The 111,132-nt window shown below is 71.1% G+C and carries 111 protein-coding genes and 1 tRNA gene (2 of these 112 cut by a window edge); 27 read left to right on the forward strand and 85 right to left on the reverse strand.

The features are described from left to right. The 16 genes from ABLE53_RS20915 to hpnC all read right to left on the reverse strand — a co-directional run. On the reverse strand, window positions 1-739 hold the 5' portion of the coding sequence (locus ABLE53_RS20915) for a (Fe-S)-binding protein (RefSeq protein ID WP_348861084.1). It extends 650 nt beyond the left edge of the window; the window shows 739 of its 1,389 coding nt (coding positions 1-739); the start codon lies at window positions 737-739; the stop codon falls past the left edge of the window. Continuing rightward, on the reverse strand, window positions 739-1,911 hold the full coding sequence (locus ABLE53_RS20920) for an FAD-binding oxidoreductase (protein ID WP_348861085.1): 1,173 nt from the start codon (window positions 1,909-1,911) through the stop codon (window positions 739-741). The genes ABLE53_RS20915 and ABLE53_RS20920 overlap by 1 nt, the downstream gene beginning before the upstream one ends. Further along, window positions 1,912-3,372 (reverse strand): FAD-linked oxidase C-terminal domain-containing protein, encoded by a 1,461-nt coding sequence (locus tag ABLE53_RS20925; RefSeq protein ID WP_348861086.1) that lies wholly within the window; start codon window positions 3,370-3,372, stop codon window positions 1,912-1,914. It abuts the gene before it with no gap. Continuing rightward, a complete protein-coding gene (aceB, locus tag ABLE53_RS20930; protein ID WP_348861087.1) occupies window positions 3,369-4,976 on the reverse strand; it encodes a malate synthase A in 1,608 nt (535 codons plus the stop codon). Before aceB ends, ABLE53_RS20925 begins: the two co-directional genes overlap by 4 nt. A gap of 180 nt (window positions 4,977-5,156) precedes the next feature. After that, window positions 5,157-5,810: a hypothetical protein gene (locus ABLE53_RS20935; RefSeq protein ID WP_348861088.1), complete on the reverse strand. Its 654-nt coding sequence runs from the start codon at window positions 5,808-5,810 to the stop codon at window positions 5,157-5,159. A 66-nt stretch (window positions 5,811-5,876) separates the two neighbouring features. Next, a complete protein-coding gene (locus ABLE53_RS20940) occupies window positions 5,877-6,446 on the reverse strand; it encodes an RNA polymerase sigma factor (protein WP_348861089.1) in 570 nt (189 codons plus the stop codon). A gap of 120 nt (window positions 6,447-6,566) precedes the next feature. Continuing rightward, window positions 6,567-7,577 carry a pirin family protein gene (locus ABLE53_RS20945; protein WP_348861090.1) on the reverse strand — a complete coding sequence of 337 codons (1,011 nt, stop codon included), beginning with the start codon at window positions 7,575-7,577 and terminating at the stop codon, window positions 6,567-6,569. 27 nt (window positions 7,578-7,604) lie between these two features. Then, window positions 7,605-8,459: an ABC transporter permease subunit gene (locus ABLE53_RS20950; RefSeq protein WP_348861091.1), complete on the reverse strand. Its 855-nt coding sequence runs from the start codon at window positions 8,457-8,459 to the stop codon at window positions 7,605-7,607. Then, window positions 8,456-9,292, reverse strand: a complete 837-nt coding sequence (locus ABLE53_RS20955) for an ABC transporter ATP-binding protein (RefSeq protein ID WP_348861092.1) — start codon at window positions 9,290-9,292, stop codon at window positions 8,456-8,458. The genes ABLE53_RS20950 and ABLE53_RS20955 overlap by 4 nt, the downstream gene beginning before the upstream one ends. Before the next feature lie 10 nt (window positions 9,293-9,302). After that, window positions 9,303-10,307: an adenosyl-hopene transferase HpnH gene (gene hpnH, locus ABLE53_RS20960; RefSeq protein ID WP_348861093.1), complete on the reverse strand. Its 1,005-nt coding sequence runs from the start codon at window positions 10,305-10,307 to the stop codon at window positions 9,303-9,305. A gap of 33 nt (window positions 10,308-10,340) precedes the next feature. After that, window positions 10,341-11,813 carry a 4-hydroxy-3-methylbut-2-enyl diphosphate reductase gene (ispH, locus tag ABLE53_RS20965; RefSeq protein ID WP_348861094.1) on the reverse strand — a complete coding sequence of 491 codons (1,473 nt, stop codon included), beginning with the start codon at window positions 11,811-11,813 and terminating at the stop codon, window positions 10,341-10,343. Beyond that, on the reverse strand, window positions 11,810-13,747 hold the full coding sequence (shc, locus tag ABLE53_RS20970; protein ID WP_348861095.1) for a squalene--hopene cyclase: 1,938 nt from the start codon (window positions 13,745-13,747) through the stop codon (window positions 11,810-11,812). Before shc ends, ispH begins: the two co-directional genes overlap by 4 nt. Continuing rightward, a complete protein-coding gene (locus ABLE53_RS20975) occupies window positions 13,744-14,853 on the reverse strand; it encodes a polyprenyl synthetase family protein (protein WP_348861096.1) in 1,110 nt (369 codons plus the stop codon). Before ABLE53_RS20975 ends, shc begins: the two co-directional genes overlap by 4 nt. Then, window positions 14,850-16,169: a hydroxysqualene dehydroxylase HpnE gene (gene hpnE, locus ABLE53_RS20980; protein ID WP_348861097.1), complete on the reverse strand. Its 1,320-nt coding sequence runs from the start codon at window positions 16,167-16,169 to the stop codon at window positions 14,850-14,852. Before hpnE ends, ABLE53_RS20975 begins: the two co-directional genes overlap by 4 nt. Further along, entirely contained in the window at window positions 16,166-17,098 is a 933-nt protein-coding gene (gene hpnD, locus ABLE53_RS20985) for a presqualene diphosphate synthase HpnD (RefSeq protein ID WP_348861098.1), read from the reverse strand. The genes hpnE and hpnD overlap by 4 nt, the downstream gene beginning before the upstream one ends. Further along, complete coding sequence (gene hpnC, locus ABLE53_RS20990; RefSeq protein ID WP_348861099.1) at window positions 17,095-17,946, reverse strand: squalene synthase HpnC; 852 nt, start codon at window positions 17,944-17,946, stop codon at window positions 17,095-17,097. Before hpnC ends, hpnD begins: the two co-directional genes overlap by 4 nt. Window positions 17,947-18,073: 127 nt before the next feature. Here hpnC and ABLE53_RS20995 point away from each other — a divergent pair, with 127 nt between their 5' ends. Continuing rightward, window positions 18,074-19,225 carry a PucR-like N-terminal domain-containing protein gene (locus ABLE53_RS20995; RefSeq protein WP_348861100.1) on the forward strand — a complete coding sequence of 384 codons (1,152 nt, stop codon included), beginning with the start codon at window positions 18,074-18,076 and terminating at the stop codon, window positions 19,223-19,225. A gap of 7 nt (window positions 19,226-19,232) precedes the next feature. Here the strand turns inward: ABLE53_RS20995 and ABLE53_RS21000 are convergent, their stop codons facing one another. The 4 genes from ABLE53_RS21000 to mptB form a co-directional block, all read right to left on the reverse strand. Beyond that, window positions 19,233-21,206: a bifunctional phosphatase PAP2/O-acyltransferase family protein gene (locus ABLE53_RS21000; RefSeq protein WP_348861101.1), complete on the reverse strand. Its 1,974-nt coding sequence runs from the start codon at window positions 21,204-21,206 to the stop codon at window positions 19,233-19,235. Beyond that, window positions 21,199-22,125 (reverse strand): DMT family transporter, encoded by a 927-nt coding sequence (locus ABLE53_RS21005; protein ID WP_348861102.1) that lies wholly within the window; start codon window positions 22,123-22,125, stop codon window positions 21,199-21,201. Before ABLE53_RS21005 ends, ABLE53_RS21000 begins: the two co-directional genes overlap by 8 nt. After that, entirely contained in the window at window positions 22,122-22,937 is an 816-nt protein-coding gene (locus ABLE53_RS21010) for an SDR family NAD(P)-dependent oxidoreductase (RefSeq protein WP_348861103.1), read from the reverse strand. Before ABLE53_RS21010 ends, ABLE53_RS21005 begins: the two co-directional genes overlap by 4 nt. 129 nt (window positions 22,938-23,066) lie before the next feature. After that, the gene (gene mptB / locus ABLE53_RS21015; protein ID WP_348861104.1) at window positions 23,067-24,524 is read right to left on the reverse strand and encodes a polyprenol phosphomannose-dependent alpha 1,6 mannosyltransferase MptB; all 1,458 of its coding nucleotides are present in this window, start codon (window positions 24,522-24,524) and stop codon (window positions 23,067-23,069) included. A 115-nt stretch (window positions 24,525-24,639) separates the two neighbouring features. Between mptB and ABLE53_RS21020 the strand changes: the two genes are divergently transcribed. After that, the gene (locus ABLE53_RS21020; protein WP_348861105.1) at window positions 24,640-25,599 is read left to right on the forward strand and encodes a metallophosphoesterase; all 960 of its coding nucleotides are present in this window, start codon (window positions 24,640-24,642) and stop codon (window positions 25,597-25,599) included. Here ABLE53_RS21020 and ABLE53_RS21025 read toward each other — a convergent pair. Beyond that, on the reverse strand, window positions 25,590-25,934 hold the full coding sequence (locus ABLE53_RS21025; protein WP_348861106.1) for an iron chaperone: 345 nt from the start codon (window positions 25,932-25,934) through the stop codon (window positions 25,590-25,592). The genes ABLE53_RS21020 and ABLE53_RS21025 overlap by 10 nt on opposite strands. 276 nt (window positions 25,935-26,210) lie before the next feature. Here ABLE53_RS21025 and ABLE53_RS21030 point away from each other — a divergent pair, with 276 nt between their 5' ends. After that, window positions 26,211-27,590 (forward strand): hypothetical protein, encoded by a 1,380-nt coding sequence (locus ABLE53_RS21030; protein WP_348861107.1) that lies wholly within the window; start codon window positions 26,211-26,213, stop codon window positions 27,588-27,590. An 80-nt stretch (window positions 27,591-27,670) separates the two neighbouring features. Here ABLE53_RS21030 and ABLE53_RS21035 read toward each other — a convergent pair whose 3' ends face one another. Together ABLE53_RS21035 and ABLE53_RS21040 are read right to left on the reverse strand one after the other, a co-directional pair. Further along, window positions 27,671-29,731: a S53 family peptidase gene (locus ABLE53_RS21035; RefSeq protein WP_348861108.1), complete on the reverse strand. Its 2,061-nt coding sequence runs from the start codon at window positions 29,729-29,731 to the stop codon at window positions 27,671-27,673. 143 nt (window positions 29,732-29,874) lie between these two features. Next, window positions 29,875-31,071 (reverse strand): amino acid deaminase/aldolase, encoded by a 1,197-nt coding sequence (locus tag ABLE53_RS21040; protein ID WP_348861109.1) that lies wholly within the window; start codon window positions 31,069-31,071, stop codon window positions 29,875-29,877. A 26-nt stretch (window positions 31,072-31,097) separates the two neighbouring features. Here ABLE53_RS21040 and ABLE53_RS21045 point away from each other — a divergent pair, with 26 nt between their 5' ends. The 3 genes from ABLE53_RS21045 (at window position 31,098) to ABLE53_RS21055 (ending at window position 34,847) form a co-directional block, all read left to right on the forward strand. Further along, window positions 31,098-32,417, forward strand: coding sequence for a D-arabinono-1,4-lactone oxidase (locus tag ABLE53_RS21045; RefSeq protein WP_348861110.1), 1,320 nt, complete (start codon window positions 31,098-31,100; stop codon window positions 32,415-32,417). Beyond that, window positions 32,414-33,658, forward strand: a complete 1,245-nt coding sequence (locus ABLE53_RS21050; protein WP_348861111.1) for an MFS transporter — start codon at window positions 32,414-32,416, stop codon at window positions 33,656-33,658. The genes ABLE53_RS21045 and ABLE53_RS21050 overlap by 4 nt, the downstream gene beginning before the upstream one ends. A 70-nt stretch (window positions 33,659-33,728) precedes the next feature. Continuing rightward, window positions 33,729-34,847 (forward strand): glycosyltransferase, encoded by a 1,119-nt coding sequence (locus ABLE53_RS21055; RefSeq protein WP_348861112.1) that lies wholly within the window; start codon window positions 33,729-33,731, stop codon window positions 34,845-34,847. Here the strand turns inward: ABLE53_RS21055 and ABLE53_RS21060 are convergent. Further along, window positions 34,838-35,125: a hypothetical protein gene (locus tag ABLE53_RS21060; RefSeq protein WP_348861113.1), complete on the reverse strand. Its 288-nt coding sequence runs from the start codon at window positions 35,123-35,125 to the stop codon at window positions 34,838-34,840. The genes ABLE53_RS21055 and ABLE53_RS21060 overlap by 10 nt on opposite strands. Window positions 35,126-35,225: 100 nt before the next feature. On the opposite strand from ABLE53_RS21060, the gene ABLE53_RS21065 reads away from it, so the two are divergent. Together ABLE53_RS21065 and ABLE53_RS21070 are read left to right on the forward strand one after the other, a co-directional pair. Then, window positions 35,226-37,355, forward strand: a complete 2,130-nt coding sequence (locus ABLE53_RS21065; RefSeq protein WP_348861114.1) for a putative bifunctional diguanylate cyclase/phosphodiesterase — start codon at window positions 35,226-35,228, stop codon at window positions 37,353-37,355. Between the two features lie 96 nt (window positions 37,356-37,451). Beyond that, window positions 37,452-38,756 (forward strand): NtaA/DmoA family FMN-dependent monooxygenase, encoded by a 1,305-nt coding sequence (locus tag ABLE53_RS21070; RefSeq protein WP_348861115.1) that lies wholly within the window; start codon window positions 37,452-37,454, stop codon window positions 38,754-38,756. A gap of 6 nt (window positions 38,757-38,762) precedes the next feature. Here ABLE53_RS21070 and ABLE53_RS21075 read toward each other — a convergent pair whose 3' ends face one another. Beyond that, entirely contained in the window at window positions 38,763-39,365 is a 603-nt protein-coding gene (locus tag ABLE53_RS21075) for a TetR/AcrR family transcriptional regulator (protein WP_348861116.1), read from the reverse strand. Between the two features lie 67 nt (window positions 39,366-39,432). Here ABLE53_RS21075 and ABLE53_RS21080 point away from each other — a divergent pair, with 67 nt between their 5' ends. Beyond that, complete coding sequence (locus ABLE53_RS21080) at window positions 39,433-40,848, forward strand: MDR family MFS transporter (protein WP_348861117.1); 1,416 nt, start codon at window positions 39,433-39,435, stop codon at window positions 40,846-40,848. Between the two features lie 19 nt (window positions 40,849-40,867). On the opposite strand, the gene arr is transcribed toward ABLE53_RS21080, so the two are convergent. The 3 genes from arr to ABLE53_RS21095 all read right to left on the reverse strand — a co-directional run bounded on the left by arr (window position 40,868) and on the right by ABLE53_RS21095 (window position 43,233). After that, window positions 40,868-41,302: an NAD(+)--rifampin ADP-ribosyltransferase gene (arr, locus tag ABLE53_RS21085; protein WP_348861118.1), complete on the reverse strand. Its 435-nt coding sequence runs from the start codon at window positions 41,300-41,302 to the stop codon at window positions 40,868-40,870. 74 nt (window positions 41,303-41,376) lie between these two features. After that, the gene (locus ABLE53_RS21090; RefSeq protein WP_348861119.1) at window positions 41,377-41,610 is read right to left on the reverse strand and encodes a hypothetical protein; all 234 of its coding nucleotides are present in this window, start codon (window positions 41,608-41,610) and stop codon (window positions 41,377-41,379) included. A 564-nt stretch (window positions 41,611-42,174) separates the two neighbouring features. Continuing rightward, the gene (locus tag ABLE53_RS21095; protein ID WP_348861120.1) at window positions 42,175-43,233 is read right to left on the reverse strand and encodes an FAD-dependent monooxygenase; all 1,059 of its coding nucleotides are present in this window, start codon (window positions 43,231-43,233) and stop codon (window positions 42,175-42,177) included. 72 nt (window positions 43,234-43,305) lie between these two features. Here ABLE53_RS21095 and ABLE53_RS21100 point away from each other — a divergent pair, with 72 nt between their 5' ends. Then, a complete protein-coding gene (locus ABLE53_RS21100) occupies window positions 43,306-43,842 on the forward strand; it encodes a TetR/AcrR family transcriptional regulator (protein WP_348861121.1) in 537 nt (178 codons plus the stop codon). A gap of 131 nt (window positions 43,843-43,973) precedes the next feature. Here the strand turns inward: ABLE53_RS21100 and ABLE53_RS21105 are convergent, their stop codons facing one another. Both ABLE53_RS21105 and ABLE53_RS21110 read right to left on the reverse strand, forming a co-directional pair. Then, window positions 43,974-44,516 carry a DUF2231 domain-containing protein gene (locus tag ABLE53_RS21105; RefSeq protein WP_348861122.1) on the reverse strand — a complete coding sequence of 181 codons (543 nt, stop codon included), beginning with the start codon at window positions 44,514-44,516 and terminating at the stop codon, window positions 43,974-43,976. Continuing rightward, entirely contained in the window at window positions 44,513-44,638 is a 126-nt protein-coding gene (locus tag ABLE53_RS21110; protein ID WP_348861123.1) for a hypothetical protein, read from the reverse strand. The genes ABLE53_RS21105 and ABLE53_RS21110 overlap by 4 nt, the downstream gene beginning before the upstream one ends. A 98-nt stretch (window positions 44,639-44,736) precedes the next feature. Between ABLE53_RS21110 and ABLE53_RS21115 the strand changes: the two genes are divergently transcribed. Continuing rightward, window positions 44,737-44,904: a hypothetical protein gene (locus tag ABLE53_RS21115; protein ID WP_348861124.1), complete on the forward strand. Its 168-nt coding sequence runs from the start codon at window positions 44,737-44,739 to the stop codon at window positions 44,902-44,904. Window positions 44,905-45,431: 527 nt separating this feature from the next. Here ABLE53_RS21115 and ABLE53_RS21120 read toward each other — a convergent pair. The 5 genes from ABLE53_RS21120 to ABLE53_RS21140 all read right to left on the reverse strand — a co-directional run bounded on the left by ABLE53_RS21120 (window position 45,432) and on the right by ABLE53_RS21140 (window position 48,685). Continuing rightward, window positions 45,432-45,665, reverse strand: a complete 234-nt coding sequence (locus tag ABLE53_RS21120; protein WP_348861125.1) for a hypothetical protein — start codon at window positions 45,663-45,665, stop codon at window positions 45,432-45,434. Between the two features lie 379 nt (window positions 45,666-46,044). Continuing rightward, window positions 46,045-46,239 carry a hypothetical protein gene (locus ABLE53_RS21125; RefSeq protein ID WP_348861126.1) on the reverse strand — a complete coding sequence of 65 codons (195 nt, stop codon included), beginning with the start codon at window positions 46,237-46,239 and terminating at the stop codon, window positions 46,045-46,047. Between the two features lie 406 nt (window positions 46,240-46,645). Then, window positions 46,646-46,888 (reverse strand): hypothetical protein, encoded by a 243-nt coding sequence (locus ABLE53_RS21130; RefSeq protein WP_348861127.1) that lies wholly within the window; start codon window positions 46,886-46,888, stop codon window positions 46,646-46,648. After that, window positions 46,885-47,043, reverse strand: a complete 159-nt coding sequence (locus ABLE53_RS21135; protein WP_348861128.1) for a hypothetical protein — start codon at window positions 47,041-47,043, stop codon at window positions 46,885-46,887. Before ABLE53_RS21135 ends, ABLE53_RS21130 begins: the two co-directional genes overlap by 4 nt. Further along, window positions 47,036-48,685 carry an FMN-binding glutamate synthase family protein gene (locus ABLE53_RS21140; protein WP_348861129.1) on the reverse strand — a complete coding sequence of 550 codons (1,650 nt, stop codon included), beginning with the start codon at window positions 48,683-48,685 and terminating at the stop codon, window positions 47,036-47,038. Before ABLE53_RS21140 ends, ABLE53_RS21135 begins: the two co-directional genes overlap by 8 nt. A 177-nt stretch (window positions 48,686-48,862) precedes the next feature. Here ABLE53_RS21140 and ABLE53_RS21145 point away from each other — a divergent pair, with 177 nt between their 5' ends. Beyond that, window positions 48,863-49,243 (forward strand): RidA family protein, encoded by a 381-nt coding sequence (locus ABLE53_RS21145; RefSeq protein ID WP_348861130.1) that lies wholly within the window; start codon window positions 48,863-48,865, stop codon window positions 49,241-49,243. Window positions 49,244-49,615: 372 nt separating this feature from the next. On the opposite strand, the gene ABLE53_RS21150 is transcribed toward ABLE53_RS21145, so the two are convergent. From ABLE53_RS21150 to ABLE53_RS21170, 5 genes are all read right to left on the reverse strand, one after another. Continuing rightward, the gene (locus tag ABLE53_RS21150; protein ID WP_348861131.1) at window positions 49,616-49,912 is read right to left on the reverse strand and encodes a DUF4235 domain-containing protein; all 297 of its coding nucleotides are present in this window, start codon (window positions 49,910-49,912) and stop codon (window positions 49,616-49,618) included. 111 nt (window positions 49,913-50,023) lie between these two features. Beyond that, window positions 50,024-51,046: a YihY/virulence factor BrkB family protein gene (locus ABLE53_RS21155; RefSeq protein WP_348861132.1), complete on the reverse strand. Its 1,023-nt coding sequence runs from the start codon at window positions 51,044-51,046 to the stop codon at window positions 50,024-50,026. A gap of 44 nt (window positions 51,047-51,090) precedes the next feature. Then, window positions 51,091-51,522 carry a DUF3618 domain-containing protein gene (locus tag ABLE53_RS21160; protein ID WP_348861133.1) on the reverse strand — a complete coding sequence of 144 codons (432 nt, stop codon included), beginning with the start codon at window positions 51,520-51,522 and terminating at the stop codon, window positions 51,091-51,093. Then, complete coding sequence (locus ABLE53_RS21165) at window positions 51,519-51,899, reverse strand: phage holin family protein (RefSeq protein WP_425474899.1); 381 nt, start codon at window positions 51,897-51,899, stop codon at window positions 51,519-51,521. Before ABLE53_RS21165 ends, ABLE53_RS21160 begins: the two co-directional genes overlap by 4 nt. Before the next feature lie 149 nt (window positions 51,900-52,048). Beyond that, window positions 52,049-52,336: a hypothetical protein gene (locus ABLE53_RS21170; protein WP_348861134.1), complete on the reverse strand. Its 288-nt coding sequence runs from the start codon at window positions 52,334-52,336 to the stop codon at window positions 52,049-52,051. Window positions 52,337-52,525: 189 nt separating this feature from the next. On the opposite strand from ABLE53_RS21170, the gene ABLE53_RS21175 reads away from it, so the two are divergent. After that, on the forward strand, window positions 52,526-53,359 hold the full coding sequence (locus ABLE53_RS21175) for a DUF2382 domain-containing protein (protein ID WP_348861135.1): 834 nt from the start codon (window positions 52,526-52,528) through the stop codon (window positions 53,357-53,359). Between the two features lie 43 nt (window positions 53,360-53,402). On the opposite strand, the gene ABLE53_RS21180 is transcribed toward ABLE53_RS21175, so the two are convergent. The 4 genes from ABLE53_RS21180 to ABLE53_RS21195 form a co-directional block, all read right to left on the reverse strand. Next, window positions 53,403-54,134 (reverse strand): TetR/AcrR family transcriptional regulator, encoded by a 732-nt coding sequence (locus ABLE53_RS21180; protein ID WP_348861136.1) that lies wholly within the window; start codon window positions 54,132-54,134, stop codon window positions 53,403-53,405. Between the two features lie 692 nt (window positions 54,135-54,826). Further along, entirely contained in the window at window positions 54,827-55,258 is a 432-nt protein-coding gene (locus ABLE53_RS21185) for a nuclear transport factor 2 family protein (protein ID WP_348861137.1), read from the reverse strand. Further along, a complete protein-coding gene (speB, locus tag ABLE53_RS21190) occupies window positions 55,255-56,277 on the reverse strand; it encodes an agmatinase (protein WP_348861138.1) in 1,023 nt (340 codons plus the stop codon). The genes ABLE53_RS21185 and speB overlap by 4 nt, the downstream gene beginning before the upstream one ends. After that, the gene (locus ABLE53_RS21195; RefSeq protein ID WP_348861139.1) at window positions 56,274-57,731 is read right to left on the reverse strand and encodes a purine-cytosine permease family protein; all 1,458 of its coding nucleotides are present in this window, start codon (window positions 57,729-57,731) and stop codon (window positions 56,274-56,276) included. Before ABLE53_RS21195 ends, speB begins: the two co-directional genes overlap by 4 nt. A 143-nt stretch (window positions 57,732-57,874) precedes the next feature. On the opposite strand from ABLE53_RS21195, the gene ABLE53_RS21200 reads away from it, so the two are divergent. Continuing rightward, on the forward strand, window positions 57,875-58,450 hold the full coding sequence (locus tag ABLE53_RS21200; protein ID WP_348861140.1) for a helix-turn-helix domain-containing protein: 576 nt from the start codon (window positions 57,875-57,877) through the stop codon (window positions 58,448-58,450). Between the two features lie 60 nt (window positions 58,451-58,510). Next, window positions 58,511-60,064, forward strand: a complete 1,554-nt coding sequence (locus ABLE53_RS21205; protein WP_348861141.1) for an amidase — start codon at window positions 58,511-58,513, stop codon at window positions 60,062-60,064. On the opposite strand, the gene ABLE53_RS21210 is transcribed toward ABLE53_RS21205, so the two are convergent. From ABLE53_RS21210 to ABLE53_RS21220, 3 genes are all read right to left on the reverse strand, one after another. Next, a complete protein-coding gene (locus ABLE53_RS21210) occupies window positions 60,051-60,851 on the reverse strand; it encodes an ABC transporter permease (RefSeq protein ID WP_348861142.1) in 801 nt (266 codons plus the stop codon). The genes ABLE53_RS21205 and ABLE53_RS21210 overlap by 14 nt on opposite strands. Further along, entirely contained in the window at window positions 60,848-61,810 is a 963-nt protein-coding gene (locus ABLE53_RS21215) for an ABC transporter ATP-binding protein (RefSeq protein ID WP_348861143.1), read from the reverse strand. Before ABLE53_RS21215 ends, ABLE53_RS21210 begins: the two co-directional genes overlap by 4 nt. A 218-nt stretch (window positions 61,811-62,028) precedes the next feature. Next, a tRNA-Tyr gene (locus ABLE53_RS21220) sits at window positions 62,029-62,110 on the reverse strand. Between the two features lie 105 nt (window positions 62,111-62,215). Between ABLE53_RS21220 and ABLE53_RS21225 the strand changes: the two genes are divergently transcribed. Beyond that, on the forward strand, window positions 62,216-62,707 hold the full coding sequence (locus ABLE53_RS21225; RefSeq protein WP_348861144.1) for a YajQ family cyclic di-GMP-binding protein: 492 nt from the start codon (window positions 62,216-62,218) through the stop codon (window positions 62,705-62,707). A gap of 90 nt (window positions 62,708-62,797) precedes the next feature. Then, window positions 62,798-63,256 carry an RrF2 family transcriptional regulator gene (locus tag ABLE53_RS21230; RefSeq protein WP_348861145.1) on the forward strand — a complete coding sequence of 153 codons (459 nt, stop codon included), beginning with the start codon at window positions 62,798-62,800 and terminating at the stop codon, window positions 63,254-63,256. An 18-nt stretch (window positions 63,257-63,274) separates the two neighbouring features. Here the strand turns inward: ABLE53_RS21230 and ABLE53_RS21235 are convergent, their stop codons facing one another. Genes ABLE53_RS21235 through ABLE53_RS21250 form a run of 4 tightly spaced genes read right to left on the reverse strand, consistent with a single transcriptional unit; the run spans window position 63,275 to window position 67,005 of the window. Next, window positions 63,275-64,279 carry a sulfate/molybdate ABC transporter ATP-binding protein gene (locus tag ABLE53_RS21235; protein ID WP_348861146.1) on the reverse strand — a complete coding sequence of 335 codons (1,005 nt, stop codon included), beginning with the start codon at window positions 64,277-64,279 and terminating at the stop codon, window positions 63,275-63,277. Next, window positions 64,276-65,127, reverse strand: a complete 852-nt coding sequence (locus ABLE53_RS21240; protein WP_348861147.1) for a sulfate ABC transporter permease — start codon at window positions 65,125-65,127, stop codon at window positions 64,276-64,278. Before ABLE53_RS21240 ends, ABLE53_RS21235 begins: the two co-directional genes overlap by 4 nt. Beyond that, a complete protein-coding gene (gene cysT, locus ABLE53_RS21245; RefSeq protein WP_348861148.1) occupies window positions 65,120-65,977 on the reverse strand; it encodes a sulfate ABC transporter permease subunit CysT in 858 nt (285 codons plus the stop codon). Before cysT ends, ABLE53_RS21240 begins: the two co-directional genes overlap by 8 nt. 8 nt (window positions 65,978-65,985) lie before the next feature. After that, on the reverse strand, window positions 65,986-67,005 hold the full coding sequence (locus tag ABLE53_RS21250) for a sulfate ABC transporter substrate-binding protein (RefSeq protein ID WP_348861149.1): 1,020 nt from the start codon (window positions 67,003-67,005) through the stop codon (window positions 65,986-65,988). Between the two features lie 227 nt (window positions 67,006-67,232). On the opposite strand from ABLE53_RS21250, the gene ABLE53_RS21255 reads away from it, so the two are divergent. Together ABLE53_RS21255 and ABLE53_RS21260 are read left to right on the forward strand one after the other, a co-directional pair. Continuing rightward, complete coding sequence (locus ABLE53_RS21255; protein ID WP_348861150.1) at window positions 67,233-69,209, forward strand: 2-oxoacid:acceptor oxidoreductase subunit alpha; 1,977 nt, start codon at window positions 67,233-67,235, stop codon at window positions 69,207-69,209. Continuing rightward, window positions 69,206-70,303, forward strand: coding sequence for a 2-oxoacid:ferredoxin oxidoreductase subunit beta (locus tag ABLE53_RS21260; protein WP_425474900.1), 1,098 nt, complete (start codon window positions 69,206-69,208; stop codon window positions 70,301-70,303). Before ABLE53_RS21255 ends, ABLE53_RS21260 begins: the two co-directional genes overlap by 4 nt. A gap of 40 nt (window positions 70,304-70,343) precedes the next feature. Here ABLE53_RS21260 and rarD read toward each other — a convergent pair whose 3' ends face one another. The 19 genes from rarD to ABLE53_RS21355 form a co-directional block, all read right to left on the reverse strand. After that, complete coding sequence (gene rarD, locus ABLE53_RS21265) at window positions 70,344-71,252, reverse strand: EamA family transporter RarD (RefSeq protein WP_348861151.1); 909 nt, start codon at window positions 71,250-71,252, stop codon at window positions 70,344-70,346. Between the two features lie 61 nt (window positions 71,253-71,313). Beyond that, window positions 71,314-72,846, reverse strand: a complete 1,533-nt coding sequence (locus tag ABLE53_RS21270) for a Dyp-type peroxidase (protein WP_348861152.1) — start codon at window positions 72,844-72,846, stop codon at window positions 71,314-71,316. 93 nt (window positions 72,847-72,939) lie between these two features. Further along, a complete protein-coding gene (locus tag ABLE53_RS21275) occupies window positions 72,940-73,938 on the reverse strand; it encodes a polyprenyl synthetase family protein (protein WP_348861153.1) in 999 nt (332 codons plus the stop codon). Then, window positions 73,935-75,500: an NADH-quinone oxidoreductase subunit NuoN gene (nuoN, locus tag ABLE53_RS21280; RefSeq protein WP_348861154.1), complete on the reverse strand. Its 1,566-nt coding sequence runs from the start codon at window positions 75,498-75,500 to the stop codon at window positions 73,935-73,937. The genes ABLE53_RS21275 and nuoN overlap by 4 nt, the downstream gene beginning before the upstream one ends. Beyond that, window positions 75,497-76,969 (reverse strand): NADH-quinone oxidoreductase subunit M, encoded by a 1,473-nt coding sequence (locus ABLE53_RS21285; RefSeq protein ID WP_348861155.1) that lies wholly within the window; start codon window positions 76,967-76,969, stop codon window positions 75,497-75,499. Before ABLE53_RS21285 ends, nuoN begins: the two co-directional genes overlap by 4 nt. Continuing rightward, window positions 76,966-78,828 (reverse strand): NADH-quinone oxidoreductase subunit L, encoded by a 1,863-nt coding sequence (gene nuoL, locus ABLE53_RS21290; protein ID WP_348861156.1) that lies wholly within the window; start codon window positions 78,826-78,828, stop codon window positions 76,966-76,968. The genes ABLE53_RS21285 and nuoL overlap by 4 nt, the downstream gene beginning before the upstream one ends. Window positions 78,829-78,848: 20 nt before the next feature. Continuing rightward, window positions 78,849-79,151: an NADH-quinone oxidoreductase subunit NuoK gene (gene nuoK / locus ABLE53_RS21295; RefSeq protein WP_348861157.1), complete on the reverse strand. Its 303-nt coding sequence runs from the start codon at window positions 79,149-79,151 to the stop codon at window positions 78,849-78,851. Next, window positions 79,151-79,864 (reverse strand): NADH-quinone oxidoreductase subunit J, encoded by a 714-nt coding sequence (locus ABLE53_RS21300; protein WP_348861158.1) that lies wholly within the window; start codon window positions 79,862-79,864, stop codon window positions 79,151-79,153. The genes nuoK and ABLE53_RS21300 overlap by 1 nt, the downstream gene beginning before the upstream one ends. 2 nt (window positions 79,865-79,866) lie before the next feature. Next, window positions 79,867-80,463, reverse strand: coding sequence for an NADH-quinone oxidoreductase subunit NuoI (gene nuoI, locus ABLE53_RS21305; protein ID WP_348861159.1), 597 nt, complete (start codon window positions 80,461-80,463; stop codon window positions 79,867-79,869). Beyond that, the gene (nuoH, locus tag ABLE53_RS21310) at window positions 80,460-81,746 is read right to left on the reverse strand and encodes an NADH-quinone oxidoreductase subunit NuoH (RefSeq protein WP_348861160.1); all 1,287 of its coding nucleotides are present in this window, start codon (window positions 81,744-81,746) and stop codon (window positions 80,460-80,462) included. The genes nuoI and nuoH overlap by 4 nt, the downstream gene beginning before the upstream one ends. Next, the gene (locus tag ABLE53_RS21315; RefSeq protein ID WP_348861161.1) at window positions 81,739-84,093 is read right to left on the reverse strand and encodes an NADH-quinone oxidoreductase subunit G; all 2,355 of its coding nucleotides are present in this window, start codon (window positions 84,091-84,093) and stop codon (window positions 81,739-81,741) included. The genes nuoH and ABLE53_RS21315 overlap by 8 nt, the downstream gene beginning before the upstream one ends. Then, a complete protein-coding gene (nuoF, locus tag ABLE53_RS21320; protein ID WP_348861162.1) occupies window positions 84,090-85,394 on the reverse strand; it encodes an NADH-quinone oxidoreductase subunit NuoF in 1,305 nt (434 codons plus the stop codon). Before nuoF ends, ABLE53_RS21315 begins: the two co-directional genes overlap by 4 nt. Continuing rightward, window positions 85,387-86,145 (reverse strand): NADH-quinone oxidoreductase subunit NuoE, encoded by a 759-nt coding sequence (gene nuoE / locus ABLE53_RS21325; protein ID WP_348861163.1) that lies wholly within the window; start codon window positions 86,143-86,145, stop codon window positions 85,387-85,389. Before nuoE ends, nuoF begins: the two co-directional genes overlap by 8 nt. Further along, window positions 86,142-87,452, reverse strand: coding sequence for an NADH-quinone oxidoreductase subunit D (locus ABLE53_RS21330; protein ID WP_348861164.1), 1,311 nt, complete (start codon window positions 87,450-87,452; stop codon window positions 86,142-86,144). Before ABLE53_RS21330 ends, nuoE begins: the two co-directional genes overlap by 4 nt. 64 nt (window positions 87,453-87,516) lie before the next feature. Beyond that, window positions 87,517-88,170: an NADH-quinone oxidoreductase subunit C gene (locus tag ABLE53_RS21335; RefSeq protein WP_348861165.1), complete on the reverse strand. Its 654-nt coding sequence runs from the start codon at window positions 88,168-88,170 to the stop codon at window positions 87,517-87,519. Then, the gene (locus tag ABLE53_RS21340; RefSeq protein WP_348861166.1) at window positions 88,167-88,721 is read right to left on the reverse strand and encodes a NuoB/complex I 20 kDa subunit family protein; all 555 of its coding nucleotides are present in this window, start codon (window positions 88,719-88,721) and stop codon (window positions 88,167-88,169) included. The genes ABLE53_RS21335 and ABLE53_RS21340 overlap by 4 nt, the downstream gene beginning before the upstream one ends. Then, entirely contained in the window at window positions 88,721-89,077 is a 357-nt protein-coding gene (locus ABLE53_RS21345) for an NADH-quinone oxidoreductase subunit A (RefSeq protein ID WP_348861167.1), read from the reverse strand. The genes ABLE53_RS21340 and ABLE53_RS21345 overlap by 1 nt, the downstream gene beginning before the upstream one ends. Before the next feature lie 211 nt (window positions 89,078-89,288). Then, window positions 89,289-89,978: a demethylmenaquinone methyltransferase gene (locus ABLE53_RS21350; protein ID WP_348861168.1), complete on the reverse strand. Its 690-nt coding sequence runs from the start codon at window positions 89,976-89,978 to the stop codon at window positions 89,289-89,291. 9 nt (window positions 89,979-89,987) lie between these two features. Beyond that, on the reverse strand, window positions 89,988-90,617 hold the full coding sequence (locus ABLE53_RS21355; protein WP_348861169.1) for a hypothetical protein: 630 nt from the start codon (window positions 90,615-90,617) through the stop codon (window positions 89,988-89,990). A gap of 72 nt (window positions 90,618-90,689) precedes the next feature. Between ABLE53_RS21355 and ABLE53_RS21360 the strand changes: the two genes are divergently transcribed. After that, window positions 90,690-91,940, forward strand: a complete 1,251-nt coding sequence (locus ABLE53_RS21360; protein ID WP_348861170.1) for an isochorismate synthase — start codon at window positions 90,690-90,692, stop codon at window positions 91,938-91,940. Between the two features lie 15 nt (window positions 91,941-91,955). Here ABLE53_RS21360 and ABLE53_RS21365 read toward each other — a convergent pair whose 3' ends face one another. The 3 genes from ABLE53_RS21365 to ABLE53_RS21375 are packed head-to-tail and all read right to left on the reverse strand — an operon-like array spanning window position 91,956 to window position 93,817. Further along, window positions 91,956-92,234, reverse strand: coding sequence for a YciI family protein (locus tag ABLE53_RS21365; RefSeq protein ID WP_348861171.1), 279 nt, complete (start codon window positions 92,232-92,234; stop codon window positions 91,956-91,958). Further along, the gene (locus ABLE53_RS21370) at window positions 92,234-92,872 is read right to left on the reverse strand and encodes an MBL fold metallo-hydrolase (protein WP_348861172.1); all 639 of its coding nucleotides are present in this window, start codon (window positions 92,870-92,872) and stop codon (window positions 92,234-92,236) included. Before ABLE53_RS21370 ends, ABLE53_RS21365 begins: the two co-directional genes overlap by 1 nt. Before the next feature lie 48 nt (window positions 92,873-92,920). Beyond that, the gene (locus tag ABLE53_RS21375; protein ID WP_348861173.1) at window positions 92,921-93,817 is read right to left on the reverse strand and encodes a lysozyme; all 897 of its coding nucleotides are present in this window, start codon (window positions 93,815-93,817) and stop codon (window positions 92,921-92,923) included. Window positions 93,818-93,924: 107 nt separating this feature from the next. Between ABLE53_RS21375 and ABLE53_RS21380 the strand changes: the two genes are divergently transcribed. Next, entirely contained in the window at window positions 93,925-94,470 is a 546-nt protein-coding gene (locus tag ABLE53_RS21380) for a GNAT family N-acetyltransferase (protein ID WP_348861174.1), read from the forward strand. On the opposite strand, the gene ABLE53_RS21385 is transcribed toward ABLE53_RS21380, so the two are convergent. Continuing rightward, window positions 94,406-96,277: a Na+/H+ antiporter gene (locus ABLE53_RS21385; protein ID WP_348861175.1), complete on the reverse strand. Its 1,872-nt coding sequence runs from the start codon at window positions 96,275-96,277 to the stop codon at window positions 94,406-94,408. The genes ABLE53_RS21380 and ABLE53_RS21385 overlap by 65 nt on opposite strands. Before the next feature lie 91 nt (window positions 96,278-96,368). Here ABLE53_RS21385 and ABLE53_RS21390 point away from each other — a divergent pair, with 91 nt between their 5' ends. Both ABLE53_RS21390 and ABLE53_RS21395 read left to right on the forward strand, forming a co-directional pair. Further along, a complete protein-coding gene (locus tag ABLE53_RS21390; protein ID WP_348861176.1) occupies window positions 96,369-96,719 on the forward strand; it encodes an ArsR/SmtB family transcription factor in 351 nt (116 codons plus the stop codon). Further along, the gene (locus ABLE53_RS21395; protein WP_348861177.1) at window positions 96,716-97,210 is read left to right on the forward strand and encodes an SRPBCC family protein; all 495 of its coding nucleotides are present in this window, start codon (window positions 96,716-96,718) and stop codon (window positions 97,208-97,210) included. The genes ABLE53_RS21390 and ABLE53_RS21395 overlap by 4 nt, the downstream gene beginning before the upstream one ends. Before the next feature lie 68 nt (window positions 97,211-97,278). Here ABLE53_RS21395 and ABLE53_RS21400 read toward each other — a convergent pair whose 3' ends face one another. Further along, window positions 97,279-97,878 (reverse strand): TetR/AcrR family transcriptional regulator, encoded by a 600-nt coding sequence (locus tag ABLE53_RS21400; RefSeq protein WP_348861178.1) that lies wholly within the window; start codon window positions 97,876-97,878, stop codon window positions 97,279-97,281. A gap of 54 nt (window positions 97,879-97,932) precedes the next feature. On the opposite strand from ABLE53_RS21400, the gene ABLE53_RS21405 reads away from it, so the two are divergent. Further along, window positions 97,933-98,643, forward strand: a complete 711-nt coding sequence (locus tag ABLE53_RS21405) for an SDR family oxidoreductase (protein WP_348861179.1) — start codon at window positions 97,933-97,935, stop codon at window positions 98,641-98,643. A gap of 32 nt (window positions 98,644-98,675) precedes the next feature. Here the strand turns inward: ABLE53_RS21405 and ABLE53_RS21410 are convergent, their stop codons facing one another. The 5 genes from ABLE53_RS21410 to ABLE53_RS21430 form a co-directional block, all read right to left on the reverse strand. Further along, the gene (locus tag ABLE53_RS21410; protein ID WP_348861180.1) at window positions 98,676-99,584 is read right to left on the reverse strand and encodes a helix-turn-helix domain-containing protein; all 909 of its coding nucleotides are present in this window, start codon (window positions 99,582-99,584) and stop codon (window positions 98,676-98,678) included. Between the two features lie 67 nt (window positions 99,585-99,651). Beyond that, the gene (locus tag ABLE53_RS21415) at window positions 99,652-99,948 is read right to left on the reverse strand and encodes a DUF1905 domain-containing protein (RefSeq protein ID WP_348861181.1); all 297 of its coding nucleotides are present in this window, start codon (window positions 99,946-99,948) and stop codon (window positions 99,652-99,654) included. Between the two features lie 34 nt (window positions 99,949-99,982). Next, window positions 99,983-101,608: a 2-succinyl-5-enolpyruvyl-6-hydroxy-3-cyclohexene-1-carboxylic-acid synthase gene (gene menD, locus ABLE53_RS21420; protein WP_348861182.1), complete on the reverse strand. Its 1,626-nt coding sequence runs from the start codon at window positions 101,606-101,608 to the stop codon at window positions 99,983-99,985. Continuing rightward, window positions 101,592-102,536 carry an o-succinylbenzoate synthase gene (locus ABLE53_RS21425; protein ID WP_348861261.1) on the reverse strand — a complete coding sequence of 315 codons (945 nt, stop codon included), beginning with the start codon at window positions 102,534-102,536 and terminating at the stop codon, window positions 101,592-101,594. The genes menD and ABLE53_RS21425 overlap by 17 nt, the downstream gene beginning before the upstream one ends. Next, complete coding sequence (locus ABLE53_RS21430) at window positions 102,536-103,582, reverse strand: AMP-binding protein (protein ID WP_348861183.1); 1,047 nt, start codon at window positions 103,580-103,582, stop codon at window positions 102,536-102,538. The genes ABLE53_RS21425 and ABLE53_RS21430 overlap by 1 nt, the downstream gene beginning before the upstream one ends. A 78-nt stretch (window positions 103,583-103,660) precedes the next feature. Between ABLE53_RS21430 and ABLE53_RS21435 the strand changes: the two genes are divergently transcribed. The 3 genes from ABLE53_RS21435 to ABLE53_RS21445 are packed head-to-tail and all read left to right on the forward strand — an operon-like array spanning window position 103,661 to window position 107,193. Next, on the forward strand, window positions 103,661-104,962 hold the full coding sequence (locus ABLE53_RS21435) for an MFS transporter (protein WP_348861184.1): 1,302 nt from the start codon (window positions 103,661-103,663) through the stop codon (window positions 104,960-104,962). Window positions 104,963-105,017: 55 nt separating this feature from the next. Next, window positions 105,018-106,301 carry an MFS transporter gene (locus ABLE53_RS21440; protein ID WP_348861185.1) on the forward strand — a complete coding sequence of 428 codons (1,284 nt, stop codon included), beginning with the start codon at window positions 105,018-105,020 and terminating at the stop codon, window positions 106,299-106,301. Window positions 106,302-106,317: 16 nt separating this feature from the next. Further along, a complete protein-coding gene (locus ABLE53_RS21445) occupies window positions 106,318-107,193 on the forward strand; it encodes a 1,4-dihydroxy-2-naphthoate polyprenyltransferase (RefSeq protein WP_348861186.1) in 876 nt (291 codons plus the stop codon). On the opposite strand, the gene ABLE53_RS21450 is transcribed toward ABLE53_RS21445, so the two are convergent. The 5 genes in view from ABLE53_RS21450 to ABLE53_RS21470 are tightly spaced (at most 10 nt apart) and all read right to left on the reverse strand, a layout consistent with a single transcriptional unit that may run on beyond the window. Further along, the gene (locus ABLE53_RS21450; protein ID WP_348861187.1) at window positions 107,194-107,838 is read right to left on the reverse strand and encodes a maltokinase N-terminal cap-like domain-containing protein; all 645 of its coding nucleotides are present in this window, start codon (window positions 107,836-107,838) and stop codon (window positions 107,194-107,196) included. After that, a complete protein-coding gene (locus ABLE53_RS21455; protein WP_348861188.1) occupies window positions 107,838-108,086 on the reverse strand; it encodes a DUF4229 domain-containing protein in 249 nt (82 codons plus the stop codon). Before ABLE53_RS21455 ends, ABLE53_RS21450 begins: the two co-directional genes overlap by 1 nt. Further along, the gene (gene ccsB / locus ABLE53_RS21460; protein ID WP_348861189.1) at window positions 108,083-109,189 is read right to left on the reverse strand and encodes a c-type cytochrome biogenesis protein CcsB; all 1,107 of its coding nucleotides are present in this window, start codon (window positions 109,187-109,189) and stop codon (window positions 108,083-108,085) included. Before ccsB ends, ABLE53_RS21455 begins: the two co-directional genes overlap by 4 nt. Further along, entirely contained in the window at window positions 109,186-110,808 is a 1,623-nt protein-coding gene (gene resB / locus ABLE53_RS21465; protein ID WP_348861190.1) for a cytochrome c biogenesis protein ResB, read from the reverse strand. Before resB ends, ccsB begins: the two co-directional genes overlap by 4 nt. Window positions 110,809-110,818: 10 nt before the next feature. After that, window positions 110,819-111,132, reverse strand: partial view of a cytochrome c biogenesis CcdA family protein gene (locus ABLE53_RS21470; protein ID WP_348861191.1) — the final stretch only. 445 nt of this gene lie beyond the right edge of the window; only the last 314 of its 759 coding nucleotides appear in the window; its start codon lies beyond the right edge, outside the window; its stop codon occupies window positions 110,819-110,821.

Consider the following 111,132-nt stretch of genomic DNA (forward strand, 5'->3'; position numbering starts at 1 on the left):
AGCAGGACTGGTGGGGAGGTACGACGACGTCGCAGCCTTCGGCGGCGAGGACCCGTGCGGTGGCCGCGTTGACCTCGGGGAAGAAGGCACCCTGGACGCAGCCGGTAATCAGGCCGACCGTCGTACGCCGCTCGCCGACGGCCGGGATGCGCTCGGGGAGCCGCTCGGTCGGCGCCAGCGGCGGGGTCAGCCGCTCCATCGCTGCGAGGTGCGGCGCGAGCCGGTCGAGGAGGCCGGTCTTCCGCAGCCGGCGGTCGAGACCGGTGCGCTGGAGCGCGCGGAGCGGGCCGCGGAGCGTCTTGAGCAGCCGCGGATGCGGGAAGAGCGCGAAGATCAGCGCCCGCAGCGCCCTGTCCTTCGCGGGCCGGTCGTGGACCCGCTCGACCTGCGCCCGGGTCTGCTCGATGAGGGTGTCGTACCTGACCCCGCTCGGACACGCCGTCACGCACGACATGCAGCCGAGGCAGTTGTCCCAGTGCTCGACCATCGCGCCGTCGAGCGGCGCGCCCTCGAGGCCCTCCTTCATCAGGTAGAGCCGACCGCGGGGGCTGTCCATCTCCTCGCCCCACAGAACGTACGTCGGGCAGGTGGGCAGGCAGAACCCGCAGTGCACGCAGTCGCCGAGGAGCGCCGCGTCGGGCGGGCGGTGGTCGTCGAAACCGCCGGCACCGTAGGTCACGGGGTCGGTGATCGAGCCGGCCTGCTCGCCGGGCCGGCTCCCGGGGTCGATCGCGGTCATCAGATGCCTCCTACGAAGCGGCCCGGGGCCAGCCGGTGGTCGGGGTCGAACTCGTCCTTGACCCGCTGCATCAGGCCGAGCGCCGGCACCGGCCCCCACACGTCGACGGCCTGCTTCACCGCCGCCGGTGCGTCGAGCACGACGAGGCTGCCGTGGTGGTGCGCGCAGACACCGCGGAGCCGCTCGACGGTCGCCGAGATCTCCACCGGGTCACCGGCCGGCAGCGCGGCGTACACGACCCCGGCACCGGCCGACCCGCTCACCTCGAGCCCCTCGGCCGCGGCGAGTACGTCGGCGAGCCCCGAGAGCCGGAAGGTGAGCTTCAGCGCGACGGCCCGGTCGCCGCCGGTCGAGGTCGGATCCCAGGGGTATGCGCCCCACCCGGAGGGCGGGGAAGCGGACTCCGCGGTGGCGTCGCCGAGCAGCCGGCGTACGACGTCGGCGCGGCCCTCGACGCCGTCCGGCCGCCCCTCGAGGAGGACCGTGAGCGACGAGTCCCTGCCCAAGCTCACCTCCACGGCGGCCGGCACCACCTGCGCGTGGATCACCGCCTGGGCCAGCTCCTGCGCCTCCTGCGGCGACCCGACCGGGACGGTGAGCCAGCGCCGCAGGGCGGGGACGGGGTGCAGCCGGAAGGTCGCCTCCGTGACGACGGCCAGGGTGCCGAAGGAGCCGACGAGCAGCTTGCCGACGTCGTAGCCGGCGACGTTCTTGACCACCTTCCCGCCGGCCTTCGCCACGACCCCGTCGGCGCGGACGAAGGTGACCCCGATGAGCAGGTCGCGCATCGTGCCGGCGACCAGTCGGCACGGGCCGCTGGCGTTGGTGGCCAGCGTCCCGCCGACGGTGGCGCCTGGCACGGTCTCGTCGACGAGGAGGCGCTGGCCGGCCGTTCCGACCTGCTCCTGGAGCCGGGCGAGCGGGGTGCCGGCCTGGGCGGTGGCGATCAGGTCGCCCGCCTCGTGCTCGACGACCCGGTCCATCCCGGAGAGGTCGAGCAGGACGTCGGCGGAGGTCGGCGGGAGGCCCCAGGTCAGCTTCGTGCCCGCTCCGCGGGGCACGACGGTGAGGCCTGCGGCGGCCGCCTTGCGCACGACGTCAGCGACCTCCTCGGTGGTCCTCGGCCGCTCGACCGAGCCCGCGGTGACGCCGTCGACGACAGCCCCGGCCACTCAGAACACCTCCGCCAGGCCGGCCTCCTGCAGCGGGTGGACGCCCTTGCGCCGCCCGGGCGCCTCACCGCACAGCCGCGGGGTCGGGAAGACCTTGCCGGGGTTGGAGACGTGGTCGGGGTCGAACGCGCACCTGACCAGCTGCATGGTGTCGAGGTCGTCCTCGCCGAACATCCGGGCCATGTAGGGCGCTTTGTCGTGGCCGACGCCGTGCTCACCGGTGATCGACCCGCCGTGCTCGATGCAGAGGTCGAGGATCGCCCGGCTCACCTCCTCGGCGGCCTCGCCCGCGCCCTCGACGGCGTCGTCGAAGAGCACGAGCGGGTGGAGGTTGCCGTCGCCGGCGTGGAAGACGTTGGCGACGCGTACGCCGGACTCCCGCGACAGCTCGGCGATCCGGGCGAGCACCTCGGGCAGCGCCGTACGCGGGATGACGCCGTCCTGGACGATGTAGTCCGGGCTGATCCGGCCGACCGCCGCGAACGCCGACTTCCGGCCCTTCCAGATCAGTGCACGCTCGGCGGCGTCGGTCGCGGTCCGCACCTCGAAGGCGCCGTTGTCCTGGCACAGGCGTACGACGTCGGCGTACTCCGCCTCGCAGTCCGACGACGGCCCGTCGAGCTCGACGACGAGCACCGCCCCGGCCCCGGCCGGGTAGTGGCACTGGACCGCCGCCTCTGCGGCCTCGATGGCGAGCGCGTCCATCATCTCGATGGCGGCGGGCACGACGCCAGCGCCGATGATCGCGGAGACCGCCGCCCCCGCCCGGTCGGTGGAGTCGAAGCCGGCGAGCACGGTGACGACGTGCTCGGGCAGCCGGGTCAGCCGGACGGTCACCTCGGTGACGATCCCGAGCGTCCCCTCGGAGCCGACGACGGCGCCGAGCAGGTCGTAGCCGGGGGTGTCGGGCGCGTCACCGCCGAGCCGGACGACCTCGCCGTCGGGCGTCACCATCTCCACGCCTATGACGTGGTTGGTGGTGAAGCCGTACTTGAGGCAGTGCGCCCCGCCGGAGTTCTCCGCCACGTTGCCGCCGATCGAGCAGACCTGCTGCGAGGACGGGTCGGGCGCGTAGTAGTAGCCGTACGGCGTGGCCGCGCGCGTCACGTCGAGGTTGATGACGCCCGGCTCGACGACGGCCCGCTGGTCCTCGCGGCGTACCGCCCGGATCGCGCGCTGGCGCGAGGTCACGATCAGGACCCCCTCGGCGACCGGCAGCGCCCCGCCGGAGAGGCCGGTGCCGGAGCCGCGGGCGACGTACGGCACGCCCAGCTCGCTGCAGGCGCGCACGATCGCCGCGAGCTGGTGCACGTCCTCGGGGATCACCACCAGTCCCGGAGTGACCCGGTAGTGGGCCAGGCCGTCGCACTCGTAGGTGCGCAGCCTCGCCCGGTCGGTGATGACCGCCTCGGCCGGGAGCAGCTCCCGGGCCCTGGCCGTCACGTGCTCGAGGGGGGTCACGGCATGCGCTCGTAGGCGGGCAGGGTGAGGAACTCGGCGTACTCGTCGGCCAGCGACAGCTCCGTGAACGTCGCCCTCGCCTCGGCCCACTTCCCGCCGCTGGTGTCGGTCCGCTCGCCGATCGCGGCCATCTCCTCCTCGATCAGCCGCTCCACCAGCTCGCGCGTGACCGTCTCGCCGTTGGACAGGCGTACGCCGTTGTGGAGCCACTGCCACACCTGGCTGCGGGAGATCTCCGCAGTGGCGGCGTCCTCCATCAGGTTGTTGATGCCGACCGCGCCCATGCCGCGGAGCCAGGACTCGAGGTACTGGATACCGACCGAGATGTTGCTCCGCAGCCCCTGCTCGGTGATCTCGCCGGGTGTCGACTTCACGTCGAGCAGCTGCTCCGCGGTGACGTGGACGTCCTCGCGGAGCTTGTCGAGCTGGTTCGGCCTGTCGCCGAGGACCCCGTCGAACACCTCCCGGCACGCCTGGACCATGCCGGGGTGGGCGACCCAGGAGCCGTCGAAGCCGTCGCCCGCCTCGCGGGTCTTGTCCTCGGTCAGCTTCCGGAACGCGATCTCGTTGACCTCCGGGTCCTTGCTCGGGATGAAGGCCGCCATCCCGCCGATCGCGTGGGCGCCGCGCTTGTGGCAGGTGCGCACGAGCAGCTCGGTGTAGGCCCGCATGAACGGCACGGTCATCGTGACGCTGTTGCGGTCGGGCAGCAGGAACTCCGTGCCGCGGGTGCGGAAGCACTTGATGACGCTGAACATGTAGTCCCAGCGGCCGGCGTTGAGCCCCGCCGAGTGGTCGCGCAGCTCGTAGAGGATCTCCTCCATCTCGAAGGCCGCCGGATAGGTCTCGATGAGCACCGTCGCCCGGATGGTGCCGCGCGGGATGCCGAGGAAGTCCTGGGCGAGGTTGAAGGCGTCGTTCCACAGCCGCGCCTCGAGGTGGGACTCCATCTTCGGCAGGTAGAAGTACGGGCCCCGCCCGCCGTCGAGCTGCAGCTGCCCGCAGGTGGCGAGGTAGAGCGCGAAGTCGAGCAGCCCGCCCGACGTACGCGCTCCGTCGACGAGAACGTGCTTCTCCGGCAGGTGCCATCCGCGCGGGCGTACGACGATCGTCGGCTGCTCCTCGGCGGTGACCTCGTAGTGCTTGCCGCTGGCCGGGTCGTCGTACGTGACGGTCCCCCGTACGGCGTCGAGCAGGTTGAGCTGGCCCTGCACGACGTTCTCCCACAGCGGGGTGTTGGCGTCCTCGTGGTCGGCGAGCCAGACCTTCGCCCCCGAGTTGAGCGCGTTGATCGTCATCTTCCGCTCGGTCGGGCCGGTGATCTCGACCCGCCGGTCGACCAGCCCCGCTGCCGGCGGCGCCACCCGCCAGGACGGGTCCTCGCGGACGTCCTTGGTCTCCGGCAGGAAGTCGAGCGTCCCGCCGGCAGCGAACTCGCGGATCCGCTCGCCCCGCCGCACCAGAAGCTCCTGGCGGCGGCCGTCCAGCTCGCGGTGGAGCAGCGCCACCAGCTCGAGGGCCCGCGGCGTCAGCACCTCCTCGAAGCGGTCCTGCAGCGGCCCGGTGATCTCGACGCCGTCCGGAATGCCTGCGATCTGAACCATCGCCCCTCGATTCCGCATCGTGGAAAGTACCTTCTGCTGCTTGGAACATTAGGGATGCGGCAGCCGGAGGGCAAGGGTATCGAGTGATGTGCGTCACGCGGATCGGTCGGGCATGCCACGGACGGACGGCGCGGGCTCCGCCTCCCTGGTCGGAGCCCGCGCCGCGTGGTCACCCGCGCATCAGACTCCGAGGCGCAGCGCGCCGAGGATCTGGTTGAGCAGGTTCGACAACTTCCCGAGCAGGCCGCCCAGACCACCGTCGAGGAGACCGGCCACGGCACAGAGCAGGTTGCCGAGGAGGTTCCCCGCGCCCGACTGCGCCACGATGTTGAGCACCACGCGGTCGAGGTGCACCTGGAGCCCGAGCAGGTCGAGGTCGAGAGGTCCGAGGACCAGGTTGAGGACGTTGCAGGCCGGCACGGCCGCCGCGGTCCGGCCGGCGATCGGCCGGGTGGAGATCGGCGTACCGCTGATCGACTTCACCCGCAGGGTCCGCATCGCGGAGAAGGTGACGACCCGACCGTTGGCCCTGTGGACGACGCCGTTGATGAGGCCGCGCACTCGGACGTGACCGTTCTTCCTGGAGAAGTGCAACGGGATGAAGACACCTGTCACCGGACGGCCGGACTTGGTGTGGCCGACCACACGGGATCCCAGGGATCCGCGGGGGCTCTTGGCGATCTTCCGCGCGACCGGCGCGGAGAGCTTCGCCGTGTGGACGGTCGTCTGCGAGGCGGCGCTCCGAGTGGCGTCGGCGGCGCCGACCCAGGTGAGGGTCAGGGCGACGGCGAGCGCGACGAGGATCGCGAGGGACGGACGGAGCATGGGTTTCATGGGTTCTCCCGGGATCGAGGCGGACTTGCTCCTTCGTCCCCGCCATGCCATCGCGTTAACGGAGTGTTACATCGGCTCGGACACGTCGAGCGGCCGCACCCGCGCGCGGAGGCGGCGCAGCCCGCGGTGGTGGGCGACCCGGACCGCGCCCTCCGAGATGCCGAGCATCCGCCCGGTGGTCGCCACATCCAGCCCGATCACGTCGAGGCAGGCCACCACCTGGGCCTCGCGCACGGGCAGGTGGACCAGGAGATGGCGGGTGGTGTCGGCGGCCTCGGCCTCCGCGGCGCGATCCTCGATCGTCCCCCACACCGCCTCGCTGTCCGACTCGACGGCCAGCGGGAAGGTCCGCCGCCGCTGCGCCGTACGTCGTCTGCCGGCCGAGACCCGGTAGCCGATCCGGAAGAGCCACGCGGCGAAGCACCGCTCGTCACCCACGAAGCAGCCGATCTTCGTCGCGGCGACGAGCCAGGCCTCCGCCGCCAGGTCCTCGGCGGTGCGCGACGCGTCGCCCGAGGGCATCGTCCTCAGCCACTGCACCAGTCGAGGGTCGTAGCGGGCGAAGAGCGCCGCCCAGGCCTCCTCGTCTCCGTCACGAGCGCGCGCGACGACATCACATCCTGCTCCCCGGCGCATCGCAGCTCCCTCCCCGATGGCACCTGTCGGGAGCCTCTGTGCCCGGTCGGGCGGACCGCTAAGCCTGCTCCGGGGGTCGTACGGTCGCCGCCGCGGAGACGGCCGCGGCGGATGGGGTCCCTACGATCGCGAGCGGAGCCGCGCGTTGGGCAGCGGCGGTGCGGGGATCGGACGCTGGTGGTTGCCGGCGACGACCCCGAAGCGGCCGTTGCGCACGTCCTGGGAGTCGCCGACGACCTTGCCGTCGCGAGTGATCTGGTCCTGCCACTCCTGCCGGTAGGCGACGACCTCCTCGTGGCTGCGGCCGACGAAGTTCCACCACATGACGATCGACTCGCCGAACGGCGGTCCGCCGAGGAGCAGCAGCCGGGTCTTCTCGGTCGCCTCCAGCGTGAGCGTCTCCGAGCCCGGCGGTGTGTAGGCGAGCGAGTCCTTCTTGACCAGGCTCGCGTGGTGGCCGTCGACACCGACCGCGACGGAGCCGGTGTCGACGAGGACGCCGTGCTCGTACGTCGGGTCGACCGGCAGCTCCACGATGACGCCGGGCTGGATCAGCAGCTCGGCGCCGAGCAGCGGGGTGAACGTCTCGACCGGCGACGTCTCGCCGAGCAGCGAGCCGAGGAAGACGCGCACCTGCCAGCCGGTGCCCTTGATCGGCTCCGGCTTGTGGTGGGCGAACATCGGCGGCGTATCACGCGCCTCGTCCGGCAGGGCGACCCAGAGCTGCGCGCCGTGGAGGACCGGGTTGCCGCCCTCGAGCGTGTTCTCGGAGTGGCTGATCCCGCGACCGCCGGTCATCAGGTTGACCTCGCCGGGGACCACCATAGCGACGTTGCCGGCGCTGTCGCGGTGCTCGATCTCGCCGGTGAACAGCCACGAGACCGTCTGCAGCCCGGTGTGGGGATGGGGCGGTACGACCATGCCGCCGGTCTCGGCGACGTTGTCCGGTCCGTAGTGGTCGAGGAAGCACCACGCCCCGATGAGCGAGCGCTCCCGGGACGGGAGGGTCCGGCGTACGTTCATGGCCCGGGGGCCGCCGAGAGGGACGTCGCGCGGACCGATGATCTGGACCTCGGTCCCCTCCTTGCCCTCGCAGACGACCTCCGTGGGGCGGGTCTCCAGATTGGTCATGCCGGTCACGGTACTCCGGCTCGATGGTCAGAGGTCGCGCCGACCGAACGCGACGGCGCCGGCGGCGCCGACGAACACCAGGTACACCACGATCCACGGCAGCAGCAGCGGACCCGCGTCGTGCGATCCGCCGAGCGGGCCGAGCTGGACGATCGCCCCGGTGACCCCGGGGATGTCCTGCACGAGCAGCCTCAGGGCGTCGCGGTACAGCGCCTCGAAGGGGAGGGCCCACGAGGCCACGTTGGCGATCGTCTGCAGCGTGTGCGAGTTCAGGGCGTCGCCGATCGATCCCAGCAGCCCGGCCAGCAGCCCGGCACCGAACACCATGAGCACGCCGATCCCGTTAGCGGTCGCGGTGAGGAAGATCGAGCCGAGCAGGGACAGCGCGGCGACGACGACCACCCCGAGCATGAGCCGCAGTCCGGCGGCGACCGGGTGGTCGGGCCACCAGTGGCCCGCGATCCCGGTCACGACGACGGCCGCGGCGTAGACGATCCCGACGTACGCGAAGGCGACCACCGCGGCGGCGAGGAAGCGTCCCGCGAGGTACTGGTTGCGCCCGAGCGGGCGGACGATGAGCGGCTGCAGCAGGCCGGTGTCGGCGTCGCCGCGCACCGCGGAGAGGGTGAGGAAGACGGCCAGGACGGCGCCGAGGAACAGGGTGCCGAACATCGCCAGACCGAGCAGCGTGGCGCCGGCCAGCGTCCGCGCGTCGAGCCCGAACCTGTTGCCGCCGAACCCCGCGACGTCCTTGAAGAGCTCGGTGGCACCCCAGGTGTAGAGCGCGCCGAAGCAGACCGTCAGTACGACGACGACGAGGAACACACGGCGCCGCAACGACTCACGCAGCGCCTGACCGGCGACGAGGAGCACGCCGCTCACCGGCGCTCCACCGCCGCCAGGTAGGCGTCCTCCAGCGTCGAGCGCACGATCTTGACCTCGTAGATGCGCTCGCCCGCGGCGACGAGACGCTCCACGATCGCCGGCACCTCGTCGCGGGTGGCGCCGTCGAAGCGCCGGGTGCCGGTCGCGGTCTCGACCTCGACACCGCTCGGTCGCGCGAGCTCGTCGGGGCGCCCCGCCGCCAGCAGCTCGCCGCGGTCGATGATCGCCACGCGGTCGCACACCCGCTCGACCTCGCTGAGCAGGTGCGTGTTCAGCAGCACCGCCACGCCACGGCGGCGCAGCTCCTCCAGCAGGTCCCGCACCACGCGGCGCCCCGCCGGGTCCAGCGCGCTCGTCGGCTCGTCGAGGAGGAGCAGCCGCGGGTGGCCGATGAGCGCCTGCGCGATACCGAGGCGCTGCTGCATGCCCTTCGACATCGTCTCGACCCGCCGGTCGGTCGCGTCGGTCAGCCCGACGAGCGTCAGCAGCTCGGTCCGCTCGGTCGCGCCGCCGTCCGACCCCGCCAGGCGCTGGTGCAGGCGCAGCAGCTCGTCGGCGGTCGCCCAGCCGGGGAAGCGGAAGAGCTCGGCCAGATAGCCCAGCGCGCGGCGGGCGGGCGGCGAGCCCGCCGGAGCCCCGCAGATGCGTACGCCGCCCGCCGACGGTCGCACGAGCCCGCACGCGGCCTTCACCAGCGTCGACTTGCCCGCGCCGTTGGGCCCCAGCAGCCCGACCAGCTCGGCCTCGGCCACCTCGAGGTCCACCCCACGAAGCGCCTGGGTCGCGCCGTACCGCTTGGCCAGTCCGCTGGCCTCGAGCGCGAGCGTCACGGCGAACTGCTCAGACGCTCACCGCCGCGCGGATCGACTCCCGCAGCGAGCCCATGGTGGCGAGGACGGCGGTCGGCTCGTAGCCGCAGTGCGCCATGCAGTTGGCGCAGCGCGGGTCCTTGCCGCGGCCGTAGGCGTCCCAGTCGGTCGTCTCGATGAGCTCGTCGTAGGTGTCGACGTACCCGTCCTCCATCAGGTAGCAGGGCTTCTGCCAGCCCTTGAGGGAGTACGACGGGATGGCCCAGGCCGTGCAGTCGAAGTCGACCTTGCCCTCGAGGAAGTCGAGGAACAGCGGGCTGTGGTTGAGCCGCCACTTCTTCCGCCGGCCGTCGGCGAACGCCTTCTTGAACAGCTCCTTGGTCTGGGTGGTGCCGAGCCAGTGCGTCTGGTCGGGCGCCTTCTCGTAGGCGAAGCCCGGCGAGATCTGCATGTTGTCGACGTGGAGCTCGTCGTTGAGGTAGTCGAGCACGTCGATGACGTCCTGCGGGCTGTCGTTGTCGAAGAAGGTCGTGTTGGTCATGACCCGGAAGCCCTTCTCCTGGGCCATCCTGATCGCCTCGACCGCCTGCTTGAAGACGCCCTGCTTGCTCACCGACTCGTCGTGGCGCTCCTCGAGACCGTCGATGTGGACCATCCAGGCGAAGTTCTTGTGCGGGGTGAACTTGTGGATGTGCTTCGGCAGCAGCACCGCGTTGGTGCAGAGGAAGACCATCTTCTTCTTGGCGATCAGCTGCCGCACGATCTCGTCGATCTGCGGGTGCATGAGCGGCTCGCCGCCGGCGATGGAGACCATCGGGGCGCCCGTGTCGACGACCGCCGAGACGGCCTGCTCGACCGGCATCCGCTGCTTGAGCACCGAGGCGGGGTGCTGGATCTTGCCGCAGCCGGCGCACTTCAGGTTGCACGCGAACAGCGGCTCCAGCTCGATGAGCAGGGGGAACTTCTTCTTCCGCAGGACCTTCTGCTTCATCAAGTAGGTACCGATCTTGATGGTCTGGTGCAGAGGCATGGACATGCGCTGTGCCGCCTTCCTTGGGCTCAACTTCTCTTAGATCACTTCTCGGGGCAGCGTGAATCGGACGCTCTCGGAGACCACCGGGGTCTCGCGTACGTCGACGCGGCCGAGGCCGCCGATCCCGGCGACGACCTCGTCGACGAGGTGGGGCGGCGCCGACGCGCCGGCGGTGATGCCGACGGTGCCGACGCCCTGCAGCCAGGCGAGGTCGACCTCGGAGAGGTCGTCGACGAGGTACGCCGGCGTGCCCTCCCCGCGGGCGACCTCGACGAGCCGCTGGCTGTTGGACGAGTTCCGCGAGCCCAGCACGATCACCAGGTCGCTCTGCCGCGCCACCGACCGCACCGCCTGCTGGCGGTTGGTGGTGGCGTAGCAGATGTCGTCCTTGCGGGGTGCGTTGAGCGCCGGGAAGCGCTCCCGCAGGATCGTGGCGGTCTTCTCCGCCTCGTCGACCGCGAGGGTGGTCTGCATGACGTAGGAGACCTTCTCCGGGTCGGCCGCCTCGACCGTCTGGGCCTCGTCGGGGTCGTTGACGACCACGACGTTGCCGGGTGCTTCGCCGAGCGTGCCGACGACCTCCTCGTGGTCGGCGTGGCCGATCAGGAAGACCGTGTGGTCGAGGCCGGCGAAGCGGCGTACCTCGGTGTGGACCTTCGTCACCAGCGGGCAGGTGGCGTCCACGGTCCGCAGCCGGCGCGCCTCCGCCTCGGCCCGCACGGAGGGGGCGACGCCGTGGGCGGCGAGGACGACCACACTGCCCTCGGGCACCTCCTCGACCTCCTCGACGAAGATCGCGCCCTTCTGCTCCAGCTCGGCCACCACGTGGCGGTTGTGGACGATCTGGCGGCGTACGTAGACCGGCTCGCCGAACTTGTCGAGCGACCGGTCGACGATGTCGATCGCCCGCTCGACGCCGGCGCAGAAGGAGCGCGGCGCGGCGAGCAGGATCTCCCGGTCAGCAGTCGCCCGCACCCAGTCCTCGAGGACCGGCGCGGCCCGGCGCAGCATCACCAGCGCCTTGATCCCGCGCGGAGCCGTGCCGAGGCTGAAGAGCCGCTGGTCGGGCGTGTCCACGATGGCGCGTACGACGACGGCCTGGCCCTCCGGGACACCGGCGAGCAGCAGCGCCGACTCGGTGTCGACGGCGAGGTTGCCGGCCTCCGCCAGCACGGCCCGCTCGCTCGGGTCGTCGACGATCGCCTCGGCGGTGGCGAGCGGACCGTGGTGGACGGTGAAGCCGGCCCGCCGCAGGGCGCCGACGAGCAGCGCCGAGGCCGGGCACGCGGTGACCTCGCCGGTGGTCAGGTCGCGGACCTCGGTCGCCACGACGAGATCGCCGGGCTCGACGTCAGCCCGCAGCGCGCCGGCGACGCCGGTGACGAGCCGCGGCCCGACCGGCAGGTCGCCACCGCCGCGGGACCGTCCGGTGCGCAGGGCACCGCCGGAGAGCCCCGGCGAGACGGCGAGCCACTCCGTGCGCAACGGCGTACAGACCACTCCTGTCATGCACTCTCCTCATGCTCGACGGCGCTGCGCGCGTAGCGCCCCAGCGCCCACATGGGGAAGACCTGGCGGTACATCTCGTAGCCGATGTAGAAGAAGCCGGGGAACCCGGTGCCGGTGTAGAGGTCCTCGTCCCAGCCGCCGTCGGGGCGCTGCGTCTCGACGAGGTAGGCGATGCCGCGCTCGACGGCCCTGCTCGTCCTCTCGGGAGACGCCTCGCCCGCGGCGATCAGGGCGAGCAGCGCCCATCCGGTCTGCGACGGGGTGGACGCACCCCGGCCGACCCAGGCCTTGTCCTTGTAGGAGCGCAGGTCCTCGCCCCAGCCGCCGTCGACGTTCTGGTGCTTCTCCAGCCACCGGACGGCGGCGCGGATCTGCGGGTCCTGCGGGGAGACGCCGGCGGCGACCAGGCCCGGGACGGCGGCGCCGGTGCCGTAAAGGTGGTTGGCGCCCCACCGGCCGAACCAGGACCCGTCGGGCTCCTGGTGGCGCAGCAGCCAGGTGACGCCGCGGCGGCACTCCGCCGAGTCGGCGAGCCCCTCCGCGGCCAGCATCTCGACGACGTGGGCGGTCACGTCCGCTGACGGCGGGTCGATGACGTTGCCGAAGTCGCAGAACGGCAGCCTGGTCGCCAGCTCCTTGGTGTTGTCGGCGTCGAACGCCCCCCAACCGCCGTCCTTCGACTGCATCCCCGCACACCACGCGACCGCCTTGTCGAGGGCGGCACGCAGCCGCCCCGACTCGGCGTGCTTCACACCACGCAGCGCGAGGACCATCTCGGCGGTGTCGTCGGTGTCGGGGTAGATGTCGTTGGCGAACTCGAACGACCAGCCGGCCGAGGGCAGGTCCGGGCGGCGTACCTGCCAGTCGCCGTCGGCGGCGACCTGCTCCTTCAGCAGCCAGTCGGCGGCGCGGAGGACGGCCGGGTCGTCGGCGGGTACGCCGGCCTCCTGCAGCGCGGCGAGGGAGAGGCCGGTGTCCCACACCGGGGACTGGCAGGCCTCGAGCCACCGCATCGGCCCTTCCGGCCCCTCGGGCACCTCGACGAAGAAGTCGTCGAGACCGGCGAGGGCCTTCGCGAGGGCCGGGTGCTCCAGGGAGTAGCCGAGCTGGTTGAGCGCGAGGATCGAGTAGACCCAGGGCGGCTGGATGCCGCCCCACCCGCCGTCGGCCTCCTGCCGGGCGAGGATCCACTCCGCGGCCTGCCTCATGGCGAGCTTGCGGACCGGGTTGAACGGCAGCTTGCCGAAGAGGCGTACGCCGACGTCGAGCCGCTGGAACACGCCGGCGATCGTCCACAGCGGGTCGAACCGGTCGGGCGCGGCGTGGGTGCGGATCGGCTCGACGTCGAAGGGCACCGGGCGGACCGGCCGCTTCGCGGAGACGATCATCAGCGGCACGATGGTCTGCCGCGCCCAGCACGCCCAGTTGTAGACATTGAGCGGGAACCACGACGGCAGGAAGATCATCTCCGGCGGCAGCGTCGGGCACTCGTCCCACTCCCAGAGCCCGACGAGCGACATCCACATGTGGGTGAAGACCCGGGCCTTCTCGAGACCGCCGTTGTCGCGGATCCAGGCGGCGCCGCGGAGCATGTGGTCGGCGTCCACGGGGTCGCCGGCGAGCCGCAGCGCGACCCAGCCCTCGACGCTCGTCGAGAGGGTCCCGGGCGCTCCCGGGTAGTCGCCCCAGCTCCCGTCGGCGCGCTGCTGCGAGCGGATCCAGCGGGCGCTGCGCTCCTGGTCGTCGGGGTCGACGATGCCGAGGAAGTGGCGCATCAGCATGTCCTCGGCGTCCATCGTCACATTGGTCGCGAGGTCGCCCTTCCACCAGCCGTCCGCGTGCTGACGCGACCGCAGGTGGTCCACCGCCGCGTCGAGGGCGGCGCGTACGTCTCCCCTGACATCACCGGTGGGCTCGATCCTCTCGAGGGTCATGACTTCCTCTCTGTGACGAAGTGGGCGAGGTCGGTGAGCGTGGCGCGGCCGTCGTCCGAGATCGGCAGGTCCTCGAGCGCGGCGAGCGCGGCGCTCACGTGGGCGTCGGCCTGCTCGGCCGCCCAGGCGCGGCCACCGGCCTTCTCGATCAGGTCGGCGGCGTACTGCAGCTCCTCGGTGTCGGCCTGCGACCGGGCGGTACGACGCGCGAACCACTCGCGGAGCTGCTCGCCCGCGTCGCAGCCGTGGTCGAGCGACCAGACGACGGGCAGGGTCTTCTTCGCGGCGGCGAGGTCGGCGAAGACCGGCTTGCCGGTCACCTCGGTCGCTCCCCAGATGCCGAGCAGGTCGTCGACGATCTGGAACGCGAGCCCCAGCTCGAACCCGAAGGTGTGGAACCCGTCGACCGTCTTCTGGTCGGCACCGGCGAGGATCGCGCCGATCGAGGCGCTCACGGCCAGCAGCGAGCCGGTCTTGCCGGCCACCATGCCGAGGCAGTCCTCGAGGGTGACGTCGTCGCGGGACTCGAAGATCACGTCCTCCGCCTGACCGCGGATCAGCTCCCGGGTGGCCGCGGTCAGGGCGAGACCGGCGGCGACGGCGTACGACGAACCGCCGGTGGCACCTGCGAGGCCGAGCTCCTCGTGGGCGAGCGAGAGCATCGCGTCGCCGACCAGGATCGCGGTGGTGTCGTCCCAGACCGTCCAGACCGTGGGGCGGTGGTGGCGTGCCTCGTCGCGGTCGATCAGGTCGTCGTGGACGAGGGAGAAGTTGTGGACCAGCTCGACCGCCACGGCACCGGGCAGGGCCGGATTGTCGGGACCAGGATGATCGGGGCCCGGACCATCGGGACGGGGCGCGGCGCCGGCCGTGAGTGCCTCGGCGGCCAGCAGGGCGAGACCCGGGCGGAGCCCCTTGCCGGCCGACCCGTCGGAGGGGTTGCCGTCGGCGTCGACCCAGCCGAAGTGGTAGGCCGCGACCCGCCTCATGTGGGGGTCGAGCCGGTCGACCGCCGCGCGCAGACCCGGGTCCCACAGTCCCTTCGCCGTGGTCAGCCATTCGCGGGCCGAGGTCGTCCCGATGGCCGCTCGCAGGCGCTCGCTCATGCCGCCCCCACCTCCATGCTCTGCTCGAGGACGGCGTCGGCGGCAGCGTCGCCACTGCGGACCGCGCCCTCCATCGTGGCCGGCCAGCCGGTGGCCGTCCACGCACCTGCCAGGTAAACATGCGCACTTTTCGTGCGCGTTTCCGGACGGAAACGGCCCGAGCCGGGCACCGGCCGGAAGGTCGCGTGGCGCTCGCGCGTCACGAAGAAGTCGCGCAGCTCCGCCCCCCGCGCGCGGGGCAGCAGCGCCTCGACGCGCGGGACGAACCGCTCGCGCAGCGTCGCCACCGGGAGGTCGACGAGGTGCTCGGCGGCGGACAGCGAGACGGCGAGGTACTGGCCGTCGCTCAGCCCGCTGTGGGCGGTGCGGTCGAAGACCCACTGCAGCGGGCTGTCGACCGCCGCGACGAACGGCTCCTCGAGCACCGGCCGGTCGTAGACGAGGTGGAGGTTGATGATCGGAGCGCTGCCCAGTCGCTCGGACCAGCCGGGCTCCAGGCCGTCCGGGAGGGTGCCGGAGACGAGCGCCTCCGCCTCCGGCGCGGGGGTGGCGACCACGACGTCGTCGGCCTGCAGCTCGTCGAGTGAGGCGACCTTCGACCCCAGGCGTACGTCGACGCCGGCGTCGGCCAGGGCCTTGGCGGCCGCGTCCCCGTGGAGCTGCTGCAGGGGTACGCGGGACCAGCCGATGTCGGCGGCGCCCGCCTCGCTGAGCAGACCGAGCTGGAAGACCGTTGCGGCGAGCGCGAGCGAGGCCCGCTCCGCGGGTGCGTTGAGGGTGGCGACCCCGATCAGGTCCCAGACCGCCTCGACGGCGCGGGGGCTCTGGCCGTGGGCGGACAGCCACGCCCCGAAGCTGCGGGCGTCGGTCTCCGCCGCCGTTCGGTCCACCCCGCCGAGCGCGAGCGCGGCGGGCACGACCCGGGCACGCTCGAGAGGCGAGAGCCAGCGATACCGCGCCAGGGCAGCGCCCAGGTGCAGCGGAGCCGGCAGCCCGCTGCGCCGGAGGCGGCCGACGCCGTCGTACGCCTCGCTCAGGACGGTGACGTCGAGCCGGTCCTGCAGGGTCACCTGGTCCCTGACGCCGAGCCGGTCGAGGAGGGCGAGGTAGGAGGTGCAGCAGCGCAGGAAGACGTGCTGGCCGTTGTCGACGCACAGGCTCTGCTCACCGAGGGCGCGACGGAAGCTGTGGGTCAGGCCGCCGAGCTTCGGCTTCGCCTCGTGGAGGGTGACCGGGCAGCCCGCGTCGGCCAGCCGGAGGGCGGCGGTGATCCCGGCCAGCCCCCCACCGACGACGGCGACGGTGCGGGCGCTCATCCGCGGCCGACCAGGGAGACGAGCGCGACGCGCGCCTTGTGGGCCGTGGAGAGGCTGAGCCGCTTGTCGTAGACCTGCACCGGGTCGGCGGCGATCACCTTGAGCAGGTGCCGGTAGATGCCGGCCATCGCGGCACAGCAGGCGGCGCTGCGCCGGTCGAGGTGCGGGACGAGCCGCAGGCCGAGGGCGTACCAGTCCTCGGCACGCGCGGCCGCGAACCGGATGTAGGCCGCCAGCCGGCCCTCCGGGTCGTCGAGGTCACCCACGGCGTCGGTGCGCAGGTCGATACCCCACTCGGCGAGCTCGCTCTGCGGGAGGTAGACCCGGTGGTTGCCGAGGTCCTCGCGGATGTCGCGCAGGATGTTGGTCTGCTGCAGCGCGATGCCGAGCTGGTCGGCGAACAGCTCGACCCGCGGGTCGATCGCGCCCCCGCGATCGGACCCAGCGCCGAAGATGGAGAGGCACAGCCGGCCGATCGACCCGGCCACCTGCCGGCAGTAGACGACGAGCGCGTCCCAGTCGGCGATCCTCACCTCGTCGGCGAGGTCGGTCTCGACGCCGTCGACGAGCTCGCCGAACGCGGAGAGCGGGATCGGGAAGCGCGTCGCCGCGTCAGCGAGGGCGAGCAGGACCGGGTCGGAGCTCTGCGTCGACCCCTCGCCGAGCGCCTCGAGGTCCTGGCGTACGGCGGCGAGGTCCTTGAGCTTCGTCTCGCGCGGCAGGTCGCCGTCGCCGATGTCGTCGACGCGGCGGGCCAGCGCGTAGACAGCGCAGAGCGCGGTCCGCTTGTGCTCGGGCAGCAGCCGGATCCCGTAGTAGAAGTTGCCGGCCTGCTCCTTGGTGATCCGCTCGCACTCGGCGTAGGCGTCGGCCAGCGTCGGGGGCAGCGTGGGACTCGTCGCGATGGTCGCTCGCTGACGCTCGCTCATGCGCGCCCCCGGACGAGGGCCGTCACCGCGTGCCGGGCGATGTCGGTCCTGCGCGGGGAAGCGTGCTGGGCGAGGACGTCGCCGTCGACCCGACGGAGGGCGTCCACGACCGCGAGGCCGCCGCCGACGAACCCGGCGACCGCGAGCCGGGCCCAGCCGCGGAGCCGGCCGACGAGGGCGCTGCCCTCGTGGAGCATCGCCTCGGCGCGCTCCGTCTCGGCGAGGACGAGCGCGCGCAGCTGCTGCGTGGCCCGACCCGATCGCACGGCGGCGTCGAGGGCGGCCTCGTCGACGGCGTACGACACCAATGTCTCCTGCGGCAGATAGACCCGGCCGGCGCGCCGGTCCTCCCCGACGTCCTGGAGGTGCTCGACGATCTGCAGGGCGGTGCAGACCCGGTCGGAGAGCACGACCCGGTCAGGGGTCGAGGCGCCGAACAGCTCGAGCACGATCCGGCCGACCGGGTCGGCCGAGAGCCGGCAGTAGCCGAGGAGGTCGTCGAGGGTGGCGTAGCGGCTGACCGCCTGGTCCTGCAGGTTGGCCTCGATCAGGTTCAGGAACGGCTCCTCGCTCAGCGAGCAGTCGGCGACGGTCCCGGCGAGACGGCGCAGGAGCGGCGAGTCGGGGGTCGCGCCCGTCCAGATCAGCCGGGTCTGCTCGCGGAAGCCGGTGAGGGCGGCGACCCGGTCGCCGGCGTACGAGTCGCCGAGCTCGTCGACGTGGCGGGCGAAGCCGTAGACGGCGTGCAGGTGCTCGCGGTGGCGGCGGGGCAGGAGGCGCAGTGCGACCGGGAAGTTCTCGCCGGCCTCCCTCCCCTCCCACGAGGTCTCCGACACGAGTAACGCCATGAAAGCAATCAAACACCCGGAGGGGCTCCGCGCTCTGTCCCCACTCCGCGTCTTTTCGATAGGAGAACTTGTCACGCCGTTACAATTTCGCGCATCACCAGTCTCATTCGGCACCCCGGAGGTCGTCGTGGCGCAGGACCTGGCGGTCGCCGAGCTTCTCGAGGCCCAGCTGGCCGAGCGGCTGCCGCAGCTGCTGCTCGACGTACGCGACCGGCTGCTCACCGGCTGGCCCGACTACGCGGCCTTCCTCGACGAGGACCTCGACGAGATCAGGGACGGCGCCGGGTTGTTCCTCCACCGGCTGATGGTGCTCGCCACCAGCGGCATGTCCGACGGCATCCGTCCGCTCGAGGACGAGCAGGCGGTGCAGGTCGTCTTCCAGCAGATCGGCGAGCGGCAGTGGCAGCTCGGCCACGACCTGACCCGGCTGCTGACGGCGTACCAGGTCGGCGCCCGGGTCGCGTGGCGCCACGTCGCCGAGACCGCGACCGAGCTCGACCTGCCCGGTGAGGTCATCGCCGGCCTGGCGGAGTCGGTCTTCGACTTCGTCAACCACCTCTCGCAGGCCTCGACGCAGGGCTTCGTCCGCGCACAGCGCGCCGACGCGCGCGCCCGCGACCGCTACCGCGAGGAGCTCACCGAGCTGCTGCTCTCCGAGCGGTCGACGATGGCAGCGGTCCGGGCCGCCGCCGACCGGGCGCGGTGGCGGCTGCCCGCCCGGGTCGCGCTCGTGCTCGGCCAGGACGAGGGCGAGCTGCTGTCCCGTCTCGACATCTCGACCCTCCCGGTCAGGCAGGACGACCTGGTCGGCGCGATCATCGCCGACCCGACCGACCGGGAGCGGCTGCGGCGCTCGCTGCGCGGACTGGCCTGCGTCGTCGGGATCACCGTCCCCGTCGAGCTGGTCGCCCGCAGCGTCGAGCTCACCCAGGTCGCCCTCGGGCTGGCCCGCGACGGCGTCCTCACCGGCAACCCGGTCTTCGTCGACGACCACCTCGACACGATCATCGTCCACCGCGACGACCGGCTGCTGGCGTTCCTGCGCGAGCAGGTCCTCGCGCCGCTCCAGGACCTGCCCAAGGGCGCCCGCGACCGGCTCACCGAGACGCTCGTGTGGTGGCTGCGCCACCAGGGCGACCGCACCGCGGTCGCCGAGGAGCTCCACGTCCACCCGCAGACGGTGAGCTACCGGATCAGCCGGCTCCGCGAGCTGTACGGCGACGCGCTCGACTCGCCGCGGGAGCGGACCCGGTTGCTGCTCGCGCTCAACTGGTCATAGCGGCTGCTCAGCTGACGGCCGCGTCCGAGGTGTCGCCGTCGTACGGCGTCTCGGAGAGCACGTAGAGCCGCTCACGGAGCCGCTCCTCCATCCGCCGGGTGAGCCGCTCGGCGTCGACGAGCTCCGGGTCGGTCGCCATCCCGATGCCGAGGACGCCGTCCCAGCTCAGGGCGCCGACGACGAACGGTGCCCCCGGCGCCGGGGGCAGGATCGGGTAGACCTCGACGAGATCGACCCCGGCCATCGAGAGCCGCTGGGTCGGCCCAGGCATGTTCGAGACGATCCCGTCGAAGAACCGGTGGCCGTAGACCGTGCGCGCGAACCATCCCACGAACGGCTCCGGGAAGATCCGCAGCAGGTGAGCCATCACCCACCTGCTGGCCAGCGCGCGCGTCGGCCGGCGCAGCCGGGCGGTGACGCCGGCGATCTCGTCCATGAGCGCACCGGTGTCGTCGGCCCGCAGCGGCACGTCGACCATCACGGCCGCGGTGGCGTTGCCCTCCGCTGCGGCCCCCGGCTCTCGCACCATGAGAGGCACGGCGACCCGGATCCGCCCCTCGGCGGCGGCCGCGAGCTCGGGGTGGGTGTCGGCGAGCGCGCCTGCCGTCAGGGCGAGCACCAGGTCGGTGACGCGGTGCGGGCGCGCCGCCTGCTTGAGCTCCTCGAGCCTGATCGCACCGGTCGCGAACTGCCGTCCGGTGCCGGCGACGCCGATCCCGCCGTTCTTGCCGCCGTCGGTGGCGAGCTGCGCGAACCCGACCGCCGTCGCGGCGGCGGTCTGCAGACCGCCGGGCCGGTAGGCCGGCTCGGGCAGACCGATCCGGGGACGGAGGATTTGCATCGCCTGCAGGACCGTGCCGATGCCGTCGGCGATCGCGTGGTGGAGCAGGAACAGCAGGCACTTCGTGCCGTCGCCCATGTCGAGGATGACGATCCGCCAGAGCGGCCGGTCGCGGGGGAACCGCTCGGAGAGGATCCGCGCGACCGCCTCGTCGACGCCCTTGCGGCCGGGCACCTGCCACTCGACGACGTGCCAGTCCCAGTCGACGCTCGGCACGGCGACCCACCGGGCCCGCCGCCAGCGGCCGCGCTGCTCGATCCGCTGGGTGAAGCGAGGGAGGTTGCCGAGTTCGCTCCGCACCAGCTCGACCAGGTCGTGCCGGTCGGGGTGCCGGGCGATCGCGGGCTCCCAGACGACCAGGCCGCCGACGATCTGCGGGTGGCCGGCGTCCTCGACGTGGAGGAAGAACGCGTCGGCGGAGGGAATGATCGACCCCTCCCAGTACGGATGGATCCACAGGGCGATCCGGTCGGCGACGAAGACGAGGACGACGGCGCCGACCCCGTCGAGCAGGTAGTGGTTGGCCGTGGCCAGGATGACGACCAGCGTCACCGTCACGTGCACGGCGCTGACCCACTGCACCCAGCGGGGCACTCCGGCCCACAGCAGCGCGACGCTCACCCACAGCGCCCAGCCGAGGTGCAACGACGGCATCGCGGCCAGCTGGTTGGCCCCGCTGACCAGCGGCGACCCCCACGAGCCCCACGTGTGGCCGGAGGTCACGGTGTCGATGAACTCGTTGCCCGGCAGCATCCGCGGCGGCGTCGTCGGATAGAGCCAGAAGCAGGTGATGCCGCCGACGGTGACCAGCACGAACGACGTACGCGCCCGGCGCCAGACCTCGGGATGGCGCCACAGCAGGTAGACCAGGGTCGCGATGGCGCTGAGGATGTAGGTGAAGGCGTACTCGTAGTTCGCGATCGTCGTCAGCGTCGCGTGGCCGGCAAGCCCGTCGTTGAGCCACTTCTCGAGGTCGATGTGGAGGTGGTCCTCGAGGTGCGTGAGCGCGAAGCCGTGCCGGTCGGCGGCGGCCCGCCGGTCCGGGTCGTGGAGCGAGTCGACGAGCAGGTAGTAGCCGAACACCAGCAGGCCCAGCAGGACCTGCTGCCAGACCACGACGCGGGGTTGCTTGTCAGGCACCGTTCGCCTCCGGCTCGGGTTCGGTGGGGTTCCAGGCACTCAGCGAGGGCGAGTGCACCAGACCTATCACGCCGAGGACCAGCAGCGCGCCCGCTCCCGCAAGACCGGCCAGCGCACCCGGCGTGGTCGGCGGGTCGGCGCGGAAGGCGATGATCCCGACGAAGTAGCTCGCGATCGGGTTGACGATGTTCATCGCCGACACCGACCACGGCAGCGGGCCGGCCGCGTGGGACAGCTGGCCGAGGGCGAGCCCGACGCCGGTGCTGCCGGCGAGCGCGTAGCCCACCCAGTCGCGCGCGGTGTAGGCGACCCCCTCGTCGAGCAGGTCGTCCGCGGTCAGCTTCATGAACATCGCGGTGAGCGCGAAGCAGACCCCGGCCGCGCAGGCGAGCAGGATCGCTGCCAGCGCCGGCGAGGGCCGGAACCGGCTCGCGACCACGAGGACCGCGATCACGCCGACGGCGATCACCGTGACGAGGAAGACCAGCCACCGGTCGGCCTCGCCCTGGAGCGGGGCGGCGCCGTCGACCACCATCAGCAGCGCGACGCCCCCGCAGATCGCCAGCCCCGAGATCCAGTCCAGGGGCTTCGGCCAGCGCTTCGACTCCCACGACGCGAGCGGCATCGTGAAGAGCACCTGCGTCGTCATCAGCGGCTGTACGGCGGCCACCGACCCGAGCCGGAGCGCGGCCGCTTGCACGAAGAAGGCGAGCAGGTTGACGAACCAGCCGAAGAACCAGGTCGGGCTCTTCAGCAGCCGGCGCAGCAGCAGCACCCCGCCGCTCAGCCCGCGCCGCGACAGCTTCGCCCCGGGGTGGTCGGGCAGGTGGGTGCTCGCCCGCTGCTGCAGCCACGCGGACAGCGCGAACCCGAACGCCGCGGCCAGGCCGAGCACGAGGACGACGTATGCGCGGGTCACCGGTCTCCTCCCCCGCTCCGGCCTCCTCGGTCGCTCCTCACCTGCTCCCCGAACCGACGCGACAGCGCCCGGAACGGCGACGGGGCGACGGCGCGTACGGCGGGCGCGATCCGGGTCCAGCCCGGGACGAAGACCTCGTCGCGGTCGAGCTCGACCGCCTCGACGACCACCTTGGCGACGTGCTCGGGGGTGACCGGACGCGGGTTCCTGCGGTCGTACGGCCGGCCCCTCGCGTCGAAGAAGCCGGTCGCGACGGCGGCCGGCACGACGACCGTGACGCCGACACCCGAGCCCGCCAGCTCGAGGCGGAGGCTCTCGGCGAAGGCGTCGAGACCGGCCTTGGCGGCGGCGTACACCGCTTCGCCGGCGACGCCGGTCCGGCCGGCGATGCTCGTGACGTAACAGAGGTGGCCGCGACCGCGCTCCAGCATCCCCGGCAGCAGCAGCCGGGTCAGCCGGATCGAGGCCGCGAGGTCCACCGCGAGCAGCTCCTCGATGTCGTCCGTCGCCATCGCGGCGAAGGGGCCCGAGTGGCCGCGGCCGGCGTTGGCGACGAGCAGGTCGACGCGGCCGTGCACGGCGAGCGCCTGGTCGACCAGTGCGTCGACCCCAGCCGGGTCGGCGAGCTCGGCGAGCAGCGGGGTGCCGCCGGTGGCCTCGGCGACCGTCGCGGTGCGGTCGGCATCGCGGCCGTGGACGAGGACGTGGGCGCCGGCGACGCACAGGCGGGTCGCGACGGCGGCGCCGATCCCCGCTGAGGCACCGGTGACGAGCGAGACTCCGCCCGCCAACCGCATATCAGCCTCCAGCACGCACCCCGGACCGGACCCGGATCCGGCCACACTCTCCGTTTCAGCAAGGTAGCACCGCGGTCGATTCCCGTTCGTGCGCATTTCGCCGTACGAGCGGCGCGTCGCCGCAAGCTTTCACCAAGGCCGGACTCAGCGGTCCGAGGGGCCGCCGGCCCGCTCGGCCACCGGCCGGACGAGCGGGCGGACGACGAGCACCCGGTCGCGGACCCGCCGGGACGCGACGACCGCAAGGCCGACAGCGGCGAGGGAGACGGGCGCGACGGCGTACGCCGCGGGCGCGGCTCCCGGCTCGGCCGTGAACGGCGCCAGCACCCCGACCACGGCGACCCCGCCGACGAGCAGCCGACGCGCGGCTGTCGGGAGGGGTACGACGGCGAGGAACGGCGCCGCCCAGAGGAGGTACCAGACCCGGACGGCGGAGCCGAGCAGCGCCGCGGCTACCAGGGCGAGCCCGATCCACGCCACCGTCGTCCTCGGTGTCCGCGCCGACCTCGGTCCCACGACGACCGCCGCCGCTGCGACGACGGGCAGGACCCGCACCAGGTCGCGCGCCGGGCCCTCGACCAGCCGGAGCGGCGAGAGCTGGGTCAGCACGCTGCCCGGCACCCCCAGCGCGTGCACCCAGCCGACGCCGAGGCCCGTGACGAGCCCGAGCCCGAGGAGCACGCCGACCGCGACCGCTCCGACGTAGGCCAGCCGGCGGAGCCGCCGGCCCAGCACCGCCCCGGACGGCAGGCTCAGCACCGCCAGGCCGGGCAGGACGAGCAGCGCGGGGACCTTCACCGCGGCGGCGAGGCCGACCAGGGCGGCCGCGGCGAGCCAGCGCTCGCGGGCGACGGCGACCCCCGCCGCCGCGAGGCCGACCATGAGCAGGTCGTTGTGCAGGCCGCCGAGGCCGACCCCGAGCGCAAGCGGCGAGGCGATCACCAGCGCGGTCGCGGGCGCCGGGAACGCCCCGGTCCGGCGTGCCAGTCGCGGCACCGCCCAGCCGAGCAGCGCCAGCCCGGCCAGCGCCGCGAGCCGGTGGCCGAGCACGAGGAGCAGCGGGTCGGAGGTGAGGCGCGCGAGCGCCCCGCCGTACGCGATCGGGAGCGGTCCGTACGGCGACGGGGTGCTCAGCCAGCGTGGGTCGACGGCGTCCACGATCGGTTTGGCGTCCGGCTCGGTCAGCCGTCCGCCGAGGGCCGCCGGCCCGTGCTCGTACGGCGAGAGGCCGGCCGCGGCGAGCGCGCCCTGCGCGGCGTACGCCCACCCGTCGAGGCTGAACAGCGGCGGCGCGACCAGGAGCGGCGCCGCCCACGCCGTCGTACACCTGGTGACGAGGTGCAGGTCGGAGGTGAGATGAGTGCGGTGCAGCAGCTCGGCCGAGGCCACGGCGAGCAGCGCCAGCCCGGCGACGACGACCGCCAGCGCGACGGGCCGAGCGGAGGGGTCCGTGCGCACCGCCGACAGCGGCGCGGCCAGGAATCCGGGGAAAGCGAGCGAGGCGGGCAGGGCCGCCACGGCCCAGCCGCCGAGGAGCACGAGCAGGCTCCCCACCAGTCCGCGGACCACGAAGCCTCGGACGAGCAGCCCTCGGACCACCACGCCGCCGACGCTAGGAGGCGCCGGTCCCGCGACCGCCGAACGACTGGCTGCGCCGTGGTGAACACTCCGCGGACGATCCCTGAAGCGGTGTCGTGACCCCCGTAGGCTGGTGGCCGTGCAGTTGGGTCAGTATCCGGCGCCACGACATACGCTCGCGCATCTCTCCGACACACACCTTCTCGCCGGCGGCAAGCGGCAGTACGGCACGGTCGACCCCGAGCCGGGCCTCGTCCGGGCGCTCGAGCGGCTGGGCGGGCTGCCGACCCCGCCGCAGGCGGTCGTGCTCACCGGCGACCTCACCGACCTCGCCGAGCCGGCGGCGTACAACCGGCTCCGCGAGCTGGTCGAGCCGGTCGCCGCGGAGCTCGGCGCGCAGATCGTGTGGGTGATGGGCAACCACGACGAGCGCTCTGCGTTCTCCTCCGCGTTCTTCGGGGAGGCGTCGACGCGGACGCAGGACCGGGTGTACGACGTCGCCGGGCTGCGCGTCGTCGCCCTCGACACCTCGGTCCCCGGCTGGCACCACGGCGAGCTCGACGACTCGCAGCTGGCCTGGCTCGCCGACGTGCTCGCCGACCCCGCCGAGCACGGCACCGTCCTCGCCATGCACCACCCGCCGGTCCCGCTCCCGCTCGACGACGCCAACGTCACCATCGAGCTCGAGGCCCAGGACCGCCTCGCCGAGGTGCTCGACGGCTCCGACGTACGCACCATCCTCGCCGGCCACATGCACTACTCGACGTACTCCACCTTCGTCGGCATCCCCGTCTCCGTCGCCTCCGCGAGCTGCTACACCGTCGCGCTCGGCGTGCCCGACAAGTTCTACTCCGCCGTCGACGGCCACCAGGCGATCGCCGCCGTCCACCTGTACGACGAGGGCGCGGGCGGCATCTCCGGCGCGCCGGTCGTCCACTCCGTGCTGCCGCTCGGTGACGCCCCCGAGGTCACCAGCTATCCCACCGCCGTCGCCGACGAGCTCGCCTCGCTCTCCCGCACCGAGCGGCGCGAGCTGCTCTCCCGCAAGGGCCGGGAGGCGCGCGCCGAGCGCCGCGAGTTCCGCTCGGCTCACTCCTGAGCCAGTCGCCCTGTCACCAGTTTGCGGACCAGACTCGCCGGGAGCGGCTCGCCGACCGCGAAGTGGAGTGACCCCTTCGTCATCGTGAGACCCTCGAGCTCCGCTCCGAGCGCGCTCAGGACCGAGCCGCTGTGCGGCAGGTACGCGAGATGGTGCTTGAACGCCGCGAAGCCGGCCACCGTCCTGCCACCGACCTTGAACGCCGGCGCGCCGTACGAGACGCCCTGCTCGGCGTCGGGGACGACCGCCAGGATGTCGCGCCGGAGCTGCTCCAGCGTCGCCCTCTGGTCGTCGGCGAGAGCCGCGAGGTAGCTGTCGATGTCCGCTGCCGACATGCACCGAGTCTCATCCCGCGATGCCCAGATGTGAACCGCGCATGGCGGTTGCCGGTTGATCGGTCAGGACATGGGTGAGAGTCCTGTGGCTCGACAACACAACATGTACGGCACCTCGGGAGCGATCTTCTTCTGACGGCTGACCAGCTCATCCTCATCGGTGGTGCGCGCCTGGCATCCGGCAAGAAGATCGTGACCCACGTGATCGTGACCACGACACTGTGGATAACTCGAATACGTCTTCGAATATCAAGAACAGGGTTGTAGCATAGAGCCATGGCAACCGACCTCGACCCTTCCGGCCCGCGCACGGTCCTCGACCGCGCCGGCGAGGTGCTGCGCCTGCGCCGTGCGGCAGAGGTCGAGGATCTCGAGCTGTGCCTTGCCTGGGCCGACCTGCACGGCCTGGAGCCATCCACCTACGTCCCCGGCGGTGACCGTCTCGTGACGTTGGGCGGCGGCGGCACGCCGGCGGTGCGCGACCTGAGCCTGGAGGAGCTGAGCCTCGCCCGGCAGGTCCATGTCAATGCCACCCGCGCGGCGGTCGCCGACGCGCTCGACCTGCGCCACCGGCTGCCGGCGGTGTGGGCCGCCACCCGACGACTCGAGTGCGAGCCCTGGCTGGCCCGCAAGATCGCCCGGATGTCCCGGCACCTCGACCGGCATGCCGTCGCGCTCGTCGACCAGTCGGTCTCGGTCGCGCTCCAGCAGGCGCCCGCCCGCGTCATCGCGATCGCCGAGGCCGCGATCATCGAGGCCGACACAGCGGCCCACGAGGCCCAGCTCGAGCAGAAGCGGCGCGAGCGCGGGGTCTGGCTCGGCAGGCTCAAGGCGGCCGACCCGGCGGACCCGGAGTCGGGCCGCGCGATCCAGTCGGTCTACGCCAAGGTCAGCCCCGCGGGCGCCCACTTCGTCGACGACCTCGTCAACCAGATCGCCGATCGCCTCGCCCACGACGCGGGACTGCGGGCGCAGCACCACCCGGACCTTCCCGAGCACCCCACCCGTGGCCAGCTCCGAGCCGCCGCATTCGAGTGGCTCGCCCGCCCCGACGACGTGCTCCACGTCCTCGACGAGACCTCCGACGAGCCCGACGAGTCCGACGAGTCAGGCGCCGCGGCGCCGGCGCCTCGCCAGAAAGCCGTCGTCTACGTCCACCTCCACGAGTCGGCGCTCCTCGCCGGCCAGGGCGTCGCCCGGGCCGAGTCGTTCGGTCCGGTCCTGCTCACCCGATTGGTCGACCTGCTCGGTCACGCTCACGTCGAGCTCAAGCCGGTCATCGACCTCAACACGGGCGCGAGCATCAACGGCTACGAGCACCCCACCGCGATGCGCGAGCGAGCCCACCTCCGGGTCGCCGGCGACGTCTTCCCGTACGCCGCGAGCCTCAGCCGCCGGCTCGACGCCGACCATCCCGTCCCCTACGACCCGGGCGGACCGCCCGGGCAGACCGGCGACCACAACATCGCACCACTGAATCGCCACGCCCATCGGGCCAAGACCCACGTCGGCCACCGGGTCGAGCAGCTCGGGCTGTCGAGCTACCTGTGGACCAGTCCTCACGGTCTGCAGCACCTCGTCTGCCCGGAGGGCACGTTCCCGCTCCGCTCCGACCAGGTCGAGCTGCTGCGCGCCTACCACGCACCGGCGGCGTGAGACGGACGAGCCGGCCCCCGTCTGCCTCGGGGACCGGCTCGCCGCCGGCAGCCTGATCGCTGTCGATCAGCTGCGCTGGGTCAGCGACGACCACCCCCGGAGCCGCCGTGACCACCGCCGTGACCGCCGTGACCACCGCCGTGCAGCTTGGCGGCGACAGCGGTGAAGAACGCGGAGCCGTTCGGGCTGCCGACGCCGGTCTCGTCGTCGTACCCCTTCACGTCGTGCAGGGTCGAGGTCTGGACGTCGATCTGCTGCAGTCGGTAGAGGTAGCCGTCGCTGCTGTCGAGGTAGTTGTTGTAGTCGGTCCGGACCTCGTAGACCGGCTTCTTCGGGGCCACCTCGTCGTGCAGGGCGCTGCTCCCGGCCAGGCTGTAGAGCAGCGGGTTCGCGAACCCGATCGGCTTGCCCGCCGCCTGCCCGGCGACCGCGGCCATGCCCGCGAAGAGCGGGGAGGAGAGGCTGGTGCCACCGATCCGGTAGGTGTCGTAGTAGGTGCCGTCGGGGAACACCTGGGTCTCCCCGACCTCCATGCCGGTGTTCGGGTCGCCGACCGCCGAGACGTCGGGGACGACCCGGGCGGCCGAGGAGCCGGTGCCGGACATCGAGGTGGGTACGACGCCGCGCTGGTACGCCGGCTCGGCGTAGATCTGGCTGGCGCCGCCACCGCCGCCCGAGCTGTAGGCGAAGGAGCCCCAGGAGCCGTCGCTGAGCGGGGCGTAGGCGCTCTGCCAGCCGTACTCGCCGAGCCAGTCGTTCTTCTTGCCGATCTCGAGGCTGGTGCCGCCGACGCCGGTGACGTACGGGACGTCGGAGGGGAACTCCGCGGTCTTCGCTGACGGGTCGGTGCCGCCGGCGGTGTGGTCGCCTGCGTCACCCGAGGAGAACGACACGGTGATGCCGGTGAGGGCCGCCTCGAGGGAGTACTCGTCGTAGAAGTCGATGTAGGACTGGCCCAGCTCAGCGGGGTCGTCGATGCCGTCGGACCAGGAGTTCGTGATCACGTCGGCGACGTGGTTGTCGATCGTCTCGGCCCAGGCCTCGTCGAGCCCGGTGACGCAGTCGGACCCGCCGACGTACACGACCTTGGCTCCGGGCGCCATCGCGTGGACGGCCTCGACGTCGAGGGTCTCCTCGCCGTACCAGCCGTTGCCGCCGCACTCGTCGATGTAGCCGTAGTCGGAGGGCAGGATCTGGCTGAACTGGCCGCGCTTGAACGCAGCCGTGCCGTGGGTGGTGGCGTACTTGTTGGCGTCCTGGAGGATCGTCGGGGATGCGTACGCGTCGGTGATCGCGACGGTGATGCCCTTGCCGTCGATCCCCTTCTTGAGCATCGGCGAGACGCCGTACGCGCCCTGGAGCTGCTTCGGGCCGTAGCCGCAGACGGCGTACGGCTGGGTCTTGCCGGCCTCCTTGGGCTGGTCGGTGGCCAGCTTCTGGCCGTAGTACGCCGAGCAGGGCTGCACGCCGTAGCGGGCGCCCTCCGGCGGGCCGGGCAGCTCGTCGGCGGGCTTCTTGAGCAGGCTGCCCTGGTCGAGGCCGACGATGCCCTCGATCGCGCCGGTGACGGCCGAGGAGGTGGAGGCCGGCAGCGAGAGAGCGGTGGCGTTGGCGTGGACGCGGTGGCCGTCGAAGCGGTAGGCGCGCATCTGCGTGTCGAAGACCTTCTCGACGGTCGCCGCCGACCCGTGGGCGGTGACCAGCATCCGGCCGGGCATCGTCTTGTCGACGGTGAAGCCCTGGCCGGCGAGCCAGCTCTTCACCGCGGCGACCTGGGCGGTCGTCGGCGCGAACCGACTGCGGAACTCCGAGGTCGACAGCCAGTCGCCGTACGTCGAGGAGTCCGGGTCGCTCAGCTGCTGGACGAGCGACTCGGCGCCCGCCTGGTCACGCAGATGCAGCAGGACCGAGAAGTGCAGCTGGGTGCTGTCGGCGACGGCGCCGACGCTCTTCGCCTGCGAGAGCCAGCGCGGCTTGCTCTCGGCGAGTCGGTGGCGCTGTCCGGTGTGGGCGGCCGGTGAGGTCGTGCGGGTCGCGGCGTGCGCCGGGCTGACCGCTGCTGATCCGAGCGTGGCCAGTGCGACGCCGGTGGCGGCGGCTGTGACGGCGGCGGCCAGCCGAGCCCGAGGCGAGACGTGCATATGCGTGTCCTTCCCGAGGAAACGTCCCCGAGGTTTGCGGGGTTGACCGGACCCAATCCCGCGGCGGGCCGGCCGGTCAACGGCTGAGGTCGGCCTGAGCGGCTTTGTTTGGCAAATATTTAGGTTTCCGAACCACCGACACCTCAGAGGAAGGTCCGGCCCTCGCCGCGGTACGTCGGCACCGACTCGACGACCTGCTCGCCCGCCATCAGGTGGAGGGCGTCGACGCGCTCGCAGAGCTCACCCGCCTTCGCGTGCCTGAACCACACCCGGTCGCCCAGCCGCAGGCCGTCGGCGGCGGCGCCGTGGAGCGGGGTCTGCACCTCGCCGGCACCCTCGGTGCCGATCAGCCGCAGGCCCTCCGGATACGTCGGAACGGGCACCCGGTCGGGCCCCGGTGGCCCGGACGCGATCCAGCCGCCACCGGCGACAGTCACGATTCCAGGGGCCGGACGGCGTACGACGTCGAGGCCGAAGAGCGCCGCCGGGGCCGGCGTGAAGCCGTCGTAGCGGTCGAACAGGGTCGGTGCGTAGAGCCCGGAGCCGGCCGCCACCTCCGTCACCGAGGGGTCGGCGGCGGTGGTCTCGACGCTGCCGGTGCCGCCGCCGTTCACGAACTCGAGGTCGGCCAGCCGGCGTACGGCGGCCACGACCGCGCCGCGACGCTCTGTGAGCTCGGCGACGGACGCCCGCTTCAGCCGGCGTAGGACCGGGACCTGCAGCGGCTTGCCCAGCGGACGGTCGGGTACGCCGGCGACCTGGCCCTCGTACGCCATCAGCCCCACCAGCCGGAAGCGCGGGTCGTCGACCACCAGCCGGGCGAGCGCGACCGCCTCCCCGACCGAGTGGACCGGCGAGCGCCGTGGGCCGACGTGGACCCGGCCGCCGGCGATCCGGAGCGAGGCGTCGAGGTCCAGACAGACCCGCAGCGGCGCCGCGTCGGCGACCTCGGCGACCGCCGCGCGGACCAGGTCGAGCCCCTCGGCGCCGTCGACCATGACCGCCACCCGCGACGCCGCGACCGGGTCGGCGGCCAGCCGGGCGAGGGCGCGCCGCTCCGCCGAGGGGTAGCCGACAACCACGTCGTCCCACTCCTCGGCGAGCCAGAGCGCCTCGGCGACGGTGAACGCCAGCACCCCGGCGAACCCGGGGACCGCGAGGACCCGACGCAGCAGCGCCCGGCAGCGGACCGACTTGCTGGCAACGCGCAGCGGAGTGCCGCCGGCGCGGCGTACGAGATCGGCGGCGTTGGCGTCGAAGGCGTCGAGGTCCACGACGGCGACGGGGCCGTCGAGGCCGGCAGTCGCGCGGTCGAGTCGGGCGTACTGGGTCGACGGCACGGTCCATCACTATCAGACTGTCCGCCGTGAGCGAGTGGGCGAACTGGGCCGGCAACCAACGCGCGGACGGGATCGAGATCGCGACCCCGCGGACGGCCGAGGAGCTGGCCGCGCTCGTCGTCGCGGCGCGAGGGGCCGGCCGGAGCGTCAGGCCGATCGGCAGCGGACACTCCTTCACCCCGATCGGGGCCCCCGAGCACGTCCAGGTCAGGCTCGACCACCTCAGCGGGATCGTCCGGGCGGACCGGGAGTCCCGCCTGGTGACGGTTCGTGGCGGCACTCGGCTGAGGGACCTCAACCGCGGACTCGAGGCGCTCGGCCTGGCGATGACGAACCTCGGCGACATCGAGCAGCAGACCATCGCCGGCGCGATCGCGACCGGTACCCACGGCACCGGCGCCCGGTTCGGCGGCCTCGCCACCCAGGTCCGCGGCCTCGAGCTGCTGCTCGCCGACGGTTCGACCCTGGTGTGTACGCCGGAGCAGAACCCCGACGTACTCGACCTCGCCCGGGTCGGCCTCGGCGCGCTCGGCATCGTCACCGCCGTCACGCTCCAGACCGAGCCGCTCTTCGCGCTCACCGCCCGCGAGGGCGGCGGCGAGCTGACCGACGTGATGGCGGCGTACGACGACCATGCCGACGGCACCGACCACTTCGAGTTCTACTGGTTCCCGCACACCACGAGGGTGCTGACGAAGCACAACACCCGCCGTCCGCTCGACCCCGACAGCCCGGGCAACGGCCTGGACCCGCTCCCCCGGCTCCGCGAGTGGTGGGACGACGAGTTGCTCAGCAACGCCGTCTTCGGCGCCACCGTGAAGCTCGGCGGCCGCGTCCCGCGACTTGTCCCGCCGCTCGCCCGGCTCGCGGCGGGCGCGCTCTCGCCGCGCGAGTTCACCGACGTGTCCCACCGCGTCTTCACCAGCCCGCGCCGGGTGCGCTTCGTCGAGATGGAGTACGCCGTCCCGCGGGCGGTCGGGATGGAGGTGCTGGGAGAGCTGGTGGCCGCGGTGGAGCGCAGCGACTGGCGGATCTCCTTCCCGGTCGAGGTCCGCGTGGCGGCCGCCGACGACGTACCCCTCTCCACGGGCTACCAGCGGGCGAACGTCTACATCGCGATCCACACCCCGCCGGGGTCGCCGGACCGGGCCGACTACTTCGCGACCTGGGAGCGGATCGCCGGCGAGGCCGGCGGCCGGCCGCACTGGGGCAAGGTCCACCACCTCGACGCCGCCACGCTGCGCACGCTCTATCCCCGCTTCGACGACTTCGTCGCGCTCCGCGACCGGCTGGACCCGCACCGGGTGTTCGGCAACGAGCACCTCGCGAAGGTGCTGGGCGGATGAGCGAGGCGACGGCGAGGCCGGCCGACGAGACCGGCGTCGAGCCGTACGCCCGCGTCCCCACCCGCTGGATCACCCGGTTCGCCCTGGTCTGGCTGGGTGTGTGGATGGCCTGGCTGGTGCCGGTCCAGCTCGCCCTCCCCGAGCAGCTCGACACGATCGACCACGCGCACCGCTACCGCGACTTCGGGATCATCAACGCCGTCGCCGGGATCGTCACGCTCGCCCTGCTGCCGGTGTGCGGTGCGCTCTGCGATCGCACCCGCAGCCGGCTGGGGAGGCGGAAGGTCTGGGTGCTCGGCGGCACGGCGGCGTACGCCGTCGCGCTGGTGCTCACCGGCTACCAGCACTCGTGGGGAGCGCTGGCGGCGACCTGGGGGCTCGCCGCGGCGGCGGTCTGCGCCATCACGGCCGGGCTGACCGCGACCGTCGCCGACGAGGTGCCCGACGAGCAGCGCGGGTTGGTCTCGGGGGCGATGTTCGGGCCGCAGTCGGTCGGGCTCGTCGTCGGTCTCGTCGCCGTCGAGGGGCTGTCGGCGGCCGGCCGCTACTGGTCGATCGCCCTCGCGCTGCTCGTGCTCGCGCTGCCGTTCCTGCTGCGCTACCGCGACGTCGACCCCGGCCACGGCGCGCCGGCGCTGTCGGTCGCCGAGATCGTGGAGAGCCTGTGGGTCGACCCGCGCCGGCACCCCGACTTCGGCTGGGCGTTCGGCTCGCGGCTGCTGGTCAACATCGGCAACGCGCTCGGCACGACGTACCTCTACTTCTTCCTCAAGGACGACCTGCACGTCTCCGACCCGGACGCCTCGCTGCTCGAGCTGAGCCTCATCTATGTCGTCTTCACGCTGTTGGCGACGTTCGCGGGCGGCGTCGCCTCGGACCGGTCCGGGCGGCGGAAGGTCTTCGTCGGCGTCGCCGCCGCCCTCCAGGGCCTCGCGGCGCTGCTGCTCGTCGCGTTCCCGTCGTACGCCGTCGCGGCGGTTGGCGCGGCCCTGCTCGGTGCGGGCTACGGCGCGTTCCTCGCCGTCGACCAGGCGCTCGTCACCGCCGTCCTGCCCAGCGCGGACGACCGCGCCAAGGACCTCGGCATCCTCAACATCGGCACCAACGTCCCGCAGGCGCTCGGCCCGCTCATGGCCGCCGCCCTGGTCGCCTGGGTGGGCTTCGGCGCGATGTTCGCAGTCGCCGGGCTGATGTCGCTGGCCGGTGCCGTGATGGTCCGGCCCGTCAGGGCGGTCCCCTAGCCCGGCACTGGCCAAGCGCCGGTCGTGTCGAAGTCGCCGTCCGTTCAGACCGTGCGGTCACCTTCGGCGCGTGAGGATCGCCCAGCTCGCGAACTTCGTCGGCCCGACCTCGGGCGGCATGAAGACCGCCCTGGACGCGCTGGCGCGGGGGTACGTCGCCTCGGGTGTCGAGCGGCTGCTCGTCGTCCCCGGCCCCACCGACGACCGCTACGAGACCCAGGCCGGCGACGTCGTCCAGGTCCGGGCGCCCCGGGTCGGCGGCGGCTACCGGCTGATCGTCGAGCCCTGGAAGGTCGTCGAGGCGCTCACCCGGTTCGCGCCGACCTCCCTCGAGGTGAGCGACAAGTTCACCCTCATGCCGGTCTCCTGGTGGGCCAGGCGCCAGGGGATCGGGACGGTGCTGTTCTCGCACGAGCGGATGGACGAGTACATGCTCCGCTACACCCGCCTCGACACCACCACGAAGGTCTCGATCGGTCTGCTGAACCGGATCCTCGTCCGCAGCTTCGACGCGCTGCTCGTCACCTCCGACTACGCCCGCCACGAGTTCGCGACGCTCGCCGCGGCGGCCGAGTGCCCGATCGTGCAGGTCCCCCTCGGCGTCGACCTCGACCGCTTCCGGCCGCGGCACCACACCCGGTCCGAGGTCCTCCGGCTGATCCACGTCGGCCGGCTGTCGCGGGAGAAGTCGCCCGATCTCTCGGTCGGCACCGCTGTCGAGCTGCACCGCCGCGGCGTACCCCTCCGGCTGGACGTGTACGGCGACGGCCCGCAGCGCGACGAGGTCGAGGAGCTCGCCGGCGACGCGCCCGTCGTCTTCCACGGCCACGTCTCCGACCGGGACGAGATCGCCGCCCGGCTCGCCGAGGCGGACGTCGCGCTGTCGGTCTGTCCCGGCGAGACGTTCGGGCTGGCGGTGCTGGAGGCGCTGGCCAGCGGCACCCCGGTCGTGACCGCCGACCGGGGCGGCGCCCGCGAGCTCGTCGACGCGGACTGCGGCGCCTGCGCGGCCCCCGAGCCGTCCGCGCTCGCCGACGCGGTGCTCGACCTGGCAGCGCGCCCGCTCCGGAGGACGCGGGCCGCCGCGCGGTCCCGCGCGGAGCGCTTCCCGTGGTCGCGGACGGTCGCGGAGATGCTCGACCTGCATGCCGCCATCTCCGCCGGGCTGGCGGAGCCCGCCTACGCCTGAGATCCGACCCGACGGCGGTCCTGAGCGGGCGTCCAGTGGCCGACCGACGGCGACCTCGCCAGGCCGACGACGCCGCCGACCAGCAGGACCAGGGCGCACACCGCCACCGCCACCGCGGGCGGATCGGCGTCGAAGGCGACGCACGCGGCGGCGTACGCCACCACCGGGTTGGCGATCGTCATCCCGGCCATCGCCCACGGCAGCGGCCCGGCGGCGAGCGCCGCCTGGGTGAGCACCGTGCCGATCGAGGTGCTCGCGGGCGCGTGGCCGGTGAACATCACACGACCTGCCGGTGGCACCGACGTCGTCGTACGTTTCCCCGCTGGTGGCGATGTGGGAGGGTTCCGGTAGGAGTCTCGTCCGGGAGGAGCCAGGCCGATGTCGACCCAGGCAGGCGGGGAGCCGAGCCAGGCGGCCAACGTCAGCGTCCTCATCGAGGCGGCACTGGTCGCCATGGTGATGGTCGAGGCCTCCGGCCGGATCCTGATGGTCAACACCACCGCCGAGCGGCTCTTCGGCTACGGCCGCGACGAGCTCCTGACGATGCGCGTCGAGGAGCTCGTGCCGGAGCGGTTCCGCGCCGGCCACCCTGCGCTGCGCGGCGGGTTCTTCCGCAACCCGGCGCCGCGACCGATGGGGATCGGGCGGGACCTGTTCGGCGTACGCAAGGACGGGACGGAGATCCCCATCGAGATCGGGCTGAGCCCCGTGCGGATCGACGGGGAGCTGTACGTCGTCGCCTCGATCGCCGACATCACCGAGCGGCAGCGGGCCGAGCAGAGCCGACGCGAGGCGGCCGGCAACCGGCTGCGCCAGTCGATGCTCGACAGCCTGCCGATCAGCATGATCGCGACCGACGCCGAGGGCCGGGTCCGGTCGGTCAACCCGGCGTCGGTGACGCTGCTGGGCTACTCGCAGGACGAGCTCGTCGGGCGCGACGCCACGGTGCTCCACGACCCGGCCGAGCTGCAGACCCGCGCGACCCGGCTGTCCCGCAGCGAGGGCCACCCGGTCGCGCCCGGCTTCGAGGCGGTCGTGCTCGCCGGCCGGGCCCGCAACCCCGAGGACCGTGAGTGGACCTACCTCCGCCACGACGGCACCCCGGTCCCCGTCAGCGTCTCCGTCACCGAGCTGCACGACACCGACGGCCGCGCCGACGGCTACCTGCTCGTCACCGCCGACATCAGCGCGCGCCGGCAGGCGGAGAGCACGATCCGCCACATGGCCGGCCACGACGCGCTGACCGGGCTCCCCAACCGCGAGCTCCTCGACGCCCGGATCGCCGCCGCGGTCGAGGAGGTGTCCTCGGTCGGCGGACGGCTCGCTGTCCTCATCGTGAACCTCGACGACTTCAAACGGATCAACGACACCCTCGGACATCGCGCCGGCGACGTGCTCCTCGTCGAGGTGGCCCACCGGATCCAGGGCCAGCTCGGCCCGCGGGACGTCGTCGCCCGGCTGGGGGCCGACGAGTTCGCCGCCATGGTGCGCGACCCGTCCGCCGACATCACCGCCGACCCGCGCGTCCTGGCGGTCACCAACGCCGTCGGCGCGCCCGCGGAGATCGACAGCCACCACCTCCAGGTGTCGCCGACGATCGGCGTCGCCTCCTTCCCCGACGACGGCCGTGACGCCGGGGCCCTCCTCCGTGCGGCCGACCTCGCCGTACGCCACGGCAAGGAGGACGGGCCGGGCTCTGTCGTCGCGTTCCGGCCGGAGATGCTCGAGGCCTCCCAGGCCCGGCTCGGCCTGGAGGCGTCGCTGCCTGACGCGCTCGCCAACGGAGAGCTGTCGCTCGTCTACCAGCCGCAGGTCGCGCTGCCCGGGCGGCGTACGGTCGGCGTCGAGACGCTCATGCGCTGGAACCGTCCCGACCTCGGACCCGTCTCGCCGGCGGTCTTCATCCCGATCGCCGAGCGGAGCGACCTCATCGTCCGGCTCGGCGAGTGGACCCTGGCCGAGGGCTGCCGCCGGATCGCCGAGATCAACCGCAGCACCGGACGGGAGCTCCGGGTCGCGATCAACGTCTCCCCGCGGCAGTTCCTGTCGCCGACCCTGCGCCCGGCCGTCGCCCGCGCCCTCGAGTCCAGCGGCCTGCCGCCGCACAAGCTCGAGCTCGAGCTCACCGAGGGCATCCTGATGCAGGACCCGCAGCAGAGCGCGGCCCTCCTCCGTGACCTGCGCGCGCTGGGGGTGACCATCGCGATGGACGACTTCGGCACCGGGTACTCCAGCCTCGCCTACCTCACCCGCTTCCCTCTCGACGTGCTCAAGATCGACCAGTCGTTCGTGCGCCGGCTCGCCACCGATCCTGCCGACGCCGCCATCGTCGACGCCGTCATCGCGCTCGCCCACAGCCTCGGCATGACCGTGCTCGCCGAGGGTGTCGAGACCGAGGAGCAGGAGGCCTACCTCGTCTCGCGCGGCTGCGACGTCGGGCAGGGCTACCTCTACTCCCCCGGCGTCCCGCCGGACGACCTCGTCGGCTATCTCGGCGCCGAAGGCTGAGCCCGGACCGTAATCGGCCCCGAACGCCCGCGACGCGTGGACGAAACGGTTCGCTGGTCGAATCGGAGCGACCTGCCGCCGAGCGAGAGGACGACCGTGGTCACGAAGTTCCACCTGGGCTGGTTCCTGAACTTCGTCGCCGACGAGTGGAACGGCCCCTGGGGCGACGGGGGCCGCGACTTCTCCGGCGGGTTCTACGTCGAGATGGCCAAGAGCCTGGAGCGGGCGTGCTTCGACTACATCCTGCTCGAGGACAAGCTGATGGTCTCGACGGCGTACGACGGCACGATGAAGTACGACCTCAAGCACGGCGTGAACCCGAAGCACGACCCGGTGCCGCTCGCGGTGGCGATGCTGATGGCGACCCGGCGGATCGGGGTCATCCCGACGATGTCGACCAGCTTCTACCCGCCGTACCTCCTCGCCCGTCTCGCCAGCACCATCGACCACATGGCCGGCGGCCGCTTCGGCTGGAACGTCGTGACGTCGGCCGAGGACCGCTCCGCGCAGAACTTCGGGCTCGACCGGCTCTGGGAGCACGACGAGCGGTACGCCCGCGCCGCCGAGTTCCTCGAGGTCGTCACGAAGCTGTGGGACTCGTGGGAGCCGGACGCGATCGTGCGCGACCACGCCACCGGCACGTACGTCGACCACACGAAGGTCCACACGATCGACTTCGAGGGCAAGTACTTCAAGTCCCGCGGGCCGCTCAACACCGCCCGCAGCCCGCAGGGCTGGCCGACCATCGCCCAGGCCGGTGCCTCGCCGCCGGGACGCGAGCTGGCCGCGCAGTACGCCGACACGATCGTCACGCCGGCGATGAGCATCGAGCAGATGAAGGCCTACCGCGACGACATCCGGGAGCGGATGGCCGCCAACGGGCGCGACCCCGACCACGTGCAGCTGCTCTACATCGCGTCGCCGATCGTCGCCGACACGCACGAGGAGGCCGAGGCGAAGGCGGAGCGGTGGTTCAACGACCCGCTCTACATCGAGTACGAGCTGGCGGAGATCTCCTCGATCACGGAGATCGACTTCGCGCAGTTCGACCTCGACCAGCCCCCGCCGGACGACCTCACCACCAACGGCGAGCGCGGCGCACTGGCCAGCTTCCTGTCCGGGCCCCCGGGGCGGACGGTGCGGGAGATCGTCACCGGCAACGGCATGGGCGGCGGCAACCTCGACTTCACCGGCACCCCCGACGAGGTGGCCGACAAGATGGTCGCCGTCATGGACGAGGTCGGTGGCGACGGGTTCCTCATCACCAGCCCGGTGTGGCGGCTCAACCGGCGCTACGTCGTCGAGATCACCGACGGTCTGGTCCCCGCGCTGCAGCGGCGTGGTGCCACGCGGACGGCGTACGAAGCGCGGATGCTGCGCGACAACCTGCGCGCCTTCTGACCGCTGTCAGGAGGAGGGCGTGACGAGCGGCAGGAAGATCGTGTCGACGATCTCCTCGATCGTCTCCTGGCTCGCGGGCCGCAGCGTCATGAGGAGCTCGTGGCGGAAGAGGTCGAACGGGAGCGTCGCGATCCGCGGGGTGAGTCGCGCGGCGTCGATCTCGCCGCGCTCGATGCCCCGCTGCATCACCTGGTCCATGGACGTGGCGCCGTCGCCGATGAACGCGCGACGGAGGTCGGCCAGGCTGGTGCCGGTCTCCTCGTAGTAGCCGCCGAGCTGCAGCGCCATCAGGGTGATGACGCCGGCGCGGCTCTTGTTCGCGTGGGTCAGCACCGCGATCAGGTCGCCGCGGAGCGACCCGGTGTCGGGCACGGTCCGGTCCTCCTGGGCGCCACGGTGGGCGACGGCGGCGCGTACGAGCTCCTGCCGGGTCGCCCAGCGGCGGTAGACCACCGGTCTGCTCGTCGCGGCGCGGCGCGCGACGCCGTCGATGGTGAAGCCGGCGTACCCGTGCTCGACGAGCTCGTCCCAGGCGGCCTCGAGGATCGCCGTCTCGAGCGCCTTGCCGCGTCGGCGCTGCGGCTGCTTGCCGTGCTCGTTAAGACTCACTTGCGTATCTTATCGCGCCGGCGTACCGTCCTGGTTTAGATACAGTCGTGTACCCAAAGGGGACGAAGTGAGCGAGCAGAGCAGCAGGTCCGGGCTGGACCCCCAGGTCGTACGCATCGCGATGGCGATCATCGCCGGCGGCATCGCGGTCATCTTCGACACCACCATCGTGAGCGTCGCGCTGCACCAGCTGGCGGCGAGCCTCGACACCACGGTCAGCACCATCCAGTGGGTCAGCACCGGTTACCTGCTGGCGATGTTCCTCGCGATCCCGGCGACCGGCTGGCTGCAGGCCAGGATCGGCGGCAAGCCGCTCTGGCTCATCGCCCTCGGCGTCTTCCTGCTCGGCTCGGTGCTGTGCGCGTGCGCGTGGGACGCGCCGAGCCTGATCGGCTTCCGCGTGCTCCAGGGCCTCGGCGGCGGCGTGATGATGCCGCTGATGAGCACGCTCATCATGCAGGCCGCCCAGGGTCAGGCGCTGGGGCGGCTGATGGCGGTCATCGGACTGCCCGCGGCGCTCGGCCCGATCCTCGGGCCCACGCTCGGCGGCGTCATCCTGAACTGGCTCGACTGGCGCTGGCTCTTCCTCGTCAACGTGCCGATCTGCGCCGTCGGGATCACGCTCGCCCTCCGGATCCTGCCCGACGACCGACCTACGCCCGGGCACCGCGCCGCGCTCGACGTCGTCGGGCTGCTGCTGGTCTCGCCCGGCGTGCTCGGGGTGATCTACGGGCTGTCCAACGTCAGCAAGTCCGGCGGCTTCGACCGCACCGACGTGTGGCTGCCTGGCGTGATCGGCGTGGTCCTGATCGCGGCCTTCGTCCTCTGGGCCGTACGCCGCGGGTCCCGCGCGCTCATCGACGTACGCCTCTTCCGCCACCGCCCGCTCGCGATCTCCGGGCTGCTGATGTTCCTGATGGGCTTCACGCTGTACGGCGCGATGCTGCTCCTGCCGCTGTTCTGGCAGGAGCTGCGCGGCCACGATGCCCTCGGCGCTGGCCTGCTGCTCATCCCGCAGGGCGTCGGCAACCTGCTGTCCCGCACCCTCGGCGGCCGAGCCACCGACGAGATCGGGCCTCGCGCCGTCGCGATCGCCGGCTTCGCGATCGTGGCCCTCGCGACCGTGCCGTTCGCGTTCGCCGACGCGGACACGAGCACCGTCTGGCTTCTCGCCGTGCTCGTCGTTCGTGGCGTCGGTCTCGGCCTGGTGCTCACACCGCTGATGACCGTCGCCTACGTCGGGCTCGAGCGGAGCGAGGTCCCCGACGCGAGCATCATCACCCGGATCGCTCAACAGCTGGGTGGGTCGTTCGGCACCGCCGTACTCGCCGTGATCCTCGAGTCGGCCGCCAAGGGCGGCCCACTCGCCACCGCCTTCGACCACGCCTTCTGGTGGGCGACCGCCTTCACTCTCGCCGCCACCGCGCTCGCCGTCGTGCTGCCCGGTCGGCCGGCCCGCGAGCCCGTCGCCGCCCGGGCCTAGCGCGGGATCGGTAAGTCCATTAGTCCTCTATGATCGCCTCGCCCCGCTGCCTCAGCGCCGCCAGCCCGTCCAGCATGGCCTGGAGCCTGTCCGGTGAGTGGCCGACCCAATCTTCCAGCTCGCCCACGATGCGCAGCGGCTCGCGGCTCCGGAACGACCTGGTCGGGTTGCCGGGGAACTTCTTGCCCGTGACGTTGGGGTCGTCCTCGAATTCGCCGGTCGGCTCGACGAGGTAGACCCGTCCACGACCCTCGCCGGCGGCCAGCTCGGCGCCCCACGTCGCGGCGTCGAGCGTCGCGGTGAAGTAGATGTAGTTCATCGCCCGCCCGGCCTCGTAGTTCGACTCCCGACCGGCCACGAGCAGCTCGCCCACCGCGAGATCGGCCTTCGTGCCGTGAAGGTAGACGCCGTCCTCATAGACCTCGAACGGCACCGGCTCGCCTGATGCGTTCACGCGACGACGATAGTGGTCCCCCGCTCCGATGCCGATCGAGTTTCTGGGTTGCTCTGGTGACTCTGCCGCCGCTGTCAGTCCTCGGGGCGCCTGCGCAGGCGCTTGATCTCGCCGTGTCTCTTCTTCTGCTGGATGCGTCGCTGTTTGGACCCCTTCGAGGGCTTCGTCGGAACCCGCCGAGCAGGTGGCGGCCTCATCGCCTCCTGGAGCAATCGCCCGAGACGCTCCTCCGCAGCGCGGCGGTTGCGCAGCTGGGAGCGGTGCTCCGTCGCCGCGACCACCACCTGACCGCCGAGACGGGCGAGCATCCGCGAGGTCACTCCATGCGTCGGCGACAGGCGGTTCAGTCATTGTCGAGCGCGGCGGATCGGTCCGGTCCTGGGTCCAGCCGAGCCGCGTGGTCGGGTCGGGATGATGAAGCTGGTCGATGACGTGGAGGACCGGGATCAGCCGCTCCGCGACGTCGAGCCCGTCGTCAGCGAAGTCCCATCCGTCGCGGGTTAGGATCCAGCCTTGCCCGCTGGTCACGCTCTGCACGCGCACCACCATCGACAGCTGCTGGTCACCGACGTACCGCCGCGACAACCGCAGCGCCGTCGACCAGCGGTCGTCCATGGGCGGTCGAGCATCTGACAGCCGTCGTAGGCGGAGGTCGTTCGAGCTCGCGGCGTAGCTCTGGACGTCGGGATGCTCGTAGCGGTACGGCAGGACCGCCTCCACACCCTCGTGTGCCCGCGGCTGCTGACCCGCCAGGCGACGTACACGCTGTTGGTCCGTGGGGCAAGTATGACCGGACTTCAGCTCCGCGCACTCCGAATTTGTTGGGCACCCGGACGTCGGGCGGGCCGGGGGTCGCAAGCGGGTGCGCAGGCTTAGGCAGGGAAGGCTGGCCGCGGTCGTGCCGCAGGCACGATCCTGCCGGTCGCGCCCGCGAGTGCGTCGCGGATCGGCTGGATGCGCTCGGCGAGCGAGATCCGCATCGCGGTCTCGGCCCGGCGCTGGACCTGTTGGGTGGGGCGCCGGCGAGCGGTGTCGTACGCGGTCAGGGCCTCCTCGATCGGCTGCTCGGCGAGCAGTCGGGCGAGGGTGACGGCATCGACGATCGACTCGCAGGCGCCGCGCCCCAGATTGGGGCACATCGCGTGGGCCGCGTCGCCGACCAGCACGGCGCGCCCCCGCGCGAAGGTGCGCAGCCGGCCCACGGTCCAGATCCGTTGCGCCAATGTCGTCGTCTCCTCGGCGGCGCCGAGCACCGGGGCGATGGCCGCGGCCCGGGCTCCGGAGAGCTTCTCACGGGCGAGCTCGAGCGCCTCGGCCGCGTCGACCCGGTCGGGCCCGAGCTCGGAGCGGAACGCGACGTACCAGTTGGTGCCTGGCGGCTGCGGGCTGGTCCCGAAGAGCACGCCTCGGCCCCAGTGCTCGCCGTAGTCTGAGGCGGGGAGCTCCACCGGGACCACTCCGCGCACCGCGAGGTAGGGGGTCAGGTGGGCGTGCGCCTTTGCGGGGTCGATCAGCGCGCGGACCACGCTGTGGACGCCGTCGGCCCCGACGAGCACGTCGGCCAGGTCGCAGCTCGTGTCGCCCACGCGACCGGTCATACGTCGGACCGAGGCCGGGATGGCGGCGTCCAGCGCGCGCAGCAGCTCGCCGCGGGAGACGAGCAGGCCCGGCGGCACCGAGAGCTCGAGGAGCCGGCGACCACTGGTTGTGAGGATCGGGAAGCGCTCGATCCCCGGCATCCCGCGGAGGGCGTCGTAGGCGCCGATCGATTCCAGGGCCGTCCGGGCCTCGGGCCACATCGCCAGCGTGGTGCCGGCGTCGGGCAGGTCAGGGCGCTGCTCATGCACCGTCACCTCGAAACGCTCGGGGTCCAGCGCCGCTGCGAGCGTGAGCCCGGCGATGCCGCCGCCGACGATGCTGATCCGGGTCATGACATCCAAGTTACGACGTTTGTAGTGGCGTGTCACTACGTTTGTCGTGCACGGCGTGACTACGATCCGGCCATGCCCGACCGCCGTACCGCGTTGGCCGACGCCGCCGTCACGCTGGTCGCCGAGCGGGGCCTCAAGGGGCTCACCCATCGCGCCGTCGACGCCGCGGCCGGCGTACCGCTCGGGACGACCTCCAACTACTGGCGCACCCGCGAGGCGCTGATCGACGCGGTCGTCGCACGCTTCGAGCAGCGCGACCTGGCGCAGCTCTCGGCCGGGGGTGGGGAGGCGCCGACTACGCCGGAGGCTGTCGCCAGTACGGTCGCGGCCGCGCTGGCCACCTTCGTCACCGAGCAGGGCGAGCTCACACGTGCCCGGTTCGCGCTCGCGCTCGCACGGCCCGACGCCGTCGCAGCGGCGCACCGTCGGCTGCTCGGATTCGTCGAGGGCATCCTCACCGCGACCGGTGTGGCGGAGCCGGCAATCCGGGCGCGGCGGCTGGCCGACTACGGCGACGGCTTCATGCTGCACGCCCTGACCACGCGGCGCGGCGAGCCAGTCGACATCGAAGAGGCCGCCGCCGCGATCCGGGCCCTCCTCACCGGCTGAGACCGCCCGCTCGCTCCCACGACTGATCGCCCACGCAACACACCACGCCGCCAGCGCCTCACCGAACCGATCCGGGCGTCCTATCGCAGCGACCGGCGCGCATATGTCCCGGTCGTCGCGCACCGGCCGCCTCAATCCGCGCCGAAGGCAGGATGACGGCTGGAGATCTTGCGGACCTCGCTGAGATGCCCACCGAAGAAGCCCCCTGCTGTCGCGGCCAGGCCACCGCCGACCGCGAGGATCGTCCCCGTCAGGTGCCGGTCACTCCGTCGGGCGAGCCACGACAACGCGTACAAGCTGAGTGCCGAGGAGTTCACCGCCGCATGGACGAGACCGGTCCGCCGATCGCGCTGTTCGTCGATCGATGCCCACTCTGCGATCCCGGTGAGCGCCGTCGGGAGCGCGGTGATCGCGCCCATGCCGATCAGACGGCGCGCGGCTGGTCTGAGGTCAGGACCGGCGGTGAGGTCGAGCAGAGTGCCCGAGAACCACATCCCGAGCGGGAAGTCTGTCATCGGGGGATGGATGCCGTGTCCGAGCCAGTGACCGTGCAGGATGCCGCGCGCCCGAGGCGTGCGGATCAGCAGCTCGGCAGCAGGGCGCACGGCGCGGTCCACCCCGTCGAGCAGCTCGACGCTTTCCACCCGGAGCGCCGACCGGACGAAGACGTTCATCGTGAACCCTCCGCCAGACGCTCGAGAAGCTCGCCGAGCCGGACCTGGTCACCCTTCTGGGGGACGAGGATGCTGATCCGCCCACCGAGCTCGTCGATGTCCTGCTGTGTGAGTGACGGCATGGTCCGAGGTACCCCGGCGGCCACGGCGCACGCCCGCTGACCTCTACCGTCACACGGCCGTCCTGTTTGACGGATGCCGGGCTGGTTACCGCACGACCGTGACGAGTTCCGGATCCCACGATGAGCCCCTCAGCACCGACGATCTCCCGCCGGAGGAGGGCATAGAGCGCAGCGACATTGAGGAGCGGCTCGACGAGGACCCGGAGGAGCAGAAGAACTACACCGAAACCCACGGCATCGACGAGTCCCTGCAAGAGGACTCCTAGGCCGAAGACGACTCCCATCCGGAGTGCCCTGCGGATCGAGGTTTGCCCGTAGGAGACGCCGTCGACTAGGTAGTCGAAGGTAGTTGCGTACGTCCACCGAGGCGGTATCGGCCCAGCGCGGCGATCGGGGAATGCCCTCTCATGCCGCGATCCGGAACCAGATGCGGCGGGTATACCGCGAGGAACCGCCGCGGCACTCCATCGAGGACGCGCCCGCGGCGCATCGATGCAGGTGCATTCGGTGAGGTGCGCGGTCAGCGTGCGCGGCTTCGACCAGGCGGCCACATCACCAACGCAGAACCGACCCGGCCGGGAATGACACAAGGAGCCGTCCCGGCCACATCACAGCGAGCACCTGCTGCTGCCGAACTTGCCGTCCCGGTCATCGCGTGGAGGCGAGGCAGCGCGGGGTCATCTGCTACGACCCCATCTCGAAGAGGTCATCTGGACCACTCGCGCGACTACTCGGCTGCACCGCACGCACGCTGGAGGGCGCAACTGCTCTGCGGCGTACGACGTCGTGGCCATCAGGCCAGATCGCGCACCCGCGCCATCAGGTCCAGGCTCGGGAACGTGTCGTTCCGGATCTTGTCGAGGAGTACGGCGGCATACGCCGGCATCTCCTCTGGCCGGAGCAGCTCCTCGACGAAATCCATCATCGTCGACGACGGATACGGGTCCTCCTGGACTTTCTCTAGCAACATCGAGACGAGCTCGCGGTGCGGGTCGAACCCCTGGTCCGACGACTGGTCCTCGGTCACGATCCCTCCCTGGGTTGATCGGCGGATGCCGACGCGGTACCCCCACCGCCGTGCGGACGTGCCTCCGACCTCTCATCCGCCGGATCTTCGACGATCGCGAGGCCGTCGGCCCTGATCGAGGCCGCTCTCGAGCCGGCGCCGACCGGCTCTGCACTTGACCAGGACACGTACAGGACACAGACACCCGGATTGCCCGTACCTCGCCGTACTCGCCGGACACGCCCGGACAACACGGAACAGGCCCCTGACCGACGTTTCCGCAGCAGGGGCCCGTTTCCCCGCCAACGCCGGTCCTACGAAGGTCGTCACACCGGCCTACGAAGGTCGTCACACCGGCTGCGAGTACGCCGGATGGATCGCCAATCGGCGGCGTAGCAGCTTAGGACGGCCGGTGGTCGGGCGTGCTGGTCTGCTCAGACTCGGCACCGGTGCCCTCAGGGTCGTCTGTCCGGTCCTGGGACTCCTCCAGGATCACCTCGGCCTGCTCCTGCGGGTCATCGCTGCCGGCGGCGACCTCCTCGGGCAGCAACTCGGCACGCGACTTGATGTGGGCTTCGTCAGGGAAGTTGGTCATGCCGAACAGGTACCCCGCAGGCCATCTTGGCCCGCCGGGCAGGTTCTCCGACGTGAGGCCCTACCGGCGCCACGACGTCAGTGCCGGCAGTGCGGAGTCCGTCCAATAGGGCTGGTCACCAGCGGGCAGCCGGGCCGCGCCCGGGTAGTGCTCCAAGGCGTGTCACTTTGGCTCCGCTTAGGGGTACCGGGCGCAGAGTGTCCGTCGGTTCTCCTTCGGGTGAGACATGCTCATTCGCACGGGTGCGAGCGCGGGCGGCACGCCTCATCCCGATTGCACCAGGACCCGCAGATCGTGTCGTACGCATTTTCATCCCCGCCGATAACTGCTCGCCCGATCCCTACGGCCCCATCGAACGCGCGGGAAGTTGAATCCAGACAGGACTGGTGGTCAACCGATGAAGCCGTCATATGCGTACAGTCCAGACTTCTACCCGCCGCAATCGCCTGCTGCAGCGGGACGATGCACGTGGCATCAGCTCGGCAGCCACGACGCGGCCACCTGCACCGGTGAGGCTGTGGTGTCCTTCCAGGGCCGCGACGATCGGTGGCAGGCGGGTTGCTCGGCCGCCCTTGAGCAGCTCGTCGAGCGCGGCGAGATCGAACCCTTGGGCCAAGGCGCCTGAGCTGAGCCACACGGCGTAGCTCATGCTCCGTTGGCGGCCTCATGCCAGTCCCAATGGACCTGGTCGTAACCGCCGTCGGCGGGCACGAGGACTCCGCACACCCGGCATACGAGTTGGCCGTCGAGCGCATCGAAGATGGCCAGGGTGTCCGCCGCTTCAGCACCGCCGTCGTCATTCATACATACCTCCTTCAGATGTCCATCGCCCCGGGCCGGTGTCTCCTGCGATCTCGGCGCCCGACTCTCCGACCTCGGCGGTCTCGGGAGGACCTTCGGTACGGGTCTCCGTCTCCTCGGTGGCGCCCATGATGGTGATGATCTGGTCCCGGTCGCCCGCCGACGGGAGACCCCACTCCGGCTGATAGCCGTAGACGACGTCGAGCAACCGGCCGTCCGAGAGGTTGTCGAGGATCTCCACCGCCCGGGGCCCGATCAGGGCCGGATGCTCCACACCCGCGGCTTCCGAGACCTTCAACAGATCACGCCGCAGCGTCTTGATGTAGTTCGTGACACGCACCGCCTTCTGCACGGGATCCAGACCGTGGGCCAACCACGGGTTCTGCGTCGCCACGCCGGTCGGGCACTCGCCGGTGTGGCACTTCTGGGCCTGCACGCAGCCCACCGCCAGCATCGCCTCCCGTCCGACGTTGACCATGTCCGCGCCAAGGGCGAACGCCACGACGGCGTTGTCGGGCAGGCCGAGCTTGCCGGATCCGATGAACGTGATGTGTTGCTGTAGCCCGCGCCGGGCGAAGATGCCGTACACCCGAGCGAACCCGAGACGGAACGGCAATGAGACCGCGTCGGTGAAGATCAGCGGCGAGGCCCCGGTACCCCCTTCGCCGCCGTCGATGGTGATGAAGTCGACGCCACGATCCCCCGCTGCCATGGCGTCGGCCAACTCCTCCCAGAATCCAAGGTCGCCCACCGCCGACTTGATGCCAACCGGCAGACCGGTCTCCTCGGCCAGGGACTCGACGAAGTCGAGCAGGGAGTCGACGTCATCGAACTCCGAGTGCCGTGACGGGCTCAGACAATCGACGCCTTCCTCGACACCTCGCGTGTGGGCGATCTCCGCGGACACCTTCGGTCCCGGAAGGACGCCGCCCAGCCCCGGCTTTGCTCCCTGGCTGAGCTTGATCTCCAGCGCCTTGACGGGCGCGTAGTCCACCAGCTCCTTCAGCCGCGGCAGGCTGAACCTGCCGTCCTCGTCGCGGCAGCCGAAGTGCGCCGTTCCGATCTGGAAGATCAGGTCACCGCCGTTGCGGTGATATGGCGAGACGGCACCCTCACCGGTGTTGTGCAGGCACCCCGCAGCCGCGGCCCCACGATTGAGCGCCTCGATCGCGTTGCCCGACAGAGACCCAAAGCTCATCCCCGAAATGTTCACCACCGACTCCGGCCGGAACGCACGGCGACGGCCTCGCGGGCCACCGAGGATCTTCGCCGACGGCAGCCGCGCCTCCTGACCCACCGCGCCGTGGGTCGGGTAGGCGCGACCGAAGGTCTTGTGGTGCACGATCACGTTGCCGTCGGAGTGCTCCAAGTCGTTGTCGGTACCGAACCCGAAGTAGTTGTTCTGCAGCTTCGCCGAGGCGTACACCCAGCGCCGCTGATCGCGGTTGAACGGCCGCTCCTCGTCGTTACTGGCCACGATGTACTGCCGCAACTCCGGCCCGATTGCCTCCAGCCAGAACCGCGCATGACCAACGACCGGGAAGTTCCGCAAGATCGCGTGCCTCCGCTGTACAAGGTCATGGGCTGCCAGGGCGCCCAACGCTGCTGACGGCACCGCAGCGACCCACCTCTTCTTCATGCTCATGCCGTACCCGGGCCGATCGCCTCGCACTACCACCACGCGCACCGACCCACCGTCGGGCCAGACGCTCGGCAAGGAACCCGCGTCTATCCGCCGCCTGCCGTGCGCGTACGACCGCCACAACGGAGAGCGCCTTCCCGGGAACCCCGGACGATGGGAGGATCAGCCAGGAGGTTCGAGATGCCGCGTCAGATCATTACGACGTCGAACGCACCGCGCTCGCCGCTCTTCAGCCAAGGCGTCAAGGCCGGATCCTCGGTGTTCATCTCGGGAACCACGGGTGTCGACCCGAGCACCGGTCGCATGGCCGGTGACAGCATTCAGGCTCAGACCCGCCAGGCGTTGGCGAATTGCGAGGCCATCCTGCGGGAGGCCGGCGCGACGCTCGATGACGTTGTCGAGGTAGGCGTGCTGCTCACCGACCCTGGCGACTTCGCTGGCATGAACGAGGAGTACGCCCGCTGGTTCCCGTCCGATCCACCGACCCGCTACGCGGCCAGGTTAGGAGCCGAGATACCAGGACTACTTGTCTCGATTCGCATGATGGCATCGCTTGCCTGACCGTCAGGCCGATTGTCAACCGTTGCCCTGGGCATTGTCAGCGCAGACCGCATGTTGCGGTGGACTGTCTTCCATCACTCGAAGGTCTCCGCGTGGCCGCTGTACCCGATCACCTTCCCGGAGCCCCCTTAGGTCGTTGTCCGTCCCCACGATGTGCGCACGGCCGCCGATAGGAGGGCAGAACAACCGGCCACAGCGGTGTCCAAGTTCAGGTCTCCGACAGGCCGCCCTTTCTGGGAACGGGCGATCCCGCAGGCCCAGAGTCCCCGAGTCCGGATGATTCTCCGCAGGCCCCGCAGAGCCACGCGTGAGATGAAAGAGTCCTGGCCTACACAGGAAGGCTGGGACTCCATGCTGGTGGTTCGTGCGCTGCTAATTGCCGGGCCATTCGCCGGTCCATCGTTGGAAGAGGCGGGCGCCGCCACGGTTGATGAGTGCGCGGACAACGGAGAAAATAGCGCCCTGGATCACGGCAGCGATGAGGATCTGCTGCAGCGGATACTTCGACTCCAGTGGCTTGGGTGCATCGTCGCTGGTGCTGGGCACGAGATGCTTCCAGACTTGTTGGAAGATCTGTCCGGCGATGAGGCCGCCGATGATGCTGCCGGCCAGTCCCCAGGGTCGGTAGAGGATCTTGGCTGGCTTGCTGGCTGGTTGTTCGCGTTTCATAGGAGCCTTCTTCATAAGAATTGTGATGGGTCGGAGCGCAGGCTGCTTGGCTTGCGGATCCTGCGGCGCCTGCTATGTCAGTGATCCACCGGTCGAGGACAGTCGGTCGGGCTAGTCGTCGGTGCCGCGGCTGCGGCGCAGGCGCCGGCCGCGTTCGATGTCCTTGCGACGCTTCTTGGCGTTCTTGTCGCTGACCCGGGTATCGCGCGGGGGAAGCTGGAGCTCCTCCTCGGCGGGGATCCCTGCTTGGAGCTGGCGTCCGCGTTCGAGCTCGGCATCGAGCTCGGCGCCGAAGAGCAGCGCGAGGTTGGTGATCCACAGCCACAGCAGAAACACGATGACGCCGGCCAGCGAGCCGTAGGTCTTGTTGTAGGACGAGAAGTTGGCGACGTAGAACCCGAGCCCCACCGAGGCGATGATCCAGACCACGATGGCGACCACTGCCCCCACACTGATCCAGCGGAACTTGGGTTGTCGCACGTTTGGGGTGGCGTAGTACAGCAGCGCCACGATGAGGATGACCGCGACCAGCAGGACCGGCCACTTCGCGATGTTCCACACCGTCACCGCGGTTGAGCCCAGGCCGATGGCGTTGCCGACCGCGCTCGCTGCCGGACCGGTCAGCACCAGTGCGAGGGCCACGAGCGCGGTGAGGAGGACGGTGACGAGGGTGAGCAGTAGCATCAGCGGCCGCAGTTTCCAGATCGGGCGACCTTCGGGGACCTGATAGATCCGGTTCATCGCCCGTCCAAAGGCGCCGACGTAGCCGGAGGCGGACCACAGCGCGGCCGCAAGACCGATAATCAGCGCGAAGCCGGCCCCACCGCTGTTCGCCAGCTGGGTCAGCGTCGGTCGTAGCGTGTCGGCGGCCGAGGACGCACCGACATCGGTGAGGATCTGCAGCAACGTGTTCACCGTGCTTTGGGCCTGCCCCACCAGACCGACCAGTGAGAGCAGGGCGATCGCAGCGGGAAAGAGCGCCAGCACCGCGTAGTAGGTCAGCGCGGCCGCCAGGTCGGTGCACTGGTCGGCGGAGAATTCCCGCAGCGTCGTCCTCGCCACATACATCCATGACGACTTCTTGATGTCGCCAGGCGAGTCAGGCTTCGCCCGGAAGTCGGGCTCATGGTCCATGGCGCCACCTTGTCGGGCATCCGCGTCGCGATCAGCATGCCGATTCATCGACGGCTCCGCCGCCAGATCACGACAGCGACCACACCGGTCAGAACGACACCAGCAGCGACTGCACCGATTCGCGCCGTACCGGTGGGCCGCCCCTGCTCATCAGTCACGGACGCGCGGGCGCGCTGGCTCGCGCGGCTGGTGCCCTCCGCGACTCGACTCCGCAGGCGGGTCGCAGCGGCTGTGGCCTGCTCTTTCCTGGCAGCGAGCGCTTCTCGGCTGCGTGTCTTCACATCGAGCCGCGAGGTGAGCTCGTCCACCGTCCGTGCGAGCTCCTGACGGGTCTCGTGCAGGTCCGCCTCCACCGCCGCGATGCTCGGATCACCCTGGCTATCGCTCTGGTTGGTGTGGCTACCGCCGTCGGCAGCCTCGCTGCCCGCGCGGTCGCCGTCGCCGCTCCCACGGGGGAACTGGTCGCTTGTCGTCACCGGTTGCTCCCTTCGCCGCTTCCGCCGACGTTGCGTGCGTCCGTGCTGCGTGTGTCGGCCCTGCGCGTCTGTTCGTGGTGTTTGAGCGCATCGACGTCGCGTTTGATGTTGTCGGCAGTCCGCTCCGGGCTTAACGGCGTAGCCTGGTCGACCCGCTTCTTGCCGAAGAACGCGATCCCGGCCGCCGCGGCCAAGAGCACCACAGCGACGATCAGAGCCGCGAGCCACGCGTCGATCGCCAAGGCCAGCGCCAACACGACGGCGGCGATCAGCACGCCCACGCCGTAGAGCGCCATCACTCCTGCTGCGCCGAAGGCACCAACACCGGCCCCGGCGCGCTTGGCCTTCTGGGACAGCTCGAGTCGTGCCAGCTCCAACTCTCCGCGGAGCAGAGTAGTCATCTCCTGCGACAGCCGTGAGACAAGTACCCCTGTCGACGCCTCCCCCTGATCGGGCCCTACTGACGGCTCGCCGGGGCGCCTGGGCTCGAAGCCGAGGCCCTCGTATTCACCGGTCCCCGGCCCGCTCACGGCACCGACTCCGAGCCCGTACCCGCGGCGGGTGTTGAGGCCGACGCTGAGCCGGATGTACCGGAGCCGGATGTTCGGGGCAGCTTCTCCTTCGCCGCGGCTTGCACCTGGTTTGCCTTTTCCTTCGCCACATCCTGGGCTTGGCTGACCTTGTCTTGCACCCGCGGGTCCCGCCACAGCTCCTGGGCCTTGGCGACGATCGCGTCGTAACGATCCCGGCCCGCCCGAGCCCCCAGGACATACCCGGCCGCAAAGGTGGCCGCCATCATCGATTTCCTCACCATGAGCCTTCCTCCCTCTCTGGACACGGCAGGAAGTACCCGCCCGCTTACACCGTAAACGCAATTCTCGACGGTTCGGTTGTTCGCGCTTACAGTGTAAACCTCCGGCGTTTACACCGTAAACAGCGGGATGAGCAACGGTTCCATCAGGCCAGGGACGCGGCACGCCGGTCCCAACGAGAGGAAGTGACCATGCTCAACGAAACAGAGCTGCACGACGTGCTCGGTAGCACCGCCTATGGTGCGGACGGAAGCAAGGTCGGCAAGGTGGGCCAGGTGTTCGTCGACGACGAGACCGGCAGGCCGGAGTTCGCGACCGTGAACACGGGCTTGTTCGGTACTAGCGAGTCATTCGTGCCTTTGGCCGACGCGACCTTCGACGGCGAGCGGCTGATCGTCCCGTTCTCCAAGGAACAGGTCAAGGAGGCACCGTCCGTCGAGCTCGACGGCGAGCACCTCGACCAGGCCGAGGAACGGCGGTTGTACGACTACTACCGGATGCCGTACTCAGAGGCCTTGAGCGACTCCGGCCTCCCCGACAGTGGCCGCACCGAGACCGCCGCCCCCGATGCCGGGCTCCCGACTGGGACCGCAGGGACCGACACCTCGCGCTCTGCCGGCGACGACGTCACCGGGCCTACGACGGATGAAGCGATGACGCGCGCGGAGGAGCACCTCGACGTCGGCGTCCGCAGCGAGGAGGCCGGCCGGATCCGGCTGCGCAAGTACGTGGTGACCGAGCAGGAGACGGTCACGGTGCCGGTCCGCAAGGAGCGGGCCACGCTCGAGCGTGAGCCGATCACCGATGCCAACCGCGACGATGCGCTGGCAGGCCCCGCGATCTCCGAGGGGGAGCACGAGGTCGTCCTTCATGAGGAGCGCCCGGCCGTGGGCACCACCGCCGAACCGGTCGAGCGGGTGCGCCTGGGCACCGAGTCGACCACCGAGGAGGAGACTGTCACAGGCGATGTCCGCAAGGAGCAGATCGAGGTCGAGGGCGACGCCGACCAGCGCCCGGAGAAGTAGCGGCCCAGGGGCCGGTCGAACGCAGCACTGCTGCCCGGCCCCACTAGGGCGTCTTGGCGCTGAGCATGAGTTGCAGCCGGTTGGTCAGCTCCTCCAACGCATCCTCGAACTCCAGCGCCGAGTGGTCCTCCGAGAGGGCGGGTCGCAATCGGCGTACCGTGGAGTACTCGGCTAGCCCGCCGGACTCGTTATCCTCCTCCAGCACGTCGAGAGGCCCCACGTCCGCGCCATGGGTCGACACCTCGAGAAGAAGGTGGCCGAGCAGGAAGCTGGTGAAGGCCCGGTAGGCGCCAACCGCGTTCGCGTCATCGAAGCCGGCTGAGGTCAGGGCGACCAGGAAGCGCTCCACCCACGCCAAGCTGCGCAGCGGCGGACGCAGCCATGGTGCCTCCAGCGGACGAGAGGCAACGAGGGGAAACACCTTGGGATGCGCAAGGGCGATCCGCCGCACGCCGTGGGCAAGGCGGATCACGAAGTCCTGCCAGCCATCTCGCGGCTCGAGGCAGACCTCCGGGTCCCGTTCGAGGTCCTCGGTGATCGCCTGCACGACTGCGTCGAGAAGCTCCTCACGACCCGGGACGTGGCGATACAGCGACATCGCCTCAACACCGAGCGCTTCGCCCAGTCGGCGCATGGTCAGCGCCGGAAGTCCGTGTTCGTCGATGAAGGCAACGGCGGCGTTGACGACGCGCTCCCGGCTCAACGGCGCGCGCGCTGACGGCGGCTCCTCTCCCGCCGCCAAGCTCGCATCGGCGTCCGGATACTCATCGTTCATCTCGGCGGCACGGCTCCTTCTTGGCGAACGCTCACCACCCTATGCCAGCCGCGCGTCACCGGCCTCGTGTCACCCCGCAAGCCCGGGCACCACTGCAGGTCGGCGGCTTGCGACTCGGTTGGCGAGAGGCGCCCCACCACCCTCCTCTGCCCGGCCAGGCGGCCGCTGGCACGTCGTCCTGCCCGCCCGGCTCCGGGCCGCTGAGGTCCACACGACTGACCGGATCTGGCCCGCCGGATCGCCTCATGCTTCTGCCGTTCCGCATGCTTCTGCCGGTCCGCGGCTAGCTCGAGGCGTACTAGACGGAGTCCGGGTCGACCTCTGGGGCAGCAGGGGCTGCCGGGTCGTCCGGTTCGGGGTCGGGGCTTGATTCAGAGCCGGGGTCGCCACTGGGCACGACGGTGGGGTCGGGGCTGGGTTCGCTTGGCGTTGTCGTCACACCTGCAGGTGCCCGGCCGGCTCGACCGGTACTAGCGACGGTCTGCCGCAGACGTCCACTGAACGGCGGTTGGCATGCTGGAGCACGGGTTTCGTGGTAGCCAGTCGACCGGCAAGATCCTGAAGCCGCTTCTCGCTGATCACTGGTTCATCCTCCCGCCAACGCATGGCTCATCCCACGCCTTATCCGCGACAGTTCACGAGCGAGGAGCGTCATGCCGCCGCCGCGAGCGGACTCGGGCGCCTACTTCGACTCAGAGATCGAGCTCGACGTCGTCAGACCAATTGTCCGGTGGAGTCGGGTGCAGGGATAGGTGCTCGTGGACGGCGGTCCAGCCTCGGTCGGCTCGCTGGAACACGATCGTCTCCCGCTCGAGGGTGGTGGATTGTTCGCCGTCGAAGGTTGCCGTCGTGTGCACGGTGTGGGTTAAGACGGCGACCTCGTTGGAGACGATCTGGACCCTCTGGTCGGAGGACCGGCATTCGAGGATGCGGAAGCCGTGCTCGTGCTCCCAAAGCTTCCACAGCTGCTCCCACTGTCCGCGGCTCTCCAGGCGGGCGGGGTGGTTGTGGAAGATGAAGGTGGCCTCGGGGTCGAAGCCGGCGAAGTACGCGGCGGCGTCATGCCGGGCGAATGCCGCTACGAGCCGCTCAGCCGCCTGGAGGACTTCGGCTCGCTCGCTCATGCTGGTGCCCCCGTCTGGTCGCCGGAGGATCCGGTCGTCGGGACGGGGCCGGCAGCCGCGAGGGCCATTGCGGAGAGGAGTTCGTAGCCAACGTGGGCGGCGGCGATGCCGGTGATGGCGGCGTGGTCGTAGGCGGGTGCAACCTCGACGATGTCGGCGCCGACGATGTTGGTCTGGGCGAAGCCACGCAGGACGGCCAGCAGCTCACGGCTGAGCAGCCCGCCGGACTCGGGGGTGCCGGTGCCGGGCGCGAAGGCCGGGTCGAGGACGTCGATGTCGACCGAGACGTAGACGGGCCGCTCGCCGACCCGTGCGCGGATCTGCTCGATGACGCCACGCACGCCCAACTCGGGCACCTCGGTGGCGGGGATGATCTGGAAGCCGAGGTCGCGGTCGTCGACGAGATCACGGGCGCCGTACAGCGGGCCACGGATCCCGACGTGGAGACAGGCCGAGGTGTCGAGCAGACCTTCCTCGGAGGCACGGCGGAAGGGGGTGCCGTGGGTGGTGGGCGCCCCGAAGTAGGTGTCCCAGGTGTCGAGGTGGGCGTCGAAGTGGACGACCGCGACCGGCCCGTGGCGTCGGGCCAGCGACCGCAGGAGTGGGAGGGCGATGGTGTGGTCCCCGCCGAGGGTGAGGAGACGGCCGGCGCGCTCGGAGAGCGCATCGGCGCCTCGCTGGATCTGAGCGACGGCGTCCTCGATGGAGAACGGGTTGGCCGCGATGTCGCCGCAGTCGGCCACCTGGAGCCGGGCGAACGGGGAGACGTCGGCGGCCGGGTTGTACGGGCGCAGCAACCGCGAGGAGGTACGGATGTGCTCGGGCCCGAACCGCGCGCCGGGGCGGAAGCTGACTCCGGCGTCGAAGGGGACGCCGACGATGGCGACGTCGAGGTCGCTGATCTGGTCGGGGGTGGGCAGCAGGGCGAAGGTCGCTGGTCCGGCGAATCTGGGGGTCAGGCTGGCGTCGACCGGGCCGAGGTGACCGCCGTCCACGATCCGCGGAATGTCGGCGCTCACGCCAGCTCCCCGTCGAGAGCGGCGAGCTCGGTCCGGCTGGCCTGCTCTGCGGTCTTCTCGGCGGCGAGGTCGAGGCTTCGGGTCAGGGCCAGATAGGCGATCGAGCTGACCGCGAGACCGACGATCCAGGCGATGTCGACCCCGTTGAGCTTGCTGGCGAACCAGCCGGTGTAGCTCCAAGAGCCGAGGGTGGGGAGGATCATGAAGGGGATCTCGCAGACGAACCCGATCGCGTAGGCGAGCAGTCCGCGCCAGGCCCAGACGTCGTAGATCCCGTGGGGGCGGAACAGCTCGGTGATGGCGTAGTGGCCGCGGCGTACGAAGAAGTAGTCGACCAGGTTGGTCGCCGTCCACGGGACGAGCAGGTAAAGCATCAGGGTCAGCGAGCTGAGCACGGTGTTGACGGCGTTCCCGGTGATCGCCTCACCGATGACGTACCAGACGACGGCGAGGCCCACGATCGTGATGATCCGCGCGGACTTGGTCGGCTTGATCGGCTTGAAGGAGTCGATCGCGGTCAGGACCGAGAGCATGCCGCCGTAGGCGTTCATGCCCATGGTCGCGGCCAGGGCCAGCGCGGAGAGGAAGGCGACGATGTCGCCGAGGTGGCCGATGACATTGTTGCCGGCCAGCTGCAGGCCGGCCAGGCCGTCGGATGCGCCGAGCCGTACCGCGAGCCAGGCGCCCAGCGACATCAGCCACAGGGCCGCGCCGGCGGCACCGAAGAACACCGAGGCGATGACCTTCTTGGCCGGAGTGTCGGTGGGCAGGTAGCGCGAGTAGTCGGAGACATAGGGGGCGTAGGTGATGTTGTACGCGGCCGCGGCGGAGAACTGCGCCATGAACGCGACCCCGCTGAATCCGAAGTGAGCGCTGGGGGCGTGCCCACCGCCGGCGCCGACCAGCACCCCGACGGTGAGGATGGTGGTCAGCGGTAGGGAGACGTAGAGGATGGCCCGGAAGAACCGGTGCAGCCAGTCGTGCCCATAGATGGCCAGCAGTGCCGCTCCGACCGCTGCGATCACGGCGATGACGTGGGCGTTCCACCCGTACGTCGCGTCCAGACCCAGCCCGAGGAGTACCTGGTCGGTCACGTTGAACGCGACGTAGGTGAACAGCGTCGCGAACAGCGGCACGATGACGCCGCGATAGCCGAACTGTGCCCGCGACTGGATCATCTGCGGCAGGCCCATCTGCGGGCCCTGGGTGGCATGGAAGGCCATGAACAGCGTGCCGACGGCGAGCCCGAGCAGCGAGGCCACCACGGTCCACCCGATCGAGAGACCCAGGCTGGGACCGATGAAGCCGATCGGGATGGAGAAGTACTGGAAGTTGCCCAGGAACCACAGCGGGGCCTGGTGCCAGAGCCGGCCGTGCCGTTCGTTCTCCGGAACCCAGTCGATAGACCGAGTCTCGATCGCGGAAGCCCGCGGTGCTTCGGGAGTCGTCGTCACTGCGTTTCCTGTCACTCGAACGAGGTGGTTGCCTGATGCTAAACCTGCGATCACTATTGGACAACAGGGAATGTTTCGTCCGCATGACGCTCGCGCACAGTAGGGTGCGGACGGCCTCAGATCACGATGCGAGGGGGTGGGAGATGCCGGAGGTGTCGGGAGCCGGCCTTCACCTCGGTCCCCGCCTGCGCGACGCCCGGCAGAGACAGGGGCTGACCATCGACCAGGTCGCCCAGATGACAGACCTCACCAAGGGGTTCATCAGCCGACTCGAGCGCGACATGACCTCCCCGAGCGTGGCCACGCTCGTGACCATCTGCGATGCGCTCTCCCTCCCGGTCGGCGAGCTCTTCACTGCCCCCAAGACCGATCTCGTACGCCGCACTCAGGCCCCTCGGATCCAGCTGACCGGGCAAGGAGCGGAGGAGCGGCTGCTCACTCCACGCGCCCAGTCGCGGCTACAGATGGTCCGCTCCACGATCGAGCCGCTCGCCTCGGCCGGCTCCGAGCTGTACACGCTCAACGCCGAGCTTGAGGTCCTCCATGTCCTCAAAGGGCAGATCGAGCTGGTCTTCACCGGACAGACCGAGCTGCTCGGCACCGGCGACACCATGACGTTCGCCGGCCGCGAGCCCCACACCTGGCGCAACCCCAGCGCGACTCGCACCGCCGAGGCACTGTGGATCATCTCCCCCGCGACCTGGTCGACCGGCAGCTGAGTGCCAGCGGCACGATGGACGGGAAACCTGGCCGCAACCCGGGCCGTCTAGGTTTCGCAGGTGGCCCAGGACCCTGATCCCCTCACCGACCCGACGACCTACACCGTCACCGAGGCGCTCGCTGCGCTGGAGGCGCGTGCGCTCACGTCGGTCCAGCTCGTCGAGGCGTTCCTGGCGAGGATCGAGGCGTACGAGCCCCACTACAACGCCTTCACGCAACTCAACCCCGCGGCCCTGGAGGAGGCGAAGGCCTCCGACACCCGCCGCGCGCTGGGCGAGCCACCCCGGGCCCTGGAGGGAGTGCCGATCGTGGTCAAGGACTCGGTCGACATGGCCGGTCTGCCGACGACCGACGGCTGGCCGGTGACCACCCCTGCCTGCGGCGGCCTGGCCCTGGTCCCGGCGAAGGACGCGCCGGTCGTCGTGCGGCTGCGGGAGGCGGGCGCGGTCATCATCGGCAAGACCAACCTCCCGCGGTGGGCCTACAGCGGGTCGAACGCCGACGACAGCGCCGACGGGCCGACGTACAACATCCTCGACCGCCGCTGGGCGCCGGGCGGCTCCTCTACCGGGACCGCGACCGCCGTCGCCGGCGACTTCGCGATCGCCGGGCTCGCCGAGGAGACCGGAGGCTCGATCCAGAACCCGGCGGCCGCGCAGAGCCTGTACGCCATCAAGCCCACCTTCGGGCTGGTCCCCACCACCGGCGGCGTCCCCCAGTGCGGCTCCACCCGCGACGTTCTGGGCCCGATCACCAAGAGCATCGAGGACGCCGCCCTGCTCCTCGACGTCATGGCCGGCCCACATCCCGATGACCCCAAGACCCACGCCGCCCAGGTGCCCGCAGGCGGCTACACCTCACAACTGTCGACCACCGCCCTCCAGGGCGCGCGGATCGGCCTGTACGGGCCCGGCTGGCGCGGAGGCCGGGGCGCCTTGACGACCGAGACCGCAGATCTCTACGCCGCGGCCGTCGACCGTCTCCGCAGTCGCGGCGCGGTCGTGATCGAGGATCCCTTCGCTGACACCGACCTCGCCGACCTCGCCGTACTCGACGACCAGGGCTACGACTCCCGGGGCCAGGAGTACGCCGCCTACGAGATGGACCGCTACCTCGCAGCCCTCGGCCCGACAGCGCCCGTGCACAGCCTCGCCGAGCTGCTCGCCTTCGCCCAAGCCAGTGAGTTCACCGACAAACCGCTGGAACTGCTCGCCGCCGGCGACCCCGAGCAGACCCCGGACCTGACGCCCTTCCTGCAGGTCCGCGACGCCTATCTCGCCATCATCGACTCCGTCTTCGCCACCCACCGGCTCGACGCGCTCTGCTTCCCACAGCAGATAGCGCCCATCGGCGACAGCGCCGGCGACACCCGCGGCGGCGAGACCGTGCACGCCAGCACTGTCTCCGAGATCAACATCGCGCAACTGCCCGGCGTCGTCCTTCCCGATGGCGCCTACCACGACGGTCGCCCGTTCGCCCTCATCTTCCTCGGCCCCCAATGGAGCGAGGCAGAGCTGCTGGGCTACGCCTACGACTACACCAGCGCGAACCCCGGACGTATGCGACGCCCAGACCTGGGCTCCGTCCGGTTCCCCTGCTCTACTCCCAGCTGAAGAGCCGGATCGCTAGCCGCGTGGTCGCGATGCCCCATACGGCCATGACGATCAGGTGCAACCAGGTCGGCCAGTGGCCCTCACTTGAGTCCATCAACGACTGCACCGCGGCACCGCTCGGTGTGACGTCGGAGATGTGACGCAGCCACGGGGGCATGTTGGTGCGCTGCCACCACAGCCCGGCGAAGAACTGGAGCACGAAGAACAGGAACGACCCGAACCCCGCGGCGACCTTGGCATTGTGGAACAGGCTCGCGATCAGCATGCCGAGACCGAGGATCGCCCAGGCACCCAGCAGGTAGGACACCAGGAAGCCCACCAGGTTGCGCGGCCAGGCACCGCCGACCACGCCCGGCACCACGATCATCACGACCATGCAGGCCACCGCCACCGCGAAGATCAAGGTCAGCTGGGCAAAGAGCAGAAGCGCGGGCGAGACCGGTGTGGTGCGCAGCCGCTTGAGCACACCCATCTCCCGATAGCGGGTCAGCACATCGGGGAGCGCGTTCAAGGCGAGCAGGGTCAGCCCGAAGAAGATCAGAATGGGCTGGTAGACGGCAAAGAAGCTCAACCCTCCCAGCGCGTCCGCGGGGGCGCGCACCCCAGGGATGGAGCCGAGGATGATATCGGCGGCGACCGGCAGGATCGCTGCCCAGATCACCACGCCGGGGTTGCGGACCAGCAGCCGCCCCTCGCTGACCAGCATCGCGCGCGCAGCCGTCGGGTTCAGTCGCGGCAGCAGCCGCAAGACTCCCGCGGCACCACGTACGCCGGGGGTCGCCATCATGCCTCCCGCTGACTGGTCCCGGCCGCATCGACCCCAACGACCGGATCGACGGCATCGTCGCCGGTTAGCGCCACGAACGCGTCGTCCAGGCTCGGCTGGTCGACACGCAGCCGGCCGACCGAGACGCCGTGCTCGTGCAACGCAATGATGACCGCACTAGCGACGTTGTCAGTGCCGGTGACCACCACGCGACCAGCGTCGGTCGTCACCGTGTGCACGTCGGGCAGCGCCTGCAGCATCTGCGCCATGGCCGGATCGAACCGGTCCGAGGGCACGAACGTCATCCGCTGGTCGGCCTGCACGGCCGCGGCCAGCGCCTCCGGTGTGTCGGCGGCGATGACCCGACCGCGGTCGATCACGATGACTCGATCACACAGTCGCTCGGCCTCCTCCATGAAGTGCGAGACCAGCAGAAGAGTCACCCCGCCCTCGCGAAGCCCCTCCAACAGGCCCCACACCTCGCGCCGAGCGACCGGGTCCAGCCCCGTGGTCAGCTCGTCGAGGATCGCCACCCGGGGATTCCCGATCAACGCAAGCGCAACCGACAGGCGCTGCTTCTGGCCGCCGGAGAGCTTCGAGAAGTACGTCGATCGCTGGCCGGTCAGCCCAAGGTGCTCCATCAGATCACCGGGGTCACGCGGATCGGGATAGAAGCTGGCGTACAGATCAAGTGCCTCCCCGACCCGGATCTTGTCCGGCAGCCGCGACTCCTGCAGCTGGATGCCCAGCGTCTCCCGGAAGGCGGCGCTTTCGCTAGAAGGATCCATCCCGGCGACCCTGATGGTTCCCCTATCGGGGTGCCGCAGCCCCCCGACGCACTCCACCATCGTGGTCTTCCCCGCACCATTGGGACCCAGAACGCCGAAGATCTCGCCCTCCTCGACACAAAAGCTCACGTCATCGACCACGACACGTTCGCCGTACGTCTTGCGCAGGTGGGAGACCTCGATCACGGGCATGACGCCATCCTCTCCGCCCGACCTAGCCGAACTCCGGCAACCGGCCGCCGATGTCCTCGCCCCAGAGGATCACAGCGTTCGCCCACGACCGCCCCACCGACATCGCGGTAGACCCATCCTGAACCCATAACGTGCGCGCGGGCGCTGAACACCGTGCGACAACGCAAAACGACCCCCGACCTTGCGTTCCCGCGGGTCGGGGGCCGTTATCCCTGGTGTGGCAGGTGAAGGATTCGAACCTTCGAAGGCAAAGCCGACGGATTTACAGTCCGCTCCCATTGGCCGCTCGGGCAACCTGCCAGGGGCGTGCAACCGACTTGGTAGCGGTCACAACAGGACGGAACAATAGCGCAGGCATCCGCGGCAACGAAAAACCCCGCGGACCCCTGATCCGAAGGAGAAGTCATGGCCGACTCGTCGTTCGACATCGTCAGCAAGATCGACCGTCAGGAGGTCGACAACGCGCTCGGGCAGACCGCCCGTGAGGTCGCGACCCGGTTCGACTTCAAGGGGACGGGGGCGACGATCGCGTGGCAGGACGAGCACGCGATCGAGATCAGCGCCTCGGCCGACGACCGCGCCAACGCGGTGCTCGACGTGTTCAAGGGCAAGCTGGTCAAGCGCGGCCAGAGCCTGAAGATCCTCGACGCCTCCGAGCCGCGCCAGTCGGGCCAGCAGAGCAAGATCGCGATCACCCTCAAGGAGGGCATCTCCTCCGAGGACGCCAGGAAGATCTCGAAGCTGATCCGCGACGAGGGGCCTAAGGGCGTGAAGTCGCAGATCCAGGGCGACGAGCTGCGCGTCTCCTCCAAGAAGCGCGACGACCTGCAGGCCGTGATCCGGCTGGTGAAGGAGCAGGACTACGACTTCGCGGTGCAGTTCGTCAACTACCGCTGACGTCCGCGAGAGTGTGCCAGAGGGCGGCACGGAGTCGGCGTACGCCGTTTGGTCGAGCGAATTGATCGACTCGTCTGAAAGAATCGCTCCGTGCGAGTTTCAGCGAAGTCCGATTACGCCCTGCGAGCCCTCATCGAGATGGCTGGCCGCGAGGACGGCAAGGCCGTCAGCGCGGAGGAACTCGGCCGCGCCCAGGACATCCCGCACGGCTTCCTCCAGGCGATCCTCGCCGACCTGCGGAAGTCCGGGATCGTGATCTCACAGCGCGGGCAGTCGGGCGGCTGGCGCCTCGCGCGTACGGCGGACACCGTGTCGGTCGCCGACGTCATCCGGGCCGTCGACGGCCCGCTGGTGTCGGTCTACGGGCTGCGGCCCGAGGCGGTGACCTACAACGAGCGTGCCGACGTGCTCCAGCACGTCTGGATCGCCGCGCGGGACTCGCTGCGCGACGTCTTCGAGAAGGTCTCGATCGCCCAGCTCTCCTCGCGCGACCTACCCGACGAGGTCACGTCGCGTACGTCGCGCGAGGAGGCGTGGCAGCCGCACTGACGCGGCCGGCGCGCGGGTTCAGGCGCCCTTGCTGAGGTCGGTCGCCAGCGCAGCCTCGGGCGAGCCCTCGACGGAGGTGGCGCCGTCCTCGGCGGTGACGAAGACCGTCTGGCCCTCCCCGAGACCGAGCCGGCGGGCGTGGCTGCGGGTCATCTCGACGGTCACCACCTCACCGGCGTCGGTGAGGACGGTGAGCCTGACCTCGAAGCCGATCCGCAGCATCCGGGAGATCGTGCCCTCGACCGAGCCGGTCGAGCGTGGCCGGTCGGCCACGTCGATGTCGTGGGGGCGGATGAGCCGGCCGTTGAGCGTGGTGACGTCGCCGAGGAAGCCCATGACGAAGTCGTTGGCCGGCTCGTCGTACAGCTCCTCGGGCGTACCCACCTGCTCGACCCGGCCCTGGTTGATCACCACGATCTCGTCGGCGACCTCGAGGGCCTCCTCCTGGTCGTGGGTCACGAAGACCGTCGTCACATGGACCTCGTCGTGCAGCCTGCGGAGCCAGTCGCGCAACTCCTTGCGGACCTTCGCGTCCAGCGCCCCGAACGGCTCGTCGAGCAGCAGCACGGTCGGCTCGACCGCGAGCGCGCGGGCGAGCGCCATCCGCTGGCGCTGCCCGCCCGAGAGCTGCGAGGGCAGCCGGTGGGCGAACTGGGAAAGGTGTACGAGCTCGAGCAGCTCGTCCACCCGCTTCTTGATCTCCGCCTTCGGCCGCTTGCGGATCTCGAGCCCGAACGCGACGTTCTTCGCGACGCTCATGTGCTTGAAGACCGCGTAGTGCTGGAACACGAACCCGACGTTCCGCTTCTGCGGCGGCAGCCTCGTGGCGTCGACGCCCTCGATCACGACCGAGCCCTCGTCGGCGGAGTCGAGTCCGGCGATGATCCGCAGCAGCGTGGACTTCCCGCCGCCGGACGGGCCCAGCAGTGCCGTGAGCTGCCCGGTGGGCAGCGAGACGTTGATGTCCTCGAGGGCGACGAAGTCGCCGAAGCGCTTCGAGATGCCCTTGACCTCGATGCTCATGCCTTCTCCTTCTGTGCTCGACCGTCCTGCCCCCTGGCGCGCAGGAGCGCGACCACGATGAGGCTGACGACCGCCGCGAAGACCAACATGAACGCGACGGCGTACGACGCGTCGAGGTCCTGCGACTGATAAGTACGTTCCACGACCTTGGTGGCGGTCTCGGTCTGGCCCTTGACGTTGCCGGAGACGACCTTGACCGCTCCGAACTCGCCCAGCGAGCGGGCGAGGCTCAACACGACGCCGTACGCCACCGCCCAGCGGATCCCCGGCAGCGTGATCCGCCAGAAGGTCTGCCAGGCGTTGGCCCCGAGGCTGCGAGCCGCCTGCTCCTGGTCGTCGCCGAGCTCCTCGAGCACCGGCACGATCTCCCGGATGATGAGCGGCAGGGCCACGAAGCAGGTCGCCATGATGATGCCGGGCTTCGCGAAGATCACCTCGATCCCGCTGTCGCGCAGCGACGGCCCGAACCACCCGTAGATCGGGCTGTAGACCAGCAGCAGCGCGAGGCCGACCACGATCGGCGAGGCCGACAGCGGCAGGTCGATGAGCCACGACAGCACCCGCTTGCCCGGGAAGTCGTAGCGCACCAGCAGAAGCGACACGACCAGCCCGAAGGCCAGGTTGATCGCCACCGCGGCCACCGCGACCTGACCGGTCAGGGTGAGCGCGTGGGTGACGTCCGGGTCCTGCAGGGCCGTCTGGATCGACGAGAAGCCGTCGGCGAAAGTGTGCCGCAGGAGATACGCCGTCGGCCACAGCACCAGCATGAGCAGGTAGCCGACCACGAGCAGCCGCAGCACCCAGGTCGTCACGGCCGAGCGGCCGTTCACCACGGAGGAGTCAGCCACGGCGCGCCATCCTTCGCTGGAGGACGTCGAGGACGATGATCGCGGCCAGCGCCACGACCAGCAGGATCACCGCGATGGCGGCCGCCGCCGCGGTGTTCCCGCCCTCGATGTAGCTGTAGGTCCGCGTCGAGGCGACGGCCGTGCCGGCACGGTTCCCGGAGAGGAGTACGACGGATCCGTACTCGCTGATCGCGCGGGCGAACGACAGAGAGGCGCCCGCGAAGATCGCCGGGAGGAGCGAGGGCAGCACGATCCGCCGCCAGGTCGTGAAGCGCGAGGCGCCGAGGGATGCGGCGGCCTCCTCGGCATCGGTCTCGAGCGACTCGAGCACCGGCTGCACCGTGCGTACGACGAACGGCAGCGTCACGAACGCGATCGCGAGGAACACACCTGGGCGGGTGCCGTACACGTTGACGCCCAGCGGGCTCCCCGGCCCGTAGAGCGAGAGCAGCACGAGACCCGCGACGATCGTCGGTAGCGCGAACGGCACGTCGATGACGAGGTCGAGGATCGCCTTCCCCGGGAACCTGTCGCGGACGAGCACCCAGGCGATCACCGTCCCCATCACGGCGTTCAGGACCGTGACGACGACCGCCATCGCGAGGGTGAGGCGGAGCGCGGAGAACGTCGCGGAGGTCGTCAGGACCTGCTCGAAGGTGGACCAGCCACCTCCGCTCGCCTTGACGACGACGGCAGCGAACGGGATCAGGCACAGCAGGCTGAACCAGATCATGGCCACCCCGAGCCCGAGGCCCGAGGCGGCGGTCAGCTTCCGGGAGGACCCGGATGTGGACCGGGCCGGCCGACGCCTGCGCGTCGACCGGCCGTCCACGGTCACCGTGGCAGACACAAGCAGTCCTACTGGCCCGCGTCCGCCTGCAGCTTGGTCAGGATGCCGTCGGTGTCGTCGAAGTACTTCGAGTTGGCCTCGTCCCAGCCACCGAAGTCCTTGTCGATCGTCAGCAGCTTCTTCGGCTGCGGGAACGGGTTCGACGGATCCATCGCGCCCTTCACGGTCACCTTGCCGACCTGCGACGCGACGGTCGAGAGCGGGCGGTAGCCGGTCTCGGCGTACAGCTTCTGACCCTGGGCGCTGAGCTGGAACTTCATCCAGTCCTTCGCCTTCGCCGTGGCGTCCTTGAGCAGCGCGCAGGAGTTCTCGATGAGCAGCGAGCTGTCCGGGATCACGTAGTCCATCTGGCTCGGGTCGGACTGCCGGGCCAGGATCGCCTCGTTCTCGTACGACAACAGGACGTCGCCCGTGCCGCCGGTGAAGGCGGTGGTGGCGTCACGGCCGCTGTCGGGCATCGCGGCGATGTTGGCGAAGAACTTCTTCATGTACGCCGCGGCAGCGGTGTCGTCGCCACCTCCGGCGAGGACGGAGCCGTACGCCGCGAGCAGGTTCCACTTCGCCGAGCCGGAGGAGGCCGGGTTGGGCGTCACGATGCCGACCCCCGGCTTCACCAGGTCGGCCCAGGTCTTGATGTTCTTGGGGTTGCCCTTGCGGACGGCGAACACGACGATCGACGAGGAGCAGACGCCCTTGTTGGCGTTGTCCTTCCAGTCCTTGTCCACCAGGCCCGCATCGACCAGACGGGTCACGTCCGGCTCGAGCGAGAGGTGGACCTCGTCGGCCTTGAGCCCGCCCTCGACGGCGCGGGACTGGTCACCGGAGGCGCCGTACGACTCCTTGAAGGTGACGCCCTTGCCCTCGGGCGTGGCCTCGAAGGCCTTCTCGACGCCCTGGTTGGCCTCGTCGAGCACGGAGTAGCCGACGATGTTGATCGTGTCGGCATCACTCGAGCTCGAGCCACCGCACCCGGTCAAGGCCAGCACCCCGACAGCCGCGAGAGCTGCCGCAGCCTTGATCTTCTTCATGATTGCCTCTGTCTCTCTCCTGCCGAGTCAGGTAAACGAGTTATTTCGGGAATGTCGCGCACTCTAGTCGACTTAGCCGAGAGTATGCGACATGGGCGGCGTGTCGTGTTTCACGTGTCCGCTGCGGGAGACGCCTCCGGCACGTCGCGAGCGCGGACTAGGCTGGACGACTGGTTGACACCGGCCATCCGGCCGTGTCATGGACGCGAGCGAGGGAAGTGCACAGGGTGCCCAAGCAGGTCAAGCAGCTGGACCGCGTGATCATCCGTTTCGCCGGCGACTCCGGTGACGGCATGCAGTTGACGGGCGACAGGTTCACGCAGGAGTCAGCGGTCTTCGGCAACGACCTGGTGACGCTGCCGAACTTCCCTGCCGAGATCCGTGCGCCGCAGGGCACGCTGCCGGGCGTCTCGTCGTTCCAGGTCCACATCGCCGACCACGACATCATGACCCCGGGGGACGCCCCCGACGTGCTCGTCGCGATGAACCCGGCCGCGCTCAAGGCCAACCTCGGCGACCTGCCCAAGGGCGCCGCGATCATCGTCGACACCCACGACTTCACCTCCCGCAACCTGCAGAAGGCCGGGTACGCCGACAACCCCCTCGACGAGGAGGGCGCCGACGGCGAGCTTGCCGACTACCAGGTCCACCCCGTCGACCTGACCGGGATGACGATCGAGGCGGTCAAGGAGTTCGGCCTCTCCCGCAAGGACGCCGCCCGGGCGAAGAACATGTTCGCCCTCGGGCTGGTGTCGTGGATGTACGGCCGGCCGACCGAGCCGACCATCGCCTTCCTGGAGAAGCGGTTCTCGAAGGTGCCGCCGATCCGGGACGCCAACATCACCGCGTTCAAGTCCGGCTGGAACTTCGGTGAGACGACCGAGGCGTTCGTGTCGTCGTACGAGATCAAGCCGGCGCCGATGAGCCCGGGCACCTACCGCAACATCACCGGCAACCTCGCGCTGGCCTACGGCATCGTGGCCGCCGGCGTACGGTCGGGGCTGCCGGTCTTCCTCGGCTCCTACCCGATCACCCCCGCCTCCGACATCCTCCACGAGCTGTCCAAGCACAAGGCCTTCGGCGTGACCACGTTCCAGGCCGAGGACGAGATCGCCGGCATCGGCGCCGCGCTCGGCGCGGCCTTCTCGGGCTCGCTCGGGGTGACCACCACCTCCGGACCGGGCATCGCGCTCAAGTCCGAGACGATCGGGCTCGCGGTCGCCCTCGAGCTGCCGCTGCTCGTCGTCGACGTGCAGCGCGGCGGCCCCTCCACCGGGCTGCCGACCAAGACCGAGCAGGCCGACCTGCTGCAGGCGATGTACGGCCGCAACGGCGAGGCGCCGGTGCCGATCGTGGCGCCCTCCTCGCCCGGCGACTGCTTCGACGCCGCGCTCGAGGCCGCCCGGATCGCGATCACCTACCGCACGCCGGTCATGCTGCTCTCCGACGGCTACCTCGCCAACGGCTCCGAGCCGTGGCGGATCCCCGAGATCAGCGAGCTGCCCGCGATCGACCCCGCCTTCGCCACCGAGCCCAACCACGTCTCGAAGAAGTCCGCCGACGGCGCGCCCGACGCGTTCTGGCCCTACCTGCGCGACGAGGAGACCCTCGCCCGACCCTGGGCGGTGCCCGGCACCAAGGGCCTCGAGCACCGCATCGGTGGCCTGGAGAAGGGCGACGGGCACGGCAACATCTCCTACGACCCCGCCAACCACGACCTGATGGTCCGCACCCGGCAGGCCAAGGTCGACCGCGTCGCCGAGACGCTCCCGCCGCTCGAGATCGACGACCCGTCGGGCCCCCCAGGAGAGGGCACGGCTCGTGTCCTGGTCGTCGGCTGGGGCTCGACGTACGGCCCGATCGGCGCCGCCGTACGCCAGGTCCGCAAGGCCGGCTACAACGTCGCGCAGGTCCACCTGCGTCACCTGAACCCGTTCCCGAAGGACCTCGGGGACATCCTCAAGTCCTACGACAAGGTGCTCGTGCCCGAGATGAACCTCGGCCAGCTCTCCACGCTGCTGCGGGCCAAGTACCTCGTCGACGCGATCGGCTTCAACGTCGTCCGCGGGCTGCCCATCAAGGCCGCCGAGCTCGCCGAGGTCATCGGCGGACTGGTCGCGCAGGCCGAGGGCCTGCCCGAAGCGAAGATCAGCGTCGATCTCACCGCCACCGACCCCGCCACCGACGAGGAGGCACTCTCGTGACCGCCACCGACCTGGGCCTGCCCGGCCACTCCGGGCTGCAGCTCGTCCCCACCAGCGACGAGGCGCAGAACGCCAAGGAGTACACCTCCGACCAGGAGGTCCGCTGGTGCCCCGGCTGCGGCGACTACGCCGTCCTCAAGGCGGTGCAGGGCTTCCTGCCCGACCTCGGCCTGCGCCGGGAGAACATCGTCTTCGTGTCGGGGATCGGCTGCTCCTCGCGGTTCCCCTACTACCTCGACACCTACGGGATGCACTCGATCCACGGGCGCGCCCCGTCGATCGCGACGGGGATCGCCACCTCCCGCCCCGACCTCTCGGTCTGGGTGGTCACCGGTGACGGCGACGCACTCTCGATCGGCGGCAACCACCTCATCCACGCGCTGCGCCGCAACGTCAACATGACGATCCTGCTGTTCAACAACCGGATCTACGGGCTGACCAAGGGGCAGTACTCCCCCACCTCCGAGGCCGGCAAGGTCACCAAGTCGACCCCGGCCGGCTCGATCGACCACCCGTTCAACCCGGTCTCGCTCGCCCTCGGCGCCGAGGCGTCGTTCGTGGCCCGCACGGTCGACTCCGACCGCAAGCACCTCACCGCGGTCCTCTCCGCGGCGGCCGCCCACCGCGGGACCTCGCTGGTCGAGATCTACCAGAACTGCCCGATCTTCAATGACGGCGCGTTCGACGCGATCAAGTCGCCCGACACCAAGGCCGAGGCGATCATCCCGCTCGTCCACGGAGAGCCGATCCGGTTCGGCAACGCCGACGCTTCCGGCAAGGGCGAGAAGGGCCTGATCCGCGACGCCGAGACCGGCGGGGTCAAGGTCGCCACGGTGGCCGAGGTCGGCGAGGACGCGGTCCTCGTCCACGACGCCCACAACCCCGACCCGACCACGGCGTTCGCAATCTCCCGGCTCACCGACGCCGGCGTGCTCCACCGGTCCCCGATCGGCATCTTCCGGCAGGTCGAGCGGCCGACGTACGACGACCTCGCGCGACAGCAGGTCACGACCGCGCAGGAGACCACCGAGCAGGCCCCCGAGGACCGGCTCGCCGGCCTGCTCGGCGCCGGCGACACCTGGACGGTGCTATAAGCCGGGCGTTCGGTGCTCCCCGGCGCCGTCGGCCGGACGCTCAGACCGCGGACGCCTCGACGGCCTCGCGGAGCTGGCGGCGGCGGTGGGCCACCGCCTCGTAGGTGAAGATCGCGAGCGCGACCCAGACGATCGCGAAGCCCGCCCAGCGCCCCGTTGACATCTCCTCGTGACGGTAGAAGACGCCGAGGGCGAACTGGAGGATCGGGGCGAGGTACTGCAGCAGCCCGATCGTCACGAGCGGCACCCGGATTGCCGCGGCACCGAAGCAGACGAGCGGCAGCACCGTGACGAAGCCGCTGCTGACGAAGAGCAGCGCATGGCCGACGCCGTCGCTGGTGAAGTGGCCCTCGCCCGTGGCCCCGAGCGCGACGGCGTACGCCAGAGCGAGCGGCGCGACGAGCATGGTCTCCAGCGTCAGCGACTCGAACGCTCCGGCGTTGGCCTGCTTCTTCACCAGCCCGTAGGTGGCGAAGGCGAACGCGAGGACGAGCGCGACCCACGGGAGCCGGCCGTAGTCGACGGTGAGGAGCGCGACGGCGACGACGCCGACGCCCATCGCCGCCCACTGCGCCGGGCGCAGCCGCTCGCGGAGGATGAGGACGCCCATGAGCATCGTGATGAGCGGGTTGATGAAGTACCCGAGGCTGGCGTCGAGGACGTGCCCGTTGTTCACGGCCCAGATGAGCGTGCCCCAGTTGATCGTCACCGACACACCGGCGGCGGCGAGCAGGCCGAGTGTCCGGCGGTTGCGCGCCAGTGCGACGACGGCGGGGACGCGGCGCAGCCCGACGACGATCAGCGTCATCACCACGACCGACCAGATCAGCCGGTGGGCGAGGATCTCGAAGGCCCCGGCCGGCTCAAGGAGCGGGAAGTACAGCGGGAAGAACCCCCACATGACGTACGCCGCGACGCCGAGCACGACTCCTCGACGCTGATCCGGCACGCCGCCAGCCTAGGCGAAGGTAAAGCCCGGCCGGCGGCGTGCCCATGGAGCGGTCAGCGGGTCACGCGCCACCCAGCTTGCGGAGCGTCGCGATGCTCGGAGCGAGGAAGAACTCCCCGCCCTTGTTGGTGACGAACTCGCCGAGGTCGGCGGTCGGCGTCAGCGTCGACTTGTCGTCCCAGACCGTCGGCCAGGTCTGCGCCGTACGCCGGGCGCCGGTGCCGATCACGGCGTCCTGGCCGGCCGAGGCGTTGACGAAGACCTCGTCGGTGACCCAGTTCTGCTGCATGAACGCGAACTGGGCGCCGAGGTTGGCCTGGTAGCACTGGAACAGCAGCCCGACGCCGGTCTCCGGCGCGTCGGAGAAGTCGGCCTCGCGGTGCCCGTAGGTGATCCCGCGGCGCGCGATCCGGACCGCCCGCTCCCCGGCATCCGCAGCCGGCCCGAAGGCACGGGCCACGTCTCCGCGGGGGTTCGTCTTGCGGATGTGGGCGTGGAACGGGCACCTCGTGGCACCGGCGGTCCGGCCTTGGGCGCCGCCGTCGGTCACCCCCGGGTCGTCGGCGTAGGTGAAGTCGTTCTCCGGGACGTACGGCTGCACCGGCTGGGGCTGGCTGTCGTGCAGCAGCACCGGCGCCCCGTCCTTGAACCGCCCGACCGCCATCGCACCGACGAGGTCCACGCCGATGCCGTTGTCGAGCTCCTTCGCCTTGTCCTCGACCGCCTGGTTGAAGGCGGCGACGTTCTGCTCCAGCTTCCGGAAGACGTAGAAGCTGGCGAAGGCGTCCGGCGCGCTGGTGAACGGGTCGTCCACGAGCAGGTTCACCAGCCCGTTGCTCGGATCCCACTGCTGCCGGTCTTCAGGCTTCGGCAGCTCCTGGGTCGTGAACAGCGGCTGGCTGACGCCGTCGGCGTACCCGAAGTGCTCGCGCACCTTCCCGCCGACCACCTGCGTGACGCCGCGCTCCTCGTGGATGGAGGAGGTCGCGGTCGAGAGGATCTCCCAGGCACGGTGGACGTGGCGCCGGTAGGCGTGCACGACCTGCTCCTCCTCGTACGGGTCGTCGAGGTGGTGGGTGCCGTAGGCGATGATCAGCAGCCCGTCGAGGTCGCCCTTGCGGAACGCGGGCTCCCACTCCGACGGGTTGTCGCCGAGATGTACGGCGGCGTGCCGCATCGGCTCACTGAAGCCGACCGGCACCGGCGGCGGACCCGCTGGGGCGGGCACCGCGGTCGAGTCACCGAAGCCGGCAGGGACGGAGAGCCCTGCCCGGGCGAGGCCCCTGGCGCTGAAGAGCAGCGTGCCGAAGACCTCCTCGGTGTGCGGCTTCTTCGTCTTCTGGGCGTCATGGCGCCGCTGTGTCTGCGCCGCCTGCTCGGCGGCTGAGGTGATGAACCCCTCCTCGAGCAGGCGGGAGATCATCCGGCGCACTCGGAACGGGTCGTGGTCGAGCTTGAAGAACAGGTGCGACGCGAAGTCGCGCCCGTGTGACTTGATGATGTTTCCTTGCAGCTGCCCGAGCATCTGCTGGTACTTGGTGGCGGTCGCGTCGAACGGCTTGTTCTCCGCGGCCAGGTCGATCTTGCCGGGCATGGTGCCTCCTCGGCGTTGAGTGGCAGATCAGTACCCCAGCAAGGAGTAGCCGCCCGGAGCCTCGATACGGGGCCGAAGGACCCTGGTTCCGCGTCAGGCGGTGCGGACGGCGACCGCGTCGGCGAACGCCTCCAGCGCGTCGCGCACCGGCCCCTCGGGCAGGGCGCCGAGGAGCGCCTTGGCCTCGTGGGCGCGGTCGACGACGAAGGCGCGGGCCTCGTCGAGCGCCGGGTGGGCGCGCAGCAAGGTGAGGGCCTCCGCGTGGAGCGCGTCGTCGGACAGGTCGGCATCGAGAAGCTCGAGCAGCCGGGCGTCGGCGGGGTCGGTGGAGCGCTTCGCGAGCAGGACCGGGAGCGTCGGGATGCCTTCGCGGAGGTCCGTGCCGGGGGTCTTGCCGGACTCGACCGACTCCGAGGCGATGTCGAGGATGTCGTCGGAGATCTGGAAGGCGGTGCCGACGATGTCGGCGTAGGCCGTGAGGGCGTGCTCGACCTCCGCCGAGGCACCCGAGAAGATCGCGCCGTAGCGCGCCGATGTCGCCATCAGCGCCCCGGTCTTGCCGGCCACGACATCGAGGTGGTGGGCCACCGGATCGTCGCCGGGGCCAGGTTCGACACCTTCCAGGATCTGGCCCTCGACGAGCCTGGCGAACGTCTGCGACTGGATCCTGACGGCGTCCCGGCCCAGCTCCGCGGTGAGCTCGGAGCTGCGGGCGAACAGGAAGTCGCCGGTGAGGATCGCGACGTGGTTGTCCCAGCGGGCGTTGGCGGAGTCCGCGCCCCGGCGTACGAGCGCCTCGTCCATGACGTCGTCGTGGTAGAGCGAGGCCAGGTGGGTCAGCTCCACCACGCAGGCAGCGGTGATGACATCGTCGGCGTCCGGCTGCGGGCCGGCCTCCGCGGCGAGCAGCACGAGGAGCGGCCGGAACCGCTTCCCGCCCGCCTCGAGCAGGTGGCTCGCCGCCTCGGTGACGAACGGCGCCCGGCTCACGACGTTGTCGGCGAGCGCCTTCTCGACCAGGGTCAGTCGGGTGCGGAGACGCTGCTCCAGACCGGGGTCGGTGATCGGGAGGGCGAGGTCACTGCTGCTCACCCGATGAATCCTCCCGCATCACCGAGGAGATCGAGAACGGGGCCTGGTACGACGCCTAGGACCAGGGTGGCGAGGGCCGTCAGGGCGATCACCGCGGAGGTGAGGTACGACGGGGTGGCGACCTCTCCGGCGACGACGTCGGCAGCGGGCTCGGTGAAGAACATCAGCAGGATGACCCGCACGTAGAAGAACACCGCGACGATGCTCGATGCGATCGCGAAGACCACGACCGGCCACTGCCCGGCGTCGAGCGCGACCGCGAACACCGCCCACTTCCCGACGAACCCCGCGGTGAGCGGGATGCCCGCCATCGAGAGCAGGAAGAAGGCGAAGACGCCCCCCACGAGCGGGCTCCGGCGGCCCAGCCCGGCCCACCGGGCCAGACCGTTCGCCTCGCCGTTCGCACCGCGCACGAGCGAGACGACCGCGAACGCGCCGAGCGAGGCGACGCCGTAGGCCGTGAGGTAGAACAGCACCGCCTCGGTGCTGGTGAACGGCCCCTCGTCGCCCTCGCCGACGCCGAGCAGGCCGGTGAGGAGGAAGCCGGTGTGCGCGACGGCGGAGTAGGCGAGCATGCGCTTCACGTCGGCCTGGACGACCGCGAAGGTCGCGCCGAGCAGCATGGTCAGGACGGCGATGAGACCGAGGGCCGGCCGCCAGGAGTCGAGGTCCTGCCCGAAGGCGACGTAGAAGAGCCGCAGCATCGCGCCGAAGGCGGCGATCTTGGTGGCCGCCGACATCCACGCGGTCACCGGCGTCGGGGCGCCCTGGTAGACGTCGGGCGTCCAGCTGTGGAAGGGCACCGCGCCGGTCTTGAAGAGCAGCCCGACCGCCATCAGCCCCATCCCGAGGAGCAGCAGGACGTGGTGGGAGTCATCGTCGGCGACGGCCGCTGAGATGCCGGTGAGGGACATGGTGCCGGCGTACCCGTAGACGAGCGCGATGCCGTAGACGAAGAAGCCGGAGGAGAAGGCGCCGAGGAGGAAGTACTTGAGCGCGGCCTCCTGCGACAGCAGCCGGCGGCGGCGGGCGAGGCCGGTGAGCAGGTAGAGCGGGAGGCTCAGCACCTCGAGGGCGACGAACAGCATGAGGAGGTCGCCCGCGACCGGGAAGAGCATCATCCCGCTCACCGCGAACATGAGCAGCGGGTAGACCTCGGTGTGGTCGAGCCCGCGGGTCGCGGCCGCCCGCTCCGCGGTGGTGCCCGGGAGTGCCGCGGCCTGGCCGGCGAAGACGCTCACGCCGCCCTCGAGGCGGCGCTCGGCGAAGAGCAGGACCCCGCCGAGCGAGACGACCAGGACCAGGCCCCACAGGAAGACCCCCGGCCCGTCGACGACCACCGCGCCCTCGGCGGTGCGGGTGCCGAGGGAGTCGCCGGCGCCGATCGCGATCGTGCCGCCGAGCGCGGCGAGGAGGCCGCCGACGGCGAGCGCGAGCTGCGCCTGCTGCCGCAGCGCGCGCGGGACGAACGCCTCGACCACGACCCCGACGCAGGCGACGCCGAGGACGACGAGGACCGGCCAGAGGACGGCGTAGGAGATGCTCGGCGCAGTAAAGCTCACTGGCCCTCCTCCGGAGCCGCGACGACCGGGGGCGCATCGGTGACGCCGGCGTGCTGGAGGACGTCGTCGACCAGCGGGTTCGCGGCGTCCAGCAGCGGCGCGGGATAGAAGCCGAAGACCAGCAGCCCGGCCACCAGCGGGGCGAGGACGCCGACCTCGCGCCGGGTCAGGTCCCTCGTCGGGGCCGCGGCGGGCTCGTCGGGATCCACCGTCCCGGTGAAGAGCCGTTGATAGGCCCACAGGACGTAGATCGCCGCGAGGACGACCGCGGTGACCGCGATCGCCCCGACGAACCAGTGGTAGTCGAAGGCGCTGATCAGCACGAGGATCTCGGAGACGAACTGCGAGAGTCCGGGCAGCCCCGCGGTCGCGAGCCCGGCGACGAGGAAGAGCCCCGCCATGACGGGGGCGGCCTTCTCCAGGCCGCGCATGCTGCTGATCGACGCGGTGCCCCGGCGGGTGATGAGGAAGCCGGCGACCAGGAACATCGCGGCGGTCGCGACCCCGTGGTTGACCATGTAGAGGATCGCGCCGGAGACGCCCTGCGAGCTCAGCGCGAAGATCCCGAGGGTGATCAGGCCGAAGTGGCTGAGGCTGGTGAGGCCGATGAGGCGCAGCAGGTCGTCCTGGCCGATGGCGAGGAACGCGCCGTACACGATCGAGACCAGCGCGAGCGCCACCACCACTGGCGTCGCCCACCGGCTCGCCTCCGGGACCAGCCCGAGGCAGAGCCGGATCATCCCGAAGGTGCCGATCTTGTCGAGCACGCAGACGAGCAGCACGCTGGTCGGCGGCGTCGCCTGCTCGGTCGTGTCGGCCAGCCAGGTGTGGAGCGGGAACAGCGGCGCCTTCACCGCGAAGGCGGTGAACAGCGCGACGAAGATCCACCGCCCGGCGGTGGTGCCGATGTCGAGCTGCTGCAGGTCGGAGATGAGGTACGACGGCGTGCCCGCGTCGGCGCTCTCCACGAACAGCCCGATCACGGCGCCGAGGAGCACCAGTCCGCCGCCGAGCTGGTACATGAGGAACTTCAGGGCCGCCCGCGCCCGGCCGGCGCCGCCCCAGCCGCCGATCATGAAGTACGCCGGGATGAGCGTGGCCTCGAAGAAGACGTAGAACGTGAAGACGTCCTGGGCGCAGAAGACGACGAGCGCGAACGCCTCGAGGACCAGGGCCCAGGAGTACCACCGCGGGCCGTGGTCCTTGACGGCCGCGACCATCACGATCGGCACCAGCGCGGCGGTCAGCAGCACCATCAGCCGGCCGAGGCCGTCGAGGCCGAGCGCCCAGTGGACGCCGAGCGCGCCGATCCAGGTGTGGTCCTCGGCGTCGGCGGCGGCGCAGGCGATGATGGCGACCACCAGCGTCGCGAGCGCGAACCCGAACGCCCACACCTTCGGACGGGCGGGGACGGTCGCGCTGACGAGCCCGCCGACGAACGGCACCAGGCAGAGCAGCGAGAGCGTCACCAGTTCACCACCAGGAGGGCGAGGGCGACGACGACGGTGCCGCCGAGGACGGAGAGCGCGTAGGACCTGACGTAGCCGTTCTGCGCCTTGCGGAACTCCCCGGCGACCGCCGCGAGGGCGACCGGGCCTCCGCTGAGCAGCCCGTCGACAGCGAACTTGTCGGTGGTGAGCAGGCCGCGGGTGAGCTGCAGGCCAGGGGGTACGACGACGTCCTCGACGTGAGGCACCGGGAGGAAGCGGGTGAGCCCGGGGGCGACCGGCCGGCGCCCGACGTAGGCCCACGCGGTCGCGACCCCGACGGCCACGACGATGACCGCGAACACGGACATCAGCCACGCCGGCGGGGCGCCCTCGTGGTGCTCCGGCTCGCCGACGACCGGCGCCAGCCAGTCGCTGATCCAACTGCCGAGGAGGAGCAGGCCGCCGAGGATGGACAGCGCGGCGAGGACCACGAGCGGGCCGGTCATGATCCGCGGCGACTCGTGGGGGTGCCAGTCCGGCGGTCGGGACCCGTCGACATCCCAGCGCCGCTGCCCGAAGAAGGTCAGCAGCATCAGCCGGGTCATGTAGAACGCGGTGATCCCGGCGCCGATGAGCGCCAGCACGCCGACGTACCAGTGGTAGTCCCAGGCCGCCTCGATGATCTTGTCCTTCGACCAGAACCCGGAGAAGCCGGGGAAGCCGATGATCGCGAGGTAGCCCATCGCGAAGGTCAGGAACGTGACCGGCATGAACCGCGCGAGCGCGCCGTAGTGCTTCATGTTCACGTCGTCGTCCATGCCGTGCATGACCGAGCCCGCGCCGAGGAACATGTTGGCCTTGAAGAAGCCGTGCGTGAGCAGGTGGAAGATCGCGAAGGCGTAGCCGGCAGGGCCGAGACCGGCGCCGAGCATCATGTAGCCGATCTGGCTCATGGTCGAGCCGGCCAGCACCTTCTTGATGTCGTCCTTGACGCAGCCGATGAACGCGCCCCACAGCAGCGTGACGACGGCGACGACCACGACCGCCGTGCGCGCGGCGTCGCTGAGGTCGAAGACGAACCCGCTCCGCACGATGAGGTAGACGCCGGCCGTCACCATCGTCGCCGCGTGGATCAGCGCGGAGACCGGGGTCGGACCCTCCATCGCGTCGAGCAGCCAGGCCTGCAGCGGCACCTGCGCGGACTTGCCGCAGGCACCCAGGAGCAGGAGCAACCCGAGCGCGGTCATCCGCCCGTCGCTCGCCTGCCCGGCGGCGTGGGAGATGACGGTGAAGCTGGTGGACCCGAAGGTGACGAAGGCGAGCGCGATCGCCATCGAGATGCCCATGTCGCCGACGCGGTTCATCACGAACGCCTTCTTCGCCGCCGCGGCGGCGCTGGGGCGCGCCTGCCAGAAGCCGATGAGGAGGTACGACGCCAGGCCGACCCCCTCCCAGCCGAGGAAGAGGCCGAGGTAGTTCTCGGCCAGCACCAGCATGAGCATGGCCGCGACGAAGAGGTTGAGGTAGGCGAAGAAGCGCGTACGCCGCGGGTCGTGGGCCATGTAGCCCACCGAGTAGAGGTGGATCAGGCTGCCGACACCGGTGATGAGCAGCAGGAACAGCGCGGAGAGCGGGTCGTAGAGCAGGTCCATCCCGACGTCGAGATGGCCTGTCTGGAACCACTGGTAGACGTGCTGCACGACCTGCCGCTGTCCCTCGTCGCGGCCCAGGTCGACGACGAACAGGACCAGCGAGAGCACGAAGGAGAGGCTGGAGAGCCCGACCGCGAGCCAGTGCCCGAACCGGTCGAACGCGGCGGGAGCGAGGGGGCGGCCGATCAGCAGCACCGTCGCGCCGGTGAGCGGGAGCGCGACGACGACCCAGAGGAGGTGGAACACACCTGTCGCTTCGACGGGGCTCACCACTTGAGCTGCCTCGGCTCGTCGACGGAGGCGGACTCGCGGGTCCGGAAGATCGTCATGATGATCGCCAGCCCGACCACCACCTCGGCGGCCGCGACGACCATCACGAAGAAGGCGGCGACCTGGCCGTCGAGGTTGCCGTTGGCCTTCGAGAAGGCCACCAGCGCGAGGTTGGCGGCATTGAGCATCAGCTCGACGCACATGAACACGACGATCGCGTTGCGCCTGACCAGCACCCCGACCGCGCCGATCGTGAAGAGGATCGAGCTGAGGACGACGTACGGCGTCACGGTGTCCATCACTCACCACCGTCCTTCCCGTTCGCGCCTGGGCCGCTGAGCAGCGCGGGCACGGAGCTGTCGGCCGAGCTGCCGTCGGGCAGCAGGGCCGGGGTGTCGTTGGCGTTGTGCCGGGCGTAGGTGCCGGGTGGCGGCAGCGGGCCGAGATGGGTCCCGCGGACGGCGAAGTCGCGCACCCGGCGGCGGGCCAGGTCGGCCTGCGTCTGCCGCGGCTCGAGACGCTCGCGGTGCGCGAGCACCATCGCGCCGATCGCCGCGGTGATCAGCAGCGCGGAGGTGGCCTCGAACGCGACGACGTACCTGCTGAAGAGCAGGGCGGCGAGCGCCTCGATGTTGCCACCTGCATTGGCGTCGGAGAGCCCCTTCATCGTGCCGAGCGAGGCCTGCACGACCCCGATGACGAGCACCAGCCCGAGGCCCAGGCCGAGGAGCGCGGCGAGCACCTTCTGGCCGGCGATCGTCTCCCTCATCGGGTCGGAGGTGTCGACCCCGACGAGCATCAGCACGAACAGGAAGAGCATCAGGATCGCGCCGGTGTAGACGATGATCTGCACCGCGAACAGGAACGGCGCGTCCAGGCTGGCGTAGAGCATCGCCAGCCCGATCATCACCACCGCCAGGCAGAGGGCCGCGTGGACCGCCTTGCGTACGACGAGCAGCCCGAGCGCCGCCACGATGGTGACCGGGGCGAGGATGACGTACGTCGCCTCCACGGCTAGCGCACCTCCTTGCCGGGGACCTCGAAGAGCTCGGTCTGCGGGGGCGGGGCGTAGTACTCCTGCTCGTCGTCACCGAGCCGCATCGGATGCGGCGGCTGCTCCATCCCCGGCAGCAGCGGGGCGAGCAGGTCCTGCTTCTCGTAGATCAGGCTCTCGCGGGAGTCGTCGGCGAGCTCGTACTCGTTCGTCATCGTCAACGCGCGCGTCGGGCAGGCCTCGATGCAGAGCCCGCAGAGGATGCAGCGCAGGTAGTTGATCTGGTAGACGCGGCCGTAGCGCTCGCCGGGGCTGTAGCGCTGGCTGTTGCCGTTCTCGTCGGGCTCGTCGCTGTTGTCGGCGCCCTCGACGTAGATCGCGTCGGCCGGGCAGGCCCACGCGCAGAGCTCGCAGCCGACGCACTTCTCGAGCCCGTCGGGGTGTCGGTTGAGCTGGTGCCGGCCGTGGAAGCGCGGAGCCGTCGGCTCCTTCTGGAAGGGGTACTGCTCGGTGACCGGCTTCTTGAACTGGGTCACGAAGGTGACGCCGAAGCCGGAGACCGGGTCCCAGATCCGCTCCTTGAGCGAGCGCCTCTTCGGAGCGTCGTCCGCTGTCACGATGCCTCCTCGGTCGCAGAGCCTGGAAGGGCGGGTACGCCGCCGGGCGGCCCGAACACGAGCGGCCGGGCCGGGCCCCGGACGAGGCCGCCGTCGGGCAGCGGCGGCGTGGGGAAGCCGCCGACCGGCTCGGTGACCTCGGCGGGGCGCTCGCCCTTGCTCAGCAGGAACCCGACGACGACGGCGGTCAGCACGAGGCCGATCCCGAACATCCACCAGCGCGGGTCGCCCTGCCCGATTATCGGGGCCCCCTGGATCGCGGCCATCCGCAGGACGGCGACGACGACGATCCAGGCGAGCGAGCATGGCAGGAGCCGCTTCCAGCCGAGCGCCATGAACTGGTCGTAGCGCAGTCGCGGCAGCGTCCCGCGCAGCCAGATGAAGATCCAGACGAAGAAGAGCACCTTGCCGAAGAACCAGATCAGCGGCCAGTAGCCCTCGTTGGCGCCGGCCCAGGCCTTGTCGATCCAGAACGGCGCGTGCCAGCCGCCGAGGAAGAGGGTCGTGGCGAGCGCCGAGACGGTCGCCATGTTGATGTACTCGGCGAGGAAGAAGAGGGCGAACTTCAGCGAGGAGTACTCGGTGTGGAAGCCGCCCACCAGCTCGCCCTCGGCCTCGGGCAGGTCGAACGGCGCCCGGTTGGTCTCGCCGACCATCGAGATGCAGTACATGACGAAGCTCGGCAGCAGCAGCGCCCCGAACCACCAGCTGTCCTGCGCAGCGACGATCTGGCTCGTGGAGAGGCTGCCGGCGTACAGGAAGACGGCGACGAGCGCGAGCCCCATCGAGACCTCGTAGGAGATCATCTGCGCGCTCGAGCGCAGCCCGCCGAGCAGGCTGTAGGTCGACCCCGACGCCCAGCCGCCGAGCACGATGCCGTAGATGCCGATGCTCGCGATCGCCATCACGAACAGCACCGCGACCGGCATGTCCGTCAGCTGAAGGGGGGTGCGGTGGCCGAACATCGTGACCGTCGGGCCGAACGGGATGACGCTGAACGTCACGAACGCCGGCACGCAGGCCAGGATGGGCGCGAGCACGAACACCACGCGGTCGGCCTTCGCCGGCGTGATGTCCTCCTTGAAGGCCAGCTTCACGCCGTCGGCCAGGCTCTGCAGCAGCCCGAACGGCCCGTGCACGTTGGGCCCGATCCGGTGCTGCATCCGCGCCACCACGCGCCGCTCCCACCAGATGTTGAACAGCGTCAGCAGCACGCAGATCACGAAGACCAGGACCACCTTGATCAGGATGATCCACCACGGGTCGTGGCCGAAGTCAGACATGGGCCGCCTCCACCTCCACGCGCGATCCGGGCGAGGCCAGGTCCGCCCACACCCCGCGGCCGACGCTGTTGGTCGGCACCCACACGGTGTCCTCGGGCAGGTCCGCCGGCTCCGCCGGCAGCGTCCACGAGCCCCGGTCCCCAGTCAGCGTCACCGTGTCCCCGACCTGCGCGAACAGCGCCTCGGGAAGGAGTACGACGGCCGGCCGCGCCGTCGCCGCGAGCGCCTTGTCGCCCACCAGCATCCGCCCGTTGTCGAGCATCAGCTTCCACGTCGCCAGCCGGTACGAATCGCTGGTCGAGCTGCCTGCGGTGGTTGAGGAGGTTGCGCTAGCAACCGTCTCGACGGTGGTTGAGGAGGTTGCGCTAGCAACCGTCTCGACGGTGGTTGAGGAGGTTGCGCTAGCAACCGTCTCGACGGTGGTTGAGGAGGTTGCGCTAGCAACCGTCTCGAAACCATCGCCGTCGGTGGTTTCGAGACGGGCCTGGCGGCCCTCCTCAACCACCGGGCCGACCGCCCACTCCTGGCCGATCTGGCGGAGGACCTGCGCGTCCGAGAACGCCGCCGGCTTGTGGAACACCGTCGGGAACGGCCGCTCCCGGCCCTCCCACGTGACGAACGTGCCGGACTTCTCGGTAACCGACGCGACGGGGAGCACGACGTCGGCCGCCCGGGTCACGTCGCTCTCCCGGAGCTCGAGACTGACGACGAACTCAGCGGCATCGAGCGCAGCGCGGAAGGCCGCCGGGTCCGAGGTGTCGTCGGGGTCGACGCCGCCGACGAGCAGTCCCTTGACCTCGCCGGCGAGCACGGCCCTGACGATCGCGTCGGCGTCGCGGCCGCCGTCGCGCGGCAGCAGCCCCGCCTCGATCGCCCCGCGGTCGCCGGCCCGGCGCGGCACCCAGGCAAGCCTGGCACCCGACCGCTCCGCCAGCGCCGCGGCCGCGGTGAGCGCACCCGGCGAGGTCGCCAGCCGCTCGCCGGCGAGGACGACCGCGCCCTCGGGCAGGGTCAGTCCCTCCAGCGCAGCGGCCTCGTCACCGGGCGCCGTGCGCACCAGCTCCGCGGAGAGCTTCCGCGAGCCGAGGGAGGCGTACGGCGCGACGGTGACCACCTTCGTGCCGCCGGCCCGCACGGACTTCCGCAGCCGCAGGAAGAGCGTCCCGGCCTCGTCCTCGGGCTCGAGCCCGACGAGCAGCACGGTCTGGGCGGAGTCCAGGTCGGCGTACGTGAGGTCGCGCTTCCCGGCGACGTGCTCGACGAGGAAGCCGGTCTCCTCCTCCGACAGCGGCCGGGCGCGGAAGTCGACGTCCTCGGTGCCGAGCGTCTCGCGGGCGAACCCGGCGTACGCCCGCGCGTCCTCGAGCGTCAGCCGGCCACCCGTCAGCACCGCGGTCGTACCGGCCGCCTGCAGCCCACGCGCGGCGAGGGCGAACGCCTCCAGCCAGGAGGCGGGCCGGAGGCTCGTCGGGTCGTCCTCGTCCCGCACCTGCGGGTAGGCGAGCCGGTCCGGCTCGGTGGCGTAGCGGAACGCGAACCGGTCCTTGTCGCTGATCCACTCCTCGTTGACCTCCGGGTCGTTGCCGGCCAGCCGACGCATGACCTTGCCGCGCCGGTGGTCGACCCTGATCGCGGCGCCGCACGCGTCGTGCTCGGCGACCCCCGGCGTCGAGACGAGGTCGAAGGGCCGGGAGCGGAAGCGGTACTCGGCGCTGGTCAGCGCCCCGACCGGGCAGATCTGGATGACGTTGCCGGAGAAGTACGACGAGAACGGCTTGCCGTCGGAGGTGGCCACCTGCTGCTCCGCCCCGCGCTCGGCCATGACCAGCGTGGGGTCGCCCGCGATCTCGTCGGCGAACCGCGTGCACCGCTGGCAGACGATGCAGCGCTCGCGGTCGAGCAGGATGTTGGCGGAGACGTTGATCGGCTTCGGGAAGGTCCGCTTCACCCCGTCGAACCGGGTCTCGGGACGGCCGTGGGACATCGCCTGGTTCTGCAGCGGACACTCCCCGCCCTTGTCGCAGACCGGGCAGTCGAGCGGGTGGTTGACCAGGAGGAACTCCATGATCCCCTCCTGCGCCTTCACCGCCGTCGTGTTGGCGGTGCTGACCACCATCCCCTCGGCCACCGGGATCGTGCAGGAGGCCTGCGGCTTGGGGAAGCCGCGGCCGTTGCCGGCGTCGGAGATGTCGACCAGGCACTGCCGGCAGGCGCCCACCGGCGCCAGCAGCGGGTGGTCGCAGAACCGCGGCACCACGATCCCGAGCCGCTCGGCCGCGCGGATCAGCAGCGTGCCCTCCGGCACCGTCACCTGCTGGCCGTCGATGGTGAGGGTCACGTCGCTCATGACTCGCTCCATGCGGTGGAAGCAGCGGGGTCGAACGGGCAACCGCCCTGCTCGAGGTGGGCGAGGTACTCCTCGCGGAAGTGCTTGATCGAGCTCGTGATCGGGCTCGTCGCGCCGTCGCCGAGCGCGCAGAACGCCCGGCCCAGGATGTTGTCGCACTGGTCGAGCAGCAGGTCGAGGTCCTCCTCGCTCCCCTGTCCCTTCTCCAGCCGCTCCAGCACCTGCACCAGCCACCACGTTCCCTCGCGACAGGGCGTGCACTTGCCGCACGACTCGTGCTTGTAGAACTCCGTCCACCGAAGCACGGCCCGCACCACGCACACGGTGTCGTCGAAGATCTGCAGGGCCCGGGTGCCGAGCATGGAGCCGGCGGCGGCGACGCCCTCGAAGTCGAGGGGTACGTCGAGGTGCTCGGCGGTGAAGATCGACGTCGAGGACCCGCCCGGGGTCCAGAACTTCAGCTGGTGACCCGGGCGTACGCCGCCGGCGAGCTCGATCAGCTGCCGCAGCGTGATCCCGAGCGGAGCCTCGTACTGCCCGGGCCGCTGCACGTGGCCGGACAGGGAGAAGATGCCGAACCCGGACGACTTCTCGGTGCCCATGCCGGCGAACCACGAGGCGCCGTTCTTCACGATGCTCGGCACCGAGGCGATCGACTCGGCGTTGTTGATCACCGTCGGCGAGGCGTAGAGGCCCGCGACGGCGGGGAACGGCGGCCGCAGCCGCGGCTGCCCACGGCGTCCCTCCAGCGAGTCGAGCAGCGCCGTCTCCTCGCCGCAGATGTAGGCGCCCGCCCCGGCGTGGACGACGAGCTCGAGCGAGTAGCCGGAGCCGTGGATGTCCTGCCCGAGGTGGCCGGCGGCGTACGCCTCGCGGACGGCGGCGCGCAGCCGGCGTACGACGTGGAGGACCTCGCCGCGGACGTAGATGAAGGCGCGCTCCGCGCGGATGGCGTACGAGCTGATGATCACGCCTTCGACCAGGGTGTGGGGCGAGGCCATCATCAGCGGGATGTCCTTGCAGGTGCCGGGCTCGGACTCGTCGGCGTTGACGACGAGGTATCTCGGCTTGTCGCTGAGCGGCGGCAGGAACCCCCACTTCATCCCGGTCGGGAAGCCCGCTCCCCCGCGGCCGCGCAGCCCCGACTCCTTGACCGCAGCGACGACGTCGTCGGGGTCCATCGCGAGCGCCTTGTCGAGCGCTTCGTAGCCGCCGCCGGCGGTGTAGGCGCCGATCGTCCAGCTGCGGTCGGTGTCCCAGTTGGCGGTGAGCACCGGCGTGAGCACGCCCGGCTCAGTCATCGCTCGCCTCCTCCTCGCGGACCTCCTCGACGGTCTCGCTCTCCGCGCGGGACGTGTCGGCCTCCTCGACGGCCTCGAGCTTGTCCTCGGGTACGTCGGCGGTGCCGCCGTCGGGCGGCGGTGCGGTCCAGCCCCGCTCGCGCGCGATCGAGAGCCCCGCGAGCGAGGCGGCACCGGCCGAGGGTCCCTCGTCGACGAGCCCGTCCTCGAAGCCGGCGAGGACCCGCTCGGCCTCGCGCCAGGAGGTGATCGTCGCGCCGCGGGAGGCTCTCGCTTCGCGGCCGGCGCGGAGGTCCTCGACCAGCGCGACGGCGGAGTCGGGGGTCTGGTTGTCGAAGAACTCCCAGTTGACCATCATCACCGGCGCGTAGTCGCAGGCGGCGTTGCACTCGACGTGCTCGAGCGTGATCGCGCCGTCCTCGGTGGTCTCGTCGTTGCCGATGCCGAGCTGCTCGCGGAGCCGGGCGAAGATCGCGTCACCGCCCATCACGGCGCACAGCGTGTTGGTGCAGACGCCGACGTGGTGGGTGCCGACGGGGTTGCGCTTGTACATCGTGTAGAACGTCGCGACGCCGCTCACGTCGGCCGGGGTCAGGCCGAGCACCTCGGCGCAGGCGTCGATCCCCTCCGGCGTGATCCGGCCCTCCGCCGACTGCACCAGGTGGAGCATCGGCAGCAGTCCGCTGCGCGCCTGCGGGTAGCGTGCGGCGATCTCGCGGAGCTCGGCGTACGTCTCCTGTGTCAGCGTCACCGGTCGACGCCTCCCATCACGGGGTCGATGGACGCGATCGCGACGATGACGTCGGCGACCATGCCGCCCTCGCTCATCATCGAGGTGGCCTGCAGGTTCGTGAACGACGGATCGCGGAAGTGCACCCGGTAGGGCCGGGTGCCGCCGTCGCTGACCACGTGGGCGGCGAGCTCGCCGCGGGGCGACTCGACGGCGGCGTACGCCTGCCCCGGCGGGACCCGGAAGCCCTCCGTGACCAGCTTGAAGTGGTGGATGAGGGCCTCCATCGACTCGCCCATGATGTGGCGGATGTGGTCGAGGGAGTTGCCCATGCCGTCGCTGCCGATCGCGAGCTGGGCCGGCCAGGCGATCTTCTTGTCGGCGACCATGATCGGCGCGCCGTCGAGCCCCTCGAGCCGCTTGGTGGCCTGCTCGACGATCCGCAGCGACTCCCACATCTCGGCGAGCCGGATGCGGAAGCGGCCGTAGGCGTCGGCGGTGTCCCAGGTGATGACGTCGAAGTCGTAGTCCTCGTAGCCGAGGTAGGGCTGGGTCTTGCGCAGGTCCCAGGGGTAGCCGGTCGCGCGCAGGATCGGGCCGGTGAGCCCGAGGGCGACGCAGCCCTCGAGGTCGAGGTAGCCGACCCCCTCGAGACGGCCCTTGAAGATCGGGTTGGCGTTGCACAGCTCGGCGTACTCGGGCAGGCGCTTCTTCATCAGTGCGATGAAGGACCTGATCTCGTCGAGCGCGCCGTCCGGGAGGTCCTGGGCGACGCCGCCCGGCCGGACGAATGCGTGGTTCATCCGCAGGCCGGTGATCAGCTCGAACAGGTCCAGCACGAGCTCGCGCTCGCGGAACCCGATCGTCATGACGGTCAGCGCGCCGATCTCCATGCCGCCGGTCGCGATCGCGACGAGGTGGGAGGAGATCCGGTTGAGCTCCATGAGCAGGACCCGCATGACCTGGGCCTTCTCCGGCACCTCGGCCTGGATACCGAGGAGCTTCTCGACGCCGAGGACGTACGCCGTCTCGTTGAAGAGCGGCGAGAGGTAGTCCATCCGCGTCACGAACGTGGTGCCCTGCGTCCACGGGCGGAACTCGAGGTTCTTCTCGATGCCGGTGTGGAGGTAGCCGATGCCGGCGCGGGCCTCCGTCACGGTCTCGCCCTCGAGCTCGAGGATGAGCCGGAGCACGCCGTGGGTCGAGGGGTGCTGGGGGCCCATGTTGACGACGATCCGCTCGTCCTTCGCCTCGCGGACCTCGTCGGTGAGGTCGTCCCAGTCCTGGCCCGAGACGGTGAAGACCTTCTCGCTCTCGGTTGCCGTCATCGGGGTCCCCGATCGATTGTTCGCGGAGGAGCGAAGCGGGGGAGCGAAGAATCGAGTGGGGTGATCATGAATAGCTCCTCCGCTCGTCGGGCGGGGGGATGGTGGCGCCGTGGTACTCGACCGGGATGCCGCCCAGCGGGTAGTCCTTGCGCTGCGGGTGACCAGGCCAGTCGTCGGGCATCAGGATCCGGGTGAGTGCGGGGTGGCCGTCGAAGACGATCCCGAACATGTCGTAGGTCTCCCGCTCGTGCCAGTCGAGCGTCGGGTAGACCGAGACCCCGCTCGGCACGTGCGGGTCGGCGTCGGGAGCGCTGGTCTCCACCCGCACGCGGCGGTTGAAGGTCATCGAGAGCAGGTGATAGACGGCGTGCAGCTCGCCACCGGCGTCGTGGGGGTAGTGGACCCCGCTGACGCCGGAGCAGAGCTCGAAGCGGAGGTCGTCGCGCAGCACCGTGAGTACGTCGAGGAGCCTCTCGCGAGGGACGTGGAACGTGAGCTCGCCGCGGTGGATCACCGCATCCGGCTCGGCGAAGGCGAGCCGGTCGGCCACCTCCTTGAACCAGCCGCCGCTCGGCTGGGTGCCCATGTCGCTGGCGCGGTCGGGCGTCGGAGTGGCACGCACCAGCCCGCCGTAGCCGCTGGTGTCGCCCGTGCCGTGGACGCCGAACATCCCCGCGTCGTGCAGGGAGTCGCCGCCCGTCCCGGTCTGCTCGGTCATCGCAGCAGTCCCGTCTGGTCGATGAGCGGCAGCTGGCGCAGGGCCGCTGTCTCACGCTCCTCGACGTCGCGCTCGTGGTTCGCGCCGAGGTGGCCGTGCTGGATCTTGTCGTGGAGCTTGAGGATCGCGTCGATGAGCATCTCCGGGCGCGGCGGGCAGCCGGGGAGATACATGTCGACGGGGACGACGTGATCGACGCCCTGGACGATCGCGTAGTTGTTGAACATCCCGCCCGAGCTCGCGCAGACACCCATCGCCAGCACCCACTTCGGGTTGGCCATCTGGTCGTAGATCTGCCGCAGGACCGGTGCCATCTTCTGGCTCACCCGGCCCGCGACGATCATCAGGTCGGCCTGCCGCGGACTGGCCCGGAAGACCTCCATGCCGAACCGGCCGGTGTCGTACTTCGGCCCGCCGGAGGTCATCATCTCGATCGCGCAGCACGCCAGTCCGAACGTCGCCGGCCACAGGCTCGCCTTGCGCATGTAGCCGGCCAGTCCCTCGACCGTGCTCAGCAGGATCCCGCTCGGCAGCTTCTCCTCGAGTCCCATCAGTCCCAGTCCAATCCACCACGGCGCCAGACGTAGGCGTAGGCGACGAAGACGGTGGCAAGGAAGATGCCCATCTCCACGAGCCCGAACCAGCCCAGCGAGTCGAAGGCGACGGCCCACGGGTAGAGGAAGATGATCTCGATGTCGAAGACGATGAAGAGCATCGCGGTGATGTAGTACTTCACCGGGAAGCGGCCGCCGAGCGCCTGCGGCGTGGGCTCGATGCCGCACTCGTAGGAGTCGAGCTTCGCGCGGTTGTCCCGACGCGGCCCGACCCTGCTGCTCATCACGACCGACCCGACCGCGAACACCGCGGCGAGGGCGGCCAGCACGAGGACCGGCACGTAAAGGTGCATCTCGCCTCCTCTCAACCCCGGCCATGCGACTTTGTGAACGCAATCACATGTGGGTCGAGTCACATCCTGCCACTCGTGGGACGGAATGCAAGAGGGATTGCACCTGACGCGCCACTTCCCCACATGTGTGCAGAACTGCAGCCCAGAACCCGAGAACCAGGCAGCACTTCCGCACATCAGTGGGGAAGTGCCCGCCCTTGACTCGAACGGGTCAGGCGGTGGCTCTATGGAGGGCGACGATGCCGCCGGAGAGGTTCTTCCAGGTGGGGGCGGTCCAGCCGGCCTCGGTGAGCATCGCCGCGAGGCCGGCCTGGTCGGGCCAGGCACGGATCGACTCGGCGAGGTAGACGTAGGCGTCGGGCGAGGAGGACACGGCCCGGGCGACCGGCGGGAGGGCGCGCATGAGGTACTCGACGTACGCCGTCCGGAACGGCTTCCAGGTCGGGTGGCTGAACTCGCAGACGACGACCCGGCCGCCAGGGCGGGTGACGCGGCGCAGCTCGCGGAGGCCGGCGAGCGGGTCGACGATGTTGCGCAACCCGAAGGAGATGGTCACCGCGTCGAAGGTGGCGTCGCGGTAGGGCAGCCGGGTGCCGTCGCCGGCGGTGAAGGGCAGCTCCGGCTTCGCCTGCTTGCCGACCCGGAGCATTCCGAGCGAGAAGTCGGTGGGTACGACGACGGCGCCGGCGTCGGCGAACGGCTGCGACGAGGTGCCGGTGCCTGCGGCCAGGTCGAGGACGAGCTCGCCGGGTCTCGGGTCGACAGCTCGGATGACCTCGCGGCGCCAGCGCCGGTCCTGGCCGAGCGAGAGGACGTCGTTGGTCAGGTCGTAGCGGCGCGCGACCGCGTCGAACATCCGACGTACGTCACCGGGCTGCTTGTCGAGGTCGGCGCGCGGCACGGCCGGGTGTCAGGCGATCTCGTCGTAGAGCTCGTCGGCGTACTTCACCAGCTCGGTCGTGAGCAGGCCCTGGGCGTTGACCTGCACGGTGAGGTTGTCGCCGCTCTTCTGGCAGGTGATGTCGTTGACGGCCTGGCCGGTCGAGGTGGCCTGCTGCTTGGTCATGCAGACGCCGTCGCCGACCTTCTGGAGGGTCGAGGAGCCGATGCCGATGTCGGTGGGGGCGAAGGCGCCGCCGCTGGCGCGGAAGGCCTGGACGCTGACGACGCCGGTGATGCCCTTCGAGCTGGTCTTGATGTAGGCGCGGGTCGCGGCGGCGCCCGGCAGGGCGTCCTCGAGCGACTTGTTGCCCTTCGCGATGCTCTTCTCGAGCTGGGTGACCTGCTGCTGGACCTGCTTGGCGTTCTTGCCGGTCGCGAGCGCGCCCCAGCTCGACTTCACGTCGGCCGCGGCGTAGCCGCCGGAGAGCTTGGCCGGCAGCTCGATCTTCTCCTGCGACGCGACGGTCGACGAGGAGGACTCGGAGTGGTCGATCCACCGTGGCAGCCCGACCCCGAAGATCACGAAGAGGGCGAGCACGATCACGCCGAGGGTGACGCCGTTCTCGACGACGAACGACTGGTTCTTCTCGCTAGACACGCCGCCGACCGTACCCGCCGACGCACGGCTCCCGGGAATCGCCCCCGCGTCCGGGCCCGCTAGGCTCAAGCGGTGACGTTCAGCGACCCCGCCGCCCTGGTCGCCACCACCGTGCGGCTCGAGGCGGGCGAGGTCCCTGCCCTCCTGGCTCTCCTGCCGGCCGACGCGCCGGTCTCGTGGGTGCGCCGAGGTGAGGGCCTGGTCGGCTGGGGCGTCGCCGCGGCCGTGCGTACGAGTGGCCCGGCACGTTTCGCCGAGGCGGCGAAGTGGTGGTCCGAGCTGGTCGCCCGCGCCGAGGTCAGCGACGCCGTCGACGAGCCCGGCACCGGGCTGATCGCCTGGGGATCCTTCGCGTTCGCCGACGACGGGGCAGACTCCGTCCTCGTCGTGCCGCGGGTCGTGGTCGGTCGCCGCGGCGACCGCGCCTGGGTGACCACGATCGGCCCGGAGGCCGAGGAGCCGCCGGCGCTCGACGCATCCGCTCCCTCGAACGCTCCGGCCGACGTCGTGTTCACCGACGGCGCACTCGACGGCGAGACCTGGATGTCGGTCGTCGCCGAGGCGGTCGCCCGGATCGCCGCCGGTGACCTGGAGAAGGTCGTCCTCGCGCGGGACCTGGTCGCCACGGCGAGCGAACCGATCGACGTCCGCCACCCGCTGGGACGCCTGGCGGCGGCGTACCCGATGTGCTGGACGTTCCACGTCGACGGGCTCTTCGGGGCGACCCCGGAGCTGCTCGTACGCCGCGAGCGCGGGCTGGTCACCTCCCGCGTGCTCGCCGGCACCATCCGGCGTACGGGCGACGACGAGCACGACCTCGCGCTCGCGGCCGCGCTGGCGCGGTCGTCGAAGGACCTCGAGGAGCACGAGTACGCCGTCAGGTCGGTCGCCGACGCGCTGGAGCCGCACTGCTCGTCGATGAACGTGCCCGAGTCGCCGTTCGTCCTGCACCTGCCCAACGTCATGCACCTCGCGACCGACGTCGCGGGTGTGGCGCGCGACGACACGACCTCGCTCGAGCTCGCCGAGGCGCTGCACCCCTCGGCGGCGGTCGGCGGCACCCCCACCGACGCCGCGGTCGCGCTGATCGCGGAGATCGAGGGGATGGACCGCGACCGCTACGCCGGCCCGGTCGGCTGGATGGACGCCGACGGCGACGGCGAGTGGGGCATCGCGCTCCGCTCGGCGCTGCTGTCCGAGGACCGGCGTACGGTGCGGCTCTTCGCCGGCTGCGGCGTGGTCGGCTCCTCCGACCCCGCCGACGAGCTGGCCGAGTCCCAGGCCAAGCTCATCCCGGTCCGCGACTCGCTGACGACCGACTGACCGCCGGTACCCGCGTCAGGGCGCCACCAGGTCGCGCTTGCTGCCGAGGACCACGTCCCAGGTCGCGACGGTGCGGTCGACGATGACGCCGGCGAGCATGAAGGGGTCGGCGTCGAGCTGCTCCTCGACCCCGGCGACCTCGCCCTCGAGGACGAGGAGCGCGCCGCCGTTGTCCATCGGGCCGGACAGCAGCAGGTTGGGCAGCGAGGCCAGGAACGCCCGGTGCTCCGGGCGGACCTTGTCCTTGGTCTCGGTGTCGTCGTTGTAGTCGTAGAGCACCGCCACGGTGGCCATCAGAGGTCCTCGCCGTCCTTGAGTCGCTTGTAGGTGAGACCTTCCTTCGGGAGGAAGGCGTTGATGTGGCCGTCGAAGACCGCCGACCCGGCCTCGGAGTAGATCCTGTCGTGGATCGCGATGTTGGTCGGCGCCTTGACCCGGCGGGCGAAGTCGACCAGCTCGTGGGCGGCCGCCCACGGGGCGCTGACCGGCACGAGGAGCACGTCGATCTCCTGACCCGGGCCGTCGAGCGCGTCGCCGGGGTGGAAGATCCTCGTGCCGCCGGCGGTGATCAGGTAGCCGGAGTTGTCGAACCGCGGGAACTCCGGGTGGATGATCGCGTGCAGCTCGTTGACGGCGGTCACCGGGATCCCGGCGACGTCGAAGGACTGCCCCGGCGCGACGACGGTGGTGCGCTCGTAGACGTCAGGCGCGTCCTCGCGGATCTTCTCGGCGACCGCGCCGATGGTGAACACCGGCGCGTCGGTCGCCTTCAGCAGCTCCGCTACGTAGTGGTCGGCGTGCTCGTGGGTGATGAGCACGGCGTCGGCGCCGTCCACGGCCCCGGGATCGGTGAACATCCCGGGGTCGAGGACGAGCGTGGTGCCGTCGTGCTCGATCCGCACGCAGGCGTGGCCGAACTTGGTGATCCTCATGGGGCCGAACCTAGCGCCCCGCCCGAGGGGCTCACCTACCGCGGTCGATCAGCCGGTCGCGAGGACCTTCAGCCGGTCCAGTGAGCCGTTGAACAGGTCGCCGTCGATCGGGTCGGAGGTGTTCTGCCAGAAGGTGTAGTAGCCCCACCCGCCCGGCAGCTCGCCGACGGAGTCGGCGTACCTCGCCACCCACAGCGGGTCGGTGCCGCTGAACGCGGTCGTGTTGCCCGTGCAGGTCTTCCACCAGTCGGTGGTCGAGTAGATGACGGCGTCGCGGCCGGTCAGGGACTTGTACGTCGAGGTGAAGTCGGCGATCCAGTCGACCATGGCCGAGGCCGACATCCCGTAGCAGGTGCCGCCGTCGTACGGGTTGTACTCGATGTCGAGGACCCCCGGCAGGGTCTTGCCGTCGCCGGACCAGCCGCCGCCGTGGGCGACGAAGTACTCCGCCTGCGCCGCGCCGCTGGAGTCGGACGGGTTGGCGAAGTGGTACGCGCCGCGGATGAAGCCCTGGTCGTAGGAGCCGTTGTACTGCTGGGTGAAGTAGTCGTTGGTGTAGTAGGTGCCCTCGGTCGCCTTCACGTAGGCGAAGCGGTTGCCGTAGCTCCACCACTGGGCCCAGTCGACGTTGCCCTGGTAGCCGGAGACGTCGATGCCGGCGACCTGCTCGGCCGCGGCGGACGGTGCCGCCTCGGCGTACGCGTGCGGCTTGGTAGCGGCACTGCCCGGCGTCGAGCCGGGCAGCTCCCAGCCCATGTAGCCGCCGTTCGTGCTGGTGACGCCGTGGTTCTCCGCCTTGGCGGTGGGACTCCGGTCGGGTCCCTTCGCGGCGTCGGCCGGACCGGCGGCCACGGCGAGGAGCGTGGTGAGCGTGATCAGTGAGGTGAGGCCGGCGGCGATGCCGGCGAGTGGTCCGAGCAGCGCTCGGTGACGCAGGTCGTGCATGGTGGAGCCTTTCCCGAGAGACGCCGGGTCCGGTCGACCCGGCACTCGCCCCGCCTTCCCAGGCTCGGCCGGCCGAAACCTGCGACACGCCGCTAGGCTTCCGGGCCGTGTCCGACGCCGTGATCAGGCGCGCCCGGGTCGAGGACGCCGAGGCGCTCACCGACCTGCACCTCGACGTCTGGGAGGAGGCGTACGCCGGCCTCATCGCCGACGACGTGCTGGCGGCGCGACGGGCGGGCCGGGCCGACCGGGTGGAGCGCTGGCGCGGGATCCTCGCCGCGAGCCCGGACCCCACCTGGCTCGCGGAGTCGGACGGCCGCCTGCTCGGCTTCAGCGGGACCGCGGCCGAGGGCCGCGACGACCGCGAGCCGGGCCTGCCCCGGCTGGAGCTGATGGCGCTCTACGTGCGCGCGGAGCTGTACGGCGCAGGCCTCGGCCACCGGCTGCTGCAGGCCGCGATCGGCGACGCCCCGGCGTACCTGTGGGTGCTCGACGGCAACGCCCGGGCGATCGCGTTCTACGAGCGGCAGGGGTTCGGCTTCGACGGGCGGACCAAGACCGAGCCGGTCGGCATCGAGCGGCGGATGGTCAGGCGGTCAGGTGGTGCAGGAAGCACCACCGCCAGTCCTCGCCCGGCTCCGCCGACTCCATGACCGGGTGGGCGGTCTCGTGGAAGTGCAGGGTGGCGTGCCGGCGGGGCGAGGAGTCGCAGCAGGCGACGTTGCCGCAGACGAGGCACTGACGGAGCGAGACCCAGCGGGTGCCCTCGTCGAGGCAGGCCTGGCAGACCGGCTCCTCGGCGGTCTCGACGACGGGGTACTTCTCGAGGTCGGGGCAGATGTCGCCCACCGGCGGGCGACGGCGGATGGCCTCGTTGATCTCCTGACGGGTGTCGCTGGCGACCTCGAGCATCGACTCCTCGACGTCGAGCATGGCGAGCACCTCCGAGACGACGTCGGAGGGCACCGTGCCGGAGTCGCGGATCTCCAGGACCCGCGCCCGCTCGGCCTCGATCATCGAGCACCGGATCCGGTTGTAGAGCTCGCTCGGGGCCTCCTCGCCGGGCTTGGTGCCCAGCCGCTCCCAGGCGGCGAAGTTGCGCTGCTCGACGCGCTGCTTGACCAGCGCCGTGACGCCGTGCGGGTCGTCGTACTCCTGCTTCTTGAGCGCCTTGAAGCCGGCCTTCGACGCCTGCTGCAGCAGGGTGGCGCGGGCGAGGGCGTCGGCGACCGGGTCGGGCGCGGGCACGTTCAGCACCCGTGCCGCCGCCGGCAGGCTGAGCCCTTGGACGAAGATCGTCCCGGCCACGACGGTGAAGGCGACGAGCAGCAGCGTCTCGCGGTGCGGCGTGTCCTCCGGGATGAGGTACGCCGCGGCGAGCGTCACGACGCCGCGCATGCCCGCCCAGCCGAGGATCACGGTGTAGGTCCACGGCGGCTCCTCGCCGCTGTCGGGGTCGGGGCCGGGCCGGATCAGCAGGTAGCGGGCGACGAAGACCCAGACCATCCGGATCGCGATGACGCCGACGAGCGTGGCGACGCAGACGCCGACGATCCGGCCCCAGGAGAGCGAGCTGTCGCCGACGTCGGCGATGAGCCACTGGGCCTGCAGGCCGATGAGCAGGAAGACGGCGTTCTCGAGGACGTACGCGATGGTCCGCCAGTTCATCCGCTCCGCGATGCGCGACTGGGCGGTCTGCAGCACCGGGGCGCGATGGCCGAGCAGGAGCCCCGCGACCACGACGGCGATGACGCCCGAGGCCTCGACCTTCTCGGCGGCGAGGTAGGCCGCGAACGGCACCACGAACGACAGCCCGGTGTCGAAGACGGGCTCGGTGATCTGCTTGCGCAGCCAGCCGACGAGCAGGTACGCGACGACGCCCACGATGACCCCGCCGCCGGCGGCGCGGACGAAGTCGAGCCCGACGTGCCAGAGCTCGACGCCGCCGCCGATGGCGGCGATCGCCGTCCGGAGGGAGACCAGCGCCGTCGCGTCGTTGAGCAGCGACTCGCCCTCGAGGATCGTCACGATCCGCCGGGGCAGGCCGATGTTGCGGGCGACCGCTGTCGCGGCCACCGCGTCGGGCGGCGCGACCACGGCACCGATGGCGAGGCTCACCGCCCAGTCGGTGCCGAGGATCGCGTGGACGATCGCGCCGATCCCGAACGTCGTTGCCACGACCAGACCGACCGACAGCAGCAGGATCGGGCGCCGGTTGGCGTTGAAGTCGACCAGCGAGCTCTGGATGGCCGTCGCGTACAGCAGCGGCGGCAGCAGCCCGATCAGGACCACCTCCGGCTCGAGGTGGATGTCGGGGACCCCGGGGACGTACGACGCGGCGGCGCCGCCGGCGATCAGGACGAGCGGCGCGGGCAGCCCGCTCTTCTCCGCAAGTGCGGTGACGGCCAGGACGGCCGCCGCCAGCGCCACGAGGAAGAGGGCGATGTCCACGCGCCACATCCTGTCAGCGAAAAACGTCTTCAACCCATCGGTTGACAATGCTCGAGCAAGCGGCCTAGCGTGTAGTCAACCGACCGGTTGAGGAGTGTCGATGAGCGACGAGGACCGACTCTCCCGGGTGTTCGCGGCACTCGCCGACCCCACCCGGCGCGACCTGGTGGCCCGGCTGACCGAGGGGGACGCGACGGTGGGGGAGCTGGCGGCGCCGTACGCCGTCAGCCTCCAGGCCGTGTCCAAGCACCTCAAGGTGCTCGAGGACGCCGGCCTGGTCACCCGGACCAAGGACGCCCAGCGGCGCCCGGTCCACCTCGAGGCGGAGGTGTTCGACCTCATGACGAGGTGGATCGAGCGCTACCGCCAACGCGCCGAGGAGCGGTACTCCCGGCTCGACGCGCTCCTCGACGAGCTCCAGGACAGCCGAGCAGAAGAGGACGCATCATGACCCCCATCCAGGGCACCCACGAGACCACGATCGCCGCCTCGACCGAGGTCCCGACGATCACGATCACCCGCGAGTTCGACGCACCGCGCGAGCTCGTCTTCCGCGCCCACACCGACCCGGCGCTCTACGTCCGGTGGATCGGCCCACGCCGGCTCTCGACGACGCTGCCGCTCTGGGACCCGCGCCGCGGCGGCGCGTGGAGGATGAAGAACTACGCCGGCGAGGAGGAGATCGCCTCGTTCTTCGGCAGCTTCCACGACGTGCGCGAGCCGGAGCGGATCACCTGGACCTTCACCTATGAGGGCGAGCCGGACAGCGTCTCCCTCGAGACGGTGACCTTCGAGGGGCTCCCCGGCGGGCGGACCCGGCTCCGGGTGGTCGGCGTCGTCGAGTCCTTCGAGATCCGCGACCAGATCCTCGCCAGCGGCATGGAGACCGGCGTGACCGAGGGGTACGAGAAGCTCGACGAGCTGCTTGCCACGCAGTCCTGAGCGGCGCTAGGACAGGGACATGGCGCCCAGGACCCCGGCGGAGCAGCACGCGGACGACGCCGGCCGGTTCACCGGGCTGGTCGAGCAGTCCGTAAGACGCGGGCATCGCGCACGATCAGCCTGACCAACTCGTCGACCGTCCGCTCGTCGAACGCACCAGGGACGATCAGCAGGCGGTACCAGATCACCCCGAACACCACGTCCAGCAGGGTGTCGACGCGGACGTCGACCCGCTGGTCCGGATAGCGCTCGAGGATCGCGCCGAGCGCGGACCGCCGGTCGCTGACGAACACCTCCCGGAAGCGGTCGGCGTACGCCTCGTCCACCTGCGCCTCGGCCGCCAGGGCGCGAAGCAGGTCCGCCACCCGTGGCAGCCGGCCCGCCCGGCGCGACGCGATGAGGAACTCGCGAAGGTCTCCCTCGAGCGACCCGGTGTCGGGCACGGGGACCTGGACGTGCACCTGCTCGAGGAGGGCCTCCATCAGGACGTCGACCTTCCCGGGCCACCAGCGATAGATCGTCTGCTTGCCGACACCCGCCTCCCGTGCGATTCGCTCCATCGACAGGCCGGCGGCGCCATCGGCAGCGAGGATCCGCGTGGCCGCGGCGAGGATGGCCCGTCGGCTGGCCTCGCTGCGCCTTCGACCCGGTCCGCTTGTATGCGCCATGCTGACAGCCTAGTCTTTTCGAAACGCACCGTCTCGTCTCGAATAGGAGTCATCATGGGCACAGCGCTCATCGTCGGCGGATCCACCGGTGTCGGGCTGGAGACCGCCCGGCAGCTGCTCGGGAAGGCGTACGCCGCGCATGTGACCGGGCGCGACGCCGGCCGACTCGCCAAGGCAGCCGAAGAGGTGCCGGGCGTGCTGACGCACCGGGTGGATGCCACCGACGCCGACGCGATGGGCCGGCTCGGCGCCGGGATCGGTCCGGTCGACGTACTGGTCCTCACGGCGACCGGTCGCGGCGGCGCCGGCACCGTCGACTCCCTCGACCTCGCGGCGGTCCGGTCAGCGCTCGACGGCAAGCTCTTCGCCCACCTGACCGCCGTCCAGGCACTCCTCCCGCACCTTGCGGAGGACGCCTCCATCACGTTCGTGTCGGCAGCCTCGGCGCGGGCCGCACTGCCGGGGACTGCCGGACTCGCGGCCGTCAACGGCGCCATCGAGGCGATGGTCCGGCCGCTCGCCGTCGAGCTCGCCCCGCGTCGGGTCAACGCCGTCTCTCCCGGTGTCGTCGACACCGAGTGGTGGTCAGCGATGCCCGACCCCGACCGGCGCGCCTACTTCGAGGCCACCGCGGCGGTACTGCCGAGCCGCCAGGTCGCGACGGCCGACCAGGTCGCGGAGACGATCGTGCTGGTCGCCACCAACCGCAACATCGCCGGGACCGTCCTCGAGGCGGACGGGGGCGCCCGGCTCGTCAGTGCCTGAGCCGCCGGCCCGCCGCTCGCTGGTCGTGCCGATCATCGCGGCTGCGCCACCCACTCCATCGGGTCGCCCCAGCCGAGCTCGTCGACGCCGTGCCGCGCGAGCGCGAGGACGACGAGCGTGCGCCGGTGAGCGGCGAAGGTGAGCACGTGGGCGATGTTGCCGCCGTACGTGAAGAGGTACGGCGTCTCGCCGCACGCGTCGACGAACGTCTCGTCCAGGGCGTCGCGGGCGACGACGTCGCGGACGTGGGCGAGGTACGCCGGGGCCTCGACGGCGAGCCGCTCGCGCAGGGAGGCGAGCGACTCGTGCTCCTCGACCGACCAGTCGTAGTCCCGGTCGGCCATCACGGCGTTCCACATCCCCATCTGGCCGACGAGGCGGGACAGCAACGAGCGGATGGTCTGCTCGTCGTCGTCGACGTCGAGCACGATGGGCTGGTCGAGCTGCTCGTCGGTCAGCCGCCCGGCGACGCGGATCATCTCGCCGGTGAGCCAGATGTGGTGCTCGACCATGCTGGTGAGCAGGTCCATGGCGGTCACCTTGGTCTCGTGCCGGGCGGGCAGGCGCAGCGTGCCCGGCGGGTGGAAGTGCACACCGCTCGGCGCGGCGATGCGGTACTGGGTCGGGTGCTTGCGCCAGGCGGCCGGCGCGACGCCGTACGCCTTGGTGAAGGCGCGGGTGAACGCCTCGTGGGAGCCGTAGCCCGCCTCGACGGCGATGTCGATCAGCGGCGCCTTCGTGGTGAGCATGCGGTACGCCGCCCGCTCGAGCAGGATGCGACGCCTGAACGCGGCCGGCGGCTCCCCGGCGACCCCGCGGATGAGGCGGTCGAAGTGGAACCGCGAGAAGTGCAGCCGCTCCCACGCCGGCTCGCCGTCGGGCTCGTCGAGCGCCTGCGCGAGGTGCTCCACGAAGTCGGCGAAGGTGTCGGTCGCGGTCATGGCCACGATGCTGCCCGTCAGCGGCCCCTGTGCGCTTGATCGCGCTTGCCGACCCGGCCAGGAGCGTTCACAGCCGGGGCTCCGGCAGCGTGATGCTCACGTCGACCCGGTCGCCCTCGCCGACGCCCTCGGCGCGCTGGACGGCGACCTTGACCGGCACCAGGTAGCCGCCGTCCTTCGGGAAGAGCGAGGTCTGGAAGCCGGTCTCGCCGATCCGGGCGGTGACCGGGATGCAGCCCCAGCCGTAGGCGATCAGGTTGGCGATCTCCGCGATGTCCTCGGTCTCCTCGTCGGGCACCCTGACGAAGAGGTACGGCGCCGGGCCGCGCCACTCGATGATCTCGCCGCCGAACTCGAGGTCCATGGACACAAGGATGGCCGACGGTCTCCTCGCCCGGCTACGGGCGCAGCGCGGCGATGGCCTCGTCGAGCGCCCGCCGGTCGGCACGGGAGACGACCGCCTCGACCACCTCGATGCCGCCGTTGGGGACGGCGAGCGCCTGCTCGAGCTCGGGGAGCGAGGCGACCCGCAGGTGCGGGGTGCGGGTGGCGGCGCAGAGCGACTCGAGCGAGACGCCGTGGGGCGTGCCGAAGAGCCGGTCGTAGCGGTCGGCGTACGCCGGCGCACCCTGCTCCAGGGTGGCGAAGATCGAGCCGCCGTCGTCGTTGACCACGACGATCGTGAGGTCGGGCCGGGGCTCCTCGGGGCCGAGGACGAGCCCGTTGGCGTCGTGCAGGAACGTCACGTCGCCCATCAGCGCGAAGGACCGGCTGCTGTCGCGGGCCAGGGCGGCGCCGATCGCGGTCGAGACGATCCCGTCGATGCCGGCGAGGCCGCGGTTGGCGAGGACCTTGCGCCGGGCGCCGACGTCGTACCTCGGCACCATCAGGTCGAGGTCCCGCACCGGGTTCGAGGGGCCGAGCACGAGCAGCCCGCCGGGCGGGAGCGCGCGGGCGACGCAGCCGGCGACGTCGTACGCCGTCAGCCCTCCGGCCGCTCGGTGCTCCGCGAGGAGCCGGTCGAGCTGCTGACCGACCGACCGGTCGGCCGCTCGCCACTCCTCGAGCCAGCTCGCGGGCCCGGTGTCGGGCTCGCCCTCGACGTTCAGCCGGGTGAGGACCTTGCGGTCCACCCGGAAGGGGCGCTCCGGCCACACCCCGGGCGCGGCCGCGGCGACGATCTCGACGTCGTCGCGGGCGAGCAGCCGGGTGACCGGCCGGGAGAGCGTCGGGTGGCCGTAGACCACCACGCGCTCGATCCGCTCCGCCAACGGTGCCTCGAGCAGGACGCGGTAGGTGCGGATCGGGTTGTCGCCGGTGCGCGAGCCGGACGACGGCTCGGCGAGCAGCGGCCAGCCGCCCTCCTGGGCCAGCACCCGCGCCGGCGGGCCGGCGTCGTCGCCCGCGACCACGACGGTCCGCGGCGACCCGGGGCCGGCGTAGATCGACTCGAGGATCCGCGGCTCCGCCCGCTGGGGCGCGGGCCGCGGCTCCGGTCCGGCCGGCTGCCAGCGGTGCTCGGGGACGAGCGGCTCCTCGAGCTGGACGTTCCAGTGCACGGGGCCGCGGGCGGACCAGAGGTCGTCGACGTCCACGTCGGCGGCCGTGGCGAGGTCCCGAGTGGGCAGCAGCGGACCGAGGATGCCGACCTGGTCGGTGACCTGGTTGGAGCCGGTCCCGCGCAGCCGGGCGGGCCGGTCGGCGGTGACGAGGACGAGGGGTACGCCGGCGTGCGCGGCCTCGAGCGCCGCCGGGTGGAGGTTGGCGACGGCGGTGCCCGAGGTGCACATCACGGCTGCCCGGGCGCGGCTCTTGGTCAGGCCGAGCGCCAGAAAGGCGGCGGACCGCTCGTCGATGCGGGTGTGCAGGCGCACCAGGCCCGCCGCCGCGGCGTCGTACGCCGCGAAGGAGAGCGGGGCGTTGCGGGAGCCGGGCGCGACGACGACCTCGGTGACCCCGGCCCCGACCAGCGCGGCGACGACGGCCCGGGCGAGGGCCGTCGACGACTCAGCCGAGGAGCCCACTGACCCGCCTCAGCCGGTCCTCCCACCAGGCGACCCGATCCGGCGCCGCCTGTGATGCCAGGAGTGCGCCATGGCTCACGCTGGGCATCACAACGGGGAGGAACCCGTCGACCGGCAGCAGCGGCTCCGCCACCAGGTCGCCCTCGAGGAGCGCCACCGTGGCGAGTCCGCACGCATGAGGAAGCTGCGGCAGCGCCGCGGCCAGTGCCACCCCGGCCGCGATCCCGACCGAGCTCTCCAGCGCCGAGGAGACCACGACCGGGAGGCCGATGTCCTCGGCGATCCGCAGGCACCGGCGTACGCCTCCCAGCGGCTGCACCTTCAGCACCGCGACGTCGGCCGCCTCGAGGTCGCGCACCCGGTAGGGGTCCTCGGCCCTGCGGATCGACTCGTCCGCGGCGATCGGCACGTCGACCTTCCGGCGTACGACGGCGAGCTCCTCGACCGTCGCGCACGGCTGCTCGACGTACTCCAGCCCGCCGGCCGCCTTGTCCAGCTGCCCGATCGCCGGGACCGCGTCGTCGACCGTCCACAGCCCGTTGACGTCGATCCTGACCTTCCCGTCCGGACCGAGCGCGTCGCGCACCGCCTCGACGCGGGCGAGGTCCTCGGCCAAGCCCTGGCCGGGGTCGGCGACCTTCACCTTCGCGGTCGCGCAGTCCGAGCGGGCGACGATCGCGTGCGCCTGCTCCGGCCCGACCGCGGGGACGGTCACGTTGACCGGAACCCGGTCCCGCACGGGCGCGGGCAGATCGCCGGCGGCCGCCTCGAGCGCGCACCGCAGCCACGGGACGACCTCGCGGTCGGCGTACTCCACGAACGGCGACCACTCGCCCCACCCGTCCCCGGTCTCGAGCAGCACGCCCTCGCGCACCGTGATCCCGCGGAACCTGGTCGTCATGGGGACCGACCAGACGTGGGCGGTGATCACGCAAGCCCCTTGAGGGTGAGCCGGTCGGCCTTGCCGTTGGGGAGGTGCGGGATCTCGGGGAGTACGACGAGCTGGCGCGGCGCCCAGGCGCGCGGATGCGCCTCGCCGACCCAGTCGCGCAGCTCCTCCAGGGACGGCGCGGTGGGGCCGCTCGGCGCGACGTAGGCGACGAGCCGGTTGCCCCACTCGTCGTCGGGTACGCCGAGCACCTCGGCGGCGGCGACCCCCGCGTGCTCGCGCAGCCGGCGGGCAACGATCGGCGCCGGGACGTTGACGCCGCCGGTGACGACCATGTCGTCGATCCGACCCAGCAGGGAGAGTCGGCCGTCCTCGTCGATGCGGCCCGCGTCGGAGGTCAGGAACCACCCGTCGACGAGCACCTCGTCGGTCAGCGTCTGATCACCCTCGTAGCCGTCGAAGAGCGTCGGCCCGCTGATCCGCACCCGCGAGTCGGCGCCGATCGCCAGGCCGACCCCGTCGAAGGGCATGCCGTCGTACACGCAGCCGCCGCAGGTCTCCGCCGAGCCGTAGGTGGAGACGATGTGGATCCCCTCCTCGGCGGCCCGCGCCCGCAGCGACGGGTCGAGCGGGCCGCCGCCCGGGAGGACCGTGTGGAAGGTCTTCAACGCGGCCAGGTCCTCGCCGCCGGCCTCGAGCAGCCGGTGCAGCTGGGTGGGCACGACCGAGAGGAAGGTCGGCCCGTCGCCCCAGCCGTCTCCGGACAGCGCCGACACCGCGTCGGCGAAGGAGGCGTGGTCGTCGAGCAGCACCGGAGGCGCCCCCGCCGCGAGCGAGCGGACGATGACGTTCACCCCGGCGACGTACGACGCCGGCAGCGCGAGCAGCCACCGGCCCCTGGCCGGGCCGGCAGGACCGCCGAGACGGCGCGCGGAGAGCTCGATGGAGGCCTCGACGGCGCGCCGGGAGAGCATCACCCGCTTGGGCCGCCCGGTGGACCCGGAGGTCTCCACGATCCACGGATCCGGGTCGGGGGCACCGAGCCAGTCGCGCAGCGCGGCGACGACCTGCGCTGCGTGACTCATGGGAGGAACGCTAGCCCTCCGCCCGGACGCGGCGAAAACCAGGTGAGCGACCCGGGGCGCGCATGGTCGGATACCGCCGTGTCATCCCGTCTCTCGGGGGCCGTACGCCGCCTCATCCCGCCCACGCCGCTGTCCCGGCGGCTGGCGGCGCAGTCGCTGATGTTCGCGACCGCGGAGGGCACCTTCATGACCGGCAGCGCGGTGTTCTTCACCCAGGTCGTCGGGCTGAGCGCCGCCCAGGTCGGCCTCGGCCTGACCATCGCGGGGGTCGTGTCGTTCCTGGTCGCCTACCCGGCCGGCCGGATCGCCGACCGGATCGGCCCGAAGCGGATGTGGTCGCTCGGCGCCCTGGTGGCCGCGGCGATGTTCGGCGCCTGGCCGTTCATCGACGGCTTCCCGGCCTACCTCCTGATGGTCGTGGTCTTCGAGATCGTGGAGAACGCCGGCGGGGCCGGCCGGGGCGCCTACATCCTCGACGTGATGCCGGAGAAGGAGCGGGTCGAGACGCAGGCCTACATGTACTCCTCGCTCAACCTCGGCTTCACGCTCGGCGCCGTCATCGGCGGCGTCGCGCTCGCCTTCGACAGCCTCACGGTGATGCGCTGGCTGCCGCTCTTCACCCTCGTCATCGGGCTCGCCAACGCGCTCTTCATCTGGCGGCTCCCGCACGCACCCCACGACGTACGCCGGGCCGCGCGCTCCGGGGACGGTGGAGAGACGCGCTCGTCGGTGCCCGGTCCGCTGCGCAACGCCGGCTGGATGGCGCTCAACTTCTTCAGCGGGACGATGTGGACCAACCAGGTCCTGCTCAACGTGGTGATCCCGCTGTGGCTCGTCCAGGAGACCGATGCGCCGCACTGGCTGCTCGCCTGGCTGTTCGGCACCAACACGGTGCTCTGCATCTTCCTGCCGGCGTACACCTCACGCGGCGTGGAGTCGCTCGGCGACGCGCTCCGCAGCGTCCGGGTCTCGGCCGCCTTCTTCGTCGCGTCCTGCCTGATCACGATGGTCACCCACAGCACCGCCGGCGCGATCACGATCTTCCTGGTGTGGCTCGGCCATGTGACGGTGACCGGCGCGGAGCTGTTCCAGTCGGCCAGCAGCTGGGCGTTCCAGGCGAAGCTGATGGAGCCCTCCCGACGCGGGGAGTACGGCGGCGTGGCGGAGGTCTTCTCGACCCTCGGCGGGCGCTGGGCGCCGGCGCTCTACACCTTCCTCGCGATGGAGTGGAGCGGGCCGGGCTGGGTCGTCATCGCCGCGATCGTCGTCATCGCGGCGACCGGGATGCACCCCTCCGCCCGAGCCGCCGAGCGCTTCCTCGACCGGCACGGGATCGCGTCCGGCGTCGCAGCGTCGCAGCCCGCGCCGTCGATATCTTGACATCGAGATATATGCCTGGCTTGGATATCTCGACATCAAGACAGACGGAGGCGCGATGAGGCGGCTGCTCGACCGGATCCTGACCGACGACCCGCTGATCCGGGCAATGGCGTACCAGTCGGTGCTCTCCGCCTTCGGCGAGGGCGCGTTCCTCACCGGCTCGGCGGTCTACTTCACCCAGATCGTCGGACTCTCCGCGGCCCAGGTCGGGCTCGGCATGACGATCGCAGGGGTCGCGACCTTCCTGCTGTCGGTGCCGCTCGGGAAGGCGGCGGACCGGATCGGCACCCGGCGTACGTGGATCCTCGGCAGCCTCGCGGAGGCGGTCCTCTTCGCGATCTGGTTCCTGGTCGAGGACTTCGCGGCGTACGTCGTGGTCATCGCCGTCCTCGAGGTCGTCCAGACCTGGATGAGGGCCGGGCGCAACGCCTACCGGCTCGAGGTCTTCCCGCGGGACCAGCGGGTGCGCTCGAACGCCTACATGCGGGCCGCGCGCAACGTCGGCTACACGCTCGGCGCCCTCGCCGGCGGCCTGGCGCTGGCCGCCGACAGCGACGCGGTCATCGAGGCGGTGCCGCTCGTCACGGCGGGCATCCTGCTGCTCAACACCTTCTGGGTCGCGCGGCTCCCCAAGGTGGCCGAGGGCCACGACGGGGAGACGACGCTCGAGCAGGCGGTGGAGCACGCCGGCGACCGCCACGGCGCCCTACGCAACCGCGGGTTCCTGCTCGCGACCTTCTTCGACGGGGTGCTCGGCACCCACCAGGTGCTGCTCAACGTCGTGATCCCGCTCTGGCTGGTCGAGGAGACCGACGCGCCGCGGGTGCTGCTCGCGTGGCTGTTCGGCACCAACACGGTCATGGCGGTGCTGCTCCAGGTCGCCGCGGCCCGCGGCGTCGCCGACGTCGCCACCTCGCTGCGGGCCGAGCGGCGTGGGGCCGCCTGCTTCGTGGTCTCCTGCGCGATCGTCCTCGTCACGCACGACACCACTGGCTGGCTCACGATCGCCCTGGTCTGGCTCGGCCACGTCACCGTCACCGGCTCCGAGCTCTTCCAGTCGGCCGGGCAGTGGGGCATCCAGGCGGAGCTCTCCGACCCCCGCAGGCGCGGTGAGTACCAGGGCGCCGCCCAGCTCGGCTACACGCTCGGCAGCGTGTGGGCACCCGCGGCCTACACCTTCCTGGCGATGAGCTGGGGCACGCCGGGCTGGCTCGTCATCGCCGCGGTCGTCGTCGTGGCGGCGGTCGCCGTCGGTCCGTCCGCCCGCGCCGCGGAGCGCTTCCTCGCCGCCGGGACGCCGTCGGATGCGACGTTGCCCGCCGTCGGCGGAGCGCGGTGAGGTTGAATAGCGCCTCGTGGCATCACCCGCTGAGTGGCTCGCAGGAGCCCGCCCCCGTACGCTCCCGGCCGCTCTCTCGCCCGTCATCGCGGGCGCAGGCGTCGCCGCCTGGGCCGACGCGCTCTCCTGGTGGAGGACGCTGCTCTGCTTCGTGGTGAGCCTGGCGCTGCAGATCGGCGTCAACTACGCCAACGACTACTCCGACGGCGTACGCGGCACCGACGACGACCGGGTCGGCCCGGCCCGGCTCACCGGGTCCGGCGCGGCCCGCCCCGGCGCGGTCAAGGCGGCGGCGTTCGCGTGCTTCGGTGTCGCCGGTGCCGCCGGGCTGGTCCTCGCCGCGACGACGGCGTGGTGGCTGGTCGCGGTCGGCGTGCTGTGCGTGCTGGCCGCGTGGTTCTACACCGGCGGCAGCCACCCCTACGGCTACCACGGGCTCGGCGAGGTGATGGTCTTCGTCTTCTTCGGCCTGGTCGCCGTGATCGGCACCGTCTACGTCCAGACCGAGACCTGGGAGTGGGGCGCGCTCTGGGGCGGGATCGGGGTCGGGTCGCTGGCCTGCGCGCTGCTGGTCGCCAACAACCTGCGCGACATCCCGACCGACGAGGCGGCCGGCAAGCGGACCCTCGCCGTACGCCTCGGGGACCAGTCCAGCCGCGAGCTCTACCTCGCCCTCGTCGCCGTCGCCCTCATCGCCGTCTTCGGGGTCGCGCTTACCACGTCGTGGCTCGCGCTCGTCGGCCTGCTCTTCATGGTCGTCGCCTCGAAGGGCGTCCAGACGGTCACCACGACGAAGAACAAGGGTCCGGCCCTCATCCCCGCCCTGCAGCAGACCGGGCTCGCCGAGCTGATGTGGGCGTTCTTCGTCGGCGTCCCGCTGTTCTTCGCCTGACTACGCCGGCAGCCGGCGTACGCCGACGAGCACGCCCTGCCCGTGGGGCCAGACGACCTCGAGGGTCTCCTCCCCCGCAACGGGTACGCCGTCGAGCAGCCGATTGACGGTGAGCTCGAAGCCGCCCGCCTCGACGACCGCAATCGCGCCGTCCCGCTCGATGCTGACGCCGTCGAACGGCGGCACCTCGCCGGCCTTCCACGACCCGGAGCCCTTCGCGAACACGGTCGGCTCCCGCTGCTCGACCGCGCCGCTGCGGTGGTGGTACTCCAGCTGCTCCTGCTCGGCGCCGGTGAGCACCGCGGTGAGCAGCACGTGGACGGCGACCGGGTCGGCGCAGCCGTCGTAGACCCAGCGGGTGCCGAGCGCGCTGTGCTCGGTCGTGCCGACCAGGAAGTCCTCGGCACCCTCGAGCGGAGCGCCGCGGTAGGTCAGCGGCAGGTGGAGGGTGACCGTCCGGCCGTCGGCGGCGGTCGCGTGGAAGAGCAGGCACTCGACGCCGACCTCGCCCGCCGGGTCGTCGAACCGGTAGCCGCCGATCCGCTCGGTGAGCGTCAGCCCGGACGTCCAGGGCAGTCGGTCCAGCCACGTCGAGGCGAGCTCGAGCTTGTCGGGGCTCAGCGTCGCCTCGTGGATGACGGCCATCAGTCGTCCTCCTTGGCGCGCATCGCCTCGACGGTCCGGCTCGCGCGGGCGTCGACCCGCTCGGCGAACGCGATCCGCTGCCGGTTGAGCAGCGTGTAGGAGGCGATGCCGCTCACCACGAACGAGATCAGCAGCGCGTAGAACCAGTTCAGGCTGCCCGAGGTCCCGAGCCAGATCCCCGCCACGATCGCGAAGGTGCCGGCGAACACCAGCACCCGCAGGCCGGTGTAGACCGCGAACTCCTTCACCGGACCACCTCCGTCCCGACAGCACCGGCGGCACCGACGGACGAGCTCGTCGAGACGGCGGGCGAGGCGTAGGAGTGCTGCGAGGTCGTGCTGAAGTAGTTGATGCCGACGAAGTTGAACCACAGCGTCGCCAGGCCGACCAGCGCAAGGATCGCGGCGTTGCGGCCCTTCCAGCCGGCGGTCGCGCGGGCGTGCAGGTAACCGGCGTACACCACCCACGTGATGAAGGCCCAGACCTCCTTGGGGTCCCAGTTCCAGTACGACGACCAGGCCTGGTGAGCCCAGATGGGGCCGGTGATCAGCACGGCGAAGGTCCACACCGGGAAGCCGAACGCGTGGATCCGGTAGGCCACCCGGTCGAGCGTGTCGAGCGCCGGCACCCGGGACAGCCAGCCGGTCTCGCGCTCGCCGGTCCTCGCCTTGACGAGGTAGACCGCCGAGGTGATGCCGCCGAGGGTGAACGCGCCGGTCGCGAGGATCGCGGAGACGACGTGGATGACGAGCCAGTACGAGTTGAGCGCCTCGGTCAGCGGCGCGACCGGCTCGTAGAGCCAGATGACGCCGACCATGAGGAAGACCAGCACGAACGCGACGACCAGCGGCGCCATCCAGGCCAGCCTGAAGCGCTTGTAGAGCAGCGCGTAGATCGCGGCGACGACGAAGGTGCCGGACAGGGTGAACTCGTACATGTTGCCCCACGGCACGCGGTTCGGGTCGGCGGCCATCCCGCGGCCCACCAGCGCGACGAGGTGGCAGGCCACCGCGATCAGGGTGAGCAGGTAGCCCAGCCGGCCGAACAGCGCGACCCGGTGCGACCGCTCCTCGTCCGCATCGGTGGTCGAGCCGCCGTCGCGAGGTAGGAGCGGTGGCGTGTCGAGACCAACACGGTCCGATCGAGCGCCGACAGCGACGGTGGCGGCCTCGACACGGTCTCGACTCGCTTCGCTCGCTCGACCCGAGTCGCTGGCGCTCGCTGCCCGACCGGCGCGGCGACCCACGAGCGCCGACCACTCCACGAGGTGGCAGAGCAGCGCGAGGAAGTAGACGACGCCAGCGGCCGCGACGGCCTGGTTGCTGAGCGTGCCCCAGTCGTGGTCGGTCATGTTCGGTCCTCCGGTGTGCGACCCCGCAACGACGCGACGAGGCCTTCGACGACGGCAGCGGTGTCCCCGCCGCCCGAGCGGTCGAGCGCGGCCACCTCGACCAGTGTGCCGTCCGGCGTACGCCGGGCGCGAACCCAGACCCGCCGCGGACGGATGAAGAGCGAGCCGAGCAGCCCGGCGAGCGCGATGCAGACGCCGCCGAGCGCGATCCGCTTGCCGGGCTGCTTGCTGATCTGCACCTTGTTCCAGCGGTCGATCCCGTTGAACGTCACCGACCCGAGGCCGCCGGGAAGCTTGGCGGTCTGGCCGACGTGCAGGTTGAACGCCTTGCCGCCGGGCGCCGTCACCCGGGTCGCCTTCGAGGTGTCGAGCTGATAGACCGACTGCGGGCCCGAGTCGAGGTTGAGGTCGCCCTTCCAGGCCTGCAGCGACAGGACGGCGTTCTTGCCGTCGCCGATGTCGCCCTTGAGGTTGACCGGGTCGCCGTCCACGGTGACCTCGAAGGGGTAGAACATCCCGCTGAGACCGAGGCTCTCCGGCTCGGCGTACGGCGCCTTGACGACCCCGAACGAGACGAAGCTGCTGTTCTCCGGCAGGAAGATCGTCGGGCCGGAGTAGGCGACGTGGCCCTTGCCGTCACGCACGGTGATGATCGGCGCGTAGCCGTGGCCGATGAGGAAGACCTCGGTGCCGCCGATCGACAGCGGGTGGTTGACCCGCAGGTCGTAGGTCTTCTCGGGGCCGTTGCCCGCCTGGTAGGTGAGGTGCGACTGGAACCCCTTCGCCATCCCCTGCCGCGGCCCGGAGTCGAGCCACTGCACGTCGAAGCGGTCGATGCTGAACCTGAAGTCGTCGAGCTGCGAGGCGGTGAACAGGCTGCCCGGGTCGAAGTCGTCGTACTGCGTCAGCTCGTTGGAGAAGCCGAAGTCCTTGCCGACCACGACGATCACGCCGCCCTTGTAGCCGAACAGGCTGCCGAGCGCGAAGCCCACCAGCACCACGATGATCGAGAGGTGGAAGACGAGGTTGCCGACCTCGCGGAGGTAGCCCTTCTCCGCCGCGACGGCGTAGTCCGTCGCATCCGGCGCAGAGACCGCGTCGCCGTCCCCGCTCCGCAGCCGGTAGCGCTGCTTGCGCAGCAGCGCCCGCGCCCGGGCGAGGACCTTCTCGGGCTCCTCGTCGACGACGTACGACGTGGAGTCGGGCAGCCGGGTGAGGTTGCGCGGAGCCGCCGGCGGCTGGGCGCGGACGTTGCGCCAATAGACGAAGAGGCGCGGGATGATGCAGCCGACCAGCGAGAGCATCAGCAGGATGTAGACCGCGGCGAACCACGGGGTGCCGTAGACGTCGAAGAGGCCCAGCTTCTGATAGATCGGCGTCAGGGTCTTGTGGGCGTCCTGCCAGTTGCTGGTCTTGAGGCTGTCGATGTTCTCCTGCGGGATCAGCGACCCCGGCACCGCGGCGAGCGCGAGCAGGAGCAGCAGGATCAGGGCCGTGCGCATCGAGGTGAGCTGGCGCCAGGCCCAGCGCAGCGACTCGCGCAGGCCGAGCTCCATCGCCGTGCGCGGGGTGCGGTCGGGCTTCTCGGGCGTCTTCTGGGCGGGGGCGGTCTGGGTCACTGTTCGGTCCTCACAGGGCGAGCCCCTCCCAGTGCGAGACGACCCAGTTCTGCAGCGCCTGGACGGCGTAGTCCCACCAGCCGGTGACGAGCGCGAGGCCGACGACGATCATGAGGGCACCGCCGACGCGGGTGATGGCCCGCTGGTGCGAGCGCAGCCAGCGTACGGCGACCATCGCCTTGCGCCAGGCGAGCGCGACGACGACGAACGGGATGCCGAGGCCGAGCGAGTAGCAGGCCAGCAGCAGGCCGCCCCGGGCGGCGGTTCCCTCGTTCCACGCCAGCGTGGAGATGACGCCGAGGGTCGGTCCGTTGCACGGCGTCC

Origin of the sequence: Nocardioides asiaticus, from assembly GCF_040049175.1 — a bacterium.
GTDB classification, from domain to species: Bacteria; Actinomycetota; Actinomycetes; order Propionibacteriales; family Nocardioidaceae; genus Nocardioides; species Nocardioides cheoyonin.

What these genes read in the sequence shown, in the direction of transcription:
- aceB (WP_348861087.1), bottom strand. Translation starts at nt 4,976, where the DNA reads ATGGTTCAGATCGCAGGCATTCCGGACGGCGTCGAGATCACCGGGCCG.
- ABLE53_RS20935 (WP_348861088.1), bottom strand. Translation starts at nt 5,810, where the DNA reads ATGAAACCCATGCTCCGTCCGTCCCTCGCGATCCTCGTCGCGCTCGCC.
- ABLE53_RS20940 (WP_348861089.1), bottom strand. Translation starts at nt 6,446, where the DNA reads ATGCGCCGGGGAGCAGGATGTGATGTCGTCGCGCGCGCTCGTGACGGA.
- ABLE53_RS20945 (WP_348861090.1), bottom strand. Translation starts at nt 7,577, where the DNA reads ATGACCAATCTGGAGACCCGCCCCACGGAGGTCGTCTGCGAGGGCAAG.
- hpnH (WP_348861093.1), bottom strand. Translation starts at nt 10,307, where the DNA reads ATGTCCATGCCTCTGCACCAGACCATCAAGATCGGTACCTACTTGATG.
- ispH (WP_348861094.1), bottom strand. Translation starts at nt 11,813, where the DNA reads ATGACAGGAGTGGTCTGTACGCCGTTGCGCACGGAGTGGCTCGCCGTC.
- shc (WP_348861095.1), bottom strand. Translation starts at nt 13,747, where the DNA reads ATGACCCTCGAGAGGATCGAGCCCACCGGTGATGTCAGGGGAGACGTA.
- ABLE53_RS20975 (WP_348861096.1), bottom strand. Translation starts at nt 14,853, where the DNA reads ATGAGCGAGCGCCTGCGAGCGGCCATCGGGACGACCTCGGCCCGCGAA.
- hpnE (WP_348861097.1), bottom strand. Translation starts at nt 16,169, where the DNA reads ATGAGCGCCCGCACCGTCGCCGTCGTCGGTGGGGGGCTGGCCGGGATC.
- hpnD (WP_348861098.1), bottom strand. Translation starts at nt 17,098, where the DNA reads ATGAGCGAGCGTCAGCGAGCGACCATCGCGACGAGTCCCACGCTGCCC.
- hpnC (WP_348861099.1), bottom strand. Translation starts at nt 17,946, where the DNA reads ATGGCGTTACTCGTGTCGGAGACCTCGTGGGAGGGGAGGGAGGCCGGC.
- ABLE53_RS21025 (WP_348861106.1), bottom strand. Translation starts at nt 25,934, where the DNA reads ATGTCGGCAGCGGACATCGACAGCTACCTCGCGGCTCTCGCCGACGAC.
- ABLE53_RS21030 (WP_348861107.1), top strand. Translation starts at nt 26,211, where the DNA reads ATGGCAACCGACCTCGACCCTTCCGGCCCGCGCACGGTCCTCGACCGC.
- ABLE53_RS21035 (WP_348861108.1), bottom strand. Translation starts at nt 29,731, where the DNA reads ATGCACGTCTCGCCTCGGGCTCGGCTGGCCGCCGCCGTCACAGCCGCC.
- ABLE53_RS21050 (WP_348861111.1), top strand. Translation starts at nt 32,414, where the DNA reads ATGAGCGAGGCGACGGCGAGGCCGGCCGACGAGACCGGCGTCGAGCCG.
- ABLE53_RS21060 (WP_348861113.1), bottom strand. Translation starts at nt 35,125, where the DNA reads ATGTTCACCGGCCACGCGCCCGCGAGCACCTCGATCGGCACGGTGCTC.
- ABLE53_RS21065 (WP_348861114.1), top strand. Translation starts at nt 35,226, where the DNA reads ATGTCGACCCAGGCAGGCGGGGAGCCGAGCCAGGCGGCCAACGTCAGC.
- ABLE53_RS21090 (WP_348861119.1), bottom strand. Translation starts at nt 41,610, where the DNA reads ATGCTCGCCCGTCTCGGCGGTCAGGTGGTGGTCGCGGCGACGGAGCAC.
- ABLE53_RS21095 (WP_348861120.1), bottom strand. Translation starts at nt 43,233, where the DNA reads ATGACCCGGATCAGCATCGTCGGCGGCGGCATCGCCGGGCTCACGCTC.
- ABLE53_RS21100 (WP_348861121.1), top strand. Translation starts at nt 43,306, where the DNA reads ATGCCCGACCGCCGTACCGCGTTGGCCGACGCCGCCGTCACGCTGGTC.
- ABLE53_RS21105 (WP_348861122.1), bottom strand. Translation starts at nt 44,516, where the DNA reads ATGAACGTCTTCGTCCGGTCGGCGCTCCGGGTGGAAAGCGTCGAGCTG.
- ABLE53_RS21110 (WP_348861123.1), bottom strand. Translation starts at nt 44,638, where the DNA reads ATGCCGTCACTCACACAGCAGGACATCGACGAGCTCGGTGGGCGGATC.
- ABLE53_RS21125 (WP_348861126.1), bottom strand. Translation starts at nt 46,239, where the DNA reads ATGACCAACTTCCCTGACGAAGCCCACATCAAGTCGCGTGCCGAGTTG.
- ABLE53_RS21130 (WP_348861127.1), bottom strand. Translation starts at nt 46,888, where the DNA reads ATGAGCTACGCCGTGTGGCTCAGCTCAGGCGCCTTGGCCCAAGGGTTC.
- ABLE53_RS21135 (WP_348861128.1), bottom strand. Translation starts at nt 47,043, where the DNA reads ATGAATGACGACGGCGGTGCTGAAGCGGCGGACACCCTGGCCATCTTC.
- ABLE53_RS21140 (WP_348861129.1), bottom strand. Translation starts at nt 48,685, where the DNA reads ATGAGCATGAAGAAGAGGTGGGTCGCTGCGGTGCCGTCAGCAGCGTTG.
- ABLE53_RS21145 (WP_348861130.1), top strand. Translation starts at nt 48,863, where the DNA reads ATGCCGCGTCAGATCATTACGACGTCGAACGCACCGCGCTCGCCGCTC.
- ABLE53_RS21150 (WP_348861131.1), bottom strand. Translation starts at nt 49,912, where the DNA reads ATGAAACGCGAACAACCAGCCAGCAAGCCAGCCAAGATCCTCTACCGA.
- ABLE53_RS21155 (WP_348861132.1), bottom strand. Translation starts at nt 51,046, where the DNA reads ATGGACCATGAGCCCGACTTCCGGGCGAAGCCTGACTCGCCTGGCGAC.
- ABLE53_RS21170 (WP_348861134.1), bottom strand. Translation starts at nt 52,336, where the DNA reads ATGGTGAGGAAATCGATGATGGCGGCCACCTTTGCGGCCGGGTATGTC.
- ABLE53_RS21175 (WP_348861135.1), top strand. Translation starts at nt 52,526, where the DNA reads ATGCTCAACGAAACAGAGCTGCACGACGTGCTCGGTAGCACCGCCTAT.
- ABLE53_RS21180 (WP_348861136.1), bottom strand. Translation starts at nt 54,134, where the DNA reads ATGAACGATGAGTATCCGGACGCCGATGCGAGCTTGGCGGCGGGAGAG.
- ABLE53_RS21185 (WP_348861137.1), bottom strand. Translation starts at nt 55,258, where the DNA reads ATGAGCGAGCGAGCCGAAGTCCTCCAGGCGGCTGAGCGGCTCGTAGCG.
- ABLE53_RS21200 (WP_348861140.1), top strand. Translation starts at nt 57,875, where the DNA reads ATGCCGGAGGTGTCGGGAGCCGGCCTTCACCTCGGTCCCCGCCTGCGC.
- ABLE53_RS21210 (WP_348861142.1), bottom strand. Translation starts at nt 60,851, where the DNA reads ATGATGGCGACCCCCGGCGTACGTGGTGCCGCGGGAGTCTTGCGGCTG.
- ABLE53_RS21215 (WP_348861143.1), bottom strand. Translation starts at nt 61,810, where the DNA reads ATGCCCGTGATCGAGGTCTCCCACCTGCGCAAGACGTACGGCGAACGT.
- ABLE53_RS21225 (WP_348861144.1), top strand. Translation starts at nt 62,216, where the DNA reads ATGGCCGACTCGTCGTTCGACATCGTCAGCAAGATCGACCGTCAGGAG.
- ABLE53_RS21235 (WP_348861146.1), bottom strand. Translation starts at nt 64,279, where the DNA reads ATGAGCATCGAGGTCAAGGGCATCTCGAAGCGCTTCGGCGACTTCGTC.
- ABLE53_RS21250 (WP_348861149.1), bottom strand. Translation starts at nt 67,005, where the DNA reads ATGAAGAAGATCAAGGCTGCGGCAGCTCTCGCGGCTGTCGGGGTGCTG.
- ABLE53_RS21270 (WP_348861152.1), bottom strand. Translation starts at nt 72,846, where the DNA reads ATGCCCGGCAAGATCGACCTGGCCGCGGAGAACAAGCCGTTCGACGCG.
- nuoK (WP_348861157.1), bottom strand. Translation starts at nt 79,151, where the DNA reads ATGGACACCGTGACGCCGTACGTCGTCCTCAGCTCGATCCTCTTCACG.
- nuoH (WP_348861160.1), bottom strand. Translation starts at nt 81,746, where the DNA reads ATGTCTGACTTCGGCCACGACCCGTGGTGGATCATCCTGATCAAGGTG.
- ABLE53_RS21315 (WP_348861161.1), bottom strand. Translation starts at nt 84,093, where the DNA reads ATGAGCGACGTGACCCTCACCATCGACGGCCAGCAGGTGACGGTGCCG.
- nuoF (WP_348861162.1), bottom strand. Translation starts at nt 85,394, where the DNA reads ATGACTGAGCCGGGCGTGCTCACGCCGGTGCTCACCGCCAACTGGGAC.
- ABLE53_RS21330 (WP_348861164.1), bottom strand. Translation starts at nt 87,452, where the DNA reads ATGACGGCAACCGAGAGCGAGAAGGTCTTCACCGTCTCGGGCCAGGAC.
- ABLE53_RS21335 (WP_348861165.1), bottom strand. Translation starts at nt 88,170, where the DNA reads ATGACCGAGCAGACCGGGACGGGCGGCGACTCCCTGCACGACGCGGGG.
- ABLE53_RS21340 (WP_348861166.1), bottom strand. Translation starts at nt 88,721, where the DNA reads ATGGGACTCGAGGAGAAGCTGCCGAGCGGGATCCTGCTGAGCACGGTC.
- ABLE53_RS21345 (WP_348861167.1), bottom strand. Translation starts at nt 89,077, where the DNA reads ATGCACCTTTACGTGCCGGTCCTCGTGCTGGCCGCCCTCGCCGCGGTG.
- ABLE53_RS21365 (WP_348861171.1), bottom strand. Translation starts at nt 92,234, where the DNA reads ATGGCCACCGTGGCGGTGCTCTACGACTACAACGACGACACCGAGACC.
- ABLE53_RS21370 (WP_348861172.1), bottom strand. Translation starts at nt 92,872, where the DNA reads ATGAGGATCACCAAGTTCGGCCACGCCTGCGTGCGGATCGAGCACGAC.
- ABLE53_RS21375 (WP_348861173.1), bottom strand. Translation starts at nt 93,817, where the DNA reads ATGCACGACCTGCGTCACCGAGCGCTGCTCGGACCACTCGCCGGCATC.
- ABLE53_RS21385 (WP_348861175.1), bottom strand. Translation starts at nt 96,277, where the DNA reads ATGTGGCGCGTGGACATCGCCCTCTTCCTCGTGGCGCTGGCGGCGGCC.
- ABLE53_RS21390 (WP_348861176.1), top strand. Translation starts at nt 96,369, where the DNA reads ATGAGCGACGAGGACCGACTCTCCCGGGTGTTCGCGGCACTCGCCGAC.
- ABLE53_RS21395 (WP_348861177.1), top strand. Translation starts at nt 96,716, where the DNA reads ATGACCCCCATCCAGGGCACCCACGAGACCACGATCGCCGCCTCGACC.
- ABLE53_RS21400 (WP_348861178.1), bottom strand. Translation starts at nt 97,878, where the DNA reads ATGGCGCATACAAGCGGACCGGGTCGAAGGCGCAGCGAGGCCAGCCGA.
- ABLE53_RS21405 (WP_348861179.1), top strand. Translation starts at nt 97,933, where the DNA reads ATGGGCACAGCGCTCATCGTCGGCGGATCCACCGGTGTCGGGCTGGAG.
- ABLE53_RS21410 (WP_348861180.1), bottom strand. Translation starts at nt 99,584, where the DNA reads ATGACCGCGACCGACACCTTCGCCGACTTCGTGGAGCACCTCGCGCAG.
- ABLE53_RS21415 (WP_348861181.1), bottom strand. Translation starts at nt 99,948, where the DNA reads ATGGACCTCGAGTTCGGCGGCGAGATCATCGAGTGGCGCGGCCCGGCG.
- ABLE53_RS21430 (WP_348861183.1), bottom strand. Translation starts at nt 103,582, where the DNA reads ATGAGTCACGCAGCGCAGGTCGTCGCCGCGCTGCGCGACTGGCTCGGT.
- ABLE53_RS21440 (WP_348861185.1), top strand. Translation starts at nt 105,018, where the DNA reads ATGAGGCGGCTGCTCGACCGGATCCTGACCGACGACCCGCTGATCCGG.
- ABLE53_RS21450 (WP_348861187.1), bottom strand. Translation starts at nt 107,838, where the DNA reads ATGGCCGTCATCCACGAGGCGACGCTGAGCCCCGACAAGCTCGAGCTC.
- ccsB (WP_348861189.1), bottom strand. Translation starts at nt 109,189, where the DNA reads ATGACCGACCACGACTGGGGCACGCTCAGCAACCAGGCCGTCGCGGCC.